This window comes from Streptomyces sp. NPDC001532 (genome assembly GCF_040298625.1).
GTDB lineage: Bacteria > Actinomycetota > Actinomycetes > Streptomycetales > Streptomycetaceae > Streptomyces.
Map to the genome: position 1 here is coordinate 1 of NZ_JBEPAL010000031.1, position 104,200 is coordinate 104,200.

Genomic DNA, 104,200 nt, shown 5'->3' on the forward strand with positions numbered 1-104,200 from the left:
GTCACCGGCCGCCGCCGTCGGCCACCGGCCGTCACCGGCCGCCGCCGTCGGCCACCGGCCGTCACCGGCCGCCGCCGTCGTGGCCCCCCGTGGCCCGGCGTGGCCCGGCGTGGCCCGGCGTGGCCCGGCGTGGCCCGGCGTCCGCCGGTCCGTGAAGGAGCGCGCGGAAGGTCAGCCCGCGGTCGCGTCGGCCGGCACCACCAGGTCGGCCCGGTCCCGTGTCACCGCCACCAGCTCCGCGTTGTGCTGGTCCGTGCCCAGCACCCAGGCCACCGCCTGCGCGTGCGCCTTGCCGAACTCCTCGTGCCGGGCGACGAGTCGGCCGATCCGCTCGCTCTCGTCCAGCTCGCAGAACCAGACCTCGTCCAGCTGCGGCCGCACCCGCGCCCACGCGCCGGTGTCCAGCAGCAGGTAGTTGCCCTCGGTCACGATCAGCCGGGCCGTCGGCGGCACCGGCACCGCACCCGCGAGCGGCTGCTCCAGGACCCGCTCGAAGCCGGGCGCGTACACGATGTCGTCGCCGTCCGACTCCTCCCGCAGCCGGCGCAGCAGCGCCGCGTACCCGGCCGCGTCGAAGGTGTCCGGAGCGCCCTTGCGGTCCCGCCGGCCCAGCCGGTCCAGCTCCGCGTCGGCCAGGTGGAAGCCGTCCATCGGGACGTGCGCGACCCACGGCTCCCCGGCCCCGTTCAGCTCCCGCACCAGGCGTTCGGCGAGCGTCGTCTTTCCCGAGCCGGGCGCCCCGGCGATGCCCAGCAGCCCACGCCGCGTGCCGGAGCCGAGGGCCCGGGCGCGGGTGAGGAGTTCGTCGAAGGTCGGCGGCACGCACCGGAGTCTGCCACCTGGGCGGGCGCCGAAGGGGGCACAGTTCGCGCCATGTGGCGTGTGCCACCCGCTGGACGCGCGGATGCGGGGAACCGTGTCCCGTATGACGGAGCTCGGTCTACCCGCAACCATCCAGGCCTGCCTCTTCGACCTCGACGGCGTCGTCACCAGGACGGCCGTGGTGCACGCGGCCGCCTGGAAGGAAACGTTCGACGCGTTCCTGCGCGCCCGCGACGGCGAACGGTTCCGGCCGTTCGACGCCGGCGCCGACTACGACGAGTACGTCGACGGACGCCCCCGCGCCGACGGTGTGCGCACCTTCCTCGCCTCCCGCGGCATCGAACTGCCCGAGGGCGACCCCGGCGACCCGCCGGACGCGCAGACCGTCCACGGCCTCGGGAACCGCAAGAACGACCTGCTCCTTGAGCGCATCCGCACCGGCGGCGTGGAGGCCTACGACGGCACCCTGCGCTATCTGAAGGCGGTCCGCGCGCACGGGCTGCGCACCGCGATCGTCTCCTCCAGCGCCAACTGCCGTGACGTGCTGCGCGCGATCGACGCCGAGGAACTGTTCGACGTCCGCGTCGACGGCGTCGTCGCCGCCGAGCGCGGCCTGCCCGGCAAGCCCCGCCCCGACACCTTCCTGGCCGCCGCCCGCGACCTCGGCGTGACGGCCGAGCGGTCGGCCGTGTTCGAGGACGCGCTGGCCGGCATGGACGCGGGCCGGGCGGGCGGCTTCGGCTACGTCGTCGGCGTCGACCGGGTCGGACAGTCCGAGGCGCTGTACGCGCACGGCGCGGACATCGTGGTCAAGGACCTCGCCGAGCTGGGGGACGGGTCCAAGGGCGAGCGGGGGGACGGCGAGTGATTGCGCAGCGGTCGTACACGGTGGAACCGTGGACCGTCCGGGAGACCACGCTCAACCTGGACGTCCTCGCCCAGAGCGAATCGGTGTTCGCGCTGTCCAACGGACACGTCGGCTGGCGCGGCAACCTCGACGAGGGCGAGCCGCACGGACTGCCTGGCTCCTACCTCAACGGGGTGCACGAGCTGCACCCGCTGCCGTACGCCGAAGCCGGCTACGGCTACCCGGAGTCCGGGCAGACCGCCATCAACGTCACCAACGGCAAGGTCCTGCGGCTGCTCGTCGACGACGAGCCGTTCGACCTGCGCTACGGGCGGCTCACCGCCCACGAACGCACCCTCGACCTGCGCCGCGGCGTCCTGGAACGGGTCTGCGAGTGGACCTCCCCGGCCGGCTCCACGGTCCGGGTGCGCTCCACCCGGCTGGTCTCGCTCACTCAGCGGGCGATCGCCGCCGTGGCCTACGAGGTGGAGCCGGTCGACAGCCGTACCCGCGTCGTCATCCAGTCCGAGCTGGTCGCCAACGAGAGCCTGCCCGAGCCGAACGGCGACCCGCGGGCCGCGCGGGCGCTGAAGTCGCCGCTGGAGCCCGAGGAGGACTTCGCCTCCGGGCTGCGGCTGCGGCTGGTGCACCGCACCCGCCGCAGCGGTCTGCGGGTCGCCGTCGCCGCCGACCACACCGTCGACGGCCCGGAGCGGACCACCACGGACGCCGAGAGCAATGTGGACGTGGCCCGGCTGACCGTCACCTCCGTGCTGGAGCCCGGCGAGCGGCTGCGGGTGGAGAAGCTCGTCGCGCACGGCTGGTCCGGCGCCCGCTCCCGGCCGGCGATGAGCGACCAGGTGGAGGCGGCGCTGGCGGCGGCCGCGCACAGCGGCTGGACGGGCCTGCTGGAGGACCAGCAGGCCTACCTCGACGACTTCTGGTCGCGCGCCGACGTGGAGGTCGACGGCGACGAGGAGATCCAGCAGGCCGTCCGCCTGGCCCTCTTCCATGTGCTCCAGGCCGGCGCCCGCGCCGAGCGGCGCGCGATCCCCGCGAAGGGCCTGACCGGCTCCGGCTACGACGGCCACGCCTTCTGGGACACCGAGATGTTCGTGCTGCCGCTGCTCACCTACACCTCGCCGGACGCCGTCGCCGAGGCGCTGCGCTGGCGGCAGAGCACCCTGCCCGCCGCGAAGGAGCGCGCGGCTCAGCTGGGCCTGTCCGGGGCGGCGTTCCCCTGGCGGACCATCGAGGGCTCGGAGGGCTCGGCGTACTGGCCGGCCGGGACCGCCGCCTTCCATGTGAACGCCGGCATAGCCGACGCGGTGACCCGCTACACGGCGGCCACCGGCGACACCGAATTCGAGCGCGAGACGGGTGTGGAGCTGCTGGTGGAGACCGCCCGCCTGTGGCGCTCGCTCGGCCACCACGACCACGAGGGCGCCTTCCACATCGACGGGGTCACCGGACCGGACGAGTACAGCGCCATCGCCGACGACAACACGTACACCAATCTGATGGCCCGGCAGAACCTGCTGGCCGCCGCCGACGCGGTGCGCCGCCATCCGGAGGAGGCCGAACGCCTCGGGGTGGACGGCGAGGAGAGCGCGGCCTGGCGGGACGCCGCCGAGGCCATGCACGTGCCGTACAACGACGAGCTCGGGGTGCACGAGCAGCACGCGGGCTTCACCCGCTACCAGCGCTGGGACTTCGACGCGACCCGCCCCGACCAGTACCCGCTGATGCTGCACTTCCCGTACTTCGACCTCTACCGCAAGCAGGTCGTCAAGCAGGCCGACCTGGTGCTGGCGATGTACACCTGCGGCAGCCACTTCGACGACGAGCACATCGCCCGCAACTTCGCCTACTACGAACCGCTGACCGTACGGGACTCCTCGCTCTCGGCGTGCGTCCAGGCCGTCGTCGCCGCCCAGGCCGGGCACCTGCGGCTCGCCTACGACTACGCGGCCGAGGCCGCCCTGATGGACCTCGCGGACCTGGAGCACAACACCCGCGACGGGCTGCACATCGCCTCGCTGGCCGGCACCTGGATGGCGCTGGTCGCCGGGTTCGGCGGGATGCGGCGCGACGGCGACACCCTGCGCTTCGCCCCGCGCCTGCCCGCGGAGTTCAGCCGGCTCGCCTTCTCCCTCCAGCTCCTCGGGCGCCGGCTGCGGGTGGAGATCACCTCGGAGAAGGCCACCTACACCCTGCTCTCCGGGCCGCCCCTGACCATCGGCCACCACGGCGAGACGGTGACGGTGAGCACCGACGGCCCCGCCGTCCGCATGGTCCCGGCGACCCCGGACCGCCCGGCCCCACGGCAGCCTGCCCACCGCCGCCCCAACGCCCGCTGACCACCGGGACCCCCGCTCGGCGGCGGTCCGACAGCGGTCCGGAGGCGGTCGGGGCGGCGGTCGGGGCGGCGGTCCGGCGGCGGCCCGCGTGGGCCGCCGCGCGCCGGGCCGTGGGAGCCCGGCTGCCGGGCGGTCGGCCGCACGGCGCGCTGCACCCCGCCACGCCTTAGGTTAGTTTGTCCCTGTTTTCCTGGGTATCGCCCTCGCTTCATGGACTGCTGGGGCGTCAGAAACCGCCCTGCGTACCGCCGGGGGGAGGGACGAGGGCGATGGCCGAGAGCGTGAGCGTCACCACCCGGGCGGGCGCCCTGCGCCTCGGCGCACCGAGCGCGGTCGCGGTCGTCGCGGTCGCCTTCACCCTGCTCCAGCTGCTGCTGGTGCCCCCCGCCCTGGGCCTCGGCTGGGACGAGATCGTCTACGTCAGCCAGGTCGGCCCGCACGCCCCCGCCGCGTTCTTCAGCGCCCCCCGCGCCCGAGGCGTCCCCCTGCTGGTCGCGCCCGTCGCCACCTGGTCGACCTCCACCGCACTGCTGCGGATCTACCTCGCGGTCCTCGCCGGCCTCGGCCTCTACCTCGCCCTGCGCGCCTGGCGCGGACTGTTCCCGCCCCGCGTCCTCGCCACCGGCGGCGCACTGTTCGCCACCCTGTGGATGACTCTCTTCTACGCGCCCAGCGCCATGCCCAACTACTGGGTCGCCGTCGGCGGGCTGTTCTGCGCCGGCTGCTTCCTGCGCGTGCGCGCCGGCGAAGGCGGCCGGGCCGCGCTGTGGGGCATCGCCGTGAGCGCCGCGTTCATGGCGCTGATGCGGCCCACCGACGCCGTCTACGTGACGGCCCCGCTGCTGGTCCTCGCCCTGGCGACCCGCCGCCCGCTCCCGCTCGGCGCGCTGGCGGCGGGCCTGCTGGCCGGAGGCGCCCAGTGGGTCGTGGAGGCGTACCTCAGTCACGGCGGCCTGGCGCAGCGGCTGTCCGACGCCTCCCGTGTCCAGGGCGGCCTCGGCTGGAACTTCGCCGTCGACGACCAGCTGCGCAGTCTCGTCGGCCGCACCCTGTGCCGGCCCTGCACCGGTTCCCTGACCGACCCGGCCGTCACCCTGTGGTGGTTCGCGCTGTGGCTGCTCGCCGCCGCCGGACTCGTCATCGCCGTCCGCGCCGGGCGCACCCTGCCCACCCTGGTCGCCCTCGCCTGCGCGGCCGGCGCCGCCGTGCCGTACCTGTTCCTCATCGGCTACGCGGCCCCGCGCTTCCTGCTGCCCGCCTACGCGCTCGCCGTGATCCCGGCCGCCGACGCGCTGTGGCACATCGTCAGAAGCCCGCGCGGCCGGTGGCGGCCGGCCGCCGCGGCCGCCGTCGCGCTCGCACTCGCCGGGCACCTCGCCGTCCAGTACGTCGTCCTCGACCGCACCGTGGACCGACTGGCCGAGGACCGCCGCGGCTGGGCGCGCACCGCCTCCGCACTCCACCGGCTCGGCGTCCGCCCGCCCTGTCTGCTGACCGGCCACACCGCCGTCCCGCTGGCCTACTACACCGGCTGCGCCTCCGCCGCCACCGGCGGCAACAACGAGAACAGCACCGAGGCCGCCATCCTGGAGGCCGCCCGCCGCATCCCCGTCGCCGCCCTCGGCACCGCCGCCGGCACCCCACCGCGCTACGCCCGCTCCTGGACCCCGCACCGCTTCCACAGATTCCACCTGTACGTCGCCCCGGCGCCCCGCGCCGACGGACGCGTATGACACCCGGCTCCCCGACGGCCGCGCCCGCCCGGCGCCGGGTCCGCCGGCAGGCCCTGCTCTCCGTGGCCGCGCTGGTGGTCGTCGGCTTCCTGCTCCGCCGGCACTGGCCGGTGCTGCGGAGCGGCGCCGGACGGCTCGCCGCCGCCGACCACGGGTGGCTGCTGGCCGCGGCCGCCGCCGTGACGGTGACCTGGCTCTGCTCGGCCTGCGCCCAGCAGGGCGCGGTGGCGCGGCCGCTGCCCGCCGGACGGCTGGTCGCCGCCCAGTTCGCCGCCTCCGCCGCCAACCAGCTGCTGCCCGCCGGGCTCGGCGCGAGCGCCGTGATCCTGCGGTTCCTGATGCGCTGCGGTCTCGCGGCGGGCCGCTCGGCCACCGCGCTCGCGGTCAAGGCCACCGCCGGTGGGGTGGTCCGCGGCGCGCTGATCGCCGGGCTCCTCCTGGCCTGCCCCGGAGCACTGCGCCTCCCGGCGGTCTCCGGCCCCGGACTCGCCGTCCTCCTCGCGCTGCTGCTGGCGCCGCTGCCGCTCGTCGTCCGGCTCTGGCCGCGCTGCCGCCGGGCGCTGGCCGCCGTCGTCGCGGACGTGCGGGCCGTGCACGCCCGGCCGCACCGGGCGGCGGCCCTGTGGGGCGGATCGCTGGCCTTCGCCGTGCTGCACGTGGCCGCCGTGCTCGCCGTCACCCAGGCCGTCGCACTGCCCCTGCCGCCCGCCCGGGTCGCCCTGCTCTACCTCGCCGCCAGCAGCGCCGCCGCCCTGCTGCCCACCCCCGGCGGTCTCGGCTCCCTGGACGCCGCCCTCGCCCTCGCCCTGACCAGCGGCGGAGCCCCGGCCGCCGCCGCGGCCTCGGTCGTGCTCGGCTACCGCCTGCTGACGGTCTGGCTGCCGCTGGTGCCCGGCCTGCTGGTGCTCGCGGTGCTGGTGCGGCGCCGCGCCCTCTGACCGGAACAGGTGTTTCCCGGACGTGCGCGTCAGGTAGGAGTCCGGGTGTCGGCCGGAGACAAGGGGGAGTGTCATGGCACGCGACGCGAGCGAGGGCCGGTCGGGGGCGGGGTTCTTCACTCCGGGCACCGCGTCCTTCACCGACTTCCTGGCGGCCCACCGCCCCGAACTGCTGCCCACCCGCAGCCCGTCGGGCGACGGCGTCCGGGCCGCGTCCGACCGGGTCCCGCACGGCACCACCGTGCTCGCCCTCGCCTACCGCGACGGTGTGCTGATCGCCGGCGACCGCCGGGCCACCATGGGCAACCTGATCGCCCAGCGCGACCTGGAGAAGGTGCACCCGGCCGACGACCACACGGCGATCGCGTTCGCGGGCACCGTCGGCCTCGCGCTCGACATGGTCAAGCTCTACCAGGTCGAGCTGACGCACTTCGAGAAGATCGAGGGCACCCCGATGACCCTCAGCGCCAAGGCCTCCCGGCTGGCCGCCATGCTCCGGCAGAACCTCGGCCAGGCCATGCAGGGCCTCGCCGTCGTCCCGCTGATGGCCGGCTACGAGAAGGGACGCGGCCGGATCTTCGGCTTCGACGTCGCGGGCGGCACCTACGAGAAGACCGGGTTCCACGCCGAGGGCTCCGGCTCGCCGTACGCCAGGGGCGCGCTGAAGAAACTGTTCCGGCCCGCCATGTCCCGCCGCGAGGCCGCCCTCACCGCCCTCCAGGCGCTGTACGACGCCGCCGACGACGACTCCGCAACCGGCGGGCCGGACATCAACCGCCGTATCTTCCCGGTCGTGTCCCTCATCACCGAGGCCGGATTCGAGCGGCTGTCCGAGCCGGAGACGGAGGAGCTGAGCCGGGCGATGATCGGGCAGCGCGGCAGCCGTCCGGACGGACCGAACGCCGCGCCGTGAGGCCGCCCGCGCCGGTGTGACGAGAAACGCCAGGTTGGAGGCCGCGGATCGGGAAACGCGGAGAGGGCGAATCGCACCGACGAGCCCAGTCCCGAGGCGAGAAGGAGGCAGCCATGGGCGGCACCGACCGCACAGACTCCGAACCGATGGCCGACGACGCCTACCAGCCCACCGGCACCAACGAGGAGCAGGAGGACGCCGCGCCCCTCGACCTGCAGGACGCGCTGGACGAGCGGACCTACGACGACACCCTCGACGAGGGCTACTCCCCGCCCGAGAAGCCGCTCGGCGTCACCCGGTACGGCACCACGGCCGCCGAGCAGCACGAGGGCGAGAGCCTCGACCAGCGGCTGGCCCAGGAGGTGCCCGAGGCACCGGAGGCCGCCGGCGACGACATCGGGGACCTTCCGGGAGGCGACGGGGAGCCGGTCGACCCGGAGGCGGGCGGTGCGCGTTCCGGACGCCTGGTCGCCCCGGACGAGGGCGTTCACACCGACACGACGAAGGAGGAGGTCGCCGAGGACGTGGGCATCGACGGCGGCGCGGCGGGCGCCGAGGAGGCCGCGATGCACATCGTCGACGACGCGACGCCGCCGACCGAGGAGGACACCCCCTGACGCGGAGGCACCTTCGCACGGAGGCCCCTGACGCGGGCGAGGCTCGCGTCAGGGGCGGTGTTCGCCGGGCGGCCGGTTCAGGGCAGCAGCTTGTCGAGGGCGGCCGGGCCCTCCTGGGCCAGCTTGCGCTCGGCCCATTCGAGGTTGCGCGGGGTGAGGTCCTTGCCGGAGGCCAGGACCAGGTCCTCCGGCGACACATCGGTGCCGGTGCGGGCGTGGAGCAGGCTGTCCGGGGTGGCGCGGTCCTGGGAAGGCTGGGACGCGCCGGATGCTGACGTCGACATGATCTCCGCTCCTCGGTCCGGTTGCTTCGGTGACGGTCCCGGTGGTGGCAACGGGTCTGATAACACCATTCACCCAGGGAGCGCGGCGTGCATCCGGAAGCGCCACGCTACGTGCCCAGCAGGGCCTCCGCCTCCGCCAGAATCTCGGTGACACGGAGGCCGAACGCGGCGTCGCACGAGTGGGGGCGACCGGTCGCGGCCGCCTCGCGCAGGGCGTCCGCCGCGCGGGCGAGAACGGGCACGACCTCCTCCCGGCTCTCCGGGAGCAGGGCCACCCCGGCCGAGCCCCGCAGCTCCACGGCGGCGCCCGCGGCCCGCGCCGGCGCGGTCAGGCTCAGCGTGACCGTGCTGGACGCGCCGCCGGTGTGGTCGAGGACCAGGTGCACGGTGTCGCCGGGGCCGGTTGCCGCGGCCGTCACCCGGCGGGCGTCCCCGAGCACCGGCAGCAGCACGGACAGGGCGTGCGGGCCGATGTCCCACAGCGCGCCCTTCTCCCGCCGCCACGGCGACGCCGCGAACGGGCTGTCGCCTGCGGGCGCGCGGTCGGCGGACCCGGTGAACAGCGCGGCGAGCCACTGGGCGCGCGCCGTGAACCAGCCGCCGACGGCCGCCTGTTCGGTGATCCAGGCCTCGGTGTCGCTCTGGAACCGGGTGGTGAAGAAGACGACCGAGGCCACCTCCGCCTCCCGCACCGCGGCCGCCACCGCCCGCGCCCGCTCCGGTGTCGCGGCGAGCGGCTTGTCCAGCAGCAGATGCCGGCCCGCCCGCGCGGCCCGCACCGCCAACTCCGCCTGCACGTCCGGCGGCAGCGCCACGGCGACGGCGTCGACGTCGGCGAGGAGCGCGTCCACGTCGTCGTAGGCCCGAGCCCCGTGCCGGGCCGCCAGTTCCTTCGCGGCGTCCGCACGCCGCCCCCACACCCCGACGAAGTCCAGTTCGTCGTGCCCGGCGAGGGCAGGTGCGTGGGCCATCTGTGCCCAGGGGCCGGTGCCGAGCAGTCCGATGCGCATAGCGCCGCCTCTCCGAGGTCGGAAAACGTCCCTGTGACCGCGGCGGCGAGCGCCCGGCCCCGGTGAGCCTGTCACACCCGCGCGGTGCGCACGCAAGCCGGTTCCACGCGTGCGGGCCGGCTCGCACCCGGCTCGCACCCAACTCCCACCCGGCTCACGAGGCCGGTGATTTTGCCGGTGCCCGCCGTGCGGTGCTGCGCCGACAGTGGGCGAGCCGTTCCCGACGGCACACCCCACAGGCCGGGTTAGCCACCCGAGCGCACGACAGAGAGGACGACTCGACGTGCACCAGCACCCGCAGACCCGCACCGGCTCCGCCACCCCCCACCGGCGCCGCGCGACCCGCTTCACCGGACTCGTCGCCGCGACCGCCGCCGTGGTCGGACTGAGCGGCCTCACCGGCACCGGCGCCCACGCGGCCGACAACCCCTACGAGCGCGGCCCGGCGCCGACCACCTCCAGCATCGAGGCGCTGCGCGGCCCCTACGCGGTCTCGCAGACCTCCGTCTCGTCCCTGTCGGTGACGGGCTTCGGCGGCGGCACGATCTACTACCCGACCAGCACCGCGGACGGCACCTTCGGCGCCGTGGCCATCTCGCCCGGCTTCACCGCCTACGAGTCCTCCATCGCCTGGCTGGGCCCGCGGCTGGCCTCCCAGGGCTTCGTGGTCTTCACCATCGACACCAACACGACGGTCGACCAGCCGGACTCCCGCGGCGACCAGCTGCTGGCCGCGCTGGACTACCTCACCCAGCGCAGCTCGGTGCGCGGCCGCATCGACAGCACCCGGCTCGGCGTGATGGGCCACTCGATGGGCGGCGGAGGCAGCCTGGAGGCCGCCAAGACCCGGCCCTCGCTCCAGGCGGCCATCCCGCTGACGCCGTGGAACCTGGACAAGACCTGGCCCGAGCTGAGGACGCCCACCCTCATCTTCGGCGCCGACGGCGACACGATCGCCCCGGTCTCCAGCCACGCCGAGCCGTTCTACACGAACCTGCCGTCGTCGCTGGACAAGGCCTATCTGGAGCTGAACAACGCGACCCACTTCACGCCGAACTCCTCGGACACGACGATCGCGAAGTACAGCATCAGCTGGCTCAAGCGGTTCATCGACAACGACACCCGCTACGAGCAGTTCCTGTGCCCGCTGCCGCGGCCGAGCCTCACCATCGAGGAGTACCGGGGCAACTGCCCGCACACCTCCTGACCTGCCCCACGCGGTCCTCGGCACCACGGCGGTCGCGCCCTGCGCGCGGCCGCCGTAGGCGTTGTGCGGGCGCACGCGGCGCGGGCTGCCGCGCTGGGCGGCGGCACAGACGCCCGAATGGTGCGGACGTCAACCTTCCGGCTGCCGTTACCCGCGCGTAACGTCGCGGGAATGACCGGACAGACGACCGTGCCGACGGCCCCGCCGATCCACGGGCGAAGCGCGGAGCGGCGCATGGTGGCCGCGGTGCCGGACCGGCTGCGGACGGGCAGCGCCGCGCTCGTCCTGACGGGCGAACCGGGCCTCGGCCGCACGACGCTCCTCGACGAGGCCGCCCGCTCCTTCCGGGCCGGACCGGTGCTGCACCTGCGCTGCGATGCGGCCGAGCCCCGGCCCTACGGCGGCGTGCACACGCTCGCCGCCGCCGTCGGCCACCCGCCCACCGCCGTCCTGGACGCCCGCAGCGCGCCGCACGCCCTGCTGCGCGCCTTCCGCGCCGCGGCCGGAGGCGATCCGCTGCTGGTGTGCCTGGACGACGCCCACCTGTGGGACGCCCCCTCGCGCACCGCCCTGGCCCGTGCCGCCCGTCGGCCCGCCGCGGCCGGCCGGGTGGGCCTGCTGCTGACCACCGCCGGGCCAGGACCGGCCGACCACGACTTCGCCGGGCTGCCCACGCTGTCGCTGCACCCGCTGCCGCCGGCCGCCGCCGCGGCACTCCTGGACGAGGCGACCGGCGGCGCCGTCGACCCCGCGCTCCGCGACGAACTGCTGGAGGAGGCCGAGGGCAACCCGGCGCTGCTGCTGGCCATGGTCCGCCGCCTCACCCCGGCCCAGCTCTCGGGCGGCCAGGACCCGCCCCGGCCGCTCGCCGACGCCCGGGTCCTGACGAGCGTCACCGGACCGTGGCCGGCCGCCCCGACCTCCGCGGCCGCGGACCTGCTGCTGATCACGGCCGCGGCATTACGCGGTGCGGAGACGCCGGAGGCCGACGCGGCGCTGGTCCGGGCGGCGGCCCGCCGTCTGGCGGCGGGGGAGCGCGGAGCGCCGGCCGACGCGACGCCGGACACCGGACCCACGGCTCGCCGGGACCCGGGGCAGCGGCCGTCCTCCCGCGGGCGGCGCACGGCGCCGGCCGCCGACCTCCTTCCCGACGCCCTGGTCCTCACCGACGGCCGGCTCCGCTTCGCCGGCCCGCTCGCCCGCAGGGCCGTGTACGCCACGGCGGCACCCGACCGGTGCCGAGCGGTCCACCGTGCTCTCGCCGGTGCGCTGCGTGCGGACGGACAGGGGCTGGCGGCGCTGACGCACGAGGCCTGGGCCGGGACCACGCCGGCGGCTCCCGTCGCGGCGCGGCTGGCGGCCGCCGCGGCCGGCGCGGCCTCGCACACGCTGCGCGCCACGGCGTACACCCGCGCCGCGGAGCTGACCCCGCACGGCGCGGTCCGCCGCGAGCGGTACACGTCCGCCGCCGAACAGGCACTGCTCGCGGGCCACCCGCGGCAGGCCCTGCGGCTGCTCGCCGAGGCCGGACGCGGCCCGGCACCGGACGTGGTGCGCGGCCGGGCCGAGCTGGTGCGAGGACTGGCGGAACTGCGGGACGGCCCGGTCGCCGACGCCCGCGCCTCCCTGCTGTCCGCCGCCGCGCTGCTCGCCGCCGCCGCGCCGGACCAGGCGTCGGGCGCCGCGCTGGCCGCCGCCGACGCGGCCTGGGCCGCGGGCGACATCACGGCCTGCCGGGAGGCGCTCGCCGGGGCGGGCCCGGACCTCGGCGCGGACACCCGGCTCTCCCCGGGCCACCAGGACTACCGCCTCGGCCTGGGCGCGCTCCTCGGCGGCCGACTGGATCTGGCCACCGCGCCGCTGCGCCGGGTCGCGGACCGCACCGGCACCGGCGAGGAGCCCGAGGAGCTGCTGCGGGCGGCGGCCGCCGCCCTGGTGCTGGGCGACCTGGCCGCGGCGGGCCGGGCGGGAGCGCGGGCGCTGGCCGCGGCCCGTGCCAGGGGCTCCGCCGCGCTCGTCCCGCAGGCCCTGGAGTACCTCGCCTACGCCGAACTGCGGGCCGGCCGGCACGCCCAGGCGCGCACCCACGCCGAGGAGGGTCTGCGTGCCGCGCGGCGCACCGGCCAGCGCAATCCGGCGGCCCACCACCACGCCGTCCTGGCGCTGGCCGCGTCCATCGAGAGCGAGCCCGCGGCCGTCGAGCGGCATGTGACGGCCGCCCTCGCGACGGCCCGCGCGCACGGGCTGGCCCAGCCGGCCACGCTCGCCGAGTGGGCGGCGGCCCGCGCCGACCTGGGCCGTGGCCGCCCGCTGGAGGCCGCGGACCGGCTGGGACCGCTGGTGTGTCCGGGACCAAGGCGCGGGCACTTCGCGGTCTGGATGCTGGCCGTGCCCTGCTTCGTCGAGGCGGCCGCACTGGCCGGTCGCCCGGAGGACGCCCGGACGGTCGTCGCGGACTTCGCCGCCTGGGCCGGCTTCGGCGCCGACCCGCAGGCCCCCGCCCAGCTGCTGCGCTGCCACGCCCTGCTGGCCCCGCCGGAGAGGGCCGGTGAGCTGTACGAACAGGCCCTCGCGGCGCACGAGGAGGCGGGCGGCGACTTCGAGCGCGCCCGCACCGAGCTGCTGTACGGCAAGTGGCTGCGACGCCGCCGCCGGCCGCGCGAGGCCCGTGACCGGCTCGGCGCCGCCCTGGTCGGCTTCGAACGCTGCGGCGCCCTGGCCTGGGCGGAGCAGGCGCGCGCCGAGCTGCGGGCCAACGGTGCGGCGCCGAGCGGCACCTCCCCGAGCGAGGGCGCGCCCGACGCGGCGGTCGCGGGCGCGCTGGCCCGGCTCACCCCGCAGCAGTGGCGGATCGCCCGGTACGTCGCCCAGGGCGCCACCAACCGGGAGGTGGCCCGCAGCCTGTCCGTCAGCACCCGCACGGTCGACTACCACCTCCGCAATGTCTTCGCCGCGCTGGGGGTGCGATCGCGGGTGGAACTGGCCCGCCTGGTCGAACGGGCCGAAAAGACCCGTGCACAGCTCTAGGGACCGACCGGACGGTATGCCATCCTTCCGGGCAGGACGAGTCAGGCGGCGGCCTTCGCGCGGGCCACGGGGAGCGGCCCGGCACCGGCCGCCGCCACGAAGCCCGACCCTGGGGGAGGACCTCGATGCACCCTGCCGTACGGACCCGAACGGCGCCGCGCCCGGCGGCGGCCGTCATGCCGCAGCCGCGCACCCGGCGCGTCCGCTCGCTGATCGACGCCGAGGCCATCCGGGTGCTGCACCGCGCCGCCCGCGTGCTGATGGACGACCTGGCCGAGCTGACCGACCGGCTGATGGCCGTCGTACAGGACCAGGAACCCGCCTACCGGGCCGCCGTCGAGAACGACCCGGTCGGCATCTGGCAGGAGATGCACCGCTCGCTGCGGCACAGCGTGGCCTCGCTGCTCGACCCGCGCGGCGCCCGGGACGCGGCCCGCCGCTGCTCCTGGCGGATCGGCGCCGGCCGGGCCGAGCAGGGCCTGCCGCTGGACGCCGTGCTGCACGCGTTCCGGCTGGGCGGCTCCCTGGTGTGGCAGGGACTGGTCGAGGAGACCTCCCGGCGGGCGCCCGAGGACGTCCGGCTGCTGGTGCACGTCGCCGCCGACGTCTGGAACTTCGTCGACGAGCACTGCACGCTCGTCACCGACGCCTATCGCCAGGTCGAACGCCAGCTGACCTGGCGCCGCGAGAACCGCGTCCGGCTGCTGGCCGCCGCCCTGCTCGACGGCACCAGCCGCATCGCCGACCTGCCCGACACCGCACGGGCGCTGGAGATGCCCGAGCACGGCCGGTACGCCGTGGTCGCCGTCGCCGACGGCGGACTCGGCGGAGCCCGGGGCGCCGCCGTCGTCCAGGGCGGCGCGCGGGTCCACTGGCACGCCGGCGTGGAGGTGGACTACGGCATCGTGCTGCTCGGCGCGGACGACCGGGACGGCGACGACGGCCTGCCCGAGCCGAGCGGCGGCGCCGGCACCCGGATCGGCATCGGCGGCGTCGTCGACGGACTGGCCGCCGTGGGCGAGGCCCGCCGGCTCGCCGACACCGCGCTGCGGATGTGTCCCGCGGACGGCGGCACGATCCGGCTGACCGAGCACCTGCCCGCCGCCCTCGTCGTGTCGTCCCCCGAACTCGGCTCCACCCTCGCCGACCGCGTCCTCGGCCCGCTGGAGCGGGTGGAACCGGCCGACCGCGAGGTCCTGCTGGACACCCTGGCCACCTGGCTGGCCTGCGACGGCTCCGCTCAGCGGGCGGGCGAACGCCTCTACTGCCACCGCAACACCGTCCTGAACCGCCTGCGCCGCTTCGAACAGCTCACCGAGCGGTCCCTGGCCCGCCCCTCCGACCTGGTCGAGATCAGCCTCGCCCTGACCGCCCGCCGCCTGCTCAAGAACTGACGACGAGCAGCCCCACGGGGCCCCGCCCGCCTCCCTGCCCGGGAAGCGGGCGGGGCCCTTTTCCCTGGGGCTCCCACCGGGCTCCCACCGGGTTTCCATCGGCTTTCCATCGGCTCGCGTGGGCCGGGCTCGGCCCCGGCGCGCGGCCCCGGCCCGGCCCGTACCACGGGTCCGGCCGCGAAACCCCGCTGCCGCCCTCTCTGGGCATCCGCACAAGCCCCCCGCCCCTCGGCTGGGACCGCGCACCCACCACCCCGTGAACCCTGTACCGCGCTCATGCGCGCGTGCTGTCGTGAGCTGCCCCTACCCCGAACATCCGTGCCCGCGCGGCACGGACCCGAGGAGCCGCGATGCCTGAAAGCCCACCGGACAAGGAGTCCGCGCTGCACGTCGAGGATCTCGACGTGACGTACAGCCGGGCCCTGTCCGCACTCCGCTCGGTCTCCCTGACCGTCCCGCACGGCAGCGTCGTCGCGCTGCTGGGCGCCAACGGAGCCGGCAAGACCACCCTGCTGCGGGCGGTCTCCGGCACGCTGCGCCTGCACCGCGGCACGGTCACGGCCGGCCGTATCCGCTACGGCGACACGGAGCTCGACGGCCAGGACCCGGTCGCGGCGGTACGCGCCGGAGTGGTCCAGGTCCCCGAGGGCAGGAGGGTCTTCGCCGGTCTGTCGGTCGACGAGAACCTGCGCACCGGCGGGCTCGGCCTCGGCCGCCGCAGCCCCGCCCTGGTAAGCGAGTCCCGCGACCGCGTCTTCGCGCTCTTCCCCCGGCTCGCCGAACGCACCCAGCAGGCCGCCGGGCTGCTGTCCGGCGGCGAGCAGCAGATGCTGGCCATCGGCCGCGCCCTGATGGCGGCGCCGCGCCTGCTGCTGCTGGACGAGCCCTCCCTCGGCCTCGCCCCGCTGATGGTCAACCGGATCGCCGAGGTGATCCGCGAGATCAACGCCCAGGGCACCGCCGTGCTGCTGGTCGAGCAGAACGCCGGCATGGCCCTGTCGCTCGCGAGCCACGCCCACGTCCTGGAGGTCGGCGAGGTCCGGCTGTCCGGGCCCGCGGACGACCTCGCCCGCACGGACGCCGTACGCCGCCTCTACCTCGGCGAGTCCGAAGACGGTCAGGGGGCCGCGTGAACGACCGCACCACCGCGCCCCCCGAGCTGGACGTCCGCGACGTCACCGTCCGGTTCGCCGGTCTCACCGCTCTCGACGCCGTGTCCTTCACCGTGGCCCCCGGCTCGGTGCACGCGGTGATCGGACCCAACGGGGCGGGCAAGTCCACCTGCTTCAACGTCCTGTCCGGCCTGTGCCGCCCCGCCTCCGGCACCGTCCGGCTCGGCGCCACCGACCTGACCCGGCTGGCGCCGCACCGCATCGCCCGGCTCGGCGTGGCCCGCACCTTCCAGAACATCGTCACCACCGAGGGCACCGTCGCCGACAACCTGATGCTCGGCCGCCACGCCCTCACCCGCGCCGGCTTCGCCGCCAGCGCCCTCCGACTGCCCGGCGCGGTGCGCGAACAGCGCGCCCACCGCGACCGCGCCCGCGAGATCGCCGACCTCACCGGGCTCGGCGACCTCTTCGACACCCCCGTCGCGGTGCTGTCCTACGGCGACCGCAAGCGCGTCGAGTTCGCCCGCGCCCTGTGCCTGGAGCCGCGTGTGCTCCTCCTGGACGAGCCGGTGGCCGGCATGAACGGCGCCGAACGCGTCCGCACGGCCGAGGTGATCCGGGACGTCCGCGCCCAACTGGGCCTGTCCGTACTGATCGTGGAGCACGACATGGGTCTGGTGATGCGCCTCGCCGACGAGGTCACCGTCCTCGACTTCGGCCGCGCCATCGCGCACGGCACCCCCGACGAGGTCCGCAACGACCCCGAGGTGCTGCGCGCCTACCTCGGCGGCGGCGACGACGCCGGGGAGGACGCGGCATGACCAACTTCCTGGACCACCTGCTCAACGGCCTCGCCCTCGGCGCGGTCTACGCCCTGGTCGCCCTCGGCTTCGTCGTCATCTTCAAGGCCTCCGGCGTCCTCAACTTCGCCCACGGCTCCCTGCTGCTGCTCGGCGGCTACCTGACCGCCGTCCTCCACGACGACCTCGGCTTCGCCGGCGCCCTCGCGGTGGCCGTGCTGGCGACGGCGCTGGTGGCCGGCGCCATGGACCGGCTGCTGCTGCGCGGCGGCGACCGCGACCCGCGGGCCGCCCATGTGCAGACCATCGTCACCATCGGCGTCGACATCGTCCTGGTCACCGACCTCGCCCGGCGCATCGGCGGCGACCTGCTCACCACCGGCGACCCCTGGGGCGACTCGGTCACCAGGATCGGCTCGGTCACCGTCGCCGACAGCCGCATTGCCGCGATCGCGGTGTCGGCCGTCGTCATCGCCGGTGTCTTCGCCCTCTTCCGGTACACCGCCTGGGGCCTGTCCCTGCGGGCGGCGGCCGAGGACCTGGAGGCGGCGGCCCTGATGGGCGTACGGCTCACCCGGGTGCGGATGCTCGTTTGGTGCCTGGCCGGAGCGCTCGCCGCGCTCGCCGCCGTCTTCCTCACCGCCTTCCCGGCGCCGGGCCTGGAACGCACCACCGGCCAGATCGCCCTCAAGGCCTTCCCGGCCGCGATCCTCGGCGGCATGGCCTCCCCGCCCGGCGCACTCGCCGGCAGCCTGCTGATCGGCCTGACCGAGGCCCTGGTCGCCGGCTACCAGTCCGAACTCCACGTCCTCGGCGAGGGCTTCGGCGACGTCGCCCCGTACGCGGTGATGGTGCTGGTCCTGCTCGTACGGCCCACCGGGCTGTTCGGCGCGAAGGGAGCCGTCCGTGTCTGACCTCCTCAAGCGCGGCCGGCCGCTGCTGCTCGTCCTGCTGCTGTGCGCCCTGCCCTTCTACCTGGACGCCTTCTGGCTGCGGATCGGACTGTTCGCCATGGCGGCGGCCATCGGCGCCGTCGGCCTCGGCTTGCTGTCCGGCACCGCGGGCCAGCTCTCCCTCGGCCACGCCTTCTTCCTGGCCGTCGGCGCCTACGGCTACGCCTGGCTGGCCGGCGAGCCCGGCCCCGGCCTGCCGCCCGCGCTCGCCCTGGTCCTCGCGGTGCTGCTCGCCGGAGCCGCGGGCGGCCTGTTCAGCCCGGTCGCCGGCCGGGTGAAGGGCATCTACCTGGGTGTCGCCACCCTCGCCCTGGTCTTCCTCGGCCACCACGTCCTGCTCACCGCGGACTCCGTGACCGGCGGCTTCAACGGCCGCTCGGTCCCGCCGCTCAGCCTCGGCGGCTTCACCTTCGCCGACACCGACCCCGAACTGGTCGTGCTCGGCGTGCCGTTCGGCTCCGAGGAACGCCTGTGGTACCTCGGACTCGCCCTGTTCGCGCTCACCTGGGTCACCGCCCGCGGCATCCTGCGCGGACGCCCGGGCCGCGCCCTGGTGGCCGTCCGCGACAGCGAGACCGCCGCCGCCGTCATGGGCGTCGACGTGGCCCGCTACCGCTCGGCCGCGTTCGTCGTCTCCTCGATGTACGCGGGCCTCGCCGGAGCGCTGCTGGCGCTCGGCTTCCGCCGGATCGTGCCCGACTACTTCGGGCTCGCCCTCTCCGTCGACTACCTCGCCATGATCGTCATCGGCGGTCTCGGCTCGGTCGCCGGAGCCACCGCGGGCGCGGTGTTCGTCACCGCGCTGCCGCTGCTGATGACCCGCTACGCCGACCACCTGCCGCTGGTCACCCCGCCCGGCAGCAGCGGAGGAGTCGTCGGCCCCACCGAGGCCGCCCGCTACCTCTACGGCGCCGCGATCGTCCTGATCCTCCTGTACGCCCCCGACGGCCTGCACGGGCTCACCCGCCGCATACGCGCTCGCGTCGGGCGCCGCCGGCCGGCCGCCGATCCGTCGGCCCCGGCGTCCGCCCAGCCGTCCACCCAGCCATCCGCCCCGTCCGCGTCCCCCGCACGACCCAAGGAGCACACCCCGTGAACACCACCCGCACCACCAGAACCCTTATCGCCTCGGCCGTGGCGGCGCTGCTGATCGCGGGCACCGGTTGCAGCTCCAAGGCGGAGGGCGACAAGCCCGGCGACGCCGCCGACGGCGTCAAGACCGGCCCCGGTGTCACCGACGACCGCATCCGGCTGGGCGCCCTGACCGACCTCACCGGCCCCTACGCCACCCTTGGCAAGAGCATCGTGCAGGCCCAGAAGATGTGGGCCGACGAGACCAACGCGGCCGGCGGCATCTGCGGCCGCAAGGTCGAGATCGTCGTCGAGGACCACGGCTACGACGTGCAGAAGGCGGTCACCGCGTACGCCGACATCTCCTCCGACGTCGTCGCCCTGCCGCAGGTGATCGGCTCGCCGGTGGTCGCCGCGCTGCTCGACGACATCGAGCGCGACAACCTGCTGACCTTCCCGCAGGCCTGGGCCGCCTCCCTGCTCGGCAAGGACGCGGTGCAGGTCCTCGGCACCACCTACGACGTCGACATGATCGCCGCCGTCGACTTCCTCACCCGCACCAAGGGCCTGAAGAAGGGCGACACCATCGGCCACGTCTACTTCGAGGGCGACTACGGCGCCAACGCCCTGGAGGGCTCCACCTGGGCCGCGAAGCGCGCCGGCCTGAAGATCGTCGACCAGAAGATCAAGGCCACCGACACGGATCTGTCCGCCCAGGTGTCCGCGCTGCGCGAGGCGGGCGTGAAGGCCATCCTCATCAGCGCCGGCCCCGCCCAGACGGCCTCCCTCGCCGGTGTCGCCGCCTCCCGCGGCCTCCAGGTCCCGATCGTCAGCAGCGCCCCCGGCTTCGCGCCGCAGCTGATGAAGACCCCGGCGGCCAAGGCCCTGGAGGCCATGCTGAGCGTGGTCAGCGCCGCCCCGGCGGTCAGCTCGGACCTGCCCGGCGTGCAGAAGATGGTGAAGGCGTACGAGAAGAAGTACCCGGGGTCCCCGGTCGACTCGGGCGTGCTCTCCGGCTACAACGCCGCGCAGCTCCTCGGCGCCGACCTGAAGAAGGCCTGCGAGGCCGGCAGCCTCACCCGTGAGGACGTGGTGAAGGCCCACCGCTCCCAGAAGAACGCCGACACCGGACTCGGCACCCCGCAGGACTTCTCCGACGTCTCCCGTCCCGCCAGCCTCTCCAGCTACATCCTGAAGCCGGACGCCAAGGCGGTCGGCAACCTGGTGATCGCGGAGGAAGCGCGCGCGGTGCCGGGGGCCGAGGAGTACCTGAAGTCCTGACGCTCCCGCGGCGCGGACGACACGGGAGGGCGGTCCACACCGGGACCGCCCTCCCGCTGTGCGCGGGCACAGTCAACTCCTCGCGCACGAACGCCAGTTCTAAGCAAGGGGTCCTCGGTGATTTCGGGCCCACGGCCTTCGCCTTCTCACTGGCACGGGTGACCCGGAGGTCCCTAGGATGTACCGCCAGTGAGGCTTGGCGGATCGATGCGGTACGAAGCTGGGGGAACGATGAGCACCGGAAAACAGCTGTCCACGGAGATCGACGCCAATATCCCGACGGCCGCACGGATGTACGACTACTACCTCGGTGGCAAGGACAACTACGCCGCGGACCGCGCGGCCTGCGAGGAGCTGGACAAGGTCGTCCCCAGCACCCGCCGGCTCGCCGTCAACAACCGCCGCTTCCTCCAGCGGGTCGTCAGGACGCTCGCCGCCGAGCACGGCATCCGCCAGTTCCTCGACCACGGATCCGGCCTGCCGACCCAGGACAACGTCCACCAGGTCGCCCAGCGCCACGACCCCAGCGCCCGCGTCGTCTACGTCGACAACGACCCGATGGTCCTGGTCCACGGCCGCGCCCTGCTGGAGCAGGACGAGCGCACCACGGTGATCCACGCCGACATGCGCGAGACCGATCTGATCTTCGATCACGCCGAGACGCAGCGCCTGATCGACTTCGACCAGCCGGTCGCCGTGCTCTTCAACTCGGTCTTCCACTGCATCCCGGACAGCGAGACCGACGGCCCGCTCGCCGTGGTCCACCGGGTGCTCGAACGGCTCGCGCCCGGCAGTTTCCTGCTGATGTGCCAGCTCGTCAGCGAGGACGCCGAGGTCCGCGCGTTCGTCACGGACTTCATGGACAAGGCGACCCAGGGCCACTGGGGGCGGGTGCGCGAGCCCAAGGACGTCGCGCAGTGGTTCGAGGGTCTGGAGATCCTGGAGCCGGGCCTCGTCGAGGTGTCCACCTGGCGCCCGGACTCCGAGGTGGTGCCCCGTCAGCTCACTCATGAGTGGATCGAGTTCGGCGGCGTCGCCCGCAAGCCCTGAGATTCCGGACCGAAGTTCGCACCGGTGGTGCGGGGCTGAGGCCCCGCACCTTCCTCGGTTCCCGCCCCGTCACTCGGCGGGGTAGCGCGTCTCCATCGTGCTGTGCAGCAGCGCGAGCGAGTCCTTCGGGGTCAGGGCCTCGTCGGCGAGCCGGTCGAGCGCGACGCGGTACTCCTCCGTCTCGTCCCGGTCCTCCAGGAAGTTGGCGCTGCGGATGTGCTCCAGATAGACGACGTCCGGCAGATCCAGGCCGCCGAACCGCAGATAGGTGACCGGGATCGCGGGCGCCGAGGCTTCGGTCACGTCCAGCGGCACCACCTGCACGGTGACGTTCGGACGCTGGGCCATCTCGATCAGATGCGCCAGCTGCTCACGCATCACGGCCTTGCTGCCGAGGACCCGCAGCAGCACCGCCTCGTCCAGGATCGCCCACAGCTGCGGCGCGTCCGGGCGGTGCAGCAACTGGGCGCGGCGGGTGCGCAGTTCGACCCGCCGCAGCACTTCGCTCTCCGGCGCGACCGGCAGCCCGCGGCGGACCACCGCCTGGGTGTACGCCGGAGTCTGGAGCAGCCCGGGAACGTACTGGATCTCGAAGGTACGGATCGCGGCGGCCGCCTCCTGGAGGCCGACCAGCCGGTCGAACCACTCCGGCATCAGCCGCTTGTCGTACCGCTGCCACCAGCCCGGCTCCCCGGCCCTGCGCAGCAGTTCCAGCAGGACGGAGGCCTCGTGCTCCTCGACCGCGTACAGCTTCAGCAGGGCCCGGACATCCGCCTCGGTCGGCGGCCTGCGGCCCTTGCCCGCCTCGATGCGGGACAGTTTCGCGGGACTGAAACCGAGGGCGCGCGCCGCCTGGTCCTGGGCCAGCCCGGCATCCTCGCGCAGCCCCGCCAACTGGACGCCGACCAGCATCTTCAGCAGGGTCGGCGCGGGTTCGGCCCGGTCCAGATAGGGCCGAAGGCGCACCACTCGTTGCGACTCGGCGGACATCCCAACTCCCGGAAGGCAGGCAGAAGAGAGGACCAGGCTATCGCAGCGCTGCCCTCGCGTTGCATATATGCCGCCGGATCGTGGGGTGTTGGCGGTGGTGAGCCGCCGGCCGGGCGCCCGGTGCGCGCGCCTCACACCAGGTGGTCGAACTCCCCGTCCTTGGCGCCGGCGAGGAAGGCGGCCACCTCGGCGGCGGTGTAGACGAGCGCCGGTCCGTCAGGGTCCCGCGAGTTGCGCAGCGCGACACCTCCGTCGGCGAGCGGCGCCACCTCGACGCAGTTGCCCTCCGCGTTGCTGTGCCGGCTCTTGATCCACCGGGTGTCCAGCGCGCTGGCCCGTACTCCGTTCGGTACTGGTGACATCGACCTCTCCCTGGTGTCGGCGGTGCCGTTGGGCTCGCTGTGGTGTGTGCCCATGTGCCGACCGTCTACGCGAAAACTCGCGCAATTTCTCGTGCAATTGCACGCGACGGCCTACGGCGTGGATAATAGACCCCGGCGTCAACCCGAGTGGGGGCGCCCGACCATGACGTCGCATCAGGGAGATGCCGTGCCGTCACCCGTGCATCACGCCTCTCGGCCCCACGGCGCAGTGCCGCTCGAGGAGGCCGGGGCAGGTGCGGCCCGGCCCGTGTCGGCGGAGCTGCGGATCACCGTCAGCGAGGAGGGCGTGGCCCAGGCCAGGGCCTTCACCCGGGACACGCTGCGGGACTGGTCGCTCGGCCATCGCACCGACGACGCCGCCCTCGTGGTCACCGAACTCGCCGCCAACGCCGTGGTGCACGCGGTACCGCGGGCGGCGGCGGACGACTCGGAGGTCTGGCTCGGCCTGACCCGCGGCACGGACCATCTGACGCTCACCGTCTCCGACCCCGGCGACACCCCTCCGGTGTACGCCCCCCACGGCGCCTTCGCCTTCGCGGAGCACGGCCGCGGCCTGTGCATCGTCGACGCCCTGTCCGAGGAGTGGGGCTGGATCCCGCGCCCGCCGGCGGGCAAGACCGTCTGGGCCAGGCTGTCGACCGCCTCCTCCTTACTGCCATGACCCCTGCCATGACGCCTGCGGAAAGGCCCCCAGCCATGCGCACCGCTCCCACCGGACAGCCCGGCACCGAGTGCACCGAGCACCAGCTCCTGGGGTCGCTCGGCGAGGTGCCGTGGCACGAGATCCAGGACTCCACCGGCTCCGCCGCCGCCATCCCCGGACTGCTCGCCGACATCGCCCGCGGCGGCACCGACACCGCGACCGCCGCACTCGCCGAACTGCGCACCCGTATTTGCCAGTACGGCTTCGTCGTCGAACAGGCGACGGCCGCCACCGTCCCCTTCCTGTGGGAGCTGGCGCAGTCACCGCAGGTCACCTGCCGCGCCCAGATCATCCGGCTGCTCGCCAGCATCGCCGAGGCCCGGCAGTGGGAGCACACCGCCAGCGCCTACCCCAAGCTGCTCAACCACCGTGAGAACCCGGTGGTCTGGGAGCGCGCCGCCCGCCAGGCCGTGCGCGCCCGGCGCGGCACCCTGCGGTCGCTGCTGGCCGAGCAGGACACCGAGATCTCGCGCGCCAGCACGGAACTCGCCCGCTCCCTGGGCGTGTAGCGGCGCTTCCGGCCCCTTTGGCCGGTCTCACGCTGCGGACACCGCGACATTCCCGCCGTACGGTGGTGTACCTCTGGCCGAATGGGGCAGAAAGCGCTTCCCCATGGTCACCGGAGAGGATCACCGCCGATGGCGTCGCCGTTGGAGAAACCGCTCGACCACCGCTACCGGGGCGAGCACCCCATTCGCACCCTCGCCTATCTGTTCCGCGCCGACCGCCGGCAGCTGGCCGCAGCGGTCGGCGTCTTCACGTTCAAGCACAGCCCGATCTGGCTGCTGCCGCTGATCACCGCGTCCATCATCGACACCGTCGTCCAGCACCAGCCGATATCCCAGCTGTTCACCAGCACCGGGGTCATCCTGTTCATCCTGCTGGTCAACTACCCGCTGCACGTCCTCTACGTCCGCCTGCTCTACGGCAGCGTCCGCCGGATGGGCACCAGCCTGCGCTCCGCGCTGTGCACCCGCATGCAGCAGCTGTCCATCGGCTACCACTCCCGGGTCAGCGCCGGCGTCCTCCAGGCCAAGGTGGTCCGGGACGTCGAGACGGTCGAGCAGATGGTCCAGCAGACCGCCGAACAAGGGCTCGGCGCCACCACCGTGCTGATCGGCGGCCTGGTCATCATCGGAGTGCGCACCCCCGAGTTCCTGCCGGTCTTCCTCGTCGTCGTCCCCGCCGCCGCCCTGCTCGTCGCCCGGCTGCGGTCCCGGCTGCGCACCCACAACGAACACTTCCGGCACGAGGTGGAGACCTTGTCGTCCCGGGTGACCGAGATGACCCGCCTGATTCCGGTCACCCGCGCCCACGGCCTGGAGGGCAAGGCGCTGCGCCGCATGGACGGCACCCTGCACCGGCTGCTCACCTCCGGCATGCGCCTGGACCTGGTCAACGGCCGGTTCGGCTCGCTGGCCTGGGTGGTGCTCAACGTGGTCGGCGTCCTGGTGCTGGCCGGCGCCGCGCTCATCTCGTACTACGACGTCTGGGGCGTCACCCCCGGCGACGTCGTCATGCTCAGCGCGTTCCTCACCACCCTCACCAACTCCGTGACCACCCTGGCCGGCCTCACCCCGATCATCTCCAAGGGCCTGGAGTCGGTGCGCTCGGTCGGCGAGGTGCTCCAGGCTCCCGAACTGGAGGACAACGAGGGCAAGACCGAGGTCACCTCCCTGCGCGGCGCCATCACCTTCGAGAACGTCGGCCACGCCTACGACGGCGGGCGCGCCGCCGTCCGCGACTTCACCCTCGACGTCACCCCCGGCGAGACCATCGCCCTGGTGGGCGCGTCCGGCGCCGGCAAGTCCACCGTCCTCAACCTGGTCATCGGCTTCATCCGCCCCACCTCGGGCCGGCTGCTCCTGGACGGCGCCGACATGACCGCCCTCGACCTGCGCACCTACCGGCGGTTCGTGTCGGTGGTCCCGCAGGAGTCGATCCTCTTCGACGGCACCATCAGGGAGAACGTCGCCTACGGCATGGACGACGCCGACGAGAGTTCCGTCCGCGCGGCCCTCCGGGACGCCAACGCCCTGGAGTTCGTCGACCGGCTGCCCCAGGGCCTCGACACCCTGGTCGGCGACCGCGGGGCACGGCTGTCCGGCGGCCAGCGGCAGCGCCTCGCCATCGCCCGCGCCCTGATCCGCGACCCCAAGGTGCTGGTGCTGGACGAGGCGACCTCCGCCCTGGACACCCAGTCCGAGGCCCTGGTCCAGCAGGCCCTCGCCCGGCTGCTGCGCGGACGTACCACCTTCGTGGTGGCGCACCGGCTGTCCACGGTGCGCGGCGCGGACCGGATCGTGGTCATGGGCGACGGCCGGATCCAGGAGATCGGCACCCACGAGGAGCTGCTCCGGCGAGGCGGCGCGTACGCGGCACTGCACAGCGGACAAGCCGCGTGAAAACGCCCGCCGGGCGTACGACGCGCGGGCGTTAAGCAACGGTATTGCGTCAATTGGGTACGGCGCGCCGGGGAGGCGATTGCTCCGGCGCCGACCGGGCATACGCAGCGCAAAAAGCGAGAGAGGGGCGCCCGTTGCTTGTTCCGGACCCGAAGGTCGTCAGAAAGCTGCTGACCCGGTACGCGACGCTGCAGATCGCGCAGGCGGAGCGAGAGAGTACGGCCACGGCACGAGAGCTGGACGACGTCAGTTACACGCTCTGCGTGATGATGGGGACCACCGATATCCATGACGCCATCGCCAAGGCGGACGCCCTGCTGACCGAGGGCCGGGCGGCAGACCCGGACGAGGACAGCGGCCTGTCGCTGGCGGTCTGAGACCGCCGTACGACACCGCCCTACCCCTTGCGACGCCGGTACCACGGTCACGGGACCGTGGTACCGGCGTCGTCGACCCGCTCCGGCCGCTTTGGTGCGGGTCCGGCCAGCCACTCGGCGATCGTCCGGGCGATCGGCTGGCCCGTCTCGACCTCCACGAACCCGAACTGCCCGGACTGGTTGCACTCCAGGAACCACCACGTCCCGTCGGCGTCCTCGACGAAGTCGAAGGCGCCGTACGCCAGCTCCGCCTCACGGAGGTACGCCCGCACCCCCTCCGCGATCCGCGGCGGCACCTCGGCCGCGGCCCAGGGCAGGGCCGGCGCCGCGAACCGCACGTCCACCTCGTCGGGGTCCGCGTCCTCGGGGGTCTCCTTGCGGGCGGCGAGCAGCCGGTCGCCGACCGCGGTGAGCCGGATGTCGGCCCGCTTGGCGATCCGGCGCTGGAGCAGCGTCGGCCCGAACGCGACCGCCGCGAAATCCGTGCCCGGCGCCACCCGGCTGGTCGGCACCGCCCGCGGCGGGTCCTGCGGATGCGCGCCCGAGACCGGCTTGACCACCAGGTCCGGGAAACGCTCGGCGAAGTCCCGCGCGGCCTGCGGGAACGTTGTGATCAAGGTGGCCGGCACGGGCAGGCCGGCGCGCTGGGCCAGGCGCAGCTGCCACGGCTTGTGACGGGCCCGGCGGGCCGCGTCGGGATGGTTCATCCAGCGGGCGTCGGTGCCGCGCAGCATGCCGTACAGCGCCTGCTCGGCCTCCTCGGTCAGCCAGGCGGACGGCGTGGCCGCGTGGGCCGCCGGCGCTCCCGGCCGGCGCACCCACACGGACCGCAGCCCGTCCATGCCCACCAGCCGTCCGGCGGACCACAGATGGCCCCGGAAGGCGCCGTGCACGAACTCGCCCGAGAGGGCGGCCCCGCCGGTGAGGTCGGCGGGGTCGAGCCGGACCACCGGCACGCCGGACGCGTGCAGATGCACGACCACCATGTCCGCCGTCACATCCTGGTCGCTGGTCAGGATCAGTACGGTCATCGTCGACGGTCCGTGGTCAGTCGTCGAAATGCGTCTTCGAACCCGCCGTGGACGTCGTGGTCCCCAGCTCCCGCAACAGGGCGTGATCGCTCGCGGCGGTCCGGCCGTCGAAGAGCACGTTCAACTGCCGCCCCGGGTCGTAGGCGTACGGAGTGGCGACGTCCAACTCCGCCGCTGGACGTGCGTAGTTGAGCGCGAACGGTTGCATCGTCTCTCCCTCGTCGGTGCTGCCCCGGTGAAGCCTCGGCGTGCCGCTTCCTGACAGCGCCCACTGGATCTCCAGGGCTTCCATGGACTTATACGAATCGAACGAGTGAATGGTTTCCTTACGCTCCGTAGTTTTCTGCGAGTTGGGCGCCCTGAACCTGAGACGGTCGAAGGCGCCCGGCGGTTGAGTCTGACGACGTACGGAGAGGCGACCGGCACGGATGCCGAAGGGTGCGCGGAGCGTAAGTGAGAGGGCCGTGAGGTGGGCCGTCCTCTCCTCCAATTCCCGGATAGCGCCCGCGTATTGCCTCAACCGTCCCGAACTGCCGCGCTGCCGCGCGGGGGCGGCCGGACGGGCGGGCGGGAAGGGAGGAATGGGGGTGGGGGAGTGCGAGGGAGTGCGGGCGGAGCTGGAGGGGGTGCGCGGAGGGGTGGTTGAGGGGAGGCCGGGTCGGGTGCGAGGCCGGAGTGGGGGGTGCTGTGGTGGGAGGCGGGCGCTGGGCCGGAGTGGGGGGTGCTGTGGTGGGAGGCGGGCGCTGGGCCGGAGTGGGCGGCGCTGCGGTGCGACGCTGGGCCAGCTGCCGGGCCGGCGCGTGTGGCGCTGCTGGGTGAGGCCGGGGCAGGTGCTGGGCCGAAGTGGGTGGCGCTGAGGTGCGAGGCCGGGACAGGCGCCGGTTCGGGTGGGCTGCGGTGTGGTGCCGGGTCGGGTCGGGCCCGGGCGGCTGGTGTTAGGGGCGGGATGTTGGGCAGGTGCCGGGGCGCGTGGGCGGTGTCACGGTGCGGCGCGGGGTCGGCTGCCGGGCCGGGGTGGGCGGCGCTGCGGTGCGGGCCCGGGCCAGGCGCCGGTTCGGGTGGGCTGCGGTGTGGTGCCGGGTCGGGTCGGGCCCGGGCGGCTGGCGTTGGGGGCGGGATGTTGGGCAGGTGCCGGGGCGCGTGGGCGGTGTCACGGTGCGGCGCGGGGTCGGCCGCCGGGCCGGAGTGGGCGGCGCTGCGGTGCGGGCCCGGGCCAGGCGCGGGTCCGAGTGGGCTGCGGTGTGACGCCGGCTCGGGTCAGGCGCCGGTTCGGGTGGGCTGCGGTGTGGTGCCGGGCTGTGGTGTGACGCGGGGCTGGAGCGGGTGGGTGTTACGGGGCCTCCGGGTCCGGTGTCGCGGGGCGCTCGGTGCTTTCCTTCGTGGTCGTGGTCGTGGTCGTGGTCGTGGTCGTGGCGCGGCGGGGCCAGCCGGTGGCCTTGAAGCGCTCCAGGGTGCGGGTCAGCTGCTGGAGCGGGGAGGTGGGATGGGTGTCCTGCGGCCGCTCGGCCGCGGGTGCGGCGGGCACGAGAGCCGCGGCGTCGGCGGACTCCCGGTAGGCCGCCAGCGCCTCGTTGGCCCGCTCGGCGGCCTCCCGGTACAGATCGCGGGACTTGGTCATCGCCTCCAGCGCCTCGGCGTACATCGCCACCAGCGCGCGCTCGCGCTCCAGTTCCTCCTCCAGCGTCAGCAGCCGCCACTCCTCGCGCAGCGTGGTGACCACCTCGTCGGCGCCCTTGGGCAGGGGCCGCGGGGAGTGGGCGAACCGGGTCACCGCGTCGAGCAGCTCCACCGGCCGCGAGCCGTCCAGGAAGACGCTGCGCACGGAGAACCGGCCCCGGTCGTAGCCCTCGGGCGCCGGGATGCCGGGCAGGACCACGGCACCGCCCCGCGGCACCTCCACCCCGAACTCCCGCAGCGCCCAGTTCACCGCTCGCAGCTGCTGCGGCGCGGCCCGGTGCTCCACCACGCGATGCCGCAGGCCGGGCGGCAGCAACGGGGCCAGCGGGCGGCGGCCGAGGGCGTCGGGGGTCATCGCCTCGTGCACGACGACATGGACCGCCCAGGTGTCCGGCGCGGCGTCGCGCAGTACGCGCCGCAAATCCTTGTCGTCCGCGGGCAGCGGGTTGATGTCCCGCAGCCGCAGCACACCGGATCCGCTCACGTGGTCCCAGACGGCGCCGGAGGCGTTGGGCTCGTGCGGTTCGGCCGGGTCCTCGGGCCAGAACATGGTCGCCGGTGAGGGCCAGGCGAGGTCCCACGGGGCCTCCGCCTCGGCGGCGAGCACCCACTCCCGGCCGCCGTTCGACTCCGCCGCGACCGTCAGCCGCGCCCGCACGGTCACCTCCCCGGCGACCAGCCACCGGGCCTCGAAGACCCGCTCGGCGCCCTCCCCGGTCTCCGGCAGCTCCAGAGAGGAGTGGATCGTTCCGCGGCTCTTCAGTTCGCGCAGGTTTCGCCGCAGCGCGTCCTCGGCGGCGGCACCGACATGGCGGCCGCGAGCCAGCCACACCGTGGGGGGAGTCGTCGGGCGGGCGGTGCTGGAATTCGGCATGAGTCCATCTGTGAACGGGGACGTAGTGCGACTGCCAGTATCGTCGCCGCGGGTGCGTGTCGATCAACCGGGGGGGTGCCTGCCGGGCCGGCGTGCCGCGCGTCGACCGCCGGTGAGAGCGCCGAAATGTCTTGGTGGCGCTGGAATCCGGCCGATCTTCCGAAGTGCCGCGCTTTCTCACGATCGCTGCCGTGTCGCAGGGGTGATTCACGCTCGGGAGTGAAGACGCCGAAACGGCGAGGGGCCCGGTGGCACAGCCACCGGGCCCCTCGGCCGACCGCTCGCGCGGCGGCGCCGCCGACGCGTCAGCGGTCGGCGGCGCGGACGCTCACGCGCCGCTCGCCTTGAGCATGTCCTCACGCTCGACGATCTTCACTCGCTCACGGCCCTGCGGCTCGCCGAGCGCCTTCTCCGCGGCGTCCAGCTTGTACCAGCCGTCCCAGGTGGTGAAGCGGATGTTCCGCTCGGCCAGGAACGTCTCCACGGCCTCCGGCGCGGGCGCCTCGGGCGTCTGCAGCCGGTCGTTCGCGAAGTCGTCCAGCAGGTTGGAGACGGTCTCGTTGGCGTCGCCCTTGGTGTGGCCGATCAGACCCACCGGACCGCGCCGGATCCAGCCGGTCACGTAAACCGACTGAAGGTGCGTGCCGCTCTCCTCCATGACCCGGCCGCCCTCGTCCGGCACCGTGCCCGAGTCGAGGTCCCAGGGCAGCTTCGGCAGCTTGTCGGAGAGGTAGCCGACCGCACGGTAGACCGCGGAGACGTCCCAGTCCGTGAACTTGCCGGTGCCCTTGACGTTGCCCGTGCCGTCCAGCTCGGTGCGCTCGGTGCGCAGGCCCACGACCTTGCCGTCCTCGCCGAGGATCTCGGTGGGCGACTCGAAGAAGTGCAGGAACAGCTTGTGCGGGCGGTCGCCGACATCGCGGATCGCCCAGTTCTCCAGCGTCTTGGCGACCATGTCGGCCTGCTTGTTGCCGCGCCGGGTCTCGATGGAGCCCGCGTCGTAGTCGATGTCCTCGGGGTCGACGATGACCTCGATGTTGGGGGAGTGGTCCAGCTCGCGCAGCTCCATCGGGCTGAACTTCGCCTGTGCCGGGCCGCGGCGGCCGAAGACGTGGACCTCCAGGGCCTTGTTGGCCTTCAGGCCCTCGTAGACGTTCGGCGGGATCTCCGTCGGCAGCAGCTCGTCCGCCGTCTTGGCGAGGACGCGCGCGATGTCGAGCGCAACGTTGCCCACGCCGAGGACGGCGACCTTCTCCGCCTCCAGCGGCCAGGTGCGCGGCACGTCCGGGTGGCCGTCGTACCAGGAGACGAAGTCGGCGGCGCCGTAGGAGCCGTCGAGGTCGATGCCGGGGATGGACAGCGCCCGGTCGGCGGTCGCGCCGGTGGAGAAGATCACCGCGTCGTAGAACGACCGCAGGTCGTCCAGGCTGATGTCGGTGCCGTAGTCGACGTTGCCGAAGAGACGGATCTGCGGCTTGTCGAGCACCTGGTGGAGGGCGGTGATGATGCCCTTGATCCGGGGGTGGTCGGGCGCGACGCCGTAGCGGATCAGGCCGAACGGCGCCGGCATGCGCTCGAAGAGGTCGATGGACACACCGGGCTCGGTGGCCACGTCGGACTTGAGCAGGGCGTCGGCGGCGTAGATCCCGGCGGGGCCGGCTCCGACAATGGCTACCCGCAGAGGCCGGGGCATGATCAGGTTCCCTTCGAGCGATGAAAAGCGACTCGCGGGGAAGCCTAAGCTAAGGCAAGCCTAAGTCGGTACGCGGGTCCCATCTATGGACTCATAAGGCGGCCTTATGAGGGTGATAAGGCGGACTTCTCCCAGGGGCGGCCGGGCCGTGGCTCTGACCTCTGCGGTCCTCCTGTGCGGTCGACCGGCGCCGTATCCGCCGCACTCCGGGTGGTGCGCGTGAGCCTCTAGGCTGTGCCCATGTCCGACCGCGAGCCCGTGCCACCCGCACTCGACGCGCATCTGCGCCCGCCGGACGGCGCGCGCCTCGCGGAGGCCACCGAGGTGTTCGCGATGCTGTCCGACCCGACCCGCCTGCACCTGCTGTGGCTGCTGGCGCAGGGCGAGTCGGACGTCGGCTCGCTGACCGAGCGCTGCGCGGCGTCCCGTACGGCGGTCAGCCAGCACCTGGCCAAGCTGCGCCTGGCCGGACTCGTCGAGTCACGCCGGGAGGGCCGGCACATGCACTACAGCCTGCGCGACGGCCATCTGCGCCGCCTCGTGATGGAAGCGCTCAGCCACGCCGACCACCGGGTCAGCGGCAAGGCCCCGCACGACTGACCCGAGCCGAGACCGGCGCGGCGGGTGCGGGGCCCTGGCAGGGCACTGTGGGATCAGAGGCGGTCGAGAACGGCGCGCAACTGCCCGACCTCGGCGGACTGGCCCGTGACGATCTCGGCCGCCAGCTTCTTGGCCTCGGCGTTCCGGCCGTTCTTCCGCTCCTCCTCGGCCATGGCGATGGCGCCCTCGTGGTGCTCGATCATCATCTCCGCGAAGGCCTTGTCGAACGCGGTGCCCTCGAGGCCCTTGAGCCGCGTCATGTCCGCGTCGGACATCATCCCGTCGGCGCCGCCGTGCCCGCTGTGCCCGCCGTGCCCACCGTGTCCGGTGCCGGCGGCGGATTCGGCGGCGGTCGGCTGCTTCCAGGACGTCAGCCAGCCCTTCATGGTCCGGATCTCCGGGTCCTGGGCCCGCTCGATCTTCCCGGCGATGTCCTTGATCTCCGCGTCCGAGGCGCGGCCGTCGGCGAGCTTCGCCATGTCCAGGGCCTGCTCGTGGTGCGGGATCATCTGCTGCGCGAAGGAGACGTCGGCGTCGTCGAACGCCTGGGTGCCGGCCCCGGTGGTGGCCGTCGCGCCTGACGAGCCGCTGCCGCCGCCGTGGCCCATACCGCTCATGTCGTCCCCACTCCCTCCGCAGGCGGTGAGGAGCAGGACGCCGGAGGCCAGTGCGGCGAGGGCGGTGAGGCGGCGGGCGTGGGTGCGGCGCCGGTCGCGCGTGAAAGCGGGCATGGTGGATGTCACCTCGTGTTTCTGTGCTGCCTGTGCCGTCTGTGCTGCTTGTGCGACAGCTGCTGAGACGCTGAGACGGCTGTGATGGCTGTGATGGGCCTACGCGAAGCCGCGGGACCGCGCCGGAGCGCGCCCGCGGGTGCGGTTCGGCCTACAGCCGCAGCACCGACAACTGGGTGAGATCCGGGGTTCGCGGCGGAGGGTCGGGCCGCTGGGCGGCGGTCAGCCGCGCGAGCAGGCGGGCCGCCCACTCCGCGCGCCTGGCGAACGCCGACCTGAGCAGGGCGGCGAGCAGCCACGCGCTCAACAGGACCGCCACGCACAGCGAGAGCATGTCCATCGCCATGGCCGGCTCATGGGACGACGTGGGGTTCGTCGTCTCGTCGGCCGCGGTGGAGGCGGGGGAGCGGGCACCGTGCGACCCGTCGTGCGGCTCGTCGAGGGGGACGGTGTGCGAGACGGCGATCGTCGCGATGCCGGGCGTGCCGGTGTGGCAGTGCTCGTCGGCGGGGTGGCCGAGGGTGTGCATCACGAAGACGCCGAGCGCGAGTACGACAACGAGCAGCAGCTGCCCGAAGGTGCCGCCCGCCCGCACGTACCGCCTCGCCCGCACGCTCGCCCTTCCTCGTCCGCGGCCGTGTCCTCCGCCCCGCGCTGTTACCCCCCGACGGTATCCGGCCATGGTGATCGAGGCGCGGACGGGTGGGCGTGTGTCGGGGTACGACCTCTGTCGACCGCCCGCTCCGGCAGGAAGGCAGTGCCATGACCGTCTCCGAGTCCCCGATCCCGCGGTTCCACCTGGCCGTTCCCGTCGACGACCTCACGGCCGCGCGCCGCTTCTACGGTGGCGTGCTGGGCCTGGAGCAGGGCCGCAGTGCGGACACCTGGGTGGACTGGAACCTGCACGGCCACCAGTTCGTCACCCACCTCGCCGCCGGTCGCGCGCCGCGCGTCCACAACGCCGTCGACGGACACGACGTCCCGGTCCCGCACTTCGGGCTGATCCTGCCGATCCCGGTCTTCCATGAGCTGGCCGATCGACTGCGCGCGGCGGGCGTGGAGTTCGTCATCGAGCCGTATGTGCGCTTTCCCGGTCAAAAGGGGGAACAGTGGACCATGTTCCTCCTCGATCCGGCGGGTAACGCGCTGGAGTTCAAGGCGTTCGCCGACGACGCGCAGATTTTCGCCGACTGAGGTCGCTGCATACCCCCTGGGGGTATATAGTTCCTGCTGTGGGGCCAGGGAGAGCCGAGCCCCGTGTGACCGTATTCGGGGAGTACGTCATGGATCACAGCGCGCATCAGCACCACACCGCTCAGCACGCCGGGCACGCCCAGCACGGCCACGGACATGGCCACGGGCAGGGGGCGGCCTCCTGGGGGACGGCCGTGAAGGCGACGCTGCACTGCCTCACCGGCTGCGCCATCGGCGAGATCCTCGGCATGGTGATCGGCACGGCTCTGGGGTGGGGCAACGTGCCGACCATGGTCCTGGCGATCGGGCTGGCGTTCCTCTTCGGATACTCCTTCACCCTCTTCGCGGTCCGCAGGGCCGGCCTGGACATCAGGTCCGCGATCAAGGTCGCGCTCGCCGCCGACACCGTCTCCATCGCGGTGATGGAGTTCGTCGACAACGCGATCATCGCCCTCACTCCCGGTGCGATGGACGCCCATCTGTCGGAAGGGCTGTTCTGGTCCGCCCTGCTGGGCGGCTTCGCGGTCGCCTTCCTGATCACCACACCGATCAACAAGTGGATGATCGGCCGGGGCAAGGGTCACGCGGTCGTCCACGCCTACCACTGACGGACAGATGGACGGACGGGCGCACGTTCCGACCGGACGAGTGAGCGGGCGAGCGACCGACCGAGCGAGCGACCGACCGAACTGGGCGGCCGGACCGGGGTGCACCGGTCCGGCCGCCCAGTTCGGTCCCGGCCCAAGGGAAGGGCTCACGGGATCGGCTCACGGCACCGGCTCACGGAATCGGCTCGCGAGATCGGCTCACGAGAACCCGTGGCGCAGACAGGCCACCAGCCGGGTCGCGAGGGAACCGTCGGCGTCGAGACGCGGGTTGAAGATCGTCACGTCGAAGCCGACGGCCTCCGCTCCGGACAGGGCCGTGCGCAGCACCTCCTCCAGCTCCGCCCAGGTCAGCCCACCGGGCTGCCGGTAGTCGACCGCCGGCATGATCGCGTCGTCGAGCACGTCGACGTCGAGGTGGACCCAGTAACCGAGGGCGGCGAGCCGTTCGACCGCCTGGCGGGCCGCCGCTGCGGCCCCCGACGAGCGGACACCGTCCAGGTCCATCGCGTACAGCTCGGGCGGCAGCGGCTGCATCCCCGCCTCGCCGGACTCGTCCGCGTCCCGGAAGCCGAGGACCGCCACGTCCTCGTCCCGCACCAGGGGCCCGCGCCCTTCCAGGTCGGTCAGCGGGCGGGGGCCGCGGCCGGTGACCAGGGCGAGTTCCATCGAGGCCGCCTCACCGGCCGGCTCCGCCGACGGCTGGTAGAAGTCGCTGTGACCGTCGAGGAACAGCAGCCCGTGCCGTCCCCGGCGCCGCAGGCCCAGCAGAGCGCCGAGCAGGATGGTGCAGTCGCCGCCGAGCACCACGGGGGCGCGCCCGGCGTCCAGGACGTCGCCGACCGCGTCGGCCAGGCGTACGGAGTACTCCGCGAGGCCCGCCAGGTTGAGGACGCCGGTCTCCGGGTCGTGCCGGGCGTCGTAGGCCGGTGGCTCGACCCGGCCGGCGTGCACCGCACCGGGAAGGGCCGCCGTCAGCCCGGCGTCGAGCAGCGCCGCCGGGAGGTCCTGGACGCCGGTCGGGCGCAGCCCGAGCACGGACGGCGCCTCGATGATCGCCGGGGTGCGCATGGCCGGGCCCTTCCTGCCGCGGGTCCCCCGGCCATCGTCCCGCGGCGGCCGCTGTCAGTCGCGTCGACCGTGCAGGAAGAGGTGCGGCTCGGGTACGGCCTCGGGGTGGGCGGGGGTGAACAGCGTCTGCTCCTCCCGCAGCACCGTGAGGCCCGCCGCGCCCGCCAGCGCCGTGAACTCCTCGGCGCCGAAGCTGGTGACGCGGACCGGCTGCCCCATGAACACGGCCTCGACGCCCTCCACGTCGAAGGGCACGGTGGCCAGCGCCATCAGCCCGCCGGGCCGCAGCGCCCGCACCAGCCGCCGGAGGAGGCCCGACTGTTCCTCGCGCGTCATCTGGAGCAGCGAGAAGTACACGCAGACCGCGTCGTAGGAGCCGTCCGCGAGCGGTTCCTCGCGGATGTCGGCACACCGGAACTCGGCGTCGGGCACCTGCCGGAGCGCCAGCTCCACCATCACGGGGGAGACGTCTATCCCCAGCACCCGGTGTCCCGCCGCGGCCAGCGTCTCCGCCGTGGGACGCCCGGTCCCGCTGCCGACGTCCAGCACCTGGCTGCCGGGTGCCAGCCGGTCGAGCAGCCACTCCAACGACGCTCGGTGCGCCTCGGAGCCGGCGAAGGCCTTCTCGTACGTGGCGCCGAGCGCGTCGAACACCGCTGCCGCGCCGGGCTGTTGGTCCCCGTCGGTCACATGTGCCTCCTCCGGCATGGTGGTGCCGGGCATCGTCGCACCCGGGGGCCGGGATGACAACGGCGTTAGGGTTCGGCTGTGCCCACCTTGCTGATCGTGCATCACACCCCGTCGCCCAACTGCCAGGCGATCCTCGAAGCCGTCCTCGCGGGCGCGACGACACCGGAGATCGAGGACGTCCGGGTGGAACGGCGCCCGGCGCTCGCCGCCACCGCGTCCGACGTGCTCGCCGCCGACGGCTTTCTGCTGGGCACGCCCGCCAACCTCGGTTACATGTCCGGCGCCCTCAAGCACTTCTTCGACCAGGTCTACTACCCCTGCCTGGACGCGACCCGCGGCCGGCCCTTCGGCTACTACGTGCACGGCGGCAACGACGTCACCGGAGCGGTGCGGGGCGTCGAGTCGATCACCACGGGCCTCGGCTGGCGTCGCGCCGCCGACGCGGTGAAGGTGACCGGCGAACCGAGCAAGGCCGACCTTCAGGCGTGCTGGGAGCTGGGCGCGACGGTGGCGGCGGGCCTGATGGACGCCTAGCCACGCACCTCACCTCACCTCTCGTTCGACCGAAATGTGGGCGAAGCCACGTCCCGGAGGAGACTCCGGCCATGTTCCTCCCCGCGGGCGGCGGGCTACCGTTTTGTCCGCTCCCTGTCTCCCAGCAGCTCGGACGGCCCCAGTGCTCACCGAACTCTCACCGCTCATCGCGGCGACCGCCCAGTGGCTGACCCGCGCCTACCCGGCGTCCGGCGGCGCCCTGGCCGTCGCCCTGTGCGAGGCGCAGGCGCGCCAGGCGGTGACGGTGGCGGCCTGTCTGCGCTACCCCACGCGCACGGACGCCGCGCTGGTCGCGATGGCCGGCCCCGGCGGCTCGGCCCGCCTGGACTGGGTCACCGGCGCGGACGCGCCGGGCGGCGAGGAGGACGACGGCACGGCCTGGCGCACCTGGGTGGACGAGGTCGTCGCCAGCTGGGCGGCCTCGCTGCTCACCGACCCCGAGCTGGCCAGGATGGCGGTGGCGGCGATCACCGAGGAGGCGGAGCCCGCGGCGGTGCCGGCCGAGTTCCGCCGGCTGATGGCCCCCGGCGACCGCGACCGTCAGGCCGCGGCCCTGCTCCGCCACCCCGATCTGCTCGCCCCGGTGGCCGAGCTGCACCTGGACCACCTCCTGGACCGCCTCGGCCCGGAGCAGGCACTCATCGCCTGAGCCCGGCGCCCCAGCGGGAGGCGAGGTGGGGCCAGGCAGCGGTTCAGGGGGCCGTGACGAGCGGTGGTTCGCCCCAGTCGGCGGTCAGCGCCCGGCGCAGGGCCTCGGCGTCGGTACGGCCGATGCGCTCGGCGAGCACCGACTCCACGAGCGCGATCACGGCCTGGGCGCGCTCGTGCACCCGCTGCCCCTCCGCGGTGGTGCGGATCAGCCGCCGCCGGGCCGAGTCCGGGTCGGGGACCTGCTCCAGGAGACCCATGTCGATCAGTCCGTGCACCGCCTGGTGGACGGTCTGACGGGTGACGCCGATCCGGCGGGCCAGTTCCGAGACGGTGGTGCCCTCGGCGTCGAGCATCGCGAACACGGAGGCCTGGGCGGTGGTGACCGGCTGCTCCCCGGCGGCCTCCATGCTCGCGAAGAGCGCGTCCTCGAACCAGCGCCGGGCTTCGCCGAGCAGTTGGGGCATGTTGGCGGCGCGGTGACTCATGGTTCCTCAGGGCGTCGGTGGACGACGGACCAGTGAATTATCCCCGTGCCGCGCCGGTGCACCGGGCCGCGAAGTCGAGGGTCGTGGAGAAACAGTCCTCGACGTCCTCCTCGGGCACGCCCACCCACAGATGGTCACCGCCCGCCACCGGCCGGAGATCGGCCTCGGCGCCCGCCTCCCGCAGAGCCGTGGCCAGCCGCTCGCCCTGCGCGAAGGGGACGATGCCGTCGGCGGTGCCGTGCAGCACCAGGAACGGTGGCGCGTCGGCCGTCACCGCGTGCACGGGGCTGGCGGCACGGGCGCGCTCGGGCGCGTCGGTGAGCGCGGCGCCGATCAGCAGGGCCTCGAACGTCCCTGGATCGGCCGGGTCGTACGCCCCGGCCGGGTGGTCCTCGACGAGCCGTACGAGGTCCGACGGGGCGTACCAGACGGCACAGCCGCGCACGGTGGCCGTGGGCTCGGGCCGGTCCGCGGCGGTGAGAGCGGCCAGCGCGGCCAGGTGACCACCCGCGGACTCGCCCCACAGCACGGTGCGGGTGGTGTCCAGGCCCAGCTCGGCGGAACGGGTGTGCAGCCAGGCCAGTGCGGTGTGCAGGTCGTCGCGCTGCGCCGGGTACGGCGCCTCACCGCTGAGCCGGTAGTCCGGGCAGGCCACAGCGAACCCGGCGCGCGCCAGCCGCGCGAACGGGCCCGGCGACCAGTGCCGGAAGCGGGGACCCAGATCCTCGCGCAGACCGGTGCGCCAGGCACCGCCGTGCACGAACACGAGCACCGGCACCGGTCCGGACGGCTCCGCGGGCAGCCACAGGTCCAGCTCCAGCGGCCGGCTGCCCTCCGGTACGGCGTAGACGGCACCGCGCAGCAGCCGGGTCCCGGCGTCCGGGCCGGCGGCGGGCGGCAGCGGCAGCCGCGCCGGGTCGGGCGGCGCGAGCAGCTCGAGCGGGAAGGAGGGTACGTGTCCGGCCATGGTCGTGTCCTTCTGTGCGGGCGGTGTCCAGCGGGTGAGGTGGGGCGGCGGTGCGAGGTGAGACAGCGGGGTGAGGTGCGGCGGCGGGTGAGGTGAGGCGCCGGGGTGGCCGGCGCGCGCGGGATTGCGGCGCGGCAGCCGTGCGGGGGCCGTTCAGCAGCGGCGCGGCGCGCACGCCGTGAGCCGGCGGCAGGCGCGGCGACGGCCGTGCGCGGGCGGTCTGTCGGCGGCGTGGCAGTCGTGCGGGAGTCCGTCAGGTCCTCGGCAGCCGAGCACGAGCCCGTCCCTCAGCGGTGCGGCAGTCACGCGTGGCCGTCATCGGGACCGACCGGCGTAGAACTCGGCAGCCACGCCCCAGCCGCCGAGCGCATACCGCATACCGCATGTCGCGTGTCGAGGAGCCGCGGACACGCCCCGCGTCCCGCCGACCGAGCGCGCACCCCGTCGCCCAGGACCCGCAAGGCCCACCGCCGTGCCTGCCCCGGCGCGGCTAGCGGGTGAGCCGTGGCAGCAGCGTCCGGGCGTTGGCCGTCGTCAGGGAGCGCCAGGTCGTGCCCTCGACCGGGGCCGGCTCCGTGTCGAAGGACGCGGCGTGTGCCTCGGCGGCCGGGGCGGGCGTCCAGCAGTAGTCGCTGCCGTAGAGCAGGTGGTCGGGGTCGGCGAGGCTCAGCAGGGCGCGGGCCTGGCGGGGGAAGGCGGGGCCCGCGAGGTCGTAGTAGAGGCCGCGCAGCTGGGCGACGGCGTCCGGTGCCTCGTGGTCCGCCGGCATGAACAGGCGCATGAATCCGTTGATCCGGTCGGCCAGCACCGGCAGTGCCCCGCCGCAGTGCGGGACGATCACCTTCAGCCGCGGATGGCGGGTCAGCGTTCCCGCGAAGAGCAGGTCGGTGACGCTGCGCGCGGTGTCGAAGATGAACTCGACCATGGGGCGCGGGCGCCCGAGCGCGGACTGCTCCCAGCACGCCGGCGAGGTGGGGTGGAGGAAGACGACCGCCGCACGCCGGTCCAGCTCGGCGAAGACCGGCTCCAGCCGGGGATCGCCCAGGTAGACGCCGTGGGTGTTGGTCTCCAGGACCACGCCGTCCGCGCCGAGCGTGTCGAAGGCGTACGCGATCTCTTCGAGCGCGCCGTCGACGTCGGGCAGCGGGAGCGAGGCGAACAGCCCGAACCGGCCCGGGTGCTCGGCGACGATCCGTGCGCCCTCCTCGTTCATCTCCCTGGCCAGGGCCCGCGCCGCGGCCGTGTCTCCGAAGTGCACGCCGGGCGAGGAGACGGACAGGACGGCGGTCTCGATGCCGCTGCGGTCCATCAGTTCGAGGTGGGTCCGCGCCGACCAGCTCGGCCAGGCGGGCACCCCGTCGGGGAGTGCGTGGCCCGCGGCCCTGGCCTGCCGGATGTAGGAGTCGGTGACGAAGTGGGCGTGGACGTCGACGAGTCCGGGGGAGTCGACGGGGGTGCTCATGAGGGGGAGCCCTTCTCTGGGGCGGGAACCTGGTCCCGTGCGGGGGAGACGCGGCGGCGCCGCCGGCCGCGCAGGACGGACACCGCCCGCTCGCCGACGACGATGCCGAACAGCCCGGTCAGACCGAGCAGCGGCGGAGCGGGCGAGACGATGTCCAGCGCCCAGTAGACGGCGCCCATCAGCAGCCCGGCCGCGAAGGAGACGGCGGCCGCGCGCAGGAAGGCGGTGGCGCGGGCGGGCCGGGCGGCGCTCTCGGTGGTGTCCGCGGGCGCGGCGGCGCCGTCGGTGGCGTTCACAGCACCGCCTCCAGCACCGACTGCCCCAGCACCATCCCCAGCAGCCCGAACAGCGCGACCGGGGGCGGCGCGGGCGAGGTCACCCGCAGCACGCCGTACAGCACGCCCACGAGCGCGCCGGCCAGCAGTACCTCGATGTACGTCACTGCCGTCCGCTCTCCGTGCGCCACTGGTGGTCGGGCAGGAAGCGCACGTCGTACTGCTCCGGCACCGTGCCGAAGCGGTCGGGTGCGGGCACGAACGGCCGGGCGGGCAGGCCGAGTTCCTCGGCGGGGGTGCCCAGCGTCTCGAAGAACCGCTCGAAGGTGCCGCCGGGGCCGGCTGCCACGCCGACGATCACCGAGTGGTGGCGTTCCATGCGGTAGGCGTGGGCGCAGTTCTTCGGCACGAAGCCGAAGTCGCCGGGGACGAGCAGGCGTTCCTGCTGCTCGCCCTCCAGGTCCTCCACGAACAGCCGGACCGCGCCCTGGGCCACGTAGAACACCTCGTGGGTGCCGGCGTGCGAGTGGGCCGGGATGACGTCTCCCTTGGGGCCTTCGACGGTGAAGAAGTTGAACGTGTTCTCCGTCTGCTCGCCGCCCGCGTAGACGGTGATCAGGTCGCCGAAGAGGTGGGCGCGGTCGCCCATGCCCTTCTCGATGAAGTACGGCTTACCGGGCTCGGGCGGGATGAACGAGCGGGAACGGTAGGGGGTGGCGAACTCCATGGTCATGCGGAACCTCCGGCTCTGGTCGAGGTATGTCAGGCTACCTGACATTGCCGGAGGTCCCAAGGGTGGTGTCTCAGATGCCGGTGCTCCTCCCGAAGGCGCCGTCCGCCGCGAAGGCCAGCGCGGCGAAGCGCTCGCCCATGCGGCGGTGGGTGACGGCGTCCGGATGGAGGCCGTCCGGCAGCGGGAGTTCGTCGGTGTCGTCCTCGCCGTAGAGGGCGCGGCCGTCGAGGTGGTGCAGATTCGGGTCGTCGGCGGCGCGCTGCTTCACGATCCGGGCGAGCTCCTCGCGGATGACGCCCAGGGTGAGCTTCCCGGTGGCGCGCTCCGCCGGATCGCCGGCCGCCCGGAACCGCAGCCGCCCCTCGGACAGCGAGGACAGGTCCGGGGCGCTCGGGCCGGGGGTGTCCTCGTGCATGGGGCACAGGATCGGGGAGATCACCAGCAGCGGGGTGGTGGGGTGGCCGTCGCGGAGTGTGTCGAGAAAGCCGTGCACGGCCGGGGTGAAGGCGCGCAGCCGCATCGCGTCGGCGTTCACCAGGTTGATGCCGATCTTGAGGCTGATCAGATCGGCCGGGGTGTCCCGCATCGCCCGCGCGGTGAACGGGTCGAGCAGGCTGCTGCCGCTGAGGCCGAGGTTGACCAGTTCCACGCCGCCGAGGGAGGCGGCGAGCGCCGGCCAGGTGGTGGTGGGGCTCGCGGCGTCGGAGCCGTGGCTGATCGAGCTGCCGTGGTGCAGCCACACCGCGCGGTCCCGGTCGGCCGGTGCGGGCTCGACCGGGGCGTCGGTGCGCAGGGCGACCAGCTCGGTGGTCTCGTTGTGCGGCAGCCAGATCTCGACGGTCTTGTCGCGCTCGGGCAGTCCGGCGAAGCGGACGGTGCCCACCGGGCCGGGCCGGGAGTCGACGGAGCCGGTGGTCATGTCGATGGCCAGTGTGTTGCCGCCGGTCGCACCGGCCTGGCCGGCGAGGTGGCCGTCCACGAGCAGGTCGTAGACGCCGTCCGGGCGGGGCGGGGCGCCCACGTAGATCCGCTTGGTGGGCAGCACGTCCAGTTCGACGGCGGTGGCCCGGGTGCGGAACGCCAGTCGTACGCCGGAGGGCTGGGACTCGGCCATCGCGAGCTGCGGGTCCGTGTTCTGTGCACGGGCCCGGGCGGGCAGCCGGTGCGGCAGCACGCCGTGTGCGGTGCGCTCCAGGTCGGCGGCGCCGCGCAGGAGGTCTTCGGTGAGGGGGGTGGTGATCGTGAGCCGAGTGGTGTTCATGGTCTCCGCCGGAGGGGGTCGGGGTCAGCGCGCGGGCCAGTTGCGCAGCAGGGCGTCGAGGGCGTCGAGGATCCGCGACCAGGACTCCTCGGAGTCCGGCGCGCTGTGGCTGAAGCCACCGCTCAGCTCCAGGCTGACGTAGCCGTGGAAGACGCTGCCCAGCATGCGGACCGCGTGCGTCTGGTCCGGTTCGGTCAGGTCGTAGCCGCGCAGGATCGCCCGCGTCATCTGCGCGTGCCGTACGCCCGCGCTGGCGGCCGCGGTCTCGGGGGCGAGCGGCAGCCGGGCCGCCGCGTAGCGGCCGGGGTGCTCCCGGGCGTAGTCGCGGTAGACGTCGGCGAACGCGATCAGGGCGTCCTTGCCCGCGCGTCCGGCGAGCGCGTCGGCGGCCCGGTCGGCCAGTTCTCGGAGCGCCAGCAGGGCGATCCCGGTCTTGAGGTCCTGCGAGTTCTTCAGGTGGGAGTACAGGCTGGCGACCTTGACGTCGAACCGCCGGGCGAGCGCCGAGACGGTCACCTGGTCGAAGCCGACCTCGTCGGCCAGCTCCGCGCCCGCCTGGATCAGACGCTCCGTGGTCAGCCCCGCACGCACCATGGCCTCTCCTTCCGTTGCCATAATCGATTATGGATTTACCTAAAGCTTTTAGGCAAATCCCTGGATGGCTCGGGCGAGCGCCGGGTCGTCGTGGTGCGGCATGATCGGGGCACACTCGACGCCACACCGGTCATGAGGGGGCCCGTCGGCATGACGGACGAGGGAACCGTGACGGACGAGGGATCCGGGAGAACCGAGCGGCTGCTGCGCCACGCCGGGCTGCTGCTCCTTCCCGGCGGCGTGCCCGCGGCGGCGCCGCCGACGGTGGCCGTCGCCCGGCTGGAGTCGTGGGGGGGGGCCGCGGGGGGGGGGCGGGCGCCCGCCGCCCGAGGGGGGGGCCCGCGCCGCCCCCGCGGGGGGGGCGCGGGCGCCCCCCCCCCGGGGGGGGCCGGGCTCCTGCCCCCCCCCGCGGGCGGCCCCGCGGCGGCGCCCCCCAGGGTGGCCGGCGCCCGCCTGCAGTCCTGCCGGCCCGACGAGGGCCGGCACGAGGCACGGACGGTGCTCTCGGACCACGGGGACCGGCGGGAGTTCGTCGCGGCGGCCAACGCGAGCTGGTTCGGGCTGGCGCGCGAGCACGGCCTGTTCGGCCCGGAGGGCGAGTTCCTGCTGGGGGTGCCTAGGGCGGACCGGCCCGCCGAGTGGTGTCGTGTGCGGCTGCTCGACGAGTGGGACCTGATGGGTGCCGGGGCGGACGCGGGCCTGTTCGGATCCGCTGCCGAGGGCCCTTGCTTCCTCGCGTCGTCGCCGGACGGCCGGGTCGTGACGCAGACCCGCGCCCACCCCTGGGGCGTGCTCAGCGTCGCGCTGGCACGGCCCTGGCGGGCGCCCACCGTCCGCAGGTACATGGAGTGGGTGGTCGAGCTGGCCTTCGACCCGGACATCTACGACCCCGACGACTGGCAGCCGGCGGCCGCGCTCGCCTGGGAGCGCTACCTGCGCCACCACACGGGGTGACCGTCGTCAGGCCACGTGGTGCACCAGCTGGCTGGTCAGCTCGTACCGCGCGCCGACGATCACCAGCCGCCCGTCCGCGACCCGCGCGGCGAGGTCCGGCTCCGCCGCGAGACGTGACCGCACGAGCCGTACGTTGGCGTCGATCGTTGCGTCGACGCGGGCGTCGCCCTCCACGCTGTGGTCTATCGCCGGGGCTATCCGGTCGGCCAGGTACTGGATGTGGGCCGGCAGCGGCTCCCCGGACCCCTCCGCCTGGACGGCGGCCCGCACCGCCCCGCACGACTGGTGCCCGAGCACCACGACCAGCGGTACCGCGAGCTCCAGCACCCCGTAGGCGACGCTGCCGAGCACGGCCTCGTCCAGCACCTCGCCGGCGCTGCGGACGGTGAGCAGATCCCCGAGCCCCTGGTCGAAGACCAGCTCCGGCGGCACCCGCGAGTCGACGCAGCCGAGCACGATCGCGAACGGATGCTGTCCCGACGTCAGGGCCTGCCGCACGGCCGGTGTCTCGTCCGGGTGCCGCTCCCGGAAGGTGCGCCACCGCAGGTTCCCGGCGGCGAGTTCCCGCAGCGCCTCCTGCGCGGTGGTGGGCCGGGGCCGGGAGGCGGAAGGGGCGGCGGCCGCGGGGGAGACGTCGGCGGCGAGACCGACGCCCACGGCGGCGGCCCCGGTCATCGCGGCGCGCAGCAGGAGGCGGCGGGCGGGCGGAGCCGCCGGGGCGGCGCGGCGAGAGCTGTCTTCGAAAGTCACGGCGAAGAACGTATGTCCGAGGCCGGGTCGGTTCGCCCGCGCTGCCGAATCATGGGCCGCCATGGTGGTTTCGTGGCCGGCTGTTGATCGGTTGTTGGCGGACGCGAGGACAGCCCTTGGCACGGCGCCCCCGTGCTACCGGTTCTCGCGGATGTCGTCCTCGTCCCAGGTCCGCGTCGAGCGGGGCTCGGTGTACGGCTCCTCCTCCGGCGGATGGCCGCCGGCGATCGCGCGCTGGCGTGCCGTCTCGGCGTCGAACTCCAGCCCGAGCAGGATCGCCAGATTGGTGATCCACAGCCAGATGAGGAAGACGATGACGCCGGCCATGGTCCCGTACGTCTTGTTGTACGAGCCGAAGTTGGCGACGTAGAAGGCGAACCCGGCGGAGGCGATCATCCAGATGACCAGGGCCAGGAAGCTGCCCGGGGTGATCCACCGCCAGCCCCGCACCCGGGCGTTGGGAGTGGCCCAGTACAGCAGCGCGATCATGATGGTGACCAGCAGCACCAGGACGGGCCACTTGGCGATCGACCACACGGTCAGCGCGGTGTCGCCGAGGCCGAGGATGTCACCCGCGCGGCGGGCCAGACCGCCGGTGAAGACCACGATCAGCGCGCTGATCACCGCCATGATCATCAGCGCCACGGTCACCCCGAGACGCACCGGCAGGATCGCCCACACCGGCCGCCCCTCCGGGATGTCGTAGACGGCGTTCGCCGTGCGCATGAACGCGGCCACATAGCCGGACGCGGACCACACCGCCAGGACCAGACCGACGATCGCCATCAGGGAGCCGGTTCCGCCGTTGCCCTGCAACTGCTCCACGGCCCGCACGATGATGTCCCGCGCCGAGCCGGGGGCCAGCTGCTCCACGTTCTCCAGCACCTTGTCGGTGGTGGACCTGCCGGAGAGACCGAGCAGCGACACCAGCACCAGCAGACCGGGGAACAGTGACAGCACCCCGTAGTAGGTCAGCGCCGCCGCGCGGTCGGTCAGCTCGTCGTCCTTGAACTCGTGGATGCTGCCCTTGAGCACCGCCCGCCAGGCCTGCTTCGGCAGTTTCGTCGGAGTGTCGGGGGCCGCCCGCTCCACCTCGGGTCCCGGGCCGGCCTCCTCCGGAGTCGGCCGCCGGTCCTCGTCCCGCTGTTCCTGCTGGTCCTTGTGCCCCGGAAGCCCGGGCAGATGAAGCTTCGCCATACCCCCCGAGTAACCCCGCAGGGTGGGCTCACTCGTGCAGCCAGAAGCCCGTCCGCTCCACCCACAGCCCGAGCAGCTCCCGGTCGCCGCGCACCTCGGTCCCGACGCCCGGCGGGCGGCCGTAGACCAGGAGCACCAGCTCGCTCAGCGGACCAAGGACGCTGACGGCGGCCTCGCCCCCGCCGCGCCGCCAGCGCGGCACGTCGCCGGTGAGGTCGACGAACCACGCGCCGGCCGGGTCGTCGGTGGCGCGGAAACCGAGGGTGCGGCCCGGCCCGAGCAGCGGCCCGGCGGCCGACGGCAGGTACGCCTCGGGTACGGCACCGAAGGACATCCACTCGTCCAGCGCGTCCCGCGCCACGGCCGGCGCGACCTCGTAGCGGGCGCCCACCGCCCCTGCCGCGTCGGCGCGGTGGACGACCGTCTCGTGCAGCATCCGCCGCGCCCAGAAGGCCAGCGGCTGATCCGGTACGACGGTCCACACGCGGGCCGGACCGGCCTCGGTCAGCGCGTCCGTCAGGCCACGGGCGCCTTCGGCGAGCCAGGCGTCGAGCACCGCCGGGTCCTCGTCGCCGTACCCGAACACCTCGTCGACGAGGTCGTGGGGCACTTCCTCGGTGGCCCGGGTGCGCACGATCGTGTCGACCCAGCGGTGCGCGCCGCCGACGTGCCGCATCAGCTGGCCGAGGTTCCACTCGGGGCAGGTGGGGACCGGGGCCGCCGGGTCCGCCTCGCGGAGCAGGGCGCGCAGCAGGTCGGTCTGGGTGAGGATCTCGGCGCTGTAGCGGTCCAGACTCCAGTGCGTCATGGGCTCAGGCTAGAGGCGGCCCCGGGGTGATCGGGCGGTGTTCGTCCGCGAACCGGGCGGCCCCGAGGACGTGGAGAACGAGCGGCGGGGGCCCCCCCGGGGGGGGGCCCCGCCGCTCGTGAGCCGTCGTTCGAGCCGGCCGTCAGTCCTCCGTGACCAGCGACGGAGTCGACCGGGTCAGGGTCTTGCCCTGGAAGAACGCGGGGCTGCGCCACCGCATCACGTACATGATCACGACACCGAGCAGCAGCAGGCCCACGCCGATCACGAACACCGAGCCCATGCCGAGCACCGACGAGCCGCTGCCGTACGCCGGGTCCCACATGTCCACCAGCGTCTTGGCGAAGACCGCGCTCAGCAGGAGGCCGCCGACCAGCGGGAAGAGGCCCTTGAAGAGCAGGTCGCGCCCGGAGCGCAGCACCTCGGCGCGGAAGTACCAGACGCAGGCGAACGCGGTGAGCGCGTAGTAGAAGCAGATCATCAGGCCGAGGGCGTAGATGGTGTCGACCAGCACGTGCTCGCTGACCAGCGTCATCACCGTGTAGAACACGCCGGTCGCGATGCCCGCCATGACCGTGGCGCGTCCCGGGGTGCGGAAGCGCTCGTGGACCTTGGAGTAGGAGGCGGGCAGCGCCTCGTACGCGGACATCGCCAGCACCGTGCGGGCGACCGGGATGAACGTCGTCTGCAGGCTCGCCGCCGCCGAGGCGAGGACGGCCACGAAGAGCAGGATGCCGAGCGCCGGGCCCATCACCGGACCGGCCAGCGCGGCGAAGACGTTGTCGGAGGTCTCGGGGTTGGCGAGGCCCAGGCCCTGGTCGCTGGAGCCGACGACCATCTGCGCGGCCACACCGGTGGCCAGGTAGGAGCCGACCAGCACGACCATGGCGACGAGCGCGGCCCGGCCCGGGGTCTTGGTGCTGCCGGTGGTCTCCTCGTTGGCGGTCAGACAGGCGTCCCAGCCCCAGTACATGAAGATCGACAGGGACAGGCCGGCGGTGAAGGCACCGAACGACTGCACCGCGAAGGGGTTCATCCAGGACCAGGAGAAGTCCGCGGAGGTGGGGAAGTCGGCGCTGCCGGCCTTGCCGAACGCCATCGCCACGAACACGGCGAGGACCAGCAGCTGGAGCCCGACCAGGGCGTACTGCACGCCCTTGGTCGCGGTCATCCCGCGGTAGCTGATCACGGTCGCGAGGGCGACGAGCGCGAGGCAGGTGACGATGTGCACCGCCTTGTTCCCGTCGAGCGCCGCCACGTCCTCGCTGCCGGTGAGCTCACCCGCCAGCAGCCAGAAGTACGAGGTCGCCACACCCGCCAGGTTGGACAGCACGATGATCGTGGCGATCACCAGGCCCCAGCCGCACATCCAGCCGACCTTCGGGCCGAACGCCTTGACCGTCCAGGTGAAGGAGGTGCCGCAGTCCGGCATCACCTTGTTCAGCTCGCGGTAGGCGAAGGCCACGAGCAGCATCGGCAGGAAGCCCGCGAGGAAGACCGCCGGCATCTGGAGGCCGACCTCACCGGCGGTGGAGCCGAGGGTGGAGGTCAGGCAGTAGACCGGGGCCACGGTGGAGACGCCGATGACGGCGCTGCCCAGCAGCCCGACGGAGTTTCCGCTCAGCCCTTTGGCACGCATGCCGTCGGCGGGGCCCCCGTCGCCTGTGTTTCCGGCCAAGGGCCGTACGTCCAGCTCAGTCATGGACAAGGACGTTAGGCGCTGCGGTTTCCGCGCCATGTGCTCGTTACATCCATGTGGTCGGCGCTTCATGATCCGGTCATTCGCGGGGTCAGTGCATGGCATTACCTGTCTTTCGAAGGCGATTCGGTCGTGTGCAACTTCTCTTCCATGAGCCATTGTGTTGGCGTTCGATATTCGGTAATCGCAGCCGGGCCCGGAATGTCTGGTTCCAAGCTTGCCATGTGAGGTGCGTCACAACATGTCCATGGCTGAAATCCGCTTTCGGATGAACGGCGGGTGACGCACGGTCATATCTCTTGTGACCGGCCGGACAGATCATGGCCCCCTGCACGCAAGGTTCACCGCTCAGCATCGGCATGTCCTCGACATCGACCAAGGAAGCGCCTGTGACCACGCACCGCACCCCGCGCAGAGCCGCCACCCTCGCCCTGGGCACCGCCACCACCCTGCTCGCCCTCCTCACCGCGGCCCCGGCCGGGGCCGACGACGGCCAGGGCCTGCCGACGGTCACGCCCACCAGCGAGACCCCCGCCCTCTACGACGACGAGGCGGGCGGCAACTCCGACGCGGACGACCCGGCGATCTGGCGCAACACGGCCGACCCCGACCGCAGCCTCGTCATCGCCACCGCCAAGGAAGGCGGCCTGCGCGTCTACGACCTCGACGCCCGCCTGGTGCAGTCGCTGTCCGCGCCGAAGCCGCCTGCCGAGGACGACGCTCCCGGCCGCTTCAACAACGTCGACCTCCTCACCGGTGTGCGCACCTCCACCGGCCGGGCCGACGTGGCCGTCGTCAGCGACCGCGGCAACGACCGGCTGCGGATCTACCGCATCGACCCGTCCAAGCCGGGCGCCCCGCTGACCGACATCACCGACCCGGCCGCCGCCCCGGTCTTCTCCGCCGACCAGGCCGAGATCAACGACCAGAGGACCGCCTACGGCCTCGCCACCTGGCGCGACAAGGCCACCGGACGCACCTACGCCCTGGTCAGCCAGCGCGAGCGGACCCGCCTCGCGCTCGTCGAGCTGACGGCCACCGCCAACGGCACCGTCGGCTACCACCGCGTCCGCACCCTCGACCTACCGTCGTCCTTCCGCCTCCCGAACGGCACCAGCTGGTCCCCGTGCGCCGAGCCCGGTGAGCTCCCGCAGGTCGAGGGCATGGTCGTCGACCCGGCCACCGGCACGCTCTACGCCGGCCAGGAGGACATCGGCATCTGGCGGGTCCGCGCCGACCTCACCACCAAGCCGGTCCTGGTGGACAAGGTCCGCGAGTACGGCGTCCCCGGCGTCTACGACGAGGCCACCGAGGAGTGCACGGCCGGCGCCGACCCCGGCTACGGCGGCACCCGGCTGGCCGCCGACGTCGAGGGCCTGACCCTGTTCGAGGAGTCCGACGGCGACGGCTACCTGCTCGCCTCCAGCCAGGGCGACGACACCTTCGCCCTGTACGACCGCGAGGTGAGCGAGGACAACGAGTACGAGGGCGGCTTCCGCATCGGCGCGGCCTCCGCGACCCTCGACGGATCGCAGGAGTGCGACGGCGCCGCGATCCTGAACGCCCCGCTCGGCAGCCGCTACCCGAACGGCCTGCTGGTCGTCCAGGACGGCCACGAGACGCCGGAGGTCCCGGACGGCGAGGGCGGCACCCGCACGGCGACCGGCTTCAAGTTCGTCGACCTCGGCGAGGTCGTGGACGCGGCCGACATGTGACGTCCCCCAGGTGACGCGCCGCGCGTCACCCGGACCACCTCCCGTACGGCCGCCGGCCGCCCGCCCCGGGCCCGGCGGCCGTACCGCGTTCACCGGCTTCTCCTGCTTCTCCGTTTCTCCGGCTTCTCCGGTTTCCGCGATGTCCGCGGCCTGCCCGGCTCCGCGGCCTCCCCGGCTCCGCCGCCTCCCCGGCTCCGCCGCCTCCCCGGTCACGGTGGAGGGGCGGACGGGTGGACGGGGACCCTCCGGCCAAGAGCGGGGGCCGAACGGCCCTACCCCGGGGCCAGCCCGCCGCGGGGATGCTGGACGTGCGGGCCCCGGCACTCTGCCGCGCGGGCCGCCCGGAGGAGATGAGGGCCGTGCTCGATCACACCGCGTCAACCGGTACCGCACCACCCCCGACCGCGTCCGCCCCGGGCGACCTGGGCCGCCGCCTGCGCCTGCGCCGCGCGGAACTCGGCCTGACCCTGCGCGAGACGGCCGACCGGGCCGGCATGGCCCCCGCCTACCTGCGCTATCTGGAGGAGGCGCCCGCGGTGACGCCCGGCCGGGGCGCGCTGCTGCGGCTGGCCGCCGCACTGCGCACGACCGCGACCGCGCTCTGCGGCGGGGACGTGGACCGGCCCGCCGGACAGGGACAGGCCTCCCACGACCCGGTGCTCAGAACGCTCGGTGCCGAGGAATGCCGGCGCCGGCTCTCCACGCACGGTGTGGGCCGGCTGGCCGTCTCCGCCCCCGAGGGGCCGGCGGTCGTGCCCGTCAACTACAGCGTGGTCGACGGCCTGATCGTCTACCGGACCGCGCCGGGCACCACGCCGGCGGTCCCGCAGGGCACCCGGGTCGCCTTCGAGGTCGACCACCTGGACGCGGCGTTCGGCCGCGGCTGGAGCGTGCTGGTGCGCGGACACGCCGGCCGGGTGACCGACCCGGAGGCCGCGCGCCGGCTGGCCGTCCGGGCGCACAGCATGCCCTGGGCGGGCGGGGCCCGCGAGGTGTGGATGTGCGTCGTCCCCACCGAGATCACCGGCCGCGCCGTCGAGGAGCGCGACGCCCAGGAGCAGGCAGCCGAGAAGCGGGCTGCCGAGGAGCAGGCGGCCGGGGACCGCGCCGTCGAGGAGCCTGCCGTCGGGGAACGGACCTCCGACGGCAGGTGAGACACCGAGGCGGACCCGTCCGCCGGGCCGGTGGCCGCGGCACTCCGGCGGCCACCGGCAACCCCATGGACCCGGCAGGTGGACCGAACGGCCCTGCCGGGTACCCGACAGGACCGACCAGGGCGAGGGTGGAGCCGAGGACGCTCCGGGGGCCCGGAGCGTCCCGAGGAACCGAGAGCACGGAACAGCACGGAACGCACGGAACAGCACGGAACGCACGGAACGCACGGAACGCACGGAACGGACCGAAGGGACCGCAGGCCGCATCGAGCCGCCGGGCCCAGGCCACGCACCGCCGCCCCCGCCCGCCCGTCCGTACGCATCCCGACCGCACCCGACCGGAGGGACCCCCATGTCCGTCGACACCAGGACGGCGCCCGCCGCACTCTCCGACCAGGAGCTGGCGGCACTGGACGCCCACTGGCGCGCCGCGAACTACCTGGCCGTCGGCCAGATCTACCTGCTGGCCAACCCCCTGCTGACCGAGCCGCTGCGCCCGGAGCACATCAAGCCGCGGCTGCTCGGCCACTGGGGCACCTCCCCGGGCCTGAACCTGGTCCACACCCACCTCAACCGGGTGATCGCCGCCCGCGACCTGGACGCCCTGTGCGTCTGGGGGCCGGGCCACGGCGGTCCCGCCGTGCTCGCCAACGCCTGGCTGGAGGGGTCGTACACGGAGACGTACCCGGACATCACGCGGGACGCGGCCGGGATGGCCCGGCTCTTCCGGCAGTTCTCGTTCCCCGGCGGCGTGCCCAGCCACGTCGCGCCCGAGACGCCGGGTTCGATCCACGAGGGCGGCGAACTCGGCTACTCCCTCTCGCACGCCTACGGCGCCGCGCTCGACAACCCCGAACTGCTCGTCGCCTGCGTCATCGGCGACGGCGAGGCGGAGACCGGCCCGCTCGCCGCGTCCTGGCACTCCAACAAGTTCCTCGACCCGGTCCACGACGGCACCGTCCTGCCGATCCTGCACCTCAACGGCTACAAGATCGCCAACCCGGCGGTCCTGGCCCGGCTGCCCGAGCCCGAACTCGACGCGCTCCTCACCGGCTACGGCCACGACCCGATCCACGTCACCGGCGACGACCCGGCCACCGTCCACCGGGCGATGGCCCGCGCCATGGACACCGCACTGGACCGCATCGCCGCCCTCCAGCGCGCCGCCCGCCAGGACGGCGCCACCGAGCGGCCCCGCTGGCCCATGATCGTGCTGCGCACCCCGAAGGGCTGGACCGGCCCGGACGAGGTCGACGGGCTGCCGGTGGAGAACACCTGGCGCTCCCACCAGGTCCCGCTGGCCGCCGTGCGGGACGACCCGGAGCATCTGCGCCGGCTGGAGCAGTGGCTGCGCTCCTACCGCCCCGAGGAACTGTTCGACGAGGACGGCCGGCCCCGCCCGCAGGTGCTGGCCTGCCTCCCCGAGGGCCCGCGCCGCCTGGGCGCCACCCCGCACGCCAACGGCGGTCTGCTGCTGCGCGAACTGCCGCTGCCGGCACTGGAGTCGTACGCCGTCCCGGTCGACAAGCCCGGCGCCACCCGCCACGAACCGACCGGCGTCCTCGGCGGCCTGCTGGAGGAGGTCGTGCGGGCCACCGCCGACCGGCGCGACTTTCGCATCGTCGGCCCCGACGAGACCGCCTCCAACCGCCTCCAGGCCGTCTACGGCGCCAGCGGCAAGGCCTGGCAGGCCGCCACCCTGCCCGTCGACGAGCACCTGGACCGGCACGGCCGGGTGATGGAGATCCTCTCCGAGCACACCTGCCAGGGCTGGCTGGAGGGCTATCTGCTCACCGGCCGGCACGGACTGTTCTCCTGCTACGAGGCGTTCGCCCACATCGTCGACTCGATGGTCAACCAGCACGTCAAATGGCTGCGCGTGACCCGCCGGCTGCCCTGGCGCGCCCCCATCGCCTCCCTCAACTACCTGCTCACCTCACACGTCTGGCGACAGGACCACAACGGCTTCTCCCACCAGGACCCCGGCTTCGTCGACCACGTCCTCAACAAGAGCCCCGAAGCCGTCCGCGTCTACCTGCCGCCGGACGCCAACACCCTCCTCGCCGTCGCCGACCACGTGCTGCGCAGCCGCGACTACGTCAACGTCGTCGTCGCCGGCAAACAGCCCTGCTTCGACTGGCTGACCATGGAACAGGCCCGCCGACACTGCGCCCGCGGCGCCGGCGTGTGGGACTGGGCGGGCACCGAGGACGGCACCCGCGAACCGGACGTGGTGCTCGCCTGCGCGGGCGACGTCCCCACCCAGGAGGTCATGGCCGCCGCCCAGCTGCTGCGCCGGCACCTGCCCGAGCTGGCCGTGCGCGTGGTCAACGTCGTCGACCTGGCCCGGCTGCTGCCCAGCGAGGAACACCCGCACGGCATGCGCGACGCCGAGTACGATGCCCTGTTCACCCGCGACAAGCCGGTGATCTTCGCCTACCACGGCTACCCCTGGCTGATCCACCGTCTCGCCTACCGCCGGACCGGCCACCCCCACCTGCACGTCCGCGGCTACAAGGAGATCGGCACCACGACCACCCCGTTCGACATGGTCGTCGCCAACGACCTGGACCGCTATCGCCTCGTCATGGACGTCATCGACCGCGTCCCCGGCCTCGCGGTGCGCGCGGCGGCCCTCCGGCAGCGCATGGAGGACACCCGGCTGCGCCACCACGACTGGATCCGCGCCCACGGCACCGACCTCCCCGAGGTCACCGACTGGGCGTGGGACGGCTGACCCGATCAGGGCCGAACGGCCCTGGCCATCCGGCCCCGTGAGGAGAAGGATCCTGGACGGGGCCGGGTGACCGGCCCCGCGGGACCAGCGGCACGAGGAGCATGCGATGGCGGACGGTGAGCGGACCGGCCCCGACGGGCCCATCGAGGTCTTCCTGCTGGACGACCACGAGGTGGTCCGGCGCGGCGTGCGCGACCTGCTGGACGACGAGCCGGACATCAGCGTCGTGGGCGAGGCCGCCACGGTGGAACAGGCGCTGGTGCGGGTCCCCGCCCTGCGCCCGCACGTCGCCGTCCTCGACGTGCGCCTCCCCGACGGTGACGGCGTGACCGTCTGCCGCGAGCTGCGCTCCCGGATGCCCGGCCTGGCGTGCCTGATGCTGACGTCGTTCGACGACGAGGAGGCCCTGCTCGACTCGATCATGGCGGGCGCCTCCGGATACGTGCTCAAGCAGATCCAGGGCTCCGACCTGGTCACCGCCGTCCGCACGGTGGCCCGCGGCCAGTCCCTGCTCGACCCGAGCGCCACCACCCGGCTGATGGCCCGGCTGCGCGGCGACGAGCAGCCGCCGGAAGAACCGGACGCGCTGCCCGAGCTGACCGCACGGGAGCGGGAGATCCTCGCCCTCATCGGTGAGGGGCTCACCAACCGGCAGATCGGGCAGCGGCTCTACCTCGCCGAGAAGACGGTCAAGAACCACATCTCCCGGCTGCTGGCCAAGCTCGGTGTCGAGCGGCGCATCCAGGCCGCCGTCATCGCCACCCAGGCCGCCGACCGGCTCCGCCAGGACGGCCGCGGCGGCCTCTGACCCGGCTCGCACGCCCGCTCCGTCACCGCGGCCACCGGCCCGCCACGTCCGGCCGACGGCTACGGTGGCACAGGAGGCGCCCGACCGGCAGGCGCACGGACACCAGGGCCTGGAGGGAACACGCGTGGCAAGCTCCGCGGAGTCCGGCAAGGCGCGCATCCGGCTTCCCCAGCTGCGGCTCGACGAACTGCTGGAGGAGGTCCAGGCCCGCCTGGACGCGGCCCGCGGCACCCGCGACCGCGTGCACAGCTTGCTGGAGGCGGTGCTCTCGGTCGGCCGCGAACTGGACCTCGAACAGGTGCTGCGCAGCATCGTGGAGGCCGCGGCGGTGCTGGTGGACGCCCGGTACGCGGCACTCGGCGTGATCGGCCCCGACGGCAGGCGGCTCTCCGACTTCCACACCGTCGGTGTCACCGACGAGGAGATCACCCGGATCGGCAACTTCCCCGAGGGTCACGGCATCCTCGGCGAACTGATCCGGCATCCCGAACCACTGCGGCTGGCGAAACTCTCCGAGCACGCCGCCTCGTACGGCTTCCCGCCCCACCACCCGCCGATGCACACCTTCCTCGGCGTCCCCATCCGCGTCCGCGACCAGGTCTTCGGCAATCTGTACCTCACCGAGAAGAGGGGCGGGGCGCGGTTCGACGAGGAGGACGAGTCGGTGCTGTCCACCCTGGCCGTGGCGGCCGGCGTGGCCATCGACAACGCCCGCCTGTACGAGGAGTCCCGGCTGCGCGAACGCTGGCTGCGGGCCAGCGCGGAGATCACCCACAGCATCATGTCCGGCAGCGGGCGCGGCGAGGTGCTGGGCCTGATCGCCGAACGGGCCCGGGACATCACCGGGGCGGCCCTGGCCGTGGTCGCGGTGCCCACCGAGGGCGCCGGCTCCCTCACCGTGGAACTGGCCCTCGGACAGGAGGCGCAGGCCCACCGGGGGCTGGTGCTGCCCGTCGACGCCAGTCTGATCGGCCGGGCCTTCGCCACCGGCGCCACCCTCACCAGCCCGGACATCGCCCAGGACGACCGGGTCTCGTCCGGGCCGCCGCGGTTCGCCGGCCTCGGTCCGGCGGTCGCCGTCCCCATCGGCAGCGGCGAGGGCGTACGGGGTGTCGTCCTGCTGGTCCGGGAGCGGGGCCAGTCGGTGTACGCCGGTCAGCAGACCGAGCCGCTCCAGTCGTTCGCCGGGCAGGCCGCGGTCGCCATGGAGCTGGCGGAGCGGCGCCGCGACGCCGAGCGGATCGCGGTGCTCCAGGACCGTGACCGGATCGCCCGCGACCTGCACGACCTGGCCATCCAGCGGCTGTTCGCGACCGGCATGACCCTGCAGAGCGCGGGCCGCTTCATCGAGCACCCGGGGGCGGCCGAGCGGGTGTCGCGCGCGGTCGACGACCTCGACGAGACCATCAAGATCATCCGCTCGACCATCTTCGGCCTGCGCTCCCGCGAGACCGGCGCCGGCACCGGCCTGCGGGCCCGCGCGGCCCGCGTGGCCGGCGAGGCCGCGCCCGTCCTGGGCTTCGCACCCAGCCTGCGGATGGAGGGCCTGCTGGACACCCAGGTGCCCAAGGAGACCGCCGACCACGTCGTCGCCGTCCTCTCCGAGGCGCTGACCAACGTGGCCCGGCACGCCAGGGCCGGCCGCGCCGACGTCGTCCTGGAGACGGACGGAGGCGAGCTGCGCCTGGAGGTCAGCGACAACGGCGTGGGCATCCCGGCCGAGGGCCGCCGCAGCGGACTGCGCAACATGGCCGAACGCGCCACCCAACTCGGCGGCGACCTCACCTGGACGACCCCGCCGGGCGGCGGCACCCGCCTGGTGTGGCGCGTACCGGTGACGCCGTAGCCCGTCCGGCGGTCCGAGCGGCCGGCGTGCCGCAGCCGGCCGCGGGCCCACAGTGGAGGGCACGACCACCAGCGGTGAGGTGACCGCGCCCGGTGCGTATCCGCGGACGACGGCGACCCTGGCCAGGCGGACCAGGTCGTGCGGCCCGAAACCGGGCCCGTGCCGCCAACAGGCCGAACGTCGTCACCGCCGCCGTTCCCGTGCCCTCGTGGGCCCGACTCCGCTCATGGCGCGGCAGTCCGGCGTCCCGCCACCCGGCCGCGCCGACACCACCGGTCCGCGCGGCCGCGCACGGGGTACCCGTCCGCGATCCTGTGAACGAGCGGGCACCCACCAGGAAGGCACCGGCATGACGAGCGAACGATCCCGGACCGTCCCCGACGACGCCCCACGCAGTCCCCGCCGGTCCCTGGTCGTGTGCGCGGTGATCGGCGCCGCCGTGATGGCCGCGGTCGACGAGATCGTCTTCCACCAGCTCCTGCACTGGCACCACTTCTACGACCGCTCCACCCTCGGCACCGGACTCCTCACCGACGGGCTGCTGCACACCGCCGAACTGCTCGCCCTGGTCGCCGGGTTCTTCCTCTTCGCCGACCTGCGCCGCCGCGACGCCCTCGCCCCCGGCCACGCCTGGGCCGGCCTCTTCCTGGGCCTGGGCGCCTTCCAGCTCTTCGACGGCGTCGTCGACCACAAACTGCTGCGCCTGCACCAGATCCGCTACGGCGTCGAGATCGCCCCGTACGACTGGGCGTGGAACCTGTCCGCGCTCGCCCTCCTGCTCATCGGCGGCGCGCTGACCCTGCGAGCGAACCGGCACGCACCGCGCCGGACCGCCCACCGGTGATCCCCGGCCACGCCCACCCGGCCGCCGGCACCGACACCGGCCTCCTCGCGGCGGCTGCCGCCACCGCCATCATCACGGCCGTCTGCCTGGCCGTCGCCGGCTGCCTGGCGGCCACCGCCCGGCTGCGCCGCCGAGGGGACGCCTGGCCCCGGCGGCGGGATGCCGCGTTCGCCGCCGGCGGCGCCGTCCTGGTGTACGCGACGGTGGTGCCGCCGCCGGGCGGGCCGTTCACCGCGCATGTGCTGCGCCACCTCGCCGTCGGCATGGTGGCACCGCTGCTGCTGGTCCTCGGCCGGCCCCTCACGCTCGTCCTGCGGAGTCTGTCCCCCGGGCCGGTGCGCGGCGGGCTGCTGGCCGTGGCCCACTCCCGGCCCGCCGCCTGGCTGCTGTGGCCGCCGCTCGCCGCCGCCCTCGACCTCGGCGGCCTGTGGCTGCTGCACCGCACCGGACTGCTCGCCGCCACGCACCACCGGCCGCTGCTCGACGTGGCGGTGCACCTGCATGTCCTGGCCGCCGGAACGCTGTTCACCTTCGCCGTCTGCCGGCTCGACCCGGTCCGCGGCGGCTGGGGCACGGCCGGACGAGGCGCCACCCTGCTGGCGGCCGGCTGGGCGCACGCCGTCCTGGCCAAGAGCCTCTACGCCACCCCGCCGCCCGGTGTCTCCGTCAGCCCCGCCGACCTGCACACCGGGGCGCAGCTGATGTACTACGGCGGCGACGCCGTCGAGGCCGCCCTCGCCGCCGTGCTCGCGGCCCAGTGGTACGCCGCCTCGGGCCGCGCCCACCGCCGCACCCGCCGCCGTGCGCTCCGGCCTCGGCCGGGGCGGGTCACGGCGCGGTCCTGACGCCGGGTCAGGCCGCGTCCGCCTGCCACAGGTCCGGGCCGAACACCTCGTAGCGGATCCGCCGCGGCGGCACTCCCTGGTCCAGCAGCGCGGAGCGGACGGCGCGCATGAACGGCAGCGGGCCGCACAGGTAGACGGTGGCGTCGGCGGGGACCGTCACCTCGGACAGGTCCATGAGACCGGTGCGGGCGTCGGGCTGGGCGCCGCCGGACCGCTCGTACCAGTACAGGGCCTCCGCGTGCGGCAGACGGTCCGTCAGCTGCCGGGTCTCCGCGCGCAGGGCGTGGTCCTCGGGGGAGCGGTCGGCGTGCAGGACGAGGACGGGGCGGTCGGAGCCGGTCGCGGCCAGCCGGGCGAGCATGCCGACCAGCGGAGTGCAGCCGATGCCGGCCGAGGCGAGCACGAGCGGGGTGTCGGCCTCGTCGAGGACGACGTCGCCGAACGGCGCGGACAGGGTGAGTTCGTCGCCCACCCGCACCGTGCCGTGCAGCAGGCCGGAGACCTCGCCGTCCGGGGCGCCGGCGTCGCCCGCGACCCGCTTGACGGTGATCCGGCGCAACTGACCGCCCGGGTCGGAGGACAGGCTGTACTGCCGCAGCTGGCGCACGCCGTCGGGCATCGTCACGCGGACGCTCACGTACTGGCCGGCCCGGGCGGGCGGCGCGGGTTCGCCGTCGGCGGGCCGGAGCAGGAAGGAGACCACGTCGGGCGTCTCCTCGCGGCGCTCCACGACCGTCCACGGCCGCCAGCTCCCGCCCGGCTCGACGCCCGCGTCCTGGTAGATGCGGGCCTCGCGGGCGATCAGCGCGCCGGCCATCAGCCAGTACACCTCGTCCCAGGCCGCCGCCACCTCCGGCGTCACCGCCTCACCCAGCACCTCGACGATCGCGCCGAAGAGGTACTTGTGGACGAGGGTGTACTGGTCCTCGGTGACGCCGACCGCGGTGTGCTTGTGGGCGATCCGCTCCAGCAGGGCGTCCGGGCGGGCGGCCGGGTCCGCGACCAGCGCGCTCGCGAAGCCCGCAACGGCCCCGGCCAGCGCCCGGCGCTGGGTGCCGACGGCCTGGTTGCCGCGGTTGAACATGCCGTCCAGCAGTTCTGGGCGGTCGCGGAACATCGCGCCGTAGAAACGCTCGGTGATCCGGTCGAGCGCGCCGGACACGGCGGGCAGCGTGGCCCGGAGGACGGCGGCGGATTCTGCGGACAGCATGGAGCCTCCCTGGACGGGATGGAGAAGACGGGGCCGTCCGCCGGAGGAGCGGTCGGCTGCCTCTGTATAGCAACCGGAATCGACGGTTCCGGGGAGTTGCGGGCCCCTGACCGGGAACGGAGGACCTTCGACCCACGGAACAGGGACCTTCGGCCCCATGGACGGGGCCCGCCCGGCCCGCGGGGCGCCCGGCCGGCCGGGGCGGACCGGTCCCGGTGCGGGCGGCCTCCGGTGCGGGCGGTCGTGGTCGTACCGGACGGGGCCGGCCCGTGCGCGATGGGCCGGGGCGTTCCCGACGGGGAGAGAGCCCACCGGCCACCCGTTCAGGGCCACTCGGCCCAAGCCGCGCCGGCCGCCGCGGGCCCACGCTGAAGGCAGACGCCGTGCATCGACGGCAACGGCCGCTTCGGCCGCCGTACGAGGAGGTGCAGCCATGACCACCATGACCACGCCCCGCCTGACCCGGTCCCTGCCCACCGAGCATCGGGGGATGCTGATGACCCTCGCCCGCGAGGTGGTCATACCCCAGGGCAGCCGGCTGTTCGAAGAGGGCGGGCGGGCCGACCGCTTCTGGATCGTCCGCACCGGCACGGTCGCCCTCGACGCGCGGGTGCCCGGACGCCGTCCGGCCGTCATCGAGACCTTGGGCTTCGGCGACCTCGTCGGCTGCTCCTGGCTGTTCCCGCCGCACGTCTGGCAGCTGGGCGCCGAGGCGGTCACGCCGGTGCGCGCCTGGGAGTTCGACGCCGAGGCGGTCCGGGAGCTGTGCCACCGCGAGCCCGCGCTGGGAGAGGCGGTCGCGCACTGGGTCGGCCGGGCGCTCGCGCACCGCCTGCACACCTCCCGCGCCCGGCTGCTCGACCTGTACGCCCCCTACGGCAGCGGCATCCCCGGCTGACCGCCCCCTCGCCCGACCGGGCCCCTCAGCCGTGCGGAACGACGGCGACGGGGCCCGGCGCGTGCAGCAGGGCGCTGTGCGCGACGGCGCCCAGCCTCCAGGGAGCCGGGGCCGCGTGCCGCCCGCGGCCCACCACGGTGAGCCGGTTGTGCGCGGACACGGCCGGCAGCACCCGCGCCGCGGGCCCCGGCACGACCAGCTCCGTCACCGGCACGTCGGGGAACTTCTCCCGCCAGGGCGCCACCGCCGCCGCGAGCCGGTCCGCCTCGGCCGCCGCGCGGACGGGGTCGAGGGGCCCGGCGGTGGCCGACGGCGGGTCCGTGGCCCGTACGGCGAGCACCCGCGCGCCCCGCGAGCCGGCGGTGGTGAAGGCGAAGTCCAGCAGCGGCTCGGCGGCCGTCCCGGCCCCGCGCACCCCCACGACGATCTCGTTCCGGCCGGCCCCGGCGGCGCTCTCGCCGTCCCGGACGGAGACGGCGGGGCAGCGAGCCAGTCCGAGTACGTGCAGGCCGGTCGAGCCGAGCAGGAATCCGGCGACCGAGTCCCGGCTGCGGGCCCCGAGCACCAGCAGGTCCGCGCTCGCGCTCAGACCGACCAGCGCCTCGGCGGCGGGCTCCGGGACGAGTTCCGTGGCCAGGACGAGGCCCGGGTAAGCGTGACGCAGGTCGGCGGCGGTCCGCCGCAGCACCTGCTCCCCGTACCGCCGCCCGCGGTCCGCGCCGCGCAGCGGGGGCGGGTCGAGCGGCCGGTCGGTCCAGGAGTGGAGCAGCAGCAGGGGTAGGCGCCTGCGCCGGGCCTCCCGGGCGGCCCACCGCACGGCCGAGACGTTCGCGGCGCAGCCGTCCACTCCGACGACGACGGGTCCGGTCATGGCGCACCTCCGGGGGCCGGCGCGACCCGGGGACACCCGGCATCGCGCGTCTGGGTTCCCGCCTCCAGCGTCACCGCCGCCCGCCCGCACCGGCGAGGGCCGTACGGTGCCCGGCCGGGGGCCGTACGGCCCTGATCCGCGACGCGCCGTCAGGCCGCCACTCGCCGCAGGGTCTCCTGGGGGGATCGGGTGGAGTGGAAGGGCCGGCTCTTCCGGCCCTCTTCCGGCTCACCGGCTGTTCCGGCTCTCCGGCTGTTCCGGCTCTCCGGCTGTTCCGGCTCTCCGGCTGTTCCGCCACTCCTGGAGCGGGCGACGGGACGCGCGGGCGGCCCTGCCGCACCAGGAGATCCGACGGCGCCGGCGGCGGGAGGCGCGCGCCCGCCGAAACCAGACGACCGGGCGCCGCGGCGGCGGGACGCATGGCGGAAGATCCCGGCGTACGCCCCCGTGCGGCGGATCAGCGGCGGGCGAAGGCCAGCACCGCCAGCAGGGTGGCCGGCTGCCGGGTGGAGAGGTAGAGGTACGGCGCGGGATGGCCCGGGTCGGCGATCTCGATCCGCAGGGCCGTCGGCACATAGCTGCGCAGCAGCATCACCGCACGGACGTCGGCCCGGCGGGTGCGCCACAGGAACGCCTCCTCGGCGTCCAGGAGCTCCGCCAGCCCCAGCGAGGCGAGCGGGAACCGCATGGAACCCGCGGTGAGGTGACCGTCCGCCACCACGATCGCGGCCGCACCGTAGCCGTACAACACCAGGGACGCCACCGCCGCCACCGCCGCGACACCGACGGCGGCCGCCACGAGTCCGAGCGGCAGCAGCGCGATTCCGGCCATCAGGCCCAGCAGAGCGGCGAGCCAGAACCACACTCTCGGTACGCCGAGACGCTCTTCGTACAGACGCATGCCCCCACCCTGCCAGCCCGCCCCACCGCCTCACGCACCGCCCGCCCGTCCGCCCCTCAGGTGGACCGGCCCTGTGCTCCGCGGGTGTGACGCAGTGATCATTCCGGGCGGGCTTCGCTGTCGTGGATCTCGGGAATGCATCGGCCGCACCTGCCCAGCACCCCCACACCAGGAGCACCGAGCACCGTGACCACGCACGCGACACCCACCCCCGCACCCGCCCCCACGCCCACCGCGCCGCGAGGACTTCCCCTGGTCGGCCACGCCCACCATCTCGCCCGCGATCCACTGCCGTTCATGACCTCACTGCGCGACCACGGCAGCGTCGTCCGCATCCGCATAGGCCCGACACCCGCCTACGTGGTGACCGATCCCGCGCTCACCCGGCGGGTCCTGGTCACCGACGCGGCGCACTACACCAAGGGCGGCCGGATCATCGACGCGCTGCGGGTCTTCTTCGGGGACGGACTGGCCACCGTCGCCGACGGGGACACCCATCTGCGCAACCGGCGCCTGATGCAGCCGATGTTCAACAAGGCCCACATCGCCACCCGCGCCGACGCCATGATCGAGCAGGTGCGGGAGACGGTCGCCGCCTGGCAGCCGGACCGGCCCCGTGACGTCTACGCCGACATGAACGACATCACCCTCGCCGCGTTCCTCGTCGCCCTGTTCGGCACCGACCTCCCGGCAAGCCTCCAGGGCGAGTTCACCACGCTGATGCCCGCCATCATGAAGGGCACCATCCGCCAGACCGTCCTGCCGAACTGGATCACCCGGCTGCCGCTGCCCGCCAACCGCGCCCACGCCCGCCGCGTCGCCCGGCTGCGCACCCTCATCGACCAGGCCATCGACCACCGCGCGACGGGCCACCGCACCGACGGCACCGACGGCACCGACCGCACCGACCATGCCCCTGATGCCGTCGGCTGCCCGCACGCGGCCGCGGCCGCGGGGACGGCCGCCGAGGCCGCGGGCACCGCCGACGAGGCGGAAGGCCTCTTCGACACGCTGCTCAACGCCGAAGTCCCGCTGACCCGACAGCAGTTGCAGGACGAGGCGATCACCCTGCTCACCGGCGCCATCGAGACGACCGGCACCACCCTCGCCTGGACCCTGTACGAGATCTCCCGCCACCCGGAGATCGCACGGCGGCTGCGCGCCGAACTCGACACGGTCTGCGGGGACCGGCCCCTGCGCCACGACGACCTCGACCGGCTTCCCTACGCCCGCCGGGTGGTGCAGGAGGCCATCCGCAAGTACGGGCCCGCCTGGATGGTGACCCGCACCGCCGCCCAGGACATGGACCTCGGCGGCCACCGCATCCCGGCCGGCGCCGACGTCGTCTGGAGCCCCTACCTCCACCAGCACGACCCGGCGCACTTCCCCGACGCCGGCACCTTCGACCCGGACCGCTGGACACCCGAACGCGCCGCCGCCGCCCGCGGATCCTTCCTCGCCTTCGGCGACGGCCGCCGCAAGTGCATCGGCGAGAACTTCGCCTGGGCCGAACTGCAGATCATCCTCGCGACCGTGCTGCAGATCTGGCCACGCTTCACCCTGGCCTCCCGCCCACCGCGCCCCCAGGCCGTCGTCACGGTCAAACCGGACACCCTGTCGATGGCGTTCCACACCGCCGAGGCCGTCCGGCCCGCCGGTGCCCGCCCGCCGGCCGCCGGCCTCGGCTGAGACCGAGGCCCGGCGTACGGAAGGGCACCGGCCCACCCCACCTCACCTCACCGCACTTCACCTCACTTCACATCGACGAAGTCACCCGCCGCCGTCGCCGGGCCGGTCGTGGTGGTGCCGGGGAAGCGGAAGCGGTAGTAGCCGTCGGTCCGGGCGGTGGTGGTGGTCTTCAGGGCGCCGCCGCTGCCGGTGGTGAGGGTCTTCACAGTGGTGTAGGCAGAGCTGCCCTTCGCGCGGAACTGGAGCTGTACCGGCCGGTCCCGGTAGCCCGTGTAGGTGCCGCTCTCCCAGTCGGCACGGGTCAGCCTGCCGGTGACGGTGATCGTTCCGCCTTTGCGGACCGGCTCGGGTGAGGCGTTCACCGTCACCTTGGCGGCGCGCTTGATCAGGGCCGTGCCGGCGGCGTCGGTCTCCGTCCAGTCGTCGCCGGTGTCCTGCGCGGCGGCGAGCACCTTCCAGGTGCCGGCGAGACCGTTGTCGTCGAGGTCGCGCGCGGCGTCGACGCCGAAGCCGACCGCGCAGGTGGACGTCGTGCGATCGGCGGCCGAGACGGCGCAGGTGCCCGCCAGCGGGTACAGCGGGAGGATGCCGTCCGCGTCGTCGGTGTGGGGGCCGTGCCACAGGTGGGCCCAGGACGCGGCGACGCCGTCGGGGTCCGTCGCCGTCCAGGTGATGGTGACGGTCTTCCTGGTGGTGAGGCCGAGCACGATGTCCTTGCCGCCGTTGACGACGACGTGCGAGAACGTCGTGTCGCCGGACGCCGCCGGAACCGCCGCGTGAGCGGCGGCGGGCGTCATCGCGGCGCAGAGGGCGGTCGCGCCCGACACGACGGCGAGGGCGGGACGAAGGCGCAGGGAGCGGGTTTCCATGGGGTTCCCCTTCGGGATCGCCGGCCTCGCCGTCTCCTCACGGCGCGGCCTGATGAGGTGTCACATCGGCTAGACCCTCGGGGGCGGGCCCTGGTTGCCCTGCCGTCGCCGAAGTCCCCGCCCCGCCCGCGGATGGCTTGAATGCATCGCATCGCACGCCCTGCTCGTTCGGCGTGCCCAAGGAAAGTGCGCAGGTGAGACCGTAAGTGGCCGCGGTTTGTCGCGAGTTGAGCGAAACTTCCATGATCTTGACATGGGCAGGGTGACCTTCGGTAGACCTCCCGCCGCCGACTGCCGTCCGGTGGCCGGTACGTGGTTCCTTCGAAGGGAAACCGATGCGCAGACCGAGAGCCGCCAGGCTCCTGGCCACGAGCGCGGCGCTGGCGGTCGTCATGACCATGGCGCCGATGACTCCCGCGTTCGCGGCGCCACCCGATACGGGGCGGCTGGTCGACTCGATCAGCGACCTCTTCACCGACCAGGACCCGGAGCCGGCCGAAGCGCCCAAGCTCCCCGACACCGACGTCCCCGCGAACGAACGCCTCGCCAAGGCCGAGGACGCGCCCAGGGCCAAGCGGGTCAAGGAACTGACGGACCTCCGCACCCCGTACTCCCGGCACTGGCGGATGTCCGACGGACGGGTGCGGTCCGAGGTGTCGGCGCTGCCCACCTCGTACCCGGCGGGCAAGGGCGCGGACACCGAGTGGAAGCCGATCGACACCGCGGTCACCGGTACCGACCGCAAGGGGTTCGAGAAGGCCAACACCACCAACCTGGCGAAGACCTACTTCGGCTCCCGCCCGGGCGAGCTGGTCCGCTACGAGCTCGACAAGGGCCACTGGGTCGCCATCGGCCTGAAGGACTCCGCCGCCCGCGAGCTGACCCCCGTGGCCGACGGCGACGTCGTCACCTACGAGGACGCGCTCGGCGAGGGCGTCGACCTCGCCTACACCGTCGGCAACGGCAGCGTGAAGGAGGACATCGTCCTCACCGAGCGGCCGAAGGGCACCCCGTCCTTCGAGTTCACGCTCACCACCGGCGGCCTGACCGCCAAGGCGGAGAAGAACGGCACCATCTCGCTGTACGGCGAGAACTCGCCGGTCGGTGTCCCCGCCCTGGTCATCCCCGCGCCGTTCATGACGGACGCCAAGAAGGACGCGAGCTCCGCCTACGGCACCAAGGGCACGGACGCCGTCCGCCAGACCCTCACCGGCAAGGACGGCGCGTACCGCGTCACCCTGCGCCCGGACGCGAAGTGGCTGGCGGCGCAGGAGCGCGCGTACCCGGTGACCATCGACCCGACCGTGACCATCGCGCCGACCCCGACGCAGTCCGCGGACGCGATGATCTCCTCCGACGACCCGACCGCCAACTACGCCGATCTGTGGCGCCTGTCGGTCGGCAACACCAGCACCGGCAGCTCACGGGCGCTGCTGCGGTTCGGCCTGTCCGGGGTCCCGGCGGGCACCCGGCTGGATTCGGCCGAACTGAAGCTGTACTACGACCAGACCCACACCACCGGCGCCACCGAGGTGCAGCTGGAGGCCCACCGCGCCACCACCGCCTGGACGGAGACCGGGGCGACCTGGAACAACGCCAGCGGCATCACCGGTGAGCTGTCCGGCACCTCCGTCGTCGTGGACGACGGCGACACCGGGACCACCGCCGCGCAGGGCGCCTGGCCGACCTCGGGCAACACCGCGTACACCCAGTACGCGATCGGCCAGGACTACCGGTACAACAAGGACGCCACCGCGGGCGACAAGTACACCTGGCGTCCGAGCCTGCCGGAGGACGGCGACTACCAGGTCGACGTGCACTACGTCCCGGCCTCCGACCGCGCCACCGCCGCGCCGTACACGGTGACGTACGAGGGCGGCAGCAAGACCTACCAGGTGAACCAGCAGGCGGGCACCGAGGGCGTCTGGAAGCCGCTCGGCAAGCACCCGTTCAAGGCGGGCACCACCGGTCAGGTCGTGCTCGGCGACGGCCCCGCCTCGACGTCCACCGCCGTCCTCGCCGACGCGGTGCGCTTCACCAAGGGCGGCGTGGTCACCAAGCCGGCGCAGGAGGCCAACGCCTGGCACACCTTCCCGGTGACCCGGACCGTGCAGCAGTGGCTGGACGGGACGTACGAGAACCACGGCTTCGTGGTGAAGGCCGCCGACGAGTCCGCGAGCGCCCCCAAGGGCGGCCCGCGCTACGAGGCCGCCGAGTTCGCCTACAAGGGCGAGGTCGCCAACTACCCCAAGCTGGTCCTCACCTGGGGCGACCAGGGCGTCGACGTCGACCCGCCGAAGGTCGTCCACTCGACCGGCGCGGAGCTGTCCTGGCCCGCCTACACCGCCCCCTCGACCTCGCCCGGCGACGACATCGTCGAGTACCAGGTCCACCGCAGCGTCTTCCAGCACTTCACGCCGTCCTCGCAGACCCTGGTCTCGCCGGTCGCCAAGGACACCCGCGCCTTCACGGACACCTCGGCCCGGCCGACTCCGGCGGACTCCGCCGAGGAGTTCGGTGACGCGTACTACTACATGGTCGCGGTGAAGACCGCGGACGGCCGCATCCTGCCGTCCCGCAGCGAACTGGTACGGCTGCCGAAGGCGGGCCGCACCACCGTGGTCCTCCAGGCCGGCCAGAGCGACACCACGCTGTCCTCCGCGCAGCCGGGCACCGGCCACGACACGCTCTCCGACGCCGGAGTCACCCACCCGTGGCTGTCGGTCGGCAACAACTCGGCGACCTACGGCACCACCCGCGCCCTGCTGAAGTTCCCCGGCCTCGGCGACATCCCGTCCTCCGCCCGGGTGCTGGAGGCGCAGCTGAACCTGTGGGGCTTCCAGACCTCGACGGAGTCCTCCGGCGCGATCTACGAGGCGCACGGGCTGACCCGTGACTTCGACGAGGCGGCCGCGTCCTGGTCGAAGGCCGACTCCACGACCTCGTGGACGAGCGCCGGCGGCGACATGGACCCGGCCGTCTCCGACACGGTCGGCACGGTCACCAACGACCCGGCGCGGCAGTTCTGGTACGTCACCTCGCTGGCGCAGAGCTGGATCACGAACCCGGCGGGCAACCACGGTGTCGCGATCAAGCTGCGCGACGAGTCGACGGCCGGCCCGCGCGAGCGCACGCTGTTCCTGTCCTCCGAGGCGGAGGAGGCGCAGCTGCGCCCGCAGCTGGTCGTGACCTACCTGTCGAAGTCGACGGAGAGCACCTACCACGCCCCCTACACGCCGTCCCGGATGATCCCGGGTGACGAGTACACGGTCGACGTCACCGTCACCAACACCACCACCGGTGTGTGGGAGGCGGGCACCCGCGCGCTCTCCTACACCTGGTCGCTGCCGGACGGCACGGACGCCACCACCGGCGGCAACCAGCTGGAGACGGCCCTGCCGGACCGGGTCCTGCCGGGCGACTCCGTGACGGTCCCGGCCCGGCTCAAGGCCCCCATCAACTCGGACTCGGGCAACAAGCGCCTGGAGTACGTGCTCAAGTGGGACCTGAAGAACACCGCCACCGGCAGCTGGCTGTCCGGCACCGAGGGCATCGCGCCGCTGGCGCAGAACGTCCGCACCGAGGACCCGACCTCCAACCAGCTCGGCCTGGAGAAGTTCTACTCGTACGCGGGCAAGAACACGGGTGCCGGTTCATCGCTGATGACCAACCTGTACGCGGGCAACAGCGTCTGGCAGTACAACGCGTTCTCCAACCCCGGCCGCGGCCTGTCCACGTTCGTGCGGTTCGCGTACAACTCCCAGGACACCTCCGACACCGTCCTCGGCCACGGCTGGTCGGCGCAGGCGGCGATGCCGATGCGGCTCGGCGCGGCGCTGGACCTCCACCCCAACCCGCACCCCACCGAGGTCACCCTCCCGGACGGTGACGGCACCGCGCACGTCTTCCGCAAGCAGGACGACGGCACCTGGCGGGCCCCGGCGGGCGTGCACTACCTGCTGCGGCAGGGCGCGGGCGTGGACTGCACCCCGGACAAGGACGGCGACCCGAAGGCCTGGTCGCTGACCCGCCCGGACCGCACCCAGTTCTTCTTCGACTGCGACGGCTACCTCACGTCGATCACCGACAAGAACGGCAACACCCAGACGTACACGTACGCCGAGCGCAAGTCGAACAACAAGCCGGTCAAGTTCCTCACCTACATCGAGGACCCGACCGCCCGGCAGTCGCTCACCGTCACGTACTACACGAAGGCCGACACCAGCAGCCCGAAGATCATCGACCACGTCAAGTCGATGACCGACGTCTCCGGGCGCAAGATCACCTTCGAGTACTCCGACAAGGGCCTGCTCACCAAGCTCACCGACGGCGCGGGCAGCGCCCAGCCCAAGGTGTTCGGCTTCACCTACGACATGGAGCAGGGCAACAAGAACGCCAAGCTGGTCAAGGTCACCGACCCGCGCGGCAACGCCACCTCGCTGGACTACTACTACCCGAGCGAGGGCGACGACCCGAAGTTCCACTGGAACACGCAGACCATCACCGACCGCCTCGGCGGCGCCACCGGGTACGTGTACACCGACCCCGACGGCACCGGCGGCTCGTTCATCCAGACCAAGGTGACCGACGCGGAGGGCAACGCCGCCGTCCAGTCGCTCGACGGGTACGGCCGTCCCAACACCATCACCAACGCCAAGTCGGAGACGACGAAGCTGGGCTGGGACACCGACAACAACGTCACCCGGCTGGAGGAGGCCAACGGGGCCGTCACCACGTACAAGTACGACACCAAGACGGGTTACCCGCTGGAGGAGAAGGACGCCGAGGCCAACAAGAACGGCACCGCGGCCCGTACCTACACCTACTCCTACGGTCTGAACGGCCATGTCGCCGACCTCTTCGAGAAGAAGTCGCCGGAGGGCCGCACCTACCGGCTCGGCTACGACACCAGGGGCAACCTGACCTCGGTCACCGACCCCAAGGGCGTCGCCACCACCGACGTCGCGGGCGACTACACCTCCCGCACGGAGTACGACCAGTACGGCCAGGTCACCAAGGAGATCGACGCCAACGGGCACGACACCGAGTACAAGGACTACGACCCGGTCGGCTACCCGGAGACCATCCTCGACCCCCTCGACCACCCCTCGCGCTCCGAGTACGACGTCCGGGGCAATGTCACCAAGGTCGTCAACGCCAAGGGCGCCGAGGTCACCCAGGCCTACGACGTCTTCGGCCGGCCCCTGGACAAGAAGGAGCCCAAGGACCAGGCCGCCGGCGACTTCATCGTCACCCCGGCCCCGGTCTACGACGCCAACGACAACATCACCAAGGCGTACGCCGCGAACGGCACCGAGACCACCTCGGTGTACGACAAGGCCGACCAGGTCCTGGAGAACACCGCACCCGGCGACGAGGCCGGAGACCCCGGACGCAAGTCCACCTTCACCTACGACAAGGTCGGCAACGTCCTCACCCAGACCGGGCCGCAGGGCAACCTGACCGCCACGGTTGGGGACTTCACCAGCACCACGCGCTACGACTCGGTGTACCAGCCGATCGAGGTCGTCGACGCCGAGGGCCACAGATCCACGGCCCACTACGACAACGTCGGCAACCTGGTGAAGGTCGTCGACGCCCGCAAGAACGCCACCGCCGACCCCGACGACTACACCACCCGCTACGAGTACGACCTCAACCACCGCAAGATCAGGACGATCGACGCGCTGGAGTGGACCACCTCCGTCCGCTACGACAAGGACGGGCTCCAGATCGCCCAGACGGACGCGGAGGGCAACGAGTCGCTCGCCGAGTACGACGAGCGCGGCGCCCTGGTCCAGTCGAAGGTCCCGGTGAGCGAGAACTCCTCCGGGGAGATCAGCTACCGCACCACGCGCTACGTCTACGACCAGGTCGGCAACCGCACCAAGACGATCACTCCGCGAGGCGTCGCCACCACGGACGACACCACCGACTTCACCGCGGAGACCGTCTACGACGAGCTGAACCGGGTCAAGGAGGAGCGCTCCCCGTTCGACGAGGGTGACAGCCGGTACTCCGCACCGGACTCCACCTTCTACTTCTACGACGAGGTCGGCAACCTCAGCGAGGTCTCCGCACCGCCGTCCGACGGCCAGTCGGTCCGCAACGTCACCAAGTACACGTACTTCGACAACGGCTGGACCGAGACGACCACCGACCCGTGGGACATCACCACGTCCTACGCGTACAACAAGCTCGGCCAGCAGACGAAGAACACCCTGACCTCCGCGGGCGGCTCCCAGCAGCGCACCATCACCTGGGACTTCTACCCGTCCGGCAATCAGCGCTCGCACTCCGACGACGGCGTGCCCGTCGGCCGTCACGTGGTCCTCGTCGACAGCTCGGACTTCAACAACACCGCCACCCAGGGCAGCTGGACGCGCACCGAGGCCGAGAAGCAGTACGGCTACAACACCTTCTCGCACGCCGCGGGCGACGGCAGCGCCTCCTTCTCGTGGCAGCTGAACATCCCGCAGAACGGCACCTACGAGGTCCTGGTCCGCCATCCGCGGCTCAACGGCGCGGCGACCGACGCCAAGTTCAAGGTCGACCACGACGGCGGCTCCGCCACGAAGACCGTCGACCAGACGCAGCGCGCGGGCGAGTGGATCTCCCTGGGCTCGTACGCCTTCGTCGAGGACGGCCCGCAGAAGGTCACCGTCACCGACCAGGCGAACGGCACCGTCCTCGCCGACGCGGTGAAGCTGGTCCGCGACAACGGCGGCGACACCGACGACGAGAAGAAGGAGTTCACCTACAAGTACAACGCCAACGGCGACATGGTCGAGGTCAAGGACCTCTCGCCCGGCGCGAAGACCGACACCTACAAGATCGCCTACGACGGTCTGAACCGCATCACCAAGGTCGAGGAGCTCACGGCCGGCACGGTGAAGAACACCACCGAGCTGACCTACAACGAGATCGGCAACCCGCTCACCTCGAAGCACGACCTGACCTGGTCGAAGATCGAGTACGACGAGCGCGACCTGGTCAAGAAGGTCACCAACGCCGACTCGCCCACCGCGGGCAACCAGCAGATCTCCTCCATGACCTACACCGCCCGCGGGCAGCTGCTGCGGCAGACCAAGCCCAACGGCAACACCCTGGACATGCGGTACTACCTCGACGGGTCGGTGCGGCAGTCCCTGGAGAAGACCTCCGGCGGCACGGTGGTCGCCCAGCACGACCTGGAGTACTCCCTCAACGGGCACCGCTCCAAGGACACGCTGAAGCTGATGAACGCCGACGACAACGCGGCGTACATCAACAACACCTACACCTACACCTACGACCCGCAGGACCGCGTCACCAAGGTCGACAAGGCCGGTGACGACCCCACCACCGAGTCGTACACCTACGACCGCAACAGCAACGTCGTCGAGCAGACCGTCGACGACATCACCACCACCCAGCGCTACGACCGCAACCGGCTGCTGTCGGCGACCACCAACGGTGTCACCGCCACCTACAACTACGACCCGCTGGGCCGTCTCGACACGGTCAGCTCCGGAGGCCAGACCACCCAGAAGTACTACTACGACGGCTTCGACCGCACCGCCAAGGTCCGCGCCGGCACCGGCGCCGCCGCGGTGACGACCTCCTACACCTACGACCCGTTCGACCGGACGGTCACCACGACCGACTCCGGCGCCGAGTCGAAGACCACGGCCTTCACCTACCTCGGCCTGGACAGCACGCTGCTGCGGGAGACCGTCGACGGCAAGGCCGACAAGGACTACCAGTACCTCGCCGGCGGCCAGCGGGCCACCCAGATCAAGCACAAGGACGACGGCGCCAAGGAGTACTCGCAGTTCGTCACCAGCCCGCGCGGCGACGTCGAGGCGATCACCAAGGAGGACGGCAAGACCCGCGCCACGTACGGCTACACCGCCTACGGCGCTGCCGACGAGTCCCAGATGACCGGCGCCGACAAGCCCGGCACGGGCGGCGAGGAGCAGGAGGACTACAACACCTTCCGCTTCAACTCCTCCCGCTGGGACGGCGGCTCCGGCACGTACGACATGGGCTTCCGCAACTACGACCCGGGCCTGAACCGCTTCCTCACCCGGGACTCCTACAGCGGCGCCATGGCGGACATGTCCCTGGCCACCGACCCGTTCACCGGCAACCGCTACGCCTTCGCGGGCGGCAACCCGATCAGCTTCGTCGAACTCGACGGCCACCTGTTCGGGCTCTCCCTGTCCGACATCGGCCACGCGGCACTCGACGTGGTGGGTCTCGTCCCGGTCGTCGGAGAGGTCGCCGACGTCGCCAACGGCATCTGGTACGCCGCCGAGGGCAACTACGTCGACGCGGCCCTGTCCATGAGCTCCGCCATCCCGCTGGTCGGGTACGGGGCCTCGGCGGTCAAGGCCGGCAAGTACGCCAAGAAGGGCATCGACGCCGTCGACTCGGCGAACGACGCCAAGAAGGCGGAGAACACCGCCGACGCGGCCACCCCGGCCAAGAAGGCCGACGAACCGGACGCGCCGAGCTGCCCGGTGAAGCGCAACAGCTTCGTGCCGGGCACCAAGGTGCTGATGGCCGACGGGTCCCGGAAGAACATCGAGGACCTGAAGGAGGGCGAGTTCGTCCTGGCCTCCGACCCGGAGACCGGTGACGTCCAGGGCCGCCAGATCACCGACACCCGTGACCACGCCGGTGACAAGCACCTGGTCACCCTGACCGTCGACACCGACGGCGCGAACGGCGACGCGGAGCCGTCCACGATCACCTCCACCGACGAGCACCCGTACTGGGTGCCCGACTTCGGCAAGTGGTTCGACGCCGGCGAACTCGAGCCGGGCATGTGGCTGCAGACCGCGGCCGGCACCTGGGTGCAGATCACCGCGGTCGACGACACCCACCGCAGCCAGCGGGTGCACAACCTCACCGTCGAGGGCCAGCACGTCTTCTACGTGCAGGTCGGCGGCGTCGACGTCCTCACCCACAACGAGGACCGACGTGTCGCCCCGGGCACCTGCCCGGTCTCCGACGACGAGGCCCGGCAACTGCTCGACGACGCCGAGGCCATCCACGACGCGCGGACCAAGGGCATGGACCCGGACTCCGCGGGAGCACGGATCGCCGAGCAGGGCACCACGGTGGCGACCGGCAAGTTCGGTGATGTGAAGTACTACACCACCAACAACAACCGGGCGACGCCCGCCATGAAGGACAAGGCGGAGGAGCTGGGCTACGAGCGGCTGTACGGCGCCGAGTACACCACTCCGAAGCTGGAGACCGACGCCGAGCAGATCTTCATGAACGCCCACCAGGACGGAACCCTGATCGGCCCCGGCACGGTCGCCTCGTCCCGCAAGGCCTGCGGCCCGCAGCGCCAGAACTGCGCGGGACGCGCGAACGAGCCCGAGTTCGGCGACATCGAACTCTGGGAGCGGGACCGCGTCGCTCCCTGGGACAGGTAAGGAGAAATGAGCGCCGAGTGGCCCCCGGGACGCCCGGGGGCCACTCGGCGCTCCGCTGCTACTGTGCGCGGACGCGCGCGAGGAAACGCCGGGAAACGCGAGGAAAGGGGATGGGATGACGCTGTGGAGCGAGGAGTTCTCCGGGGTGGACTTCGAGGAGGTCTTCGCCACCCGCCGAGCGGCGGTCGGGGCCCTCCTGGACGTGCTGGAGGCCACCGTGCCTCTGCTGGGCGGCCCGCGCGAGGCCCTGTTCGACTCCGACACGCTGGCCTTCGTCGACGAAGGGACGGCGCTGCTGCGGCAATTCGAGCGTGCGGGGGAGGTGCCGGACTTCGACGAGGAGCGGTTCTTCGAGGCCGCGTTCCTGGAGTCCGACTCCCTCTCCCCGAACGCGGGCGCCGCGCTGCGGCTGTTCTTCGGCCAGGTGACGCAGTTCGCCACCGATCAGATGGACTGGACGGGAGTGGGCGACGGACTCGACGCCTGCTACGAGATCGTCCTCCAGCACGAGGCGCTGGGCCGGATCGTCACGGTGGACATGGAGCGCGAGAACCCGCGCTGCCGCCGTGCCGTCGAGGTGCAGAAGGAACGGCTGGCACGGTCCCGGGCGTCCTGACCGGGCACCACCCCCCTTACGGACTCACCGCGCCGGACCCTGAGTCCGAAGCGGGGCGCCCGGGGACGAGCTGAGGCCGGCCTCTCCCGGCAAGCGCCCCTCGGCTGCCCCTGATGCACCCTCGTCCCTCCTCACCCGCCGCTTGCCCCTCCGAAAGCCCGGAAAGGCTGTCGGCGTGCATCCGGCAGGACGCCGGAGCGGGCCCCGCGCCCCGCACCGACCACGAGGAGGGACACCCGTGCTGACCGCTGAGGAACGCCACCTGTTCGACGTAGTCCAGGAACTGCTGGCCGCCACGGTCGAGGACCTGGCGACCGAGGACATCGACGTCGACAGCTCGCTCAAGGACGACCTGGGCGTCGACTCCCTGGCCCGGCTGGAACTGGTCGCCGCCATCGAGGACCACTGGCAGATCGAGGTGCCCACGGAGCAGGCCGAGCAGCTCACCACGGTGCGCCAGATCATCACCCATCTGGCCGCCGTCGTGCCCGCTCCGGCCGGTGAGGCCTCGTGACGCCGGGGCACCGACGCGACCCGGCCCGCGCGCACGCGGTCGCCGCCGTCACGGGACTGGGCGTCAGCACGGCCCTCGGCGGTGACGTGCCCTCCACCTGGACGGCCCTGCTGGCCGGGAAGAGCGGCGTCGACCGCGTCGAGATCGGCCCGCCGGACGGCCCCACGCGGACGTATCTCGCCGCGCGCGCCGCCGTCGACCCCCGGACGGTGCTGCCGGCGGTGAAGGCCTCGCACTGCGACCGCTCCGCCCAACTCGCCCTGGTCGCCGCCCAGGAAGCCATGCGCGACGCGGGCCTGCCCGACCGGACCGCCCTCGCCGAGGCCGGCGCCCGCGTCGCCGCGGCCGTCGGAGTGGGGCTCGGCGGCCTCGGCACCATCGTGGAGCAGAACCGCCGCCTGGAGACCGGCGGCGCATCCCGGGTCGGCCCGCGCACCATCCCGATGATGCTGCCCAACCACCCCGCGGCCGAAGTAGGTCTGCTGGCCGGCGCCAAGGCCCGGGTGCACACACCCGTCAGCGCCTGCGCCGCCGGCGCCGAAGCCCTCGCCCAGGCCCTCACCCTCATCCGGGACGGCCACGCCGACCTCGTGATCGCGGGCGGCACCGAGGCCGCCCTGGTCCCCGTCGCCTTCGCCGGGTTCGCCCGCCTCCAGGCCCTGTCCCGGCACCACGACGACCCGCAGCGGGCCTCCCGCCCCTTCGACGCCGACCGCGACGGCTTCGTCATGGGCGAGGGCGCCGGCATGCTCGTCCTGGAGAGCGTCGCCCACGCCCGGGCCCGCGGCGCCCGCGTGCACGGCTACCTCGCGGGCGCGGGCATCACCAACGACAGCCACCACGTCGCCCAGCCCGCCCCGGGCGGCACCGGCTGCGCCGCCGCCGTCACCGCCGCCCTCGACGACGCACGGCTCGCCGCGGACGAGATCCGGCACATCGACGCCCACGCCACCTCCACCCCCGTAGGGGATCTGTGCGAGGCCCAGGCGCTGCGCGCTGTCTTCGGGGCCGCGCTGGACGACGTGGTGGTCAGCGCGCCCAAGGCCGCCCTCGGCCACACCCTGGGCGCCGCCGGAGCCATCGAGGCCGTCCTCACCGTGCTCGCCCTGCGCGAGCGCATCGCACCGCCCGCGTGCAGCCTCGACCGCCTGGACCCGGCGATCGGCCTCGACGTCGTCGGCCCGGACCCCCGCCCGCTGCCCGCCGGCCCGCTGGCCGCCGTCAGCACCAGCATGGGGTTCGGCGGACACAACGTGGCGCTGGCCTTCACCACCGCCTCATGACCCGCCCCGAGCCCGCCCCCGCCGCACCCCCGGCGGGCACCGTACTGATGTGCCCCGGACAGGGCGCCTACCTCCCGGGCGCCCTCCGCCACCTGCGCTCCGTCCTCGCCGTCCGGGACGTACTGGAAGCGGTCGACACCCTCGCCGCCGACCGCTACGGCCCCGCGCCCCCGGTCAGCCGCCTCCTCACCGACGCCGGCGCACCCGGCCCCGAGGAACTCCTCACCCTGCACCCCCTCGCCTTCGACCTGGCCACCTACGCCGCGGTCGTCGCCTCGGCCACCGTCCTGCTCGGCACCCTGCGCACACCCGTCGACGCCGTCCTCGGCCACAGCGTCGGCGACCTCGCCGCGCTCACCGTGGCCGGGGCCGTCACCGTGCAGCAGGGCGCCTGGCTGCTGTGCGTCCGCGACCGGATGCTGCGCGACGCCGCACTGCCCGCCGCCGGCCTGCTGGCCACCGACATGACCGCCGACGAGGCGGCCCACCTGCTCGACACCTGCTGCCTGCCCCGGCTCCGGATCGCCGCCCGCAACGCCCCCGGCCAGACGGTCCTCGCCGGCCCCGGCGACGAACTCGCCCTCGCCCGGCAGGCGGTGCGCGACCGCGGCCACCGCGCCACCCCTCTGACCAGCCGCACCGCCTTCCACCACCCGCTGCTCGCCGAGGTCCACCGCGGCTTCCGCCGGCTGCTGCGCGGCCAGCCGGTCCGCCCGCCCGCGCTCACCGTCTACACGGCCACCTCCGGCCGCCCCGCGCGGACCGCCGCCCAACTGCGCGGCGCCGCCGCCGACCACCTCACCCGGCCCCTCCCGCTCGGCCGCACCCTGCGCACCCTGCACCAGGCCGGCTACACCACCTTCATCGACAGCGGCCCCCGAGCCCTGCTCAGCACCCTGGTCAAGGCGAACCTGACCGGCTGCACCACCGCCGCACCCCTGCGCACCCCCGCCGACCCCGCCCGCGTCCGCGACCGCCTCGCGACCGCACTGCGCACCGCCCCGGAACACGACACACAAATGACAGACAGCTGTCACAGAAGGACGGAATTCCCGGACGGGCGGGCCGGGTTGGCACCGACATGGCCATAGGAGTAACGCTCAACGCCACCGATGCCGGCAACCAGATCGACGCCACCGTGCGGCTCGCCCGGGAAGCCGCGGCCGCCGGGCTGCGGTCCGCCTGGTTCGGGCAGACCTTCGGCGCGGACTCACCGCTGCTCGCGGCGATCGTGGGCCGAGAAGTGCCCGAGCTGCACGTGGGCACGTCCGCGATCCCCGTGTTCGGCCGCCACCCGCTGCTGGTCTCCAGCCAGGCGCAGACGGCCCAGGCCGCCACCCACGGCCGCTACCACCTCGGCCTCGCCCTCGGCACCAAGCTGCTGACCGAGACCGGCTTCGGCATCCCCTACGAACGCCCCATCGCCCGCCTCCGTGAATTCCTCACCGCGCTGCGGCAGTTGACCGAGACCGGCAACGCCGACTTCCACGGCGAACTGCTCACCGCCGCCACACCGCTCCCCGCGCGCGTCCCGGGCGCCGAGCAGGGCGTGCCGCTGCTCGTCGCCGCGATGGGACCCCAGGCGCTGCGGGTCAGCGGGGAGCTGGCGGACGGCATCCTGCCCTATCTCGCCGGACCGCGCGCCCTGGGCGAGCACATCGTCCCGGCCCTCACCGCGGCCGCGGAGGCCGCCGGACGCCCCGCGCCCCGGATCGTCGCCCTGGTGCACGGCGTGGTCACCGACCAGGTCGACACCGTACGGCAGAAGGCCACCGAACAGCTGGCGTTCTACGAGCAGTTCCCGTCCTACGCCCGGGTCATCGAGCTCTCCGGCGGACAGCGCGCCGCCGACGTCGCGGTGATCGGCGACGAGAAGGCGGTCGAGGCCGAGGTGCGGCGCTACCGCGACGCCGGTGCGACGGAGGTGGTGTTCTCCGGGACGGACATCGCCGGCGACGCCGACCGGCGCCGCACCTGGGAGTTCCTCGGCGGGCTGGCGGGCTGACGGCGGGCCGTGACCGCCCGAGGCGCGTCACGGCGCGAGTCCGTCCGGGCCGGGGGACTCCGGACCGGACGGACGGGGGAAGCGGGTGCTATCCCGCGTAGGTCTCGAACTCGGCGACCTGCGGGGTCCCGCTCGAACCGGTGATGTCGAAGGTGACCTTCTGCAAGGACGTCCTCGGGAAGGTGATGACGCCCGCGCCGCTGCCTGAGGTCAGGACGGCGCCGGTGTCGGCGTTGAGCACCCTCCAGGACCCGATGCGGCCCGTGGCGCCGGACGTCTCCCGGATGTCGATCTTCGATATCGCGGTGGCGGAGCCCCACTTGATCGAGATGGAACCGGTCGAACCGGCCGGCGACCAGTAGGTGCTCAGGCTGCCGTCCCGCACATTGCCGTAGCTCGTCCCGTCGGCCTTGCTGGACCCGTCGGACCCGGCCCCGATGCTGAGGTTGGTCCCGCTGGGCTGGGTGGGCGTCGGAGTCGGCGTGGGCGTGGGGGTCGGCGTGGGCGTCGGGTCGGTCGGCGTCGGCGTCGGTGTCGGCGTGGGCGTCTGCGGGGTGCAGTTGCCGTCCGAGACCCGCAGGCCCTTGTTGGCGCCGGCCGTCTGGCTCACGACGCTCGGTACACAGCTGGCCGCGTCCAGGGTGTAGGAGTAGGGGATGCTGACCGTGGTGTTGGACTGCGGGTTGGGGCCCGCCGGCTTGTTGTCGGTGCCGGGGCTGGACCAGGTCACATTGTCGAAGATGTTGCCGCTGACCTGCCAGTATCCGGCGGCGTCGGTGTAGAAGGTGCCCAAGACGTCCTTGGAGTCCTTGAAGTAGTTGTTGTCCACCTTGGCGCGCGCGCCGGCCCGGGAGTTGATGCCGGACTCGTTCAGGCTGACGTAGTGGTTGTTGTAGATGTGGGCGATGCCGCCGCGCAGCAGGGGCGCGCGCGAGTCGATGTTCTCGTACAGGTTGTGGTGGTAGGTGATGTAACCGTTGGACAGGTCGGTCTCGCTGGAGCCGACCAGGCCACCGCGCCCGGAGTTGCGCAGGATGCTGTAGGACAGCGTCACGTACTGGGTGTTGTCCTTCATGTCGAACAGGCCGTCGTAGCCCTCCGACTCGCCGCCGGAGGCCTCCAGCGTGGTGTGGTCGACCCAGACGTTGCGGACGCCGCTCTCCATGCCGATGGCGTCGCCGCCGTTGGAGATCGGCGAGCCGGACTTCTTGACGTTCTTGATCGTCACGTTCTGGATGATGATGTTGCTGGCCTCGCGGATGTGGATGCCCAGCTGGTCGAAGACGGCCCCGCTGCCGACGCCGACGATCGTGACATTGCTGATCTGCTTGAGCTCGATGACACCGGCGGCGGTGCTGCAGCTGCTGCCGGACACCTTGGCGGTGTTGGCGTGGTTGATGGTGCCCTCGACCTGGATGATGATCGGGGTGCTGCTGCTGGCCCGGTTGCACAGGGCCGTGTGGATCGCGGTTCCGGTGGTGGCCCGGACCGTCTGCCCGCCCGCGCCGCCGGTGGTGCCGCCGTTCTGCGTGGCGTAGCCGGTGACACCGCCGGTGGCCGCCGACGCCGTGGACGTCGACAGAACCGCGCCGGTGGCGGCCGCGAGGGCGGTGGTGGCCAGTGCCGCGCAGAGTCTGATGGCGACTGGTCGTCTCATGCTGGTCTCCCCATTCGTCGTTGAATGCCGGGTGTTGTCATCGCCGCCTGCGCACACGGGGGCCGTGCGGGCCCGTCGGCTCCGTAGCGCCGCACAACGCGATTGACGCTGCCATGACAGCTCGATCACTCGGCTGGGAAAGCGCTTTCAGCGGGCGACAATAAGGGTCGACAGGTGGGCTGGCAAGGCTCTTGGCAGCGTTGAAATGGGAGTTGCCGTGTCGCGGCACCGCAGGCCGACTATCGCTCCGAGGTGGCGATCGGGCCTTTCATCTCCGTTTGTGTGCAAGCGTTTTCTGCGCCAATGTGACGAACGAACCTGGTCAGCGACACGGCCGACACGGGGACGGGGTGCAAAGCGCCGACTCGCCGCCCATCTGGTCACTCTCCGGCGGGAAGCGGGGCACCGGCCGACGGCGCGCGCCGGCGCTCTCCGCCCGCGCCGGGCCCGCGAACCCGTCGGCCGCCCGCACTGTGCGCCGTACGGATGAACTTGACGCGGGGTCAGCGCCCGGATGGGCGAGGCACGGAAAGCTCGCCTGTGTGAGTCTTCTGCCTGCTCGTCCCCGAACGGGGCCGCCCGCCGCCGCCGTTGTCCTCTGTCTGGTGACCGCTCTCGTCCTCGGCGGCGCGACACCGGCCGCCGCGCTGCCGAAGCCGGTCGTCGGCGGCCCCGTGTTCAACGACCCGCTGGGCACCGCGGCGCAACGGAAGGCCGTCTTCACCCAGCTCGTACGGCTGATCGACGCGACGCCCGCCGGGGCGCGCATCCGCGGCTCGGTGTACGAGTTCGACGACCAGGAGGTCGCCGACGCGCTGCTCGCCGCCCATGCCCGAGGTGTCGACGTCCGGCTCGTCGTGGACGACTCCACCTATGTGGACGCGAGCGGCGACGAGTACCGGAACGCGGCCTACCGGTCGCTGAAGGCGGGCCTCGGCAGCGACGACGGGGCCCGCTCCTGGATCGTCGTCTGTGACGACCGCTTCGAGGACGCCGACGGCGTCGACGACGTCCAGCGCGGCTGCCTGGGCGTGGCACCGCCGCAACCGGCTTACAACCACAACAAGTTCTTCACCTTCTCCAGGATCGGCCCGTTCGACGACGGCACCAGCTACTCGAAGGTCGTCTTCCAGACCTCCTCCAACCTCTCCCGCTGGTACAAGGTCGAGTCCTTCAACGACGCGGTGACCTTCGCCGACGGCGCCGTGTACGACGGCTACGTGGCCTATCACGAGCGGCTCCGCCGCGGACGCACCCTCGCCGCGGGCGACAACGACGCCTACTTCTCCACCGCCGCCGGCTCGAAGTACCGGGGTCACTTCTTCCCGCGCGGCGACAGCGACTACGGCAACCCGGCCACCGACAACGTGGTCGCCACGCTCGACGGCGTCACCTGCAACTACACCGACGCCGACGGACTGCGGCGGCAGAGCGACATCCGCATCGTGATGTACCGCTTCTACCGCTCCCGCGCCCAGGTCGCCGACAAGCTGGCCGAGCTGCGGGGGAGGGGCTGCTGGGTCGACATCGTCTACGCCGAGAGCGACAGCACGATCACCGGCAAGCTGACCGCGGCCGGAATCCAGCACCGCGCATGCCGTATCCCGAACGGTCCGGGTGTCGATGTGCGTCCGCACAACAAGCAGATCCTGATCGACGGCGACTTCGACGGCGACCTCACCCCGCGGGTCTACACGGGCAGCGCCAATCTGACGGGATCGTCGCTGCGCTCGGCGGACGAGGCGTATGTACGGATCGTCAGCGCGAACTACCACGCGCGGTACCTGAGCACCTTCTACAAGATCCGTACCGCCTGCGGCGGCTGACGGCCCGTGGCCGCGGGCTCGTCGAGCGGCCGGGCCCGCCGCCTGTGGTTCCTCGTCGCGGCGGACCGCATGTCGGTCCCCTTCCACGCCGGACGGCGGGGTCGGCGATACTGATCTCCGTAGACCTGTCAGCAGACCCCGTCACCGCAGTCGGCCGCCGCTCAACGAAGGAAGCAGACCTCACCGTGTTCCAGGAGACCCCGATCTACACCCGCCTGATCGCCGAGCGGGGCGACATCCCCACCCAGGTGAGAAGCGAAGCCGACCGCATACTCCGGGACCTGGAGTCCGTGATGCGGGTCGCGCCCGGCCCCGGCGTCGGCCTGCCCGGCCCGCTCGGGTTCCCCGGCCCGTCACGCTGACCGTAGGCGTAGGCGTAGGCGTAGGCGTAGGCGTAGGCGTAGGCGTCGTCCCGGAGCCGGCCGGCGCGTAGCTCCTCATGGTGCGGCGGCCGGCTCCCGGCCGGGCCGTGGCGTCGCCGTGCCGGGACCACCGCGGGGTCCGCAGGGGACGGCGGCAGCCGTCCGTTCCGCGCGCCGACGGAGAATGCCGCCGGCCCGCGATGCGGAGGCCGGCGGCATTCCTGCCAGGCGACGGCGTCAGGCGACCGGGGCCGACGGGTCGTCGCTGCGCCGGTCGGCGGCCGCCACGGCGGACTCCTCGGCCAGCCGCTCCATGCCGCTGGAGGTCTGCAGCGGCTTCTCCTTGATGAAGACGACCGCGACGACGGCGAGCAGCGCGCACGGGGTCGCGAACAGGAACAGGTCGGCGGTGGCGACGCCGTAGGCGTGCTCGACGATCGTCCGGACCGGGGCGGGCAGGGTGGTCATGTCCGGGACACCGGACTCGCCGCCCGAGCCGCCGTCGGCCGCGGTGGCGATGCCCGCCTTCGCGAAGCCGTCGGCCATCTCGGTGGCGACCCGGTTGGCGAGGATCGCGCCCAGGACGCTGGTGCCGATGGTGCCGCCCATGCTGCGGAAGAACGACAGCACGGAGGTCGCGGCGCCCAGTTCGGTGGCCGGGACGTCGTTCTGCGCGGCCAGCACCAGGTTCTGCATCAGCATGCCCACACCGACGCCGAGGACGGCCATGAACAGGCTGAGCAGCGCGAAGTGGGTGCCGGCGTCGATCGTCGACAGCAGGGCGAGACCGACGCTCATGACGACCGCGCCCGCCACCAGGTAGCGCTTCCACTTGCCGGTGCGGCTGATGACCTGGCCGGCGACGGTGGACGACACCAGCAGACCGAGGATCATCGGCAGGCTCATCAGGCCCGCCACGGTCGGCGACTTGCCCAGCGAGATCTGGAAGTACTGCGACAGGAAGACCGTTCCGCCGAACATGGCGACACCGACCAGCAGGCTGGCGACGGTGGTGAGCGTGACGGTGCGGTTGCGGAAGATGCCGAGCGGGATGACCGGCTCGGGGGTGCGGGCCTCGACGAAGACCGCGGCGGCCAGCAGCAGCACACCGCCGCCGGTGAGCGCGGCGGTCTGCCAGGACGCCCAGTCGAACTCGTTGCCGGCCAGCGACACCCAGATGAGCAGGGCGCAGACACCGGCGACGATCAGGAAGGCGCCCAGGAAATCGATCTTCACCTTGCGCCGGACCGTGGGCAGCCGCAGGGTGCGCTGGAGCAGGAAGATGGCCAGCAGGGCGAACGGCACACCGATGAAGAAGCACCAGCGCCAGCCCAGCCAGGAGGTGTCCACGAGCACACCGCCGACCAGCGGACCGGCCACCGTGCCGACGGCGAAGACCGCGCCGAAGACACCGGCGTACTTGCCCAGCTCACGCGGCGGGATGACGGACGCCATCACGACCTGGGCGAGGGCGGTGAGCCCGCCCGCGCCGATGCCCTGGATCACCCGGCTGAAGATCAGCAGTTCCACGCCGTGCGAGAAGCCGGCCAGCAGCGAGCCCACGACGAACATGCCCAGCGAGGCCTGGAGCAGCAGCTTCTTGTTGAAGAGGTCCGACAGCTTGCCCCACAGCGGGACGGTCGCCGTCATCGCCAGCAGCTCGGAGGTGACGACCCAGGTGTACGAGGACTGGCTCGCGCCCAGGTCGGCGATGATCCGCGGCAGCGCGTTGGAGACCACGGTGCCGGCCAGGATGGCGACGAACATGCCGGCCATCAGGCCGGACATGGCCTGGAGTATCTGACGCTGGGTCATGGAGGTGGGAGGCGCCTGGGCGGGCGCCGGTGGTGCGGTCACGGCATCTCTTTCGACAGGGGTTGGACGTACGGCCGCGCGTGGCCGGGCGGGGCGTGGATGTGCCGTGGCCCGGAGCGCGCGGTGAGGGTGGACGGGCCGGCCGGAGATCGAAGGTCATCGGTCGGCGAACGACCAGCGGCGGTCAGCGGTGTAGCGGTCGGCTTCCGACGACCGGCGGTCGGTGCTCGGCCGGCCCGATGCGGGCTCAGCGTGGCGGCGCGGGAAGCCCGGCGGCGAGCAGTGCGAACACCCTTCGGAACACATCGGCGAAGGGCGCCTCGTCCGGCCGGGAGCACCAGTGCTCCACGGCGATCCGGACCGCTGTGCCCGCCACCGCCGCCAGCAGACGCGGGTACAGCTCCAGCGCCTGACGCCGTTCCTCGGGCGTCTGAGCCGGAGCGGGCGGCAGTCCTGCGAGCCGTTCGGTGATCGCCTCGGCCAGACTCGTCTCGTCGGCCAGATGGGCGCCCAGGGTGCGGACCAGCAGATGCGGCGCGCCGCGCAGGACGGCCGCGTGCAGACTCCACAGCTCGTGCCGCTGCTCGGCCTCGACCAGCTCGGCGGCGAGGGAGTCGCGCAGCGCCTCCAGCGGGGAGAGGTGTCCGGGCGCGTCGAGGAGGGCGCGGCTCACGCGCGCACCCGTGTCCGCGTCCAGGAGGATGAAGGCGTCGTCACGCGTGTCGAAGTAGTTGAAGAACGTCCGCACGGAGACGCCCGCCTGATGGGCGATCGCCTCGACGGTGACCTTCTCCAGTCCGTGCTCGGCCGCGAGGCGTACCGCCGCCTCGGTGAGAGCGGCACGCGTCGCCCGCTTCTTCCGCTCCCGCAGCCCGCCCCCGGCAGCGCTCTTCTCCCGCATGGGTGCATGCTATGCAAGATTGCAGATGATGCAAAATTCGCCGCCGCTGGAGCGCTCGGGTCCGGTGCGTTAGGAGGCGTTCGCGGGATCCCCCGCCCCGTCGTCCATCGCCGCGATCCGCCGCAGGATGTCCACCGCCAGCGCTCGGTCACTCGCCGGAAGGGAGCGCAGCAACTGCTCGTTGATCTGTTCCGCCGACGGGATGAGGGAGTCGAGCAGCGCGGCTCCCTCGTCGGTGAGGCTCAGCAGGGTCCGCCTGCGGTCCACGTCGTCGCGGACCTGGCTCACGTACCGCTGCTCCGTCAGCCGGCGCAGCATGTGGTTGACCGTGGAGCGGTCCAGCGAGGTGAGACGGGCGAGGGTGCGCTGGTCGATGCCGGGGTCGCGGCTGAGGGCGTTGAGGACGGCGAACTGCTGGGAGGTGATCTCGCGGGACACCTGCTGGGACCACAGGGCGGTGTGCACCTGTTCCGCGCGCCGGATCAGATGTCCGATGTAGTTGTGCAGCTCCAGTGCGCGCGCCACAGTGCTCCGTCCGTCTGCCGCCGAGGTGGTGCCGGCCCAGGCGCGACCGGCGCGTTCCGGAGTCTACGAGTGCGCGGCACCACCTCGCGTACGACGGTTCCGTCAGCGGTCCCGCCGTCCGGGGCGCCGGGCGTACGGGGTGGCCCGGGAGCCGTCGACGCCCACCTCCAGGCGGCCCACCCTCTCGATCTCCACGACGACCCGGTCGCCGTGGCCGAGCGGGCCGACGCCCGCCGGAGTGCCCGTCGCGATGACATCGCCTGGGTGCAGCGTCATGACGGACGAGGTGTAGGCGATCAGCTCCCGGACGCCGAAGATGAGGTCCGCCGTGCTGGTGCGCTGACGGGTGCTGCCGCCCACGTCGCAACGCAGCTCCAGACGGTCCGGGTCCGGGATCTCGTCGGCGGTCACGATCCACGGCCCCAGCGGCGTGAAGGTGTCGAACGACTTGCGCGTCGAGCGGTCCTCGCCGGAGCGGACGGTGATGTCCAGCACGCAGGTGTAGCCGAAGACGTGGTCCAGGGCCTCGTCCGCGGTGACGTGTGCGGCGGTGCGCCCGATGACGACGCCCAGCTCGCCCTCCTGGTCGGTGCGGATGTCCGAGTACGGCAGCAGGATGTCCTGGCCGGGTCCGATGACGGACGAGTTCGCCTTGAGGAAGACGCCGAGGTCGGCGACGGAGGTCGTGTACTCCATCTCGGCCTTGTGGTCGAGGTAGTTGACCGGCGCGCCGATGATCTTGCCGGGGCGGGGCAGCGGGGCTTGGAGAACCGCCTCGGCGAGGGGGACGCGGGGCTGGCCGGCGAGTGCGAAGTCCGCCGTGCCGCCGCCGGCGACCGTCTCGATGTGGTGGTGCAGCAGACCGGCCGCGCCGCCGGCTCCGGCGAACCGGTCGGTCACATCGACGAGTTCGTCGCCGTCGACGACTCCGAGGCGTCCCTTGTCGAACAGGGCCAGGCGCATGATGGCCTCCTTGTGAGGTGTCGGTGGGGGCGGATCAGGCGCCGGGGTCGGCGCTTTCCGTGCGGTAGAGGCCGAGGGAGCGCATGACGGGCTCGTCGCTGTAGGAGAACAGCACGGCGTCGCCCGACGACGAGGTGTTGAGGTGCCGGTAGGACGACCAGCCGGGCACGGCGAAGGTGTCCTTGGCGGACCAGTCCAGCCGTACGCCGTCGACGACGGTGGTGCCTTCGCCGCGCACGACGCTGAAGACGGTGGACGCGGTGTGCCGGCGTCCGGCGCCGCGGAAGCCGGGCCGCAGGCGCTGGACGCGGCAGCCGATGGTGGGCATCACCGGTCCGCCGGTCCAGGGGTTGGTGTACTCCAGGACGATGCCGTCGACGTCGCTGCCCTCGGCGGTGTCGGCGATGCCGTCCAGGGCCCGCTGGGTCTCCTGCCAGGTGTAGCGGGTGACGGGGGAGTTCGGGCCGTCCGGGGTGAGCCAGACCGGGTTCAGCCGGCCGTGCAGGAACTGCCTGCTGCCCGCGTCGTCGGGCCGTGTCACGGGCTGGAGGCGCTGCGGGTACTGCTCGTAGAAGCCCGCCTCCAGTGCGTTGACCAGCGGGTAGTCGAGGGCGTCGAGCCAGATCATCGGCGCGTCGCCCTGATGGGTGTGGTCGTGCCAGTGCCACCCGGGTGTGAGCAGCAGGTCGCCCGGAGACATGAAGACACGCTCCCCGTCGACGGTCGTCCAGGCGCCGTCGCCCTCCAGGACGAAGCGGAACGCGTTGGAGGTGTGCCGGTGGGCCTGTGCGGTCTCGCCGGGCAGGATGATCTGGAGGCCGGCGTAGAGGGTGTTGACGGTGGCCGGGGGATCGGTCAGGCCCGGGTTGACCAGCATCAGCACCCGCCGTTCCGCCTCCTCCAGGGACAGCGTCCCGGAGAAGTGCAGCAGATGCGGTCGCAGCTCCCGCCAGCTCCACCGGTGGGGCACGGCGCGGCTCTTGGGCTCGGCGGGGAAGAGGTTGCCGTAGAAGCGCCACAGCGGAGCCGCGCCCAGGCCCTCCAGAGCCTTGTACGCGAGTTCGTCGGTCATGGTGTCCTCCTGCGGTCGGTGGCTCACGGGGTGGGGACGGCGGCGGGGGCCGGGGTCCACACCCAGGCGATGTCGTCGAAGTCCTCGGGGGAGCGGGACGAGAGGAGCAGGTTGCGCAGCGTGGCGCCCATGCCCTCCAGGTGGCAGATCTCGCCGAAGCGGCGGGCATCGGCCTGGATGCGCGCGGCCCGCTCGCGGCGCCGGTCCGCGTACGCGGTGAACGCCTCGCCGGGATCGCCGGTCCGGCCGAGCTCCTGGCCCAGGGCGACGGCGTCCTCCAGTGCCTGGCAGGCGCCCTGCGCCAGGTACTGGAGCATCGGGTGGGCGGCGTCGCCGAGCAGGACGACGCGGCCGTGCACCCAGTCGTCGACGGGCAGGCGGTCGTAGAGGGGCCAGCGCCGGTCACGGGCCACCAGGGGAAGCGCGTCGCGTACGGCGGGACAGGCCCCGGCGAAGCGCTCCTCCAGCTCGGCCTCGGTGCCCCAGTCGTCGTGGTCCGGCGTGTAGCCGTCGCTCTCGAACACGGCGACCTGGTTGTACAGCTCTCCGCGCCGCACCGGGTACTGCACGAGGTGCATGCGCGGCCCGGCCCACACCATCACCGCCTCCGACGCGGCATGCCGCGACATGGCGCCGGTCATCCGCTCGGCGGGCAGGGCCCCGCGGAAGGCCACGTAGCGGGAGCAGACCGGCTGCCCGTCGCCCACCAGGGCCTGCCGCAGCCGGGAGCGCAGGCCGTCCGCCGCCACGACCGCGTCGGCGGCCAGGACCGCCGTCGATCCGGCGCAGTGCACGCGTACGCCCGAGGCGTCCTGTTCGACGCCGGTGACGGTGTGCCCGGTGCGCAGGGTGACGGCGGGGTGTTCCTGGCAGGCGGCCAGCAGCGCGGCGTGCAGGTCGGTGCGGTGGGTGACCAGGTAGGGGTGGGCGAAGCGCTCGCGGTAGGCGGCGCCGCGCAGGTCGAGGGAGGTGACCTCGTCCCCTGTCAGGGCGTCCATCATCACGAGCCGGGGCGGTGCGACCGCGGTCCGCCGGACCGCGTCGAGGACGCCGAGTTCCTCGAGGGCGAGCGAGGCGTTCGGGGCGAGCTGGAGGCCGGCCCCGATCTCGCCGAACCGGGCGGCCTGTTCCAGCAGGGTGACCTGGTGACCGGCGCGGGCGATCGCCAGCGCGGCGGCCAGTCCGCCGATACCGCCGCCGACGACGGCGATGCGGAGCGGGGCAGGGGTCACGGGCATACGGGCTCCTTGGAACGGGCGGACAGGCGGACAGGCGGGTCGGGCAGGGGGAGCGCGGGCGAGGGGAGGGCGTCGGGCGAGGGATGACGCGGCGGGCGGCGCTGTGCACAAGCCGCCGGCTGCCACGCTGATGATCTGTACATCAATGATTGGTGTACGGATCATATTGGGAGGGTGGTGCGCCCGTGTCAACGGTTCGCGGGGGAGCTCATCGACGAGATCGAAGAAATCGACTTCGACCTGCGCGGGTATCCACGCGCTGGATCAGCGGCATACGAAAACCCGATGGCGGAAGGGGTGCGCGAGCCGATCGGCGGCGCGCATAGTCGGGGAACGCCTCGCGCCGGCCGACGGCGGCCGGCCCTCCCGCACCGCCTCCCCGGACCGCCCTCCCGCACCGCCCGCCCCGCGGCGCCGTACCGTCCTCGCTCCTGGAACACCGCCATGCCCGAGCCCGTCCGCTCGCCCGGACACCGCCGCGTCCGCCCGCTGTCAGCGGGCCGGTCCCGCCATGGTCGACCGGCGGACGACCAGTTCGGGCTGGAGCACGACGTGCGCGTGCCGGTGCCGGGCCGTGTCGCGGGCCGTGTCCTCGATGAGCAGGCGGCCCGCCTGCCGGCCCATCTCGGCGGCCGGGCGGCGTACCGAGGTGAGCGGCACGACGGCGGACGCGGCGAACTCCATGTCGTCGTAGCCGACCACGGCCATGTCGTCCGGCACCCGCAGACCTGCCTCGTAGAGCGCTTGCAGCACGCCCAGGGCGAGCAGGTCGTCGGCGCAGAAGACGGCCGTCGGCCGGCGCGGCAGGCCGAGCAGGCGGTGTCCGGCGTCCCGGCCGGCGGCCACGGTGAGATCGGGGCACGGCAGTTCCCGCAGCGCGGTCCGTGGCAGCCCCGCCGCCACGACGGCCTCCGCGGCGCCCTGGCGCCGGTCCCGGATTCGCTGCAGACGGTCCGGGCCGCCGATGTACGCCAGGGAGCGGTGACCGCGCTCGATCAGGTGCCGCACCGCCGCGTGCCCTCCGGCGACGTCGTCGATCCCGACCGAGCAGGCGCCGGGATGCGGAGCGTGCCGGTCGGCGACGACGAACGGGACCGCGTTGCGGCGCAGCGCGGCGACGGTCCGGTCGACGCCCTCGCCGGAGGCCAGCACGGCACCGCGGATCTGATGGGAGGTGATCAGGGCGAGATGGCGTGCCGCCTGCGCGGGGTCGTGGGCGCCGGTGCACATCATCGCCCCGAGGCCGGCCTCGCGGGCGGCCTGTTCGACACCGGAGGCGAGCGCCGTGAGGGACGGGTCGGCCAGGTCGAGCACCATCACCGCGAGCACCCGGGAGGTCAGTCCGCGCACCTGCCAGGCGCCCTCGGCCCGGACGTAGCCCAGTGCGTCGATCACGTGCAGGACACGGGCGCGGGTGGCCTCGGCCACGATCTCGGGACGGTTCAGCACGTTCGAGACGGTGCCGAGCGACACACCGGCCTCGCGCGCCACGTCCTTCACACCGACCCTGCGCCGGCCGCGCCCGTCCCCCTCCGTCGTCCGCCGTGCGCGGGGGCCGGCGAGGAGCGCGGGCTCCGGCGGCTGCCGCCCCGGCTCCTGCCGCGGCGCGGGCGCGGCGGGCGGTCGTCGGTCCACGGTCTAAAGGCCGCGCGGCGCCGCGGTGCTGGAGCGCGCCACCAGGCGTGGGGTCATCGTGGTCCGCATGGGCCGGTCCCGTCGGCCCTCCACCCGTTCGATGAGCATCCGGGCGGCGGCGGAGCCCATGGTGTGTCCGGCCTGGTCGACGCTGGTCAGCTGGACGGGGGCCAGTGCGGCGAGGGCGGTGTTGTTGTAGCCGACGAGCGAGACGTCGTCCGGGATGCGCAGCCCCAGCTCGTGCGCCGCCCGGTAGATGCCGAGGGCGGCGACGTCGGCGCCGGCCATGATGGCGGTCGGCGGACGCTCGGCCGTCAGCAGGGTCATGCCCGCCTTGAAGCCGCCCTCGTCGGAGTACGCGGCATGGTGGACCTGGGCCCGTTCCGCGAGCCCGTGCCGTCGCATGGCCTTGAGGTAGCCGTCCGTCAGCACGATCTCCGGTGTGCGCTTCCACTGGCCGGCCTTGGCGCCGGCGGCCGACACCAGCGCGATGTCGCGGTGGCCGAGCGCGACGAGGTGATCGACCACCAGTTCCGCGCCGACGTCGTCGGCGTCCACCACCGAGTCGTGGCTGTCGGCGGTGTCGTGGTGGCCGATGACGACGGTCGGTGTGGTGGCGGCCGTGGCCAGCACCTCGGCCCGCGGGGTGCCCGGCGCGATGAGGATCAGTCCGTCCATCTGGCGGTCCACCAGGGCGCGGACGGTGCGGGCCTGTTCCTCCGGCTCGAAGCCGGCCGCGCCGAGCAGTACGGTGTACTCGCTGTGGCGCAGCTCCTCGCTGATGCCGTCGAGGATGTCGGCGAAGAACGCGTTGCGGACGTTGTCCAGCAGCACCCCGATCGTGTAGGTCCGGCCGCGCATCCCGCGTGCCGCGGCGTGCGGGCGGTAGCCGAGCTCGGCGATGGCCGAGCGCACCTTCTCCTGCATGGCGGGGCTCACGCCGTAGGCGTTGCGCAGGACCTTGGACACGGCGGCGGTGGACACGCCCGCGTGCCGGGCGACGTCGGTGATCGTCACCCGTCTGTTCTGCCTGGGTGTGTCGGCCCCGTCCATCGTCTGCGCTCCGGTTTCCGTAGGTGTAGTGCAACGGTCTACACGAGAGCCTATGGGGTGCGTCAAGCCCTCTTGTCGAAGAACTCGATGTTACGTGTCTGTGTCTTGACGGCTTCGCGCCACCGGTGCAGGGTGTTGCCCACTTCGGTGTGGAGAACGTTTTACGCCGCTCCACCTGCGGCCCGGCCCGTCGCCGCCTAGCCACCGCTTCGAGCGCCCCGTCGCCCTTCCCTCCTCTCACGACCTCGGGAGTCTTCGTGTCCTTCCGCATGTCCAGCGCCCGCCGTACGCGTCTGTCCCTCCTCACGGCCGGCGCCGCCTCCATGGCCCTCCTCGTCACCGCCTGCGGCGGCAGCGGCGGCGGCACCGCCTCCGCGCCCGAGGAGTTCAGCTACCTGAGCGTCACCGAGAACACCACCGTCAAGGGCGCGCTCACCACCCTGTCGAAGGGCGCGTGCGAGACGGCGAACGAGGCCCTGCCGCTGAAGGTGGAGACCGTCCCGCAGGCGAGCCTCGACCAGAAGCTCCAGCTGCTGGCCGGCCAGAACGCCCTGCCGGTCCAGTTCGCGGCCGGCAACGCCCCCGCCCTCACCCAGCAGCTCTCCAAGTCCGGCAAGGTCGCCGACCTGGAGAAGGAGCTGAAGGCGCTCGGCGTGTACGACCAGCTGGAGCCCGCCGCCGTCTCCACGATCAAGGCGCTGTACGGCGGCAAGCTGGACGTGCTGCCGTACGAGTACAACATCGAGGGGATCTTCTACAACAAGAAGATCTTCCAGGAGAACGGCCTGAAGGTCCCCGGCACCTGGGCCGAGCTCGTCTCGGCCGCCGCGAAGCTGGAGTCCAAGGGCGTCCAGCCGTTCTCCGCCTCCGGTCAGCAGGGCTGGCCGCTGACCCGCCTGATCAGCGGCTACCTCTACCGCAGCCTGGGTCCCGACGCGCTCAAGGACGTCGCCGACGGCAAGGCGAAGCTGACCGACCCCGAGTACGTGAAGGCCGCCGAGGAGATCGCCGAGCTCGGCGAGAAGGGCTACTTCGGCAAGGGCGTCGGCTCCATCGACTACGACACCGCCATGAACCAGTTCCTCACCGGCGACGCCGCCATGTTCTACATGGGCAGCTGGGCGCTGGCGAACATCTCCGACGCCGAGCAGAACAAGGTCGGCGCCGAGAACGTCGGCTTCATGCCGTTCCCGGCCGTCTCCGGCGGCAAGGGCTCGATCGACCAGTACCCCTCCAACGTCGGCCTCGGCATCACCCTGGGCGCCGAGTCCTTCGACGACAAGACCGGCGACTGGGTCTCCTGCATCGCGAAGAACTACGGCAGCACCGCGCTGAAGGACCACGGCGCCATCTCCGGCTTCAAGGTCGGCGCCGAGGTGAAGGACGCCAACGAGGTCACCACCCAGGTCCGCGACACCATCAGCTCCTCGCAGCGGAACGTGCTGTGGTTCGAGGCCCTGTTCAGCACCAAGGCGACCACCGTCAGCCAGACCAACGCGGCGAGCCTGGTCGGCGGCGGCATGAGCCCGAAGCAGTTCATGCAGACGGTCCAGGACGCGCTGGCCGACCAGTGAGCCGCCGGGGGCGGTGTGCGCGTGCGCCGCCCCCGCCGCGCCGGCCCCGGCCTCCTCAACGGAAACGAAGTGGAAACCATCCATGCACCGCGTACTCGGTGACCGCAGAGCCATCGCGATCCTGCTCGGTCCCGCCCTCCTCGTCTACTCACTGATCATGCTGGTCCCCATGGTGTGGTCCCTCGGGTACTCCTTCACCGAGGGCAACACCATCGACGGCTTCACCGGCAACGGCGTCGCCAACTTCTCCCGCCTCCTCGACGACCCGGCCGTCCACGACGCCCTGTGGTTCACCCTGAAGTACGCCGTCGTCGTGACGGTCGGCCAGGTCGTCGCCGGCTACCTCCTGGCGCTGCTGTACGTCTTCTTCCTCAAGCGTGCCTCGGCCCTCATCCGCACCCTGGTGTTCTTCCCGGTCGTGCTGCCCACGGTCGCGGTGGGCCTGCTCTTCCAGAAGTTCTTCCAGGTCGCGCCCCAGACCGGACCGGTCAACTCGCTGCTGAACGCGGTCGGACTGGAGTCGGTCGACTTCTTCGGCAGCGCCGGCAGTGCCTTCTGGGTGCTGATCGTCATGGACATCTGGCGCTCGATGGGCTTCTACGCCGTGCTGCTCTTCGCCGGACTCGTCGACATCCCGGACGAGGTCCTCGAATCGGCCCGGCTGGACGGGGCGTCCGGACCGCGGCTGGTGCGGCACATCGTGCTGCCGCTGTCCCTGCCCGTGCTGATGTCGTCGCTGATCTTCAGCATCAACGGCACCCTGAAGGTCTTCGACTCGGTCGTCGCCCTCACGAACGGCGGCCCCGGCAACGGCACCACACCCCTGACCCTGTACATGTTCCAGACGTCGTTCACCTACGGCGACTACGGCTACGGCAGCACCATCGCCCTGCTGCTGACCGTGGTGTGCCTGCTGGTGAGCCTGGTCGTCTACCGCGTCTCGCGGCGCGACCTCACGGAGGGCTGATCCCATGGCCGTCGAGACCCCTGTGAAGACCGCCGTACGGCGCCGCGGCCCCGCCGACGGCACCGCCCGCCCGCGCGGACGCCGGCCCGGAAGCCGGCTGTGGGTGAAGATCGTCGTCGGCCTGCTGCTGGTCGTCGAGCTCTACCCGCTGGTCTGGATGTTCCTCACCTCGCTGAAGTCCAACAGCGACTATCTGAACAACTCCACCTGGAGCCTGCCCACCACCTGGGAGTGGGGCAACTACGCCGAGGCGTGGACCACCGGCAACATCGGCCTGTACGTGCAGAACAGCCTGCTGGCCGTCGTACCCGCACTGGCCCTGATCCTGCTGCTGGGCACGGCCGCCGGCTTCGCCCTCCAGATCATGGTGTGGAAGGGCCGCAGCCTGACCCTGCTGGTCTTCCTCGCGGGCATGATGGTGCCGCCGCAGATGATCCTGCTGCCGCTGTTCACCGTGTACTTCCAGACCGGGCTGTCCGGCACGCTCTGGCCGCTGATCCTCACCTACACCGGCACCGGCCTGCCGCTGACCGTCTTCATGATGGCCACCTACTACAAGACGGTCCCGCGGGAGCTGTTCGAGGCGGCCACCATCGACGGCGCCGGCATCCTGCGCGCCTTCTGGACCATCAGCGTCCCCGTCGTCCGCAACGCGCTCCTCACCGTCGGCCTGGTGCAGTTCTTCTTCATCTGGAACGACCTGCTCATCGCGCTGACCTTCACCAACGACCAGGATCTGCGCACCATCCAGGTCGGCCTGCTCAACTTCACCGGCGACTTCGGCGCCACCCAGTACGGCCCGCTGTTCGCCGCGATCTGCATCAACGTCTTCGGCACCCTCCTGATCTACCTCTTCCTCAACCAGAAGGTCATGAAGGGTCTCACCTCGGGAGCGGTCAAGGGCTGACCACGCGTCCGCCTCCCGCCCCGCGCATGTGACGAAAGGTTTCCCTTGCTGTCCCCTCAGACCTCCCCGGTGTCCTTCGAACACCATCCGGACGGCCTCGGCATCGGAGTCGCCGCCCCCCGCCTGTCCTGGACCCTCACGCCCGGATCGGGCCCCCAGGAGGCGTACGAACTCGAACTCGACCGCGGCGGCCGCACCCACCGCACCGGCCGCGTCGACAGCGCCGAGCAGGTGCTGGTGGCCTGGCCCGGACAGCCGCTGACCTCCCGGGAACGCGTCACCGTCCGCGTCCGCGTCTGGACCGCGGGCGCGGAGCACCCCTCGGCGTGGAGCGAGCCCCGCGCGGTCGAGGCGGGCCTGCTCACCCCCGCCGACTGGCAGGCCGTACCGGTCGGCGCCGCCTGGGACGAGGACCCCGGCGCCGACCGCAGGCCGGCCCGCGTCCGCAAGGACTTCCACCTCGACCGGCCCGTCATCCGCGCCCGGCTGCACGTCACCGCCCACGGCCTGTACGAGGTGGAGATCAACGGACGCCGCGTCGGCGACGAGGCACTGGCCCCGGGCTGGACCGTCTACCCCGAGCGGCTGCGCTACCGCACCCACGACGTCACCGGCCACCTCACCGAGGGCCCCAACACCGTCGGCGCCTGGCTCGGCGACGGCTGGTACCGCGGCCGGTACGGCTTCGACGGCGGCACCCGCAACATCTACGGCACCGACCAGTCCCTCGTCGCCCAGCTCGAAGTGACCCACGACGACGGCACCACCAGCGTCATCGCCACCGACGGCTCGTGGCACGCGGCACCCGGACCGATCCTCACCAGCGGACTGTACGAGGGCGAGACCTTCGACGCCCGCCTCGACGACCCGCACTGGGCCACGCCGGGCGCCACCGACGTCGGCTGGACCCCGGTGCGCGTCGGGACCCGGGACCCGCGCACCCTCACGGCACCGGAAGGGCCGCCGGTGCGCTGCACCCAGGAGGTCACCCCGGTCGGCATCACCCGCACCGAGGACGGCCGCCACCTCCTCGACTTCGGCCAGAACCTCGTCGGCCGCCTCCGGGTCACCGCCGACGGCCCGGCCGGGCACACCGTCACCCTGCGCCACGCCGAGGTGCTGGAGGACGGCGCGCTCGCCACCCGCCCGCTGCGCGAGGCGCACGCCGTCGACACCCTGATCCTCCCCGGCACCGGCCCCTATACCTGGGAACCCCGCTTCACCCTGCACGGCTTCCGCTACGCCGAGATCACCGGCTGGCCCGGCGAGTTGACCCCCGACGCGGTGACCGCCCGCGTGTACCACACCGACATGCGCCGCACCGGCTGGTTCACCTGCAGCGACCCGCTGATCGACCGGCTGCACGAGAACGTCGTGTGGAGCATGCGCGGCAACTTCGTCGACATCCCCACCGACTGCCCGCAACGCGACGAACGCCTCGGCTGGACCGGCGACATCCAGGTCTTCGCCCCCACCGCGAGCTTCCTCTACGACTGCGCCGGCATGCTCGACAGCTGGCTCACCGACGTCGGCCTGGAGCAACTGCCCGACGGCACCATCCCCTGGTACGTGCCCGTCATCCCCGGCGCACCCATGTGGACGCCCATCCAGCCCGGCGCCGCCTGGGGCGACGTCGCCACCCTGACGCCCTGGGTGCTCTACCAGCGCTTCGGCGATCTCGACCTGCTCCGCAAGCACCACGCCATGGCGAAGGCCTGGGTCGACCTGATGGAACGCCTCGCCGGTCCCGGCCGGCTCTGGGACACCGGCTTCCAGCTGGGCGACTGGCTCGACCCGGCCGCCCCGCCCGAGGACCCGGCCGCCGGACGCACCGACCGCCACCTCGTCGCCACCGGCTACTTCGCCCACTCCGCCCGCCATCTCGCGCTCGCGGCGGCCGAGTTGGGCGAGACGGCGGAGGCGGCGCGCTACACCGCCCTCGCCGAGGAGGTGGCGGCCGCCTTCCGCCGCCGCTACGTCCTTCCCTCCGGCCGCATGACCAGCGACAGCGCGACCGCCTACGCCCTCGCCATCGCCTTCGGACTGCTCACCCCGGAACAGCGGCGGGCCGCCGGCGACCGGCTCGCCGAACTCGTCCTCGCCGACGACGCCCGTATCGCCACCGGTTTCGTCGGCACGCCACTGATCTGCGACGCCCTCACCGACACCGGCCACCTGGACATCGCCTACCGCCTCCTCACCCAGACCGAGTGCCCGTCCTGGCTGTACCCCGTCACCATGGGAGCCACCACCATCTGGGAGCGCTGGGACAGCATGCGCCCGGACGGCACCCTCAACCCCGGCGGCATGACCTCCTTCAACCACTACGCCCTCGGCGCGGTCGCCGACTGGCTGCACCGCGTCGTCGGCGGCGTCACCGCCACCGCACCCGGCTACCGGACCCTCGCCTTCCGTCCGCGGCCCGGCGGCGGCATCACCTGGGCCCGCACCCGCCACGAGACGCCGTACGGCACCGCCGAACTGTCCTGGGAACTCACCGCGGACGGCATGACCGCCCGCGCCACCGTGCCCGAGGGCTGCACGGCCACCGCCGAACTGCCGGGCTGCGCACCGGTCGTCCTCGCCCCCGGGCGGCATGTGCTCCACAGCGCGGAACTCGCCGGGCGAGCCGCCTGACCCGAGCGCACCGGCGACGCGAGCGCCCACCCAGCCGGAACCGGCCGTCGACCTGACCCGACGGCCGGTTCCACCCCTTTCCGGAAGGTCCGCCCCCGACCATCCCGGACGAAGCGGTGATACACAGTGCGGATGCTCGACTCCACCGGAACCGGACGCCGTCCGGGCCGCGTCGCCGCGCGTCCGCGTCCAAGACGTCCGGGACGAGGACGTCCGCGTCCCGGATGTCCTCGGCGAGCGGCGGGCGGCGAGTGCGACACCGGGCATCCGCTCAACGGTCGGCTCGGCAATGCCGGCTGGTACGGCAGGACGTCCCAGGACCGAGAAACGGCCCCGACGGTCGGCACGTCCCGCTGAGGACGCCCCGGCGGTGCGGCTGCCGACGCCCGGCGTGAACCCGTTCCCGCCTCCCCGGCAAGTACAGGTGAACGCTGTCCCGATCGCACCGCATCCGACCGCCCACCACACCCCACGGACCGTCCATGACTGAATCCCCGTGCCTTCCCCCACCGGCGGAGGGCACCCTCGGCGGCGACACCGCCGACGATGACGCCGCACTGATCGCGGCGTCCCTCGACAGACCGGAGCACTTCGCCGCACTCTTCGACCGCCACGCGCCCGCCGTCCACCGCTACGTCGCCCGGCGCCTGGGACGGGACGCGGCCGACGACGTCACCGCGGAGACCTTCCTCACGGCCTTCCGGATCCGGGCCCGCTTCGACGCGGACCGCGCCGGCGTCCGCCCCTGGCTGCACGGCATCGCCGCCAAGCAGATCAGCCGGCACCGCCGCGAGGAGATCAAGGCGCTGCGCATCCTCGCCCGCACCGGCGGCGACCCCGTCGCCGAGACGTGGACCGACTCCGCCGACGACCGCGTCGCCGCGCAGGCCGCCTCCCGCACCCTGGCCGGCGCGCTGGCCCGGCTCTCCGAGGGCGACCGGCATGTGCTGCTGCTGTTCGCGTGGGCCGACTTCACCTACCAGGAGATCGCGCAGGCACTGGACATCCCCGTGGGGACGGTCCGGTCCCGGCTCAACCGGGCCCGCAAGAAGCTGCGCGCCGCGACCGGCGCCTACGACCCCCTCCTCGCCACCCGCCTCACCGAAGGTGATCCCGCATGACCGAGCTGATGAAGCTGCGCGCCGACGCTCCCGAGCCCGACGGCGACCGCCTCGCGCCCGCACGCGAACGGCTCACCGAGGCGTTCCGTGAGGAGTCCGCCGGACGCCGGCCGGCCGCTCCGGCCGTGCCGCGCCCGCGCCGCAGGGTCGTCCTGGTGGCCGCGGCGGCCGCCGCCGCGGTGACCGGCGGGATCGTCGTCTCCCGGCTGGAGGACGAACCCCGTCAGGACTCCGCCGACGGCCGCCGGGTGCTCTCCGCGCAGGCCTCGGCCGAGGCGCTGGAACTGGCCGCGGCCACGGTGGAGAAGAGCGCCGTCACCGAGCCGCGACCGAAGCAGTGGGTCTACGAGAAGTCCGCGATCCGCGTCGGCGGCGAGCTCCGGACGGGGGAGGAGTGGACCCGGTGGGACGGCACGGGGCACGCGCAGCTGCCCGGCATCCCGCGCGGCGGCGACATCTCCGACTTCGACCCGAACGAACTCCAGGTCTGGTACGGACCCAACCAGGAGGAGAAGTGGGCGAAGGAGGGCTACGACGACCGTTCCCAGCGGCAGTTCTGGCGCTTCCTCGTCACCCTGCCCAGCGACCCCGGCCGGATGATGCGACGGATCCGCGAGGAGCACGCCATCGGAGACATCGAGGGTGAGACACAGGCCCAGCGGGACTGGCGCGAGATCGAGGTCCTCCACCGCTCCGTCCTCATCCCGCCCCATGTCCAGGCGGGCCTCTTCCGGGCGCTGGCGAAGATCCCGGGCGCCCGGGTGGAGAAGGGCGTCGAGGACCCCCTCGGCCGCCCGGCCATCGCGGTCGCCGTGAACTACGCCGAGCCCACCCCGTCCGGCTGGCAGGGCAAGCAGCAGCTGTTCTTCGACCCGCGGACCTACGCCTACCTCGGCGCGATCAAGCGCTCGGCGCCCCCGGAACCGCCGAAGGGCATGACGACGCCGCCCGGCGAACCGGCCTTCGACGCCGCCCCGATGATCGGCGCCCGTGCGGCCTGGGGCGTGGTCGACAAGCCGGGCGCCCGCCCCTGAACGGCGGCCCGCCGTCGAGCGTCCGGCCCCGGCTGCCGCCCGCCCCTGAACGGCGGCCCGCCGTCAAGCGTCCCGGCCCCGGCTGCCGCCCGCCGCGGCGGGCGCCGTCCACGTCAGCGGGCGTCGGCCGCCGGGACGGTGATCTCGAAGCGGCACCCCGACGCCGTGTTGCGGACCGAGGCCCGCCCGGCGTGCGCCTCGACGATGCCGCGGACGATCGCGAGCCCGAGCCCCGCGCCGGTGTCCCCGTGCCGCCCCCGGTCCGCGGCCACGGCCTCGGAAGCCGCCGTACCACCGGAGGGCGGGGTACGGGCCTCACCGCCGCGCCAGCCCGTGTCGAACACCCGCCTGAGATCCTGCTCCGGGATGCCACCGCAGCAGTCCTCGACCGCGAGGACGACCATGTCGTCCTCGCGGCGCGCGCTCACCGCGACGGTTCCGTCCGCCGGCGTCGCCCGGATGGCGTTGACCAGGAGGTTGCCGAGCACCCGGGTGATGCCCTGGCCGTCGACACGGACCGGCAGCGGTGTGACACCGCCGTCCACCAGCCGCACCCCCCGCTCGTCCGCGAGCGGCCGGGTCGTGGCGAGGGCGTCGTTCACCAGGTCGTAGACCGACACCCGGGCCAGGACCAGCTCCAGGGACCCGGCCTGGATCCGGGACAGCTCGAAGAGGTCGTCGACCATGCCGGACAACCGCTCCACCTCGGTGCGCATCCGGGTGTGGTAACGGCCGGGGTCCGGGACGACCCCGTCCTCCAGGGCCTCGGCCATCGCCCGCAGCCCCGCGAGCGGCGTCCGCAGATCGTGCGAGATCCAGGCGATCAGCTCCCGCCGCGAGGCGTCCAGCGACCGCTCGCGCGCCTGCGCCGCCCTCAGCCGCGCACTGGTCTCCTCCAGCGCGGCGGCGAGCGCGGCGAGTTCCGCCGTGGGCGGGTCGGCGGGCGCCACGAACCCGGCCTCGCTGCCCACCTCGCGAGCCGCCAGGGCGAGTTCCCGGCTGCCACCGGCGATGCGGCGGCCGAACAGCAGCGCGGCACCGAGGGAGATGGCACCCGAGACGGCCACCACGATCAGCACCACGCGGAAATCGTGCCCCGACAGGAACATCTCCAGCGCCACCGCGACCGTGCCCGCCGCCATCGCGACGACGGCGAGCGCGGCCACCGCGAACATCGACAGCACGACCGAGCGGCGGCGCAGCAGGGTGACGGCCGGCGCGGCGGCCAGTCCGGCGAGCAGCGCGCCGAGGGCCGCCAGGGCGACGATGATGAGCATGTCGATCACGGCGGGCGACTCCCGTCGCCCGCCCCGGCGCCGGGCGCATCGAAGCGGTATCCGGCGCTCCACACGGTGCTGATGAGCCTCGGCGCGGCCGGATCGTCCTCGACCTTCTCGCGCAGCCGCCGTATGTGCACGGTGACGGTCGAGGTGTCGCCGAACTCCCACCCCCACACCTGCCGCAGCAGCTCCTCGCGGGAGAACACCCGGCCCGGGTGGCGCAGCAGGAAGACCAGCAGATCGAACTCGCGCGCTGTGAGCGACAGTTCGCGGCCGCTTCGTTCGGCCCGGCGGGCGGCCGGGTCGACGACCAGATCACCGGCCCGCAGCTCCACGGAGGCGGCGGGCGGCGGTGCCTCGGCGCGGCGCAGTACCGAGGCCACCCGCAGCACCAGTTCACGAGGGCTGAACGGCTTGGTCAGGTAGTCGTCCGCGCCCAGCTCCAGGCCCAGGATGCGGTCCGCCTCCTCACCGCGCGCGGTCAGCATGACCACGGGCACCGGCGGCCCGTCGCCCGCCCGCAGCCTGCGGCACACCTCCAGGCCGTCCAGGCCCGGCAGCATCAGATCGAGGACGACCAGCTGGGGCCGCAGCGCGGCGGCGAGTTCCAGCGCGGCGAGTCCGTCGGCGGCGTGCTCGACCCGGTGACCCGCACGGCTGAGGTAGCCGATGACGACCTCGGCGACGGTCGGCTCGTCCTCGACGACGAGGACCCGGCGGCCCGGACCGGGAGCGGGGGCGGGGCGGGTGTCCAAGGGTCAGCCCTTCACCGGGGACAGGTCGGCCGCGCCGAAGGAGACCGAGAACCGCTCGCACCAGATGACGGCGCTGCGGAACCCGGACAGGTCCGTGCCGGCCGGCACCGTGTAGTTCTGATTGCCCAGGTTGCCCTTGAGCCCGCCCAGTTCGACCACCTCGTCTCCCAGCCCCGTCCGTACCGCGTCGGCGTCCCGGGCCGAGAGATACACCCGGACGTCCGGCCCCTCGGAGGTCCTGAGGTTCTCCAGCCGCAGCACCTGACCGCCGTCCGCGAGCCGTATCGTACGGGCGGTCCCGCTGGTGTCGTGCTCATGGGTGACGAAACGGCCCTTCGCGAGGTCCCGCGGCCCGGCGGCCGGAGCGGAAGGCGTCCCGCTCACCGTCCCGCCGGGCTCCTCCACCGGGGCGGAGGCGGTGGGCAGGGCCTCGTTCACCGTGGTGTCGGTGAACGCCTTCCACGGCTGGAAGAGGAAGAGCCCGACGCCGGCGACGACCACCAGCACGAGAAGGACGGGCACGACGACACGGCGGGACACGCGGGACACCAAGACCTCCTGAAGAGGAACGAGCGGGCCGACCGCCACCGGCCGGCCCCGACCTCCCCTCAGCAAACACCGACGGCCCCCGCCGACAGTACGACGCGGAGCGCTCCGTAAGACACCGGTAACGTCCCCTGGCGCGGCGGGTCGCCGGCACTTCGGCACGTCGGCTCATGACCGCTCGTCGAGCGGGTCGCAGGGCGCGTTCGCCTCCCTCACGGACCGGATCGTCGCGCTCTGCCGCCGGCGGCCCCGCACCGGCACCCGGTGTTTCCTCCTGCGGGGACGACAGGGAAACACTTGCCCGGTGCTCCGGCGGGCACAGAGGCTCGGAGTCGGCCGGCTCCGTCTCTGACATGGAGGAACGCAACCATGGCACCCTGCCCCGTCCCGCCCGTACACGATCCCGAGGTCACGAAGACCGTCTACACGACGGGCCGCGCCCTCGGGGTCTCCGACAAGGTGATGCTCGCCGGTTTCGAAGCCGGCTGGGTCGAGTCCCACATGAACAACCTGCCGTGCGGGGACCGCGATTCCCTCGGTGTCTTCCAGCAGCGTCCCAGCCAGGGCTGGGGCACCCCCGAGCAGATCATGAACGTGGCCTACGCGGCCCGCCAGTTCTTCGTCCGCGCGGTCCGGGTGGAGCAGCAGTCGCCCGGACTGACGGCCGGCCAGACCGCCCAGCGCGTCCAGCGGTCGGGCTTCCCCGACCGCTACGACCTGGCCGAGGCCAAGGCGCGGGCGCTGCTGGAGGAGGCGGCCCGCGCGGTCGGCCCCGGGGACACCGGGACGCCCCGGCTGAGTGTCGGTGTGCCGTCGGTGGTGGACACGGGGTCGGGCATGGTGGTGTTCGGGGTGGAGCCGGGTGGTGGGATCACGCACCGCTGGCAGAGTGCTCCTGGTGGGGCCTGGTCTGCGTGGACCCCGTTGGGTCGTCCCGCTCCTGGTGCCACCGGTCGCCCCTTCGCTCTGGTGGGGCGTTACGGCAAGCTGGTGGTCTTCGTCCGTGGTGCCGACGGGGCTTTGTGGCACACCTGGCAGTCGGAGGCGGGGGCCTGGGCGCCGGACTGGGTCTCGTTGGGCGGGCAGCTGGCTTCCGATCCGGCCGTCGTCCTGAGTCCGAACCGTGCGTTGTCGGTGTTCGCCCGTGACCCGGGTGGCCGGGTGACGCACACCTGGCAGCGCGGGGCGGAGGAGGGTCATGCGTGGCATCCGGGCTGGGTGGACATGGGTGGCGCGGTGCAAGGGCGGCCGACGGTGCTGGT

At 73.1% G+C, this 104,200-nt stretch carries 91 protein-coding genes; 50 read left to right on the top strand and 41 right to left on the bottom strand.

The features are described from left to right. Positions 1–171: 171 nt before the first annotated feature. Entirely contained in the window at positions 172–822 is a 651-nt protein-coding gene (locus ABT232_RS25665) for a nucleoside/nucleotide kinase family protein (RefSeq protein WP_351843870.1), read from the bottom strand. Between the two features lie 103 nt (positions 823–925). Between ABT232_RS25665 and ABT232_RS25670 the strand changes: the two genes are divergently transcribed. The 6 genes from ABT232_RS25670 to ABT232_RS25695 all read left to right on the top strand — a co-directional run bounded on the left by ABT232_RS25670 (position 926) and on the right by ABT232_RS25695 (position 8,230). Further along, the gene (locus ABT232_RS25670; RefSeq protein ID WP_351843872.1) at positions 926–1,690 is read left to right on the top strand and encodes an HAD family hydrolase; all 765 of its coding nucleotides are present in this window, start codon (positions 926–928) and stop codon (positions 1,688–1,690) included. Next, entirely contained in the window at positions 1,687–4,029 is a 2,343-nt protein-coding gene (locus ABT232_RS25675) for a glycoside hydrolase family 65 protein (RefSeq protein WP_351843874.1), read from the top strand. The genes ABT232_RS25670 and ABT232_RS25675 overlap by 4 nt, the downstream gene beginning before the upstream one ends. Positions 4,030–4,298: 269 nt before the next feature. After that, a complete protein-coding gene (locus ABT232_RS25680; protein WP_351843877.1) occupies positions 4,299–5,762 on the top strand; it encodes a hypothetical protein in 1,464 nt (487 codons plus the stop codon). Beyond that, positions 5,759–6,700: a lysylphosphatidylglycerol synthase domain-containing protein gene (locus ABT232_RS25685; protein WP_351843880.1), complete on the top strand. Its 942-nt coding sequence runs from the start codon at positions 5,759–5,761 to the stop codon at positions 6,698–6,700. Before ABT232_RS25680 ends, ABT232_RS25685 begins: the two co-directional genes overlap by 4 nt. A gap of 73 nt (positions 6,701–6,773) precedes the next feature. Then, on the top strand, positions 6,774–7,613 hold the full coding sequence (gene prcB / locus ABT232_RS25690; protein WP_351843882.1) for a proteasome subunit beta: 840 nt from the start codon (positions 6,774–6,776) through the stop codon (positions 7,611–7,613). 113 nt (positions 7,614–7,726) lie between these two features. Continuing rightward, complete coding sequence (locus ABT232_RS25695) at positions 7,727–8,230, top strand: DUF5709 domain-containing protein (protein WP_351843884.1); 504 nt, start codon at positions 7,727–7,729, stop codon at positions 8,228–8,230. Positions 8,231–8,307: 77 nt separating this feature from the next. On the opposite strand, the gene ABT232_RS25700 is transcribed toward ABT232_RS25695, so the two are convergent. After that, complete coding sequence (locus ABT232_RS25700; RefSeq protein WP_351843886.1) at positions 8,308–8,514, bottom strand: hypothetical protein; 207 nt, start codon at positions 8,512–8,514, stop codon at positions 8,308–8,310. 107 nt (positions 8,515–8,621) lie between these two features. After that, positions 8,622–9,524 carry a Gfo/Idh/MocA family protein gene (locus ABT232_RS25705; protein WP_351843888.1) on the bottom strand — a complete coding sequence of 301 codons (903 nt, stop codon included), beginning with the start codon at positions 9,522–9,524 and terminating at the stop codon, positions 8,622–8,624. 283 nt (positions 9,525–9,807) lie between these two features. Between ABT232_RS25705 and bdeA the strand changes: the two genes are divergently transcribed. From bdeA to ABT232_RS25750, 9 genes are all read left to right on the top strand, one after another. Then, complete coding sequence (bdeA, locus tag ABT232_RS25710) at positions 9,808–10,731, top strand: bis(hydroxyethyl) terephthalate hydrolase (RefSeq protein ID WP_450872116.1); 924 nt, start codon at positions 9,808–9,810, stop codon at positions 10,729–10,731. 171 nt (positions 10,732–10,902) lie between these two features. Further along, positions 10,903–13,758 carry a helix-turn-helix transcriptional regulator gene (locus ABT232_RS25715; protein ID WP_351843891.1) on the top strand — a complete coding sequence of 952 codons (2,856 nt, stop codon included), beginning with the start codon at positions 10,903–10,905 and terminating at the stop codon, positions 13,756–13,758. Between the two features lie 125 nt (positions 13,759–13,883). Continuing rightward, positions 13,884–15,152, top strand: a complete 1,269-nt coding sequence (locus ABT232_RS25720; protein ID WP_351843893.1) for a PucR family transcriptional regulator — start codon at positions 13,884–13,886, stop codon at positions 15,150–15,152. A 350-nt stretch (positions 15,153–15,502) separates the two neighbouring features. Then, on the top strand, positions 15,503–16,285 hold the full coding sequence (locus tag ABT232_RS25725; protein ID WP_351843895.1) for an ABC transporter ATP-binding protein: 783 nt from the start codon (positions 15,503–15,505) through the stop codon (positions 16,283–16,285). After that, the gene (locus ABT232_RS25730; RefSeq protein WP_351843897.1) at positions 16,282–17,085 is read left to right on the top strand and encodes an ABC transporter ATP-binding protein; all 804 of its coding nucleotides are present in this window, start codon (positions 16,282–16,284) and stop codon (positions 17,083–17,085) included. The genes ABT232_RS25725 and ABT232_RS25730 overlap by 4 nt, the downstream gene beginning before the upstream one ends. After that, the gene (locus ABT232_RS25735) at positions 17,082–17,978 is read left to right on the top strand and encodes a branched-chain amino acid ABC transporter permease (protein WP_351843899.1); all 897 of its coding nucleotides are present in this window, start codon (positions 17,082–17,084) and stop codon (positions 17,976–17,978) included. The genes ABT232_RS25730 and ABT232_RS25735 overlap by 4 nt, the downstream gene beginning before the upstream one ends. After that, positions 17,971–19,113 carry a branched-chain amino acid ABC transporter permease gene (locus tag ABT232_RS25740; RefSeq protein ID WP_351843901.1) on the top strand — a complete coding sequence of 381 codons (1,143 nt, stop codon included), beginning with the start codon at positions 17,971–17,973 and terminating at the stop codon, positions 19,111–19,113. Before ABT232_RS25735 ends, ABT232_RS25740 begins: the two co-directional genes overlap by 8 nt. After that, on the top strand, positions 19,110–20,369 hold the full coding sequence (locus ABT232_RS25745; RefSeq protein ID WP_351843904.1) for an ABC transporter substrate-binding protein: 1,260 nt from the start codon (positions 19,110–19,112) through the stop codon (positions 20,367–20,369). The genes ABT232_RS25740 and ABT232_RS25745 overlap by 4 nt, the downstream gene beginning before the upstream one ends. A 231-nt stretch (positions 20,370–20,600) precedes the next feature. Next, on the top strand, positions 20,601–21,419 hold the full coding sequence (locus ABT232_RS25750) for an SAM-dependent methyltransferase (protein WP_351843906.1): 819 nt from the start codon (positions 20,601–20,603) through the stop codon (positions 21,417–21,419). 69 nt (positions 21,420–21,488) lie between these two features. On the opposite strand, the gene ABT232_RS25755 is transcribed toward ABT232_RS25750, so the two are convergent. Beyond that, complete coding sequence (locus ABT232_RS25755; protein ID WP_351843908.1) at positions 21,489–22,409, bottom strand: helix-turn-helix domain-containing protein; 921 nt, start codon at positions 22,407–22,409, stop codon at positions 21,489–21,491. Positions 22,410–22,540: 131 nt separating this feature from the next. Continuing rightward, on the bottom strand, positions 22,541–22,771 hold the full coding sequence (locus ABT232_RS25760) for a DUF397 domain-containing protein (RefSeq protein WP_351843911.1): 231 nt from the start codon (positions 22,769–22,771) through the stop codon (positions 22,541–22,543). Positions 22,772–23,039: 268 nt separating this feature from the next. Between ABT232_RS25760 and ABT232_RS25765 the strand changes: the two genes are divergently transcribed. From ABT232_RS25765 to ABT232_RS25780, 4 genes are all read left to right on the top strand, one after another. Continuing rightward, positions 23,040–23,453, top strand: a complete 414-nt coding sequence (locus tag ABT232_RS25765) for an ATP-binding protein (RefSeq protein WP_450872117.1) — start codon at positions 23,040–23,042, stop codon at positions 23,451–23,453. 35 nt (positions 23,454–23,488) lie between these two features. Continuing rightward, positions 23,489–24,004, top strand: a complete 516-nt coding sequence (locus ABT232_RS25770) for a hypothetical protein (protein ID WP_351843916.1) — start codon at positions 23,489–23,491, stop codon at positions 24,002–24,004. Positions 24,005–24,133: 129 nt separating this feature from the next. Further along, positions 24,134–25,900, top strand: a complete 1,767-nt coding sequence (locus tag ABT232_RS25775) for an ABC transporter ATP-binding protein (protein ID WP_351843918.1) — start codon at positions 24,134–24,136, stop codon at positions 25,898–25,900. A 134-nt stretch (positions 25,901–26,034) separates the two neighbouring features. Continuing rightward, entirely contained in the window at positions 26,035–26,277 is a 243-nt protein-coding gene (locus ABT232_RS25780) for a DUF5133 domain-containing protein (RefSeq protein ID WP_351843921.1), read from the top strand. A 47-nt stretch (positions 26,278–26,324) separates the two neighbouring features. On the opposite strand, the gene tgmB is transcribed toward ABT232_RS25780, so the two are convergent. The 4 genes from tgmB to ABT232_RS25800 form a co-directional block, all read right to left on the bottom strand. Further along, on the bottom strand, positions 26,325–27,308 hold the full coding sequence (tgmB, locus tag ABT232_RS25785) for an ATP-grasp ribosomal peptide maturase (RefSeq protein ID WP_351843923.1): 984 nt from the start codon (positions 27,306–27,308) through the stop codon (positions 26,325–26,327). A gap of 16 nt (positions 27,309–27,324) precedes the next feature. Next, positions 27,325–27,516, bottom strand: a complete 192-nt coding sequence (tgmA, locus tag ABT232_RS25790) for a putative ATP-grasp-modified RiPP (RefSeq protein WP_351844078.1) — start codon at positions 27,514–27,516, stop codon at positions 27,325–27,327. A 1,122-nt stretch (positions 27,517–28,638) separates the two neighbouring features. Next, positions 28,639–29,859, bottom strand: coding sequence for a hypothetical protein (locus ABT232_RS25795; RefSeq protein ID WP_351843926.1), 1,221 nt, complete (start codon positions 29,857–29,859; stop codon positions 28,639–28,641). A 328-nt stretch (positions 29,860–30,187) separates the two neighbouring features. Further along, positions 30,188–31,552, bottom strand: a complete 1,365-nt coding sequence (locus ABT232_RS25800; RefSeq protein ID WP_351843929.1) for an FAD-dependent oxidoreductase — start codon at positions 31,550–31,552, stop codon at positions 30,188–30,190. Positions 31,553–31,792: 240 nt separating this feature from the next. On the opposite strand from ABT232_RS25800, the gene ABT232_RS25805 reads away from it, so the two are divergent. Continuing rightward, positions 31,793–32,152 carry an ArsR/SmtB family transcription factor gene (locus tag ABT232_RS25805; protein WP_351843931.1) on the top strand — a complete coding sequence of 120 codons (360 nt, stop codon included), beginning with the start codon at positions 31,793–31,795 and terminating at the stop codon, positions 32,150–32,152. 53 nt (positions 32,153–32,205) lie between these two features. On the opposite strand, the gene ABT232_RS25810 is transcribed toward ABT232_RS25805, so the two are convergent. Continuing rightward, a complete protein-coding gene (locus tag ABT232_RS25810) occupies positions 32,206–32,883 on the bottom strand; it encodes a DUF305 domain-containing protein (protein ID WP_351843934.1) in 678 nt (225 codons plus the stop codon). A gap of 151 nt (positions 32,884–33,034) precedes the next feature. After that, positions 33,035–33,496, bottom strand: coding sequence for a DUF6153 family protein (locus tag ABT232_RS25815; protein ID WP_351843936.1), 462 nt, complete (start codon positions 33,494–33,496; stop codon positions 33,035–33,037). 149 nt (positions 33,497–33,645) lie between these two features. On the opposite strand from ABT232_RS25815, the gene ABT232_RS25820 reads away from it, so the two are divergent. Both ABT232_RS25820 and ABT232_RS25825 read left to right on the top strand, forming a co-directional pair. Continuing rightward, on the top strand, positions 33,646–34,077 hold the full coding sequence (locus tag ABT232_RS25820; protein ID WP_351843939.1) for a VOC family protein: 432 nt from the start codon (positions 33,646–33,648) through the stop codon (positions 34,075–34,077). An 89-nt stretch (positions 34,078–34,166) separates the two neighbouring features. Then, entirely contained in the window at positions 34,167–34,685 is a 519-nt protein-coding gene (locus tag ABT232_RS25825) for a DUF4396 domain-containing protein (RefSeq protein WP_351843941.1), read from the top strand. 198 nt (positions 34,686–34,883) lie between these two features. Here the strand turns inward: ABT232_RS25825 and ABT232_RS25830 are convergent, their stop codons facing one another. Together ABT232_RS25830 and ABT232_RS25835 are read right to left on the bottom strand one after the other, a co-directional pair. Next, positions 34,884–35,753 (bottom strand): arginase family protein, encoded by an 870-nt coding sequence (locus ABT232_RS25830; RefSeq protein ID WP_351843943.1) that lies wholly within the window; start codon positions 35,751–35,753, stop codon positions 34,884–34,886. Positions 35,754–35,807: 54 nt separating this feature from the next. Then, complete coding sequence (locus ABT232_RS25835; RefSeq protein WP_351843945.1) at positions 35,808–36,476, bottom strand: class I SAM-dependent methyltransferase; 669 nt, start codon at positions 36,474–36,476, stop codon at positions 35,808–35,810. A 45-nt stretch (positions 36,477–36,521) separates the two neighbouring features. Between ABT232_RS25835 and ABT232_RS25840 the strand changes: the two genes are divergently transcribed. Together ABT232_RS25840 and ABT232_RS25845 are read left to right on the top strand one after the other, a co-directional pair. After that, on the top strand, positions 36,522–36,977 hold the full coding sequence (locus tag ABT232_RS25840) for a flavodoxin family protein (RefSeq protein ID WP_351843947.1): 456 nt from the start codon (positions 36,522–36,524) through the stop codon (positions 36,975–36,977). 142 nt (positions 36,978–37,119) lie between these two features. Further along, entirely contained in the window at positions 37,120–37,647 is a 528-nt protein-coding gene (locus tag ABT232_RS25845) for a hypothetical protein (RefSeq protein ID WP_351843949.1), read from the top strand. Between the two features lie 43 nt (positions 37,648–37,690). On the opposite strand, the gene ABT232_RS25850 is transcribed toward ABT232_RS25845, so the two are convergent. The 8 genes from ABT232_RS25850 to ABT232_RS25885 all read right to left on the bottom strand — a co-directional run bounded on the left by ABT232_RS25850 (position 37,691) and on the right by ABT232_RS25885 (position 43,426). Then, a complete protein-coding gene (locus ABT232_RS25850) occupies positions 37,691–38,134 on the bottom strand; it encodes a MarR family winged helix-turn-helix transcriptional regulator (RefSeq protein WP_351843952.1) in 444 nt (147 codons plus the stop codon). A gap of 37 nt (positions 38,135–38,171) precedes the next feature. Next, on the bottom strand, positions 38,172–39,101 hold the full coding sequence (locus ABT232_RS25855; protein ID WP_351843955.1) for an alpha/beta hydrolase fold domain-containing protein: 930 nt from the start codon (positions 39,099–39,101) through the stop codon (positions 38,172–38,174). Between the two features lie 490 nt (positions 39,102–39,591). Beyond that, positions 39,592–40,563 carry an amidohydrolase family protein gene (locus ABT232_RS25860; protein WP_351843957.1) on the bottom strand — a complete coding sequence of 324 codons (972 nt, stop codon included), beginning with the start codon at positions 40,561–40,563 and terminating at the stop codon, positions 39,592–39,594. Beyond that, positions 40,560–40,859: a DUF1427 family protein gene (locus ABT232_RS25865; protein WP_351843959.1), complete on the bottom strand. Its 300-nt coding sequence runs from the start codon at positions 40,857–40,859 to the stop codon at positions 40,560–40,562. Before ABT232_RS25865 ends, ABT232_RS25860 begins: the two co-directional genes overlap by 4 nt. Continuing rightward, on the bottom strand, positions 40,856–41,005 hold the full coding sequence (locus ABT232_RS25870; protein ID WP_351843962.1) for a DUF1427 family protein: 150 nt from the start codon (positions 41,003–41,005) through the stop codon (positions 40,856–40,858). Before ABT232_RS25870 ends, ABT232_RS25865 begins: the two co-directional genes overlap by 4 nt. Then, the gene (locus ABT232_RS25875; RefSeq protein WP_351843964.1) at positions 41,002–41,571 is read right to left on the bottom strand and encodes a quercetin 2,3-dioxygenase; all 570 of its coding nucleotides are present in this window, start codon (positions 41,569–41,571) and stop codon (positions 41,002–41,004) included. The genes ABT232_RS25870 and ABT232_RS25875 overlap by 4 nt, the downstream gene beginning before the upstream one ends. A 70-nt stretch (positions 41,572–41,641) precedes the next feature. Further along, positions 41,642–42,832, bottom strand: a complete 1,191-nt coding sequence (locus ABT232_RS25880; protein WP_351843966.1) for an SGNH/GDSL hydrolase family protein — start codon at positions 42,830–42,832, stop codon at positions 41,642–41,644. Positions 42,833–42,856: 24 nt separating this feature from the next. Then, positions 42,857–43,426, bottom strand: coding sequence for a TetR/AcrR family transcriptional regulator (locus ABT232_RS25885; protein ID WP_351843968.1), 570 nt, complete (start codon positions 43,424–43,426; stop codon positions 42,857–42,859). 438 nt (positions 43,427–43,864) lie between these two features. On the opposite strand from ABT232_RS25885, the gene ABT232_RS25890 reads away from it, so the two are divergent. Further along, positions 43,865–44,380 carry a hypothetical protein gene (locus ABT232_RS25890; protein WP_351843970.1) on the top strand — a complete coding sequence of 172 codons (516 nt, stop codon included), beginning with the start codon at positions 43,865–43,867 and terminating at the stop codon, positions 44,378–44,380. 6 nt (positions 44,381–44,386) lie between these two features. Here the strand turns inward: ABT232_RS25890 and ABT232_RS25895 are convergent, their stop codons facing one another. The 4 genes from ABT232_RS25895 to ABT232_RS25910 all read right to left on the bottom strand — a co-directional run bounded on the left by ABT232_RS25895 (position 44,387) and on the right by ABT232_RS25910 (position 48,837). Continuing rightward, positions 44,387–45,130 carry a carbonic anhydrase gene (locus ABT232_RS25895; RefSeq protein WP_351843972.1) on the bottom strand — a complete coding sequence of 248 codons (744 nt, stop codon included), beginning with the start codon at positions 45,128–45,130 and terminating at the stop codon, positions 44,387–44,389. A 135-nt stretch (positions 45,131–45,265) separates the two neighbouring features. Next, entirely contained in the window at positions 45,266–46,327 is a 1,062-nt protein-coding gene (locus ABT232_RS25900) for a YihY/virulence factor BrkB family protein (RefSeq protein WP_351843975.1), read from the bottom strand. A 28-nt stretch (positions 46,328–46,355) separates the two neighbouring features. Next, positions 46,356–47,135, bottom strand: a complete 780-nt coding sequence (locus ABT232_RS25905; protein WP_351843978.1) for a maleylpyruvate isomerase family mycothiol-dependent enzyme — start codon at positions 47,133–47,135, stop codon at positions 46,356–46,358. A 142-nt stretch (positions 47,136–47,277) separates the two neighbouring features. Beyond that, positions 47,278–48,837 carry an APC family permease gene (locus ABT232_RS25910; protein WP_351843980.1) on the bottom strand — a complete coding sequence of 520 codons (1,560 nt, stop codon included), beginning with the start codon at positions 48,835–48,837 and terminating at the stop codon, positions 47,278–47,280. 356 nt (positions 48,838–49,193) lie between these two features. Here ABT232_RS25910 and ABT232_RS25915 point away from each other — a divergent pair, with 356 nt between their 5' ends. From ABT232_RS25915 to ABT232_RS25945, 7 genes are all read left to right on the top strand, one after another. Continuing rightward, positions 49,194–50,549, top strand: coding sequence for a phytase (locus ABT232_RS25915; protein ID WP_351843982.1), 1,356 nt, complete (start codon positions 49,194–49,196; stop codon positions 50,547–50,549). A 359-nt stretch (positions 50,550–50,908) separates the two neighbouring features. Next, the gene (locus tag ABT232_RS25920; RefSeq protein ID WP_351843985.1) at positions 50,909–51,703 is read left to right on the top strand and encodes a pyridoxamine 5'-phosphate oxidase family protein; all 795 of its coding nucleotides are present in this window, start codon (positions 50,909–50,911) and stop codon (positions 51,701–51,703) included. 352 nt (positions 51,704–52,055) lie between these two features. Beyond that, a complete protein-coding gene (locus tag ABT232_RS25925) occupies positions 52,056–54,440 on the top strand; it encodes a phosphoketolase family protein (protein ID WP_351843987.1) in 2,385 nt (794 codons plus the stop codon). Positions 54,441–54,546: 106 nt separating this feature from the next. Next, positions 54,547–55,248, top strand: a complete 702-nt coding sequence (locus tag ABT232_RS25930; protein ID WP_351843989.1) for a response regulator — start codon at positions 54,547–54,549, stop codon at positions 55,246–55,248. 124 nt (positions 55,249–55,372) lie between these two features. Further along, entirely contained in the window at positions 55,373–57,094 is a 1,722-nt protein-coding gene (locus ABT232_RS25935) for a sensor histidine kinase (RefSeq protein ID WP_351843990.1), read from the top strand. Positions 57,095–57,443: 349 nt separating this feature from the next. Next, the gene (locus tag ABT232_RS25940; protein ID WP_351843992.1) at positions 57,444–57,938 is read left to right on the top strand and encodes a DUF2243 domain-containing protein; all 495 of its coding nucleotides are present in this window, start codon (positions 57,444–57,446) and stop codon (positions 57,936–57,938) included. After that, positions 57,935–58,783, top strand: a complete 849-nt coding sequence (locus tag ABT232_RS25945) for a cytochrome c oxidase assembly protein (protein ID WP_351843994.1) — start codon at positions 57,935–57,937, stop codon at positions 58,781–58,783. The genes ABT232_RS25940 and ABT232_RS25945 overlap by 4 nt, the downstream gene beginning before the upstream one ends. 7 nt (positions 58,784–58,790) lie before the next feature. Here the strand turns inward: ABT232_RS25945 and ABT232_RS25950 are convergent, their stop codons facing one another. Then, positions 58,791–59,993 (bottom strand): globin domain-containing protein, encoded by a 1,203-nt coding sequence (locus tag ABT232_RS25950; protein ID WP_351843996.1) that lies wholly within the window; start codon positions 59,991–59,993, stop codon positions 58,791–58,793. 433 nt (positions 59,994–60,426) lie between these two features. Between ABT232_RS25950 and ABT232_RS25955 the strand changes: the two genes are divergently transcribed. Next, positions 60,427–60,891 (top strand): Crp/Fnr family transcriptional regulator, encoded by a 465-nt coding sequence (locus ABT232_RS25955; RefSeq protein WP_351843998.1) that lies wholly within the window; start codon positions 60,427–60,429, stop codon positions 60,889–60,891. A 25-nt stretch (positions 60,892–60,916) separates the two neighbouring features. Here the strand turns inward: ABT232_RS25955 and ABT232_RS25960 are convergent, their stop codons facing one another. Together ABT232_RS25960 and ABT232_RS25965 are read right to left on the bottom strand one after the other, a co-directional pair. Then, positions 60,917–61,762 (bottom strand): universal stress protein, encoded by an 846-nt coding sequence (locus tag ABT232_RS25960; RefSeq protein ID WP_351844001.1) that lies wholly within the window; start codon positions 61,760–61,762, stop codon positions 60,917–60,919. 457 nt (positions 61,763–62,219) lie between these two features. Continuing rightward, entirely contained in the window at positions 62,220–62,663 is a 444-nt protein-coding gene (locus ABT232_RS25965) for a DUF3093 domain-containing protein (protein WP_351844003.1), read from the bottom strand. Between the two features lie 186 nt (positions 62,664–62,849). On the opposite strand from ABT232_RS25965, the gene ABT232_RS25970 reads away from it, so the two are divergent. After that, a complete protein-coding gene (locus ABT232_RS25970; RefSeq protein WP_351844006.1) occupies positions 62,850–64,352 on the top strand; it encodes a cytochrome P450 in 1,503 nt (500 codons plus the stop codon). A 62-nt stretch (positions 64,353–64,414) separates the two neighbouring features. Here the strand turns inward: ABT232_RS25970 and ABT232_RS25975 are convergent, their stop codons facing one another. After that, positions 64,415–65,221 carry a hypothetical protein gene (locus ABT232_RS25975; RefSeq protein WP_351844008.1) on the bottom strand — a complete coding sequence of 269 codons (807 nt, stop codon included), beginning with the start codon at positions 65,219–65,221 and terminating at the stop codon, positions 64,415–64,417. Positions 65,222–65,556: 335 nt separating this feature from the next. Here ABT232_RS25975 and ABT232_RS25980 point away from each other — a divergent pair, with 335 nt between their 5' ends. The 6 genes from ABT232_RS25980 (at position 65,557) to ABT232_RS26005 (ending at position 79,070) form a co-directional block, all read left to right on the top strand. Further along, the gene (locus ABT232_RS25980) at positions 65,557–74,652 is read left to right on the top strand and encodes a golvesin C-terminal-like domain-containing protein (protein WP_351844010.1); all 9,096 of its coding nucleotides are present in this window, start codon (positions 65,557–65,559) and stop codon (positions 74,650–74,652) included. Positions 74,653–74,767: 115 nt separating this feature from the next. Continuing rightward, on the top strand, positions 74,768–75,268 hold the full coding sequence (locus ABT232_RS25985) for a hypothetical protein (RefSeq protein WP_351844013.1): 501 nt from the start codon (positions 74,768–74,770) through the stop codon (positions 75,266–75,268). A 238-nt stretch (positions 75,269–75,506) separates the two neighbouring features. Further along, the gene (locus ABT232_RS25990; protein ID WP_351844015.1) at positions 75,507–75,782 is read left to right on the top strand and encodes an acyl carrier protein; all 276 of its coding nucleotides are present in this window, start codon (positions 75,507–75,509) and stop codon (positions 75,780–75,782) included. After that, entirely contained in the window at positions 75,779–77,065 is a 1,287-nt protein-coding gene (locus ABT232_RS25995; RefSeq protein ID WP_351844018.1) for a beta-ketoacyl-[acyl-carrier-protein] synthase family protein, read from the top strand. The genes ABT232_RS25990 and ABT232_RS25995 overlap by 4 nt, the downstream gene beginning before the upstream one ends. Beyond that, entirely contained in the window at positions 77,062–78,156 is a 1,095-nt protein-coding gene (locus tag ABT232_RS26000) for an ACP S-malonyltransferase (RefSeq protein WP_351844020.1), read from the top strand. The genes ABT232_RS25995 and ABT232_RS26000 overlap by 4 nt, the downstream gene beginning before the upstream one ends. Further along, positions 78,147–79,070 (top strand): LLM class F420-dependent oxidoreductase, encoded by a 924-nt coding sequence (locus tag ABT232_RS26005; protein WP_351844022.1) that lies wholly within the window; start codon positions 78,147–78,149, stop codon positions 79,068–79,070. The genes ABT232_RS26000 and ABT232_RS26005 overlap by 10 nt, the downstream gene beginning before the upstream one ends. Positions 79,071–79,158: 88 nt before the next feature. Here the strand turns inward: ABT232_RS26005 and ABT232_RS26010 are convergent, their stop codons facing one another. Then, positions 79,159–80,727, bottom strand: a complete 1,569-nt coding sequence (locus ABT232_RS26010) for a pectate lyase family protein (protein WP_351844025.1) — start codon at positions 80,725–80,727, stop codon at positions 79,159–79,161. Positions 80,728–81,332: 605 nt separating this feature from the next. Here ABT232_RS26010 and ABT232_RS26015 point away from each other — a divergent pair. Continuing rightward, positions 81,333–82,553, top strand: a complete 1,221-nt coding sequence (locus ABT232_RS26015) for a phospholipase D-like domain-containing protein (protein WP_351844027.1) — start codon at positions 81,333–81,335, stop codon at positions 82,551–82,553. Between the two features lie 185 nt (positions 82,554–82,738). Beyond that, a complete protein-coding gene (locus ABT232_RS26020; RefSeq protein ID WP_351844029.1) occupies positions 82,739–82,915 on the top strand; it encodes a hypothetical protein in 177 nt (58 codons plus the stop codon). Between the two features lie 237 nt (positions 82,916–83,152). On the opposite strand, the gene ABT232_RS26025 is transcribed toward ABT232_RS26020, so the two are convergent. The 8 genes from ABT232_RS26025 to ABT232_RS26060 all read right to left on the bottom strand — a co-directional run bounded on the left by ABT232_RS26025 (position 83,153) and on the right by ABT232_RS26060 (position 92,081). Further along, entirely contained in the window at positions 83,153–84,730 is a 1,578-nt protein-coding gene (locus tag ABT232_RS26025) for an MDR family MFS transporter (protein WP_502975473.1), read from the bottom strand. A gap of 247 nt (positions 84,731–84,977) precedes the next feature. Then, positions 84,978–85,631: a TetR/AcrR family transcriptional regulator gene (locus ABT232_RS26030; protein WP_351844034.1), complete on the bottom strand. Its 654-nt coding sequence runs from the start codon at positions 85,629–85,631 to the stop codon at positions 84,978–84,980. Positions 85,632–85,700: 69 nt separating this feature from the next. Further along, on the bottom strand, positions 85,701–86,156 hold the full coding sequence (locus ABT232_RS26035; RefSeq protein ID WP_351844037.1) for a MarR family winged helix-turn-helix transcriptional regulator: 456 nt from the start codon (positions 86,154–86,156) through the stop codon (positions 85,701–85,703). 102 nt (positions 86,157–86,258) lie between these two features. Next, positions 86,259–87,119 (bottom strand): fumarylacetoacetate hydrolase family protein, encoded by an 861-nt coding sequence (locus ABT232_RS26040; RefSeq protein ID WP_351844039.1) that lies wholly within the window; start codon positions 87,117–87,119, stop codon positions 86,259–86,261. A 34-nt stretch (positions 87,120–87,153) separates the two neighbouring features. After that, positions 87,154–88,191, bottom strand: coding sequence for a cupin domain-containing protein (locus ABT232_RS26045; RefSeq protein WP_351844042.1), 1,038 nt, complete (start codon positions 88,189–88,191; stop codon positions 87,154–87,156). 23 nt (positions 88,192–88,214) lie between these two features. Continuing rightward, positions 88,215–89,429: an FAD-dependent monooxygenase gene (locus tag ABT232_RS26050; protein WP_351844045.1), complete on the bottom strand. Its 1,215-nt coding sequence runs from the start codon at positions 89,427–89,429 to the stop codon at positions 88,215–88,217. Positions 89,430–89,921: 492 nt separating this feature from the next. Beyond that, entirely contained in the window at positions 89,922–90,929 is a 1,008-nt protein-coding gene (locus tag ABT232_RS26055; RefSeq protein WP_351844080.1) for a LacI family DNA-binding transcriptional regulator, read from the bottom strand. Positions 90,930–91,067: 138 nt separating this feature from the next. Beyond that, the gene (locus ABT232_RS26060; RefSeq protein WP_351844048.1) at positions 91,068–92,081 is read right to left on the bottom strand and encodes a LacI family DNA-binding transcriptional regulator; all 1,014 of its coding nucleotides are present in this window, start codon (positions 92,079–92,081) and stop codon (positions 91,068–91,070) included. Between the two features lie 293 nt (positions 92,082–92,374). On the opposite strand from ABT232_RS26060, the gene ABT232_RS26065 reads away from it, so the two are divergent. From ABT232_RS26065 to ABT232_RS26095, 7 genes are all read left to right on the top strand, one after another. Further along, the gene (locus ABT232_RS26065) at positions 92,375–93,691 is read left to right on the top strand and encodes an ABC transporter substrate-binding protein (protein WP_351844050.1); all 1,317 of its coding nucleotides are present in this window, start codon (positions 92,375–92,377) and stop codon (positions 93,689–93,691) included. 82 nt (positions 93,692–93,773) lie between these two features. Beyond that, positions 93,774–94,658 (top strand): carbohydrate ABC transporter permease, encoded by an 885-nt coding sequence (locus ABT232_RS26070; protein ID WP_351844053.1) that lies wholly within the window; start codon positions 93,774–93,776, stop codon positions 94,656–94,658. A 4-nt stretch (positions 94,659–94,662) separates the two neighbouring features. Next, positions 94,663–95,565, top strand: a complete 903-nt coding sequence (locus ABT232_RS26075; RefSeq protein WP_351844055.1) for a carbohydrate ABC transporter permease — start codon at positions 94,663–94,665, stop codon at positions 95,563–95,565. Between the two features lie 69 nt (positions 95,566–95,634). Continuing rightward, the gene (locus ABT232_RS26080) at positions 95,635–98,202 is read left to right on the top strand and encodes a family 78 glycoside hydrolase catalytic domain (RefSeq protein WP_351844058.1); all 2,568 of its coding nucleotides are present in this window, start codon (positions 95,635–95,637) and stop codon (positions 98,200–98,202) included. Between the two features lie 132 nt (positions 98,203–98,334). Then, positions 98,335–98,559 carry a GXWXG domain-containing protein gene (locus tag ABT232_RS26085; protein WP_351844061.1) on the top strand — a complete coding sequence of 75 codons (225 nt, stop codon included), beginning with the start codon at positions 98,335–98,337 and terminating at the stop codon, positions 98,557–98,559. 125 nt (positions 98,560–98,684) lie between these two features. Continuing rightward, a complete protein-coding gene (locus tag ABT232_RS26090; protein WP_351844063.1) occupies positions 98,685–99,323 on the top strand; it encodes an RNA polymerase sigma factor in 639 nt (212 codons plus the stop codon). After that, a complete protein-coding gene (locus ABT232_RS26095; protein ID WP_351844066.1) occupies positions 99,320–100,357 on the top strand; it encodes a CU044_5270 family protein in 1,038 nt (345 codons plus the stop codon). Before ABT232_RS26090 ends, ABT232_RS26095 begins: the two co-directional genes overlap by 4 nt. 113 nt (positions 100,358–100,470) lie before the next feature. Here ABT232_RS26095 and ABT232_RS26100 read toward each other — a convergent pair whose 3' ends face one another. Genes ABT232_RS26100 through ABT232_RS26110 form a run of 3 tightly spaced genes read right to left on the bottom strand, consistent with a single transcriptional unit; the run spans position 100,471 to position 102,941 of the window. Further along, positions 100,471–101,643, bottom strand: a complete 1,173-nt coding sequence (locus ABT232_RS26100; protein WP_351844069.1) for a sensor histidine kinase — start codon at positions 101,641–101,643, stop codon at positions 100,471–100,473. Then, positions 101,640–102,392 carry a response regulator transcription factor gene (locus tag ABT232_RS26105; RefSeq protein WP_351844071.1) on the bottom strand — a complete coding sequence of 251 codons (753 nt, stop codon included), beginning with the start codon at positions 102,390–102,392 and terminating at the stop codon, positions 101,640–101,642. Before ABT232_RS26105 ends, ABT232_RS26100 begins: the two co-directional genes overlap by 4 nt. A gap of 3 nt (positions 102,393–102,395) precedes the next feature. Beyond that, complete coding sequence (locus tag ABT232_RS26110) at positions 102,396–102,941, bottom strand: DM13 domain-containing protein (RefSeq protein WP_351844074.1); 546 nt, start codon at positions 102,939–102,941, stop codon at positions 102,396–102,398. Positions 102,942–103,307: 366 nt separating this feature from the next. On the opposite strand from ABT232_RS26110, the gene ABT232_RS26115 reads away from it, so the two are divergent. Beyond that, positions 103,308–104,200, top strand: an 893-nt coding sequence (locus ABT232_RS26115; RefSeq protein ID WP_502975472.1) for a DUF8189 domain-containing protein, incomplete at its 3' end; no start/stop codon positions are given.

What these genes read in the sequence shown, in the direction of transcription:
- ABT232_RS25855 (WP_351843955.1), bottom strand. Translation starts at nt 39,101, where the DNA reads ATGGCCGGACACGTACCCTCCTTCCCGCTCGAGCTGCTCGCGCCGCCC.
- ABT232_RS26050 (WP_351844045.1), bottom strand. Translation starts at nt 89,429, where the DNA reads ATGCCCGTGACCCCTGCCCCGCTCCGCATCGCCGTCGTCGGCGGCGGT.
- ABT232_RS26005 (WP_351844022.1), top strand. Translation starts at nt 78,147, where the DNA reads ATGGCCATAGGAGTAACGCTCAACGCCACCGATGCCGGCAACCAGATC.
- ABT232_RS25975 (WP_351844008.1), bottom strand. Translation starts at nt 65,221, where the DNA reads ATGGAAACCCGCTCCCTGCGCCTTCGTCCCGCCCTCGCCGTCGTGTCG.
- ABT232_RS25900 (WP_351843975.1), bottom strand. Translation starts at nt 46,327, where the DNA reads ATGGCGAAGCTTCATCTGCCCGGGCTTCCGGGGCACAAGGACCAGCAG.
- ABT232_RS25735 (WP_351843899.1), top strand. Translation starts at nt 17,082, where the DNA reads ATGACCAACTTCCTGGACCACCTGCTCAACGGCCTCGCCCTCGGCGCG.
- ABT232_RS26040 (WP_351844039.1), bottom strand. Translation starts at nt 87,119, where the DNA reads ATGCGCCTGGCCCTGTTCGACAAGGGACGCCTCGGAGTCGTCGACGGC.
- ABT232_RS26070 (WP_351844053.1), top strand. Translation starts at nt 93,774, where the DNA reads ATGCACCGCGTACTCGGTGACCGCAGAGCCATCGCGATCCTGCTCGGT.
- ABT232_RS26075 (WP_351844055.1), top strand. Translation starts at nt 94,663, where the DNA reads ATGGCCGTCGAGACCCCTGTGAAGACCGCCGTACGGCGCCGCGGCCCC.
- ABT232_RS25850 (WP_351843952.1), bottom strand. Translation starts at nt 38,134, where the DNA reads ATGAGTCACCGCGCCGCCAACATGCCCCAACTGCTCGGCGAAGCCCGG.
- ABT232_RS25985 (WP_351844013.1), top strand. Translation starts at nt 74,768, where the DNA reads ATGACGCTGTGGAGCGAGGAGTTCTCCGGGGTGGACTTCGAGGAGGTC.
- ABT232_RS26000 (WP_351844020.1), top strand. Translation starts at nt 77,062, where the DNA reads ATGACCCGCCCCGAGCCCGCCCCCGCCGCACCCCCGGCGGGCACCGTA.
- tgmB (WP_351843923.1), bottom strand. Translation starts at nt 27,308, where the DNA reads ATGACCGTACTGATCCTGACCAGCGACCAGGATGTGACGGCGGACATG.
- ABT232_RS25750 (WP_351843906.1), top strand. Translation starts at nt 20,601, where the DNA reads ATGAGCACCGGAAAACAGCTGTCCACGGAGATCGACGCCAATATCCCG.
- ABT232_RS25925 (WP_351843987.1), top strand. Translation starts at nt 52,056, where the DNA reads ATGTCCGTCGACACCAGGACGGCGCCCGCCGCACTCTCCGACCAGGAG.
- ABT232_RS26045 (WP_351844042.1), bottom strand. Translation starts at nt 88,191, where the DNA reads ATGACCGACGAACTCGCGTACAAGGCTCTGGAGGGCCTGGGCGCGGCT.
- ABT232_RS25875 (WP_351843964.1), bottom strand. Translation starts at nt 41,571, where the DNA reads ATGACCATGGAGTTCGCCACCCCCTACCGTTCCCGCTCGTTCATCCCG.
- ABT232_RS25760 (WP_351843911.1), bottom strand. Translation starts at nt 22,771, where the DNA reads ATGTCACCAGTACCGAACGGAGTACGGGCCAGCGCGCTGGACACCCGG.
- ABT232_RS25980 (WP_351844010.1), top strand. Translation starts at nt 65,557, where the DNA reads ATGCGCAGACCGAGAGCCGCCAGGCTCCTGGCCACGAGCGCGGCGCTG.
- ABT232_RS25940 (WP_351843992.1), top strand. Translation starts at nt 57,444, where the DNA reads ATGACGAGCGAACGATCCCGGACCGTCCCCGACGACGCCCCACGCAGT.
- ABT232_RS25955 (WP_351843998.1), top strand. Translation starts at nt 60,427, where the DNA reads ATGACCACCATGACCACGCCCCGCCTGACCCGGTCCCTGCCCACCGAG.
- ABT232_RS25685 (WP_351843880.1), top strand. Translation starts at nt 5,759, where the DNA reads ATGACACCCGGCTCCCCGACGGCCGCGCCCGCCCGGCGCCGGGTCCGC.
- ABT232_RS26095 (WP_351844066.1), top strand. Translation starts at nt 99,320, where the DNA reads ATGACCGAGCTGATGAAGCTGCGCGCCGACGCTCCCGAGCCCGACGGC.
- ABT232_RS25825 (WP_351843941.1), top strand. Translation starts at nt 34,167, where the DNA reads ATGGATCACAGCGCGCATCAGCACCACACCGCTCAGCACGCCGGGCAC.
- ABT232_RS25805 (WP_351843931.1), top strand. Translation starts at nt 31,793, where the DNA reads ATGTCCGACCGCGAGCCCGTGCCACCCGCACTCGACGCGCATCTGCGC.
- ABT232_RS26030 (WP_351844034.1), bottom strand. Translation starts at nt 85,631, where the DNA reads ATGCGGGAGAAGAGCGCTGCCGGGGGCGGGCTGCGGGAGCGGAAGAAG.
- ABT232_RS25720 (WP_351843893.1), top strand. Translation starts at nt 13,884, where the DNA reads ATGCACCCTGCCGTACGGACCCGAACGGCGCCGCGCCCGGCGGCGGCC.
- ABT232_RS25965 (WP_351844003.1), bottom strand. Translation starts at nt 62,663, where the DNA reads ATGCGTCTGTACGAAGAGCGTCTCGGCGTACCGAGAGTGTGGTTCTGG.
- ABT232_RS25810 (WP_351843934.1), bottom strand. Translation starts at nt 32,883, where the DNA reads ATGCCCGCTTTCACGCGCGACCGGCGCCGCACCCACGCCCGCCGCCTC.
- ABT232_RS25670 (WP_351843872.1), top strand. Translation starts at nt 926, where the DNA reads ATGACGGAGCTCGGTCTACCCGCAACCATCCAGGCCTGCCTCTTCGAC.
- ABT232_RS25835 (WP_351843945.1), bottom strand. Translation starts at nt 36,476, where the DNA reads ATGCCCGGCACCACCATGCCGGAGGAGGCACATGTGACCGACGGGGAC.
- ABT232_RS25880 (WP_351843966.1), bottom strand. Translation starts at nt 42,832, where the DNA reads ATGAACACCACTCGGCTCACGATCACCACCCCCCTCACCGAAGACCTC.
- ABT232_RS25960 (WP_351844001.1), bottom strand. Translation starts at nt 61,762, where the DNA reads ATGACCGGACCCGTCGTCGTCGGAGTGGACGGCTGCGCCGCGAACGTC.
- ABT232_RS25725 (WP_351843895.1), top strand. Translation starts at nt 15,503, where the DNA reads ATGCCTGAAAGCCCACCGGACAAGGAGTCCGCGCTGCACGTCGAGGAT.
- ABT232_RS25885 (WP_351843968.1), bottom strand. Translation starts at nt 43,426, where the DNA reads ATGGTGCGTGCGGGGCTGACCACGGAGCGTCTGATCCAGGCGGGCGCG.
- ABT232_RS25700 (WP_351843886.1), bottom strand. Translation starts at nt 8,514, where the DNA reads ATGTCGACGTCAGCATCCGGCGCGTCCCAGCCTTCCCAGGACCGCGCC.
- ABT232_RS25770 (WP_351843916.1), top strand. Translation starts at nt 23,489, where the DNA reads ATGCGCACCGCTCCCACCGGACAGCCCGGCACCGAGTGCACCGAGCAC.
- ABT232_RS25795 (WP_351843926.1), bottom strand. Translation starts at nt 29,859, where the DNA reads ATGCCGAATTCCAGCACCGCCCGCCCGACGACTCCCCCCACGGTGTGG.
- ABT232_RS25680 (WP_351843877.1), top strand. Translation starts at nt 4,299, where the DNA reads ATGGCCGAGAGCGTGAGCGTCACCACCCGGGCGGGCGCCCTGCGCCTC.
- ABT232_RS25905 (WP_351843978.1), bottom strand. Translation starts at nt 47,135, where the DNA reads ATGACGCACTGGAGTCTGGACCGCTACAGCGCCGAGATCCTCACCCAG.
- ABT232_RS26025 (WP_502975473.1), bottom strand. Translation starts at nt 84,730, where the DNA reads ATGACCCAGCGTCAGATACTCCAGGCCATGTCCGGCCTGATGGCCGGC.
- ABT232_RS25775 (WP_351843918.1), top strand. Translation starts at nt 24,134, where the DNA reads ATGGCGTCGCCGTTGGAGAAACCGCTCGACCACCGCTACCGGGGCGAG.
- ABT232_RS25705 (WP_351843888.1), bottom strand. Translation starts at nt 9,524, where the DNA reads ATGCGCATCGGACTGCTCGGCACCGGCCCCTGGGCACAGATGGCCCAC.
- prcB (WP_351843882.1), top strand. Translation starts at nt 6,774, where the DNA reads ATGGCACGCGACGCGAGCGAGGGCCGGTCGGGGGCGGGGTTCTTCACT.
- tgmA (WP_351844078.1), bottom strand. Translation starts at nt 27,516, where the DNA reads ATGCAACCGTTCGCGCTCAACTACGCACGTCCAGCGGCGGAGTTGGAC.
- ABT232_RS25930 (WP_351843989.1), top strand. Translation starts at nt 54,547, where the DNA reads ATGGCGGACGGTGAGCGGACCGGCCCCGACGGGCCCATCGAGGTCTTC.
- ABT232_RS25800 (WP_351843929.1), bottom strand. Translation starts at nt 31,552, where the DNA reads ATGCCCCGGCCTCTGCGGGTAGCCATTGTCGGAGCCGGCCCCGCCGGG.
- ABT232_RS26090 (WP_351844063.1), top strand. Translation starts at nt 98,685, where the DNA reads ATGACTGAATCCCCGTGCCTTCCCCCACCGGCGGAGGGCACCCTCGGC.
- ABT232_RS25695 (WP_351843884.1), top strand. Translation starts at nt 7,727, where the DNA reads ATGGGCGGCACCGACCGCACAGACTCCGAACCGATGGCCGACGACGCC.
- ABT232_RS25915 (WP_351843982.1), top strand. Translation starts at nt 49,194, where the DNA reads ATGTCCTCGACATCGACCAAGGAAGCGCCTGTGACCACGCACCGCACC.
- ABT232_RS25820 (WP_351843939.1), top strand. Translation starts at nt 33,646, where the DNA reads ATGACCGTCTCCGAGTCCCCGATCCCGCGGTTCCACCTGGCCGTTCCC.
- ABT232_RS25910 (WP_351843980.1), bottom strand. Translation starts at nt 48,837, where the DNA reads ATGACTGAGCTGGACGTACGGCCCTTGGCCGGAAACACAGGCGACGGG.
- ABT232_RS25755 (WP_351843908.1), bottom strand. Translation starts at nt 22,409, where the DNA reads ATGTCCGCCGAGTCGCAACGAGTGGTGCGCCTTCGGCCCTATCTGGAC.
- ABT232_RS26085 (WP_351844061.1), top strand. Translation starts at nt 98,335, where the DNA reads ATGCTCGACTCCACCGGAACCGGACGCCGTCCGGGCCGCGTCGCCGCG.
- ABT232_RS26010 (WP_351844025.1), bottom strand. Translation starts at nt 80,727, where the DNA reads ATGAGACGACCAGTCGCCATCAGACTCTGCGCGGCACTGGCCACCACC.
- ABT232_RS25715 (WP_351843891.1), top strand. Translation starts at nt 10,903, where the DNA reads ATGACCGGACAGACGACCGTGCCGACGGCCCCGCCGATCCACGGGCGA.
- ABT232_RS25950 (WP_351843996.1), bottom strand. Translation starts at nt 59,993, where the DNA reads ATGCTGTCCGCAGAATCCGCCGCCGTCCTCCGGGCCACGCTGCCCGCC.
- ABT232_RS25860 (WP_351843957.1), bottom strand. Translation starts at nt 40,563, where the DNA reads ATGAGCACCCCCGTCGACTCCCCCGGACTCGTCGACGTCCACGCCCAC.
- ABT232_RS25830 (WP_351843943.1), bottom strand. Translation starts at nt 35,753, where the DNA reads ATGCGCACCCCGGCGATCATCGAGGCGCCGTCCGTGCTCGGGCTGCGC.